Below are 114773 nucleotides of genomic sequence, written 5' to 3'. Positions count from 1 at the left end.
CGCACCGGGCCCGACCTTGCGCGCGTCGGCGGCCGCTATTCGGACGAATGGCATGTCCAGCACCTCAAGGACCCGCGGTCTGTCGTGCCCGAAAGCATCATGCCACCCTACGCCTTCCTCGCCGAGAAGGAACTGAAGGTCGGCGATCCCGCCGCGCGGCTGGAAGCGCTGCGCAAGGTCGGCGTGCCCTATACGAAGGCCGACATCGAGCAGGCGGAGGCCGACCTGCGCGCGCAGGCCGACCCTGATGCCGACGCCGGCGACCTCGCGAAGCGCTATCCCAAGGCGCAGATTCGCGATTTCGACGGCAATCCCGGCCGCGTCACCGAGATGGATGCGCTGGTCGCCTATCTCCAGATGCTCGGCACGCTGGTCGACGTGAACAGCGCGGCGGCGCAGGAAGAGCTGGCGTCGGAGAAGGGCCGATGAACGATCATTCGACCTATGAAACGCTGCGCCATCTCGCCGACAGCTGGGGGCTGCTCGCGATGCTGGTCGTGTTCGTGATCCTGTGCGCATGGCCGTTCCGGCCCGGCGCCCGGTCGCGCAATCAGGAAGCCGCCGAGGCGATTTTCAAGGACGACAACGATGGCGAATGACAAGCTCGCAGCCGGTAGCCGCCTGGACGAAGCGACGGGCACGCAGACCGTCGGCCACGAATGGGACGGCATCGAGGAACTCGACACGCCGATGCCGCGCTGGTGGCTCTGGGCCTTTTACGCCACGATCGTCTGGGGTATCGCCTATGTGATCGCCTATCCCGCCTGGCCGATGATCGATCGCGCGACCGAGGGCGTGCTCGGCTGGTCGAGCCGCGGACAACTCGCGACCGAGATCGCGGAACAGGACAAGGCGCGCGCCGCGACCGTCGCGGCGCTCGCCGACATGCCGATCGAGAAGCTGCCCGACAATCCGGCGCTGATGCGCGCCGCCGTTGCGGGCGGGCGCGCCGCCTTCAAGGTCAATTGCGTCCAGTGCCACGGTGCCGGCGCGGCGGGTTCGATCGGTTATCCGAACCTCAACGACGACGACTGGCTTTGGGGCGGCAATCTGAAGGAGATCGAATATACGATCATCCATGGCACGCGCCAGCCGGGCGGCAAGGATACGCACACCAGCCTGATGCCTGCCTTCGGCCGCGACCAGATGCTGACCGACGGACAGATTTCGGCGGTCGCCGACCATGTGCTGAGCCTGTCGGGCCGGGCAAAACCGAATGCGACCGGCGCGCAGATCTTCGCCGACAATTGCGCGGCATGCCACGGCGCCGACGGCAAGGGCGATCGCCAGTTCGGCGCGCCCAACCTCGCCGACGCCATCTGGCTCTATGGCGGATCGAAGGCGCAGGTCGTGCAACAGATCAGCAACGCGCGGCTCGGCGTGATGCCCGCGTGGGGCGGGCGGCTCGATCCGGTGACGATCAAGATGCTGGCGGCCTATGTCCATTCGCTGGGAGGCGGCGAAGCCTTTGCGGCCACCGCTGCGGCGCCCGGTGAAATAGCCGCGGCGCAGGCCGGCGCGGCGCCGCAAGAGGCGGGCGATGTCCGGCCCTGACCCCCTGTCCGTACTCGCGGCGGACGCCGCGGCGCTGCGTGCATCGTCCCGCAAGCAACGCACGCCGCCGCCCCCGCCCGAGAACGAGCCGCAGCTCTACGAAAAGCGCCGGGGCGTCTACCCGCAGAAGGTGCAGGGCCCGTTCCGCCGCTTCAAATGGCTGGTGATGTTCGTCACCTTGGGCATCTATTACATCACGCCGTGGATCCGCTGGGACCGCGGTCCCTATGCGCCCGACCAAGCGGTGCTCGTCGATCTCGCGCATCGCCGCTTCTACATGTTCGGGATCGAGATATGGCCGCACGAATTCTATTTCGTCGCGGGCATGCTGATCATGGCCGGCATCGGCCTGTTCCTCGTCACCAGCGCCGTCGGGCGCGCCTGGTGCGGTTATAGCTGCCCGCAGACCGTCTGGACCGACCTGTTCCAGCACGTCGACCGCCTGATCGACGGCGACCGCAACGCGCAGATCCGGCTCGCCAACGGGCCGTGGACCGCCGAGAAGATCGCGAAGCGCGCGGTCAAATGGACGATCTATCTGGTCATCAGCTTCTGGACCGGCGGCGCGTGGATCATGTATTTCGCCGATGCGCCGACGCTGACGCGCGATTTCTGGGCCGGCGACGCCGCGCCCGTCGCCTATGCGACCGTCGCCATCCTGACCGCGACGACCTTCACCCTCGGCGGTTTCATGCGCGAGCAGGTGTGCATATACATGTGCCCGTGGCCGCGCATCCAGACCGCGATGCTCGACGAGAAATCGCTGATCGTCACCTACAAGGACTGGCGCGGCGAGCCGCGCGGCAGCGTCAAGAAGGCGGCGAAGGACCCGGGAGCGTTCGGCGACTGCATCGATTGCAACCAGTGCGTCGCGGTCTGTCCAACCGGAATCGACATTCGCGAGGGGCCGCAGATCGGCTGCATCACCTGCGCGCTGTGCATCGACGCGTGCGACCGGGTGATGGGCGAGATCGGGCGGCCGCGCGGACTGATCGACTATGCGACGCTCGACGACTGCAAGCGCGAAGCCGCGGGCGAAACGCCGCGTCCGGCGTGGAAGACGCTGCTGCGCCCGCGCACGATCGTCTATTTCCTCGCCTGGGGTGGGATCGGCCTCGGGCTGCTGTTCCTGCTCGGCGCGCGGACGCGCACCGACATTTCGGTCGCGCCCGACCGCAACCCGCCCTTCATGCTGCTCAGCGACGGCAGCGTCCGCAACGCCTACACGATCAAGCTGCGCAACATGGAAAGCCGTCCGCGCGACATGGCGATCACGATCGACGGCGTCCGGGGCGCCATGATGTGGACCGACGAGATGGACCGGGCCGACGCGGCACGGTCGCTGACCCTGACCGTCCCCGCCGACGCGACCCAGCCGCTGCGCCTCTATGTCGTCGCGCCGCGCGACACGCCGGCGCAGGCGATCACCTTCGCCGTCCGTTCGCTCGACGAGCGCGGCGAGCGGGACAGCAGCGAAACGCGCTTCGAAGCGCCGGAGGTCAATCCATGAACCGCCCCTTCACCGGCCGCCACATGGCGCTCGTCCTCGTCGGTTTCTTCGGCACGATCATCGCGGTCAACGTCGTCATGGCGCGCTATGCCGCGTCGACCTTCGGCGGCATCGTGGTCGAGAACAGCTATGTCGCGAGCCAGCATTTCAACAAGTGGCTCGACGATGCGGAGGCGGAACGCGCGCTCGGCTGGGACGCGGTGACCGCATGGCGCCCCGACGGCCGGCTGCTCGTGACGCTGAAAGGGCCGGGTGAGGAGGCCAGCGTGGCCGGCGTCGCGCGCCATCCGCTCGGCCGCCTGCCCGACCGGGCGCTCCGCTTCGAGGCGATCGGCGAGGGCCGCTATCTGTCGCACGAAGCCGTGCCGGAGGGCCGGTGGACGCTGCGCCTCGCGGTCGCCGACGGCGCACAGCGCTGGCGCCGCGAAGAAGCACTGCAATGAGCGCACAGCCGCGCCCCGACGTCGCGCCGCTGCGCACCGTGCTCGCGGTGCCGGGGATGCATTGCGCCGGTTGTATGAGCAAGGTCGAGCGCGGGCTGAGCACCCTGCCCGGCGTTTCGGGCGCACGCGTCAACCTGTCGGCGCGCACGGTGACCGTCGCGCACGGCGACCGCGTCGAGGAACGCGATCTGGTCGATGCACTTGCAGTGCTGGGGTTCGAGGCGCAGCCGCGCCGTGACGAACTTGCACCCAATCTGTCGGCGGTGAAGCCGCTGCTCGCCCCGTTCGCGGTCGCGGGTTTCGCCGCGATGAACGTCATGCTGCTGTCGGTCAGCATCTGGTCGGGCGCCGACGGCGCGACGCGATCGCTGTTCCACTGGATTTCGGCGGCGATCGCGATCCCCGCGGTCGCCTACGCCGGACGCCCCTTCTTCGCCTCGGCATGGCGCGTGCTGCGGCACGGGCGCACCAACATGGACGTGCCGATCTCGATCGGCGTCCTGATCGCTACCGGCCTCAGCTTCTACGAGACCGCCGTCGGCGGCGAGCATGCGTGGTTCGACGGCGTGCTGATGCTACTGACCTTCCTGCTCGCGGGGCGGGTGCTCGACGCGATGATGCGCGACAAGGCGCGCGCCGGTGTCGATGCGCTGATCCGCCAGGCGGCGCAGGGCGCGACGGTGGTCGCCGCCGACGGCACGCTGGCATGGCGCAAGGCCGACGAGCTCGCCGCCGGCATGGTGATGCGCGTCGCGGCGGGCGAACGGCTCGCCGCCGACGGAGAGATCGTCGCGGGTCAGAGCCGCTTCGACCAGTCGCTGCTGACCGGCGAAAGTGCGCCGATCGCGCTGCATCGCGGCGATGCCGCGCTCGCGGGCACGCTCAACCTCGACGCGCCGGTCGACGTGCGCGTCAGCCATGCCGGGCAGGACACGACGCTCGCCGAGATCGCGCGGCTGATGGAAGCCTCGACGCAGAGCCGGTCGCGCTACGTCCGCATCGCCGACCGGGCATCGCGCCTCTATGCGCCCGCGGTCCACACGCTCGCCGCCGTCTCGGTGATCGGCTGGCTGATCGGGGGGGCGAGCCTGTACGAGGCGCTGGTCATCGGCGTCGCGGTGCTGATCATCACCTGTCCCTGCGCGCTCGGCCTTGCGGTGCCGGTGGCGCAGGTCGTGGCGAGCGGCGCGCTGATGCGGGCGGGGCTGATGGTCAAGGACGGCTCGGCGCTCGAACGGCTTGCGACCATCGACCGCGCGCTGCTCGACAAGACGGGAACGCTGACGCTGGGGCGCCTGACGCCCGATCCGGCCGCGCTCGACGCGCTGCCGCCGACCGAGGCCGGAATCGCGCTCGCGCTGGCGTCGCACAGCCGCCACCCGCTGTCGCGCGCGCTGGCCGGTGCGCTTGCGGCCCGCGGCGTCCGCGCCGCTAGCCTGTGGGGCGTCGAGGAGCGACCCGGCGAAGGCGTGTTCGCGCATCATGACGATGGCGCGGTGGCCTTGCGCCGCCCCGAACAGGCGACCGGCACCGCCGTGGTGCTCGACATAGACGGCGCCCCCGCCCGGCTGATCGTCTGCAGCGACCGGCTGCGTCCCGATGCGGCGGAAGCACTCGCCGGACTGCGCGCGCTCGGCGTCGAATGCTCGATCCTGTCGGGCGACAACATCGCCGCGGTCGCCGAGGTGGCGCGCGAAACCGGGCTGACGGCGCAGGCGAGCGCGACGCCCGCCGACAAGCAGGCGGCGATCGCCCGGCTGCGCGCCTCCGGACACCATGTGCTGATGGTCGGCGACGGGCTCAACGACGGCCCGGCGCTCGCCGCCGCCGACGCCTCGATCGCGCCGGGCACGGCCAGCGATGTCGGATTGCAGGCGTCCGACCTCGTCTTCGTGCAGGATTCTTTGATCGCCCTGCCCCGCGCCGTGCGCGCATCGCGCGCGACGATGCGCATCGTGCGGCAGAATTTCGCGCTGGCGATCCTCTACAACATCTTCGCGGTGCCGCTCGCCATCGCGGGGCTGGTGACGCCGCTGATCGCCGCGCTGGCGATGTCGATCAGTTCGCTGATCGTCGTCGGCAATTCGCTGCGTCTGGCGAGGATCGCGCGATGACCGGCCTTGCGATCCTGATTCCTGCCGCGCTCGCGCTCGGCCTTCTCGGCCTCGGCGCCTTCTTCTGGGCGCTTCGGAACGGCCAGTTCGACGATCCCGACGGCTCTGCGGCGCGCATCCTGATCGACGAGGAAGACATATGACGCCCAGCCCGCTGCTCTTCGCGCTGTCGGCGCTGATCCCGGCGATGACCGGGCCGTTACCGGGCACGTCGCAGCGAATGCTGGCGGTCATGCTTTGCGGCGGCGGCGCGACGTCGGTTCCGCTCGGCGGCCAGGCGCCTTCGGGCGACACGCCCGCGCCCTGCTGCGCGAAGGGGTGCCACAACAGCCGTTCGCGCAAGCAAATTGACCGGGCGCAATGACAGCCCGCCCGTCTTCGGCGACAAGCGCCTGCATGTGGCCCTATCATCCCGATCTGCTCGCAACGCCGGTGCCGCGCTACACCAGCTTTCCGACGGCGGCAGAGTTCACCCCCGACGTCGGTCCCGACCGGTTCGCCGAAGCGGTCGCCACCGCGACCGGCGACGTCTCGCTCTATCTCCATATCCCCTATTGTGAGCATATCTGCTGGTATTGCGGCTGCAACACGGGCGCCGCCAACAAGGCGCAACGGCTGACCAGCTATCTGACCGCGCTGCACCGCGAGATCGCACTGGTCGCCGGATTGCTGCCCGCGAGCACGCGGGTGCGCCGCATCGCCTTTGGCGGCGGCAGTCCGAATGCGATCGCGCCGACCGATTTCATCCACCTGATGGAAGCGCTGGTCATCCATTTCCCGCTCGACGATCCGACCATCTCGATCGAACTCGATCCGCGTGCGATGTCGTCGACATGGGGCGATGTCGTCGCGGGGGTCGGTGCGACACAGGCCAGCCTGGGCGTCCAGACCTTCGCCCCGCATCTGCAGGCCGCGATAGGCCGCATCCAGCCGGTCGAGACGATCGAGGCAAGCGTCGAGACATTGCGCCGCGGCGGCATCCGATCGCTCAACTTCGACCTGATGTACGGACTGCCGGGGCAGACGCAGGACGATCTGGCCGATACGCTCGACCGCACGGTGCGCTTCGGCGCCGACCGCATCGCGCTGTTCGGCTATGCCCACGTCCCGCACCTGATCCCGCGCCAGCGGCGCATCGACGACAGCGCATTGCCGGGGCAAGCCGAGCGGTTCCGCATGGCGGCGCTCGGCCATCGGACGCTGGTCGAGGCGGGTTATGTCCCGATCGGCTTCGATCATTTCGCCCTGCCCGACGATCCGATCGCGCAGGCGGCGCGCGCCGGGCGGCTGCGGCGCAATTTCCAGGGCTTCACCGACGACGGCGCGCCGGCGCTGATCGGCCTCGGCGCTTCGGCGATCAGCAGCTTTCCCTCGCTGCTCGCACAGAATGAGAAGAATTCGGGGCGTTATCGCATGCTGTTGTCGCACGACATCCTGCCGATCGCGCTCGGCAAGGCGCGCGACGTCGAGGATCGCCGGCGCGGCGCGATCATCAGCGAATTGCTCTGCCACGGGCGGGCCCGGGCCGACAAGCCGCTGGTCGACGAGGCGTGGGAACGGCTGGCACCCTATGTCGAGGCCGGGCTGTGCTCGTTCGACCATGGGGCAGTGGCGATTCCGCCGGAGGGCCTGCCCTATGCCCGAAGCATCGCGGCGGCCTTCGACCCCTATCGCCAGCATTCGCCGCGGCGGTTCAGCTCGGCGGTCTAAGTCGGGTTTCGACGCGCTACCTCATCCGTTCGTCATGCTGAACTCGTTTCAGCATCCATTTTCTGCCGTTCGTGCTGACTCCGGATCACGTCGGCGTTTATACCCTTGAGACAAGAACGCCGGTGATCCCCGGCGAAAGCCGGGGTCCAGCTACGTGCGCCTGCCTCGCATGGGCCCCGGCTTTCGCCGGGGAACGCTCACCTGTCGGAAGGAGATGATTGCCGACCTGATCCTGGGGAAGCACCGTCCCTTTTGTTGCGGCGCCAAAAAAAGGACCGCCCCCTTCGACTGCCTTGCATACGCTCAGGACAGGCTTCGACAAGCTCAGGGCAACGGTTCAGATTTAGAGCAGCGTGCCATAAACCCGCAACGCCCCTATATCCGTTCGTGTCGAGCGCAGTCGAGACACCCATCGGCCTTGCGCCACGCTGATGGGTGTCTCGACTGCGCTCGACACGAACGGGACGATGGGTCAGATTTAAGGCTCGATGCTCTGACAATCACGAAAAAGCTGGTACGGGTGGCCGGACTCGAACCGGCATTCTGTTGCCAGAGGCGGATTTTGAATCCGCTGCGTCTACCAATTCCGCCACACCCGCACGGCGACCGCCCGGCGGGCCGATCGACAGATTCGCCCCTATAAGGATGCGCGCGGGGGATGGCCATAGCCTATCGTTGGCCCCGCGACGCCTCGGCCGGCGCGCCGTATGTCCCTATTTCTTAAGTTCGCGCGCCAGCGTCTTTTCGGTCGCCTTGCCATAGGGCGGCTTGAAACCCGCCAGCCCCGCGACATCGAACTTGGGCTGACGATAGACGGCACGCGCGTGGCTGAAGGTGCGGAAGCCGTCAACCCCGTGGTAATTGCCCATCCCCGACGGTCCGACCCCGCCGAAGGGCAGATCCTCCATCGCGTTGTGGAACAGCACGTCGTTGACGGTGACGCCGCCCGAGATAGTGCGGGTGAGCACGCGCTCCTCCTCGCTCCGGTCCTGGCCGAAATAATAGAGGCCGAGCGGACGGTCGTGCGCATTCACATAGTCGATGGCATCGTCGATCGTCCGATAGGTGCGCACCGGCAGGATCGGGCCGAAAATCTCTTCCTGCATCACCTTCATCTCGTCGGTCGCGCCGCGGACGATGTGGAGCGGCATCTTGTGGCCGTTCGAACTGGCGAAATCCTCGTTCCCCGGGTTGACCTCGATCACCTCGGCGCCCTTGTCGCGCGCATCGGCAAGGTAGGATTGCAGCCGGTCGTAATTGCGCGTGTTGACGACCGAGGTGTAGTCGTCGTTGGCGAGCAGGGTCGGATAGAGCGCGGCCGCCCCCTTGGCGACGCCGTCGATCACCGCCGCCTCCTGATCGTCGGGAACGAGCAGATAGTCGGGCGCGAGGCAGATCTGTCCGGCGTTCATCAGCTTGCCCATCGCGACGCGCTGTCCCGCCAGGTCCTTGTTCGCGCTGCGCCCGATGAAGGTCGGCGACTTGCCCCCGAGTTCGAGCGTCACCGGCACCAGATTTTCGGCGGCGGCGCGCATGATGTGCCGTCCGACGCTCGTCGCGCCGGTGAAGATCAGATGGTCGAAGGCGAGCTTCGAGAAGGCGATGCCGACCTCCGCATCGCCGGTGAACACCGCCATCTCGCTTTCGTCGAAATAGTCAGGAACGAGCCGCGCCATCAGCGTCGAGATATTCTCGGTGAACTCGCTCGGCTTGATCATCGCGCGATTGCCCGCGGCGAGGATGCCCGCCATCGGCACGAACACCATGCCAATCGGGAAGTTCCACGGGCTCACGACGCCGACGACACCCTTGGGCTGGTACATGACCTCTGCCTTCGCGCCGAGCAGGCCGAGCGGGAAGGTCGGCTTGCGCTTCTCCCCCCTCGCCCAGTTCGCGAGATGCTTCTTCGCATGCTTGAGCGCGCTGACCGAGGGCATGATGTCGGTCATCAGCGTCTGCTCGCGGCTGCGGTGGCCGAAATCCTCGCTGACCGCCTTGGCGAAATCCTCCGCATGATCGACGAGCAGCGCGATCGCGCGATCGATGCGGTCGCGGCGCACCGCGAGGCTTTCGGGCATGGCGGCGGTGAAGCTCGCCTTCTGCGCGGCAAGGACCTGCTGCATGCGGGCGGCTTTGCCGGCGATATCCTGCTTGATGGCGGTGGCCATGACCGTCTCCCCTATGACTTGCGGCCGGCAATTGACCATGCCGCGCGGCGGGTTGCAAGATGAAACCCGCCTGACGCGCGCGCAACCGGGCGGAAGGCCGCGTGGAAAGCATGCAAGAATAACGCAGCGAACGATTGTAGGACAGCGGTTTTCGGCAAACAAAAACCACGGGGGCCACCGCCCTCCTCCCCTCGCCGGCAGGCGGACGCAGGAGAGGAGGATTGCTCACCATGCCCCCTCCCTACCAGCCGAACGTGATACCGGCGCGCGCGCCCGTCGATCCTCCGACGGTCGATCCGGCGATGCCACTCGATACCCAGACACGCTCGCTGATACGGGCCACCAGAGACCCTGAAAATCCCTGCTGCCCGCGGAAAGTCGCCAGATTGAACGACAGGGCGAAGTCGACATCGGCGGGCATCACCGTTCCGCCCAACGCCATGGCCGTGGCAATCCCGCCGTCAGCACGGCGTGTCGCGCGGTTCAGGGCGCTGCCGATCGCGTTAACGCCGCTTTCGATCGCATCGAGCCTGTTTCCCAAATTCTGGAGAGCGTTGACGTCGAGATCGAGCGTCGCAAGATTGCCCGCGATGTCGGACGTCACGAGACTGACCGCGCCCTGCTGGGCGGCACGACTGGCGTCCGACGCGATGCCCGCCAGCTTGTATGTCGAGCGCGCGCTACCCAGCGCCACCTGATTGGCGCGCCCGGCCACCGCATCGGGGCCGATGGCGACCGCGCCGTCACCGGTGGCGCTTGCACCATTGCCCAGCGCAACCGCGCCGGCGCCATAGGCCTGATTGGCATTGCCAAGAGCAATGGCGCCGATACCCGTCGCGACATTGTCTTCGCCGATGGCAACCGCGCCGGTTCCGGTTGCGACATTGGGGTCGCCAATGGCAACGGCCCCATTGCCAGAGGCGATATTGCCGAAGCCGATCGACACCGCGTTGCCGTCCGTAGCCTGAGCGCCGCCACCGATGGCAACCGCATTGGGACCACTGGCGACCGGTGCGTCGCCCTCACCGCTGATGGCGATATGCTCGGTCCGGGCAAGCGAGACGCGGGCCTCCTGTGCCGCGCTGCGTGCATCCTCAGCCGCAGCGGTTGCCTCGACCGTAGCGGTGCGGGCACCTGCCGCCGCATTCACGGCATCCGCTGCGGCGGTCGTTGCGCCCGCAGCGGCCAAATTGGCCGACTGCGCGGCATCCCGCGCTGCAGAGGTTGCCGCGACGCTCGACTGAACCGCCGCACCCGCCTGATCTTCCAGCGTAGCGACACGCCCTTCCAGTCCCGCCACGGCCTGGTTGGTGTCATAAAGCTGGGCGCCCGTCACGGCGTCGCTGCTGTTTTCATCGATTGCGCCCGCTCCAACGCGGGTGATGACGCGAGTCTGCGACGCGTTGCCGACCGACAGCGTGTTCGCCGTATCCGCCAGCGATCCGGCGCCGAATGCGATAGCGCCTGCAGCAGACGCCGAAGCGCCCTTGCCGATCGCTATGGCGTCGTCGGCGCTCGCCGAAGCATCTGTCCCGATGGCGATGGCATCATTCGCACTCTCGTCTTCAACCGCAGCCGCGGCTGCGAACAGGATCGAACCCGTCGGAATCGAAAGGATATCGAAGCTCCGGCCACCCGTGCGTGCACCCGATCCGATAGCGATGGATGTCTTGCCTGCCGCATCCGCCTTGCCCCCGAGGGCGAGCGCCTGCTCCCCCGACGCCGCCGAAGAGGCGCCGATGGCAACGGCCTGCGTTCCCTGCGATGACGCATTGCCCCCCATCGCGAGCGATGTGTCGCCGGACGCATTCGATCCGTTGCCAAGCGCGAGCGTGCCAAGGCCAGCGACGACACCTGACGGAATGCTGGTTTCCAGTTGGGAAACGCGCTGGGACACGGCATCGAGTTGCCCCAAATTGACCGCGTCGGTTCCGCTTTGCCCGGCGGCGACATGAACGATGCGTCCGGGGGCATCAATCGAACCGACCGAAAGCGCGCCCGCGACGTCGCCGACTGCCCCGAAACCGATGGCCGTGGAACCGGTTGCGATGGCGATTGCGTTGACGCCGAACGCACTGCTGTAGTCGCCCGACGCGCGAACGCCGCTGCCTACCGCGACGGCGCTTATGCCCATTGCCGCTGCGGTTTCGTCGGTGTCGACGTTCAGATAATCGGGGGACAGGAAGTTGCCGTCGCCATTCCGGTCGTACCAGCCAGCCAGCGCCAGGCCGCCGGCGGCGCTCACGCCGGTGGCGGCATTCAGTCCCAGCGCGGTGCTGTAGTCGCCCAGCGCGGTGCTGTAGGTGCCGATGGCATGGCTGAATGTACCGGATGCGCCATTGCCGTAACCGAAAGCGGAGCTTACTATGCCGCTCGCGGTGTTTGCGATGCCCAATGCGGTGCTTCCGGTGGCGGAGCTGTGATTGCCGATACCGGCCGCGACCGAGACGGCCGCGCCGTCCGCGACATTCTGCATCCCCATCGCCACATTCGTTTGTCCGAGCGCCTCATTGGCGGCGCCCATGGCGACGCCGTTCGAGCCATCCGCCAGATTGGCCGTCCCAACCGCGATGGCGCGCTGACCGCTGGCCGTGTTCGACACGCCGACGGCGACAGCGCCTTCGCCCATCGCCACCGACAGATCGCCGGTGGCGAAGCTCGCCTCTGGATCGACCGGCGTGGGAGTCGGGGTTGGGGTCGGGGTTGGGGTTGGGGTTGGGGCTGGGGTTGGGGTCGGTTGTGGAGGATCGGCGGGGCAAAAGCCGGTGAAACTGATCAAACCACCCGGACACAAAGTATAGGCCGGATCGTCCGCAAGGGCCGCCGAAGGCGACAGGGCGAACAGGAAGCCGGCGGCCCCCAGGACGCTTCCCGGCCATATGAAACGATCCCGGCGGACCAGACGCAGCCGACGTTCCGCGCGTGCGGCAGCGCTGACTTTGTGAAACCCATTCGACAATCGCCCCATCTCTACCTCCTTGGTCAGACCGGGCGCGTCGGGCCCCGGCCGCAGATCAAATCGGTCGCCTGCATAGACGCGGCGGATGCCCGGCCGTTAGTGCGGCTGTTTCAGCCTTCGGCCGCTTGTCTCGATGAAGCGAATCCCGGCCAGTTGAACGCCATCGAGAGATACGCTAGAAAAAAGGGGGGGCGAATATGGAGAAAAAACGCAATTTGAGCGCTCAACGAGCGGCGCGTTTCTTTTCGGTCAATACGAACGGTGTCGCTCCGGACGATGCATTCGAATTCTGGCGATCGCATTTCCCCGAGGTGGATCTGGCGCCGATGCCGCTGCTCGATCACAGCCACTATGGCGCGGGCGTCATCGGCTGCGAGGGGGACGACGGGATCGGCTTTTCCGAAACGGTCTGCGCTCCCACCAAAGCCCGGTTTACCGAAGTGGACGAGCGGGACATGTGCCTGGCGCTGGTCAGCGGCGGCGCGATCGAGGTGACCGACCGCGGCGACGGCCGGACCCTTTTTTCACACGCGTCAGGCATCGCCCTGTTCGACGCGCAGCGCGCACGCACGGCGAATTCGCCCGCCGGTTATCGCGCTTTCTATATCTCGTTGCCTCGCGCGTTGGTGCACCGGGCAACCGGCCTGTCCTCCTTGCGGGGAGACGACCCCCTGATGCGCCTTCCCGATACGCCGCTGGCGCGAATGATTGCAATCGACCTGCGGGCGATGGCGCAACTCGGCCCGAAGATGGACGCCGCGGCATCGGGTGCGGCCATGGATTCGCTCGGGTTGTTGGTCCGCGCCTATCTTGCACAATGCGGCGAGCGGTTCGGGGTGAACCGGCCCATGGCCGACCGATCGCTGTTCGCCGCCGCCTGCCGCTTTATCGATCAGCATCGCGCTGATACGCGCCTGACGGTCGGCGCGGTCGCGCAGGCGCTTCATTGCTCGCGCGCCCGCCTCTATCGCCTGTTCGATCGGCGCGGAGTGGCCGTAGCGGAATATATTCGCGATGTTCGGCTGAACGGTGCGCGCCAGTTGCTGCGCGACCTGAGCCTGGACATCGGCGAGGTCGCCCTGCAAAGCGGCTACGAAGACCCGTCCGCCTTCACCAAGGCCTTTCGCCGCCGCTTCGGCATGACTCCACGCGACTGGCGGTCGTCACTGGGCTGAAGACGGACGGTGGCCAGGTTCCGTCATCGCCCGGCGCTCGATCGACGATACGGCTCAATCTTCTTTCGCACGTGCAGCATTTCCGCTAGACCGGCGTCCGACCTTTTCCACCGGAGTCTCGCATCATGACCGCAACCGATCCCGTCGTCTTTCTTTCCTATGCCCGCACCCCGATGGGCGGCATGCAGGGCGTGCTGTCGGACGCGAGTGCGACCGATCTGGGCGCGACCGCGGTCAAGGCGGCGGTCGAGCGCGCCGGGGTGAAGGGCGAGGATGTCGAGCGTATCTACATGGGCTGCGTCCTCCCCGCCGGGCTGGGTCAGGCGCCGGCGCGGCAGGCGGCGATCAAGGCGGGCCTGCCCAAGTCGGTGCAGGCGACCACCGTCAACAAGGTGTGCGGTTCGGGCATGCAGACCGTGATCATGGGCGCCGAGGCGCTGGCGGCGGGCAGCATCGACCTGGTCGTCGCGGGCGGCATGGAATCGATGACCAACGCGCCCTATCTGCTCAAGAAGCATCGCTCCGGCGCGCGGATCGGCCACGACACCGCCTATGACCATATGTTCCTCGACGGGCTCGAGGATGCCTATGAGGCGGGCCGCGCGATGGGCACCTTCGCACAGGACACCGCCGACGCCTATCAGCTCAGCCGTCAGGCGCAGGACGATTATGCGATCGAATCGCTGAAGCGCGCGCAGGCGGCGATCGCGGGCGGCGCCTTCGCCACCGAGATTACGCCGGTGACGCTGACCACGCGCAAGGGCGAAGTCGTCGTCGACACCGACGAACAGCCCGGCAAGGGCAACCCCGACAAGATTCCGACGCTGCGCCCCGCTTTCTCCAAGGACGGCACGATCACCGCCGCGACCAGCTCGTCGATTTCCGACGGCGCCGCCGCAGTCGTGCTGACGCGCCAGTCGGTCGCCGATGCGAAGGGCGCGAAGCCGGTCGCGAAGCTGGTCGCCCACGCCGCACACGCGCAGGAGCCCAAGGATTTCACCGTCGCCCCGGTCGGCGCGATCAACAAGGTGCTGGAAAAAGCGGGCTGGTCGATTGCCGATGTCGACCTGTTCGAGGTCAACGAGGCCTTCGCCTGCGTCGCGATGTTCGCGATGCACGATCTGGGCATTCCGCATGACAGGATCAACGTCCACGGCGGCGCGACCGCGCTCGGCCACCCGATCGGCGCGAGCGGCACGCGCATCATCACGACGCTGATCGCGGCGCTCCAGCGTCACGGCAAGACGCGCGGCATCGCGAGCCTGTGCATCGGCGGCGGCGAGGCCACGGCGGTGGCGGTCGAACTGGTCTGACAGGGCATAGACTTCGTCTTTGCGACCCCCGACCTGATCGACATATATATCCTTAAGGCAAGTAGGGGCCTGTTCCCCGACGAAAGCCGGGGTCCGGATGGCACGGCGCTGCCCGCATGGCCCCCGGCTTTCGCCGGGGAACGGTTGCCGGTCGAAAAGGGATATTGCCGAGCCGATCCGGGGGAAGCAATTCAGCGCAGTTACCGCCCGCTCTGGATTGCCGCGGGGCTTCGCTCCTCCCGCCATTCGACCGCGACAAACTGCGACACTGATGAGCCGAAGATAAACGCGGCATTCCGGGTTCGTTCAAACCGACTCGCCTAATCCTTTCCCTGTCATCGGGCAGATCCCCTCCCCCGTGACCGATCAAAGGAATGGCACCATGAAGAATAAAATTCTCACCGCCGGCCTGATTGCCGCGATGATGGTTCCCGCGATGGCGCAGGCCCAGACGCACGAGCTGCGCCGCGACCGGCAGGACATCCGCTATGCGCAGACGCACGGCAACCAGCGCGACGTGCGCGATGCGAAGCGCGAATATCGCCAGGACGTCCGCGACTGGCGCCGCGACAATCGCTATCAGAACTGGCGCGCCCCGTTCAAATATCAGCAGTTCCGCGCCGGTTCGACGCTGCGCTCCAACTATTATGCGCCGGCCTATCGGCTAAATTATGACAGCCGCTGGGGCGTGCCGCGTGCGGGCCGTAACCTCGCCTATGTCCGCCACTACAACGACCTGTTGCTGGTCAATGTGCGCAGCGGCAAGGTGATGAAGGTTTACCGCAACCACTTCCGCTGGCGCTGATCACCGGCGGGCGGTCGAAGGGTCGGGCGTTCGCGCCCGGCCCTTTTTCCTTGTCCTGACCAAGAAGGGTCAGGCCGGAAGGGTCGAGGGCGCCGGCAGCGGGGCCTTGTCGCCGGCGGCTTTGGCAACCGGCCGGAGCCACGGGCGGCGCACCAGCCGACCGGCCGCGATCAGCGCCGCCGCGGCCAGCGCGATCCCCGCGAGAACGTCGACCAGATAATGCGCGCCGTCGATCGGCGTCGCCAACAGCATCAGACCGGCCCACAGCATCCCCGCCCATCCGGCGCGGCCCAGCTGCGCAAATCCCCAGATGAAGATCGCGCCGAGCGCGGAATGATAGCTGGGAAAGGTGATGATCCCCTCGATCCGCGTCACGTCGATCAGACGCAAGCTGCCGTCGCGCAGCCCCGTCAGGTCGGCGTAGTGGACGACGGCCGCCGCGGGCCGCAGGTTCGGCAGATCGCCGGGACCAAGGTTCAGGTGGATATAATTTCCGACCGCCGGCGTCAGGCCCGAAAGCAGCACCGCCGCCAGCCCCGCGAGAATCGCGGCGCATATCGCGATCCGCATCTCGCGCAGCCGGTTCGTGGCGGTCAGGGCGAGCACCATCACCAGAAGCTGCGGGATCATGCTGACATAGGCCCAGCGATAGAGGGTGGCGAGCGTCGGATGATCGTTGACCCAGCGCGCATAGCCGAGCCAGTCGAAGCCGAGCGCCAGGTCCCAGCGCTGAAGCCGCGCATCCCAGAGCGCCCCGCCCTGCGCGGCGACCAGATAGCTGAGGATGCCGCCAACGATCGAGAAGAGGATGATCAGCATGACCGACGTGACCAGCGCGGCAAAGGCCGGGCGGACGCGATAGCGGGTATAGAAGCGGTCGGTGGTCCACAGCAGGCCGATCATCGCGGCCGATCCGCCGAAGCCGTTCGCCGCGAAAGCGAAAGGCGCGGCAAGTTGGAAAGCGATCAGGAACAGCAGGCAGAGCCCGATGAGCAGCCAGGACGCGTCGTCGAAACCCTGTGATTCGGGTTCACGATGGAGGGATGCGCTCATGGTCCGCCTGTTAGCGGCGCGCGCATAAAATTCGATTAATGGCGGCCCCGATCGACCGCGCGCGCGCGAAAAATCAATCGCCCCAGATATGCGCGGTTTCGATCCAGCCGCGGCGGCCCTTGACGTCGAAGCGGCACCAGCCGTCGCGGCAATCGCTGATCCGGCCGACGACGCCGGCTTCGGCACGATAGGCGACAGGCGCGGATTCGTTCGGCGATTCGCGCATCGGGCGGGTTCCGCCGGTGACGATCGCGGTGCGCGTCCGGCTGAGCAGCCGCGCCGCCATCCAGCCGCGGGTGCCGTCGGGATCCTCGACCTTGCGCCATAGTTCGTGCCGCGCGATCACCTTCACCGGCAGGTCCCTGCGGCGATATTCCCAGATCACCGGCACGTCGGGCGATGGCCCCTTGCGCATCCGCGCCTCGTCGACGCTGATCGAGGCCCAATAGGGCAGTTGCGGGTCGGACTGGGCGGCGGCGGGGCCGATCACGGCCACCAGCGCCAGCACAGCGAGAATCTGGCGGCTTTTCATGGCCGATGCCTTGTCAAACTCCGCCCGCTTTTTCAACCGCTCGCGGCACGCGCGGCACGGTTCGTCCACAGGCTTCGTCGCGCCCGCCCCTCTTGACCCCTTCGCCGCGGCACGCTCTATCGGCGGTCATGTCCGATTCCTCCCGTCCCCGGCGCCCGCGCGTCATCGTCACCCGCCAGCTCATGCCGCACGTCGAAGGGCGCATGGCCGAGCTGTTCGACGTCACCCTCTCGGCGCGCGACCGCGCCTTCACGATCGACGAACTGCGCGCCGCGGTGCAGAATTGCGACGTGCTCGTTCCGACGGTGACCGACCGCATCGACGCGGAGATCATCGCGGCGGCGGGCGAGCGGCTGAAGCTGATCGCCAATTTCGGCGCCGGCGTCGATCATATCGACCTGGCCGCGGCGCGCGCAAAGGGCATCATGGTCGCGAACACCCCCGGCGTGTTCACCGAGGACACCGCCGACATGACGATGGCGCTGATCCTGTCGGTCCCGCGCCGGCTGGCCGAGGGCGAGAAGCTGATGCGATCGGGCCGGTGGGAAGGCTGGGCGCCCAGCACGATGCTCGGCCGCCGCGTCGGGGGCAAGCTGCTCGGCATCATCGGCATGGGGCGCATCGGGCTGGCGGTCGCGCGCCGCGCCCGCGCCTTCGGCCTGTCAATCCACTATCACAACCGCCGGCGCCTGCCCGAAGCGATCGAGGACGAACTGGGCGCGAGCTATCACGCGAGCGTCGACACGCTGCTGCGGATCAGCGACGTGGTGACGATCCACTGCCCGCACACCACCGAGACGCACGAGATGGTGAACGCGGCGCGGATCGCGGCGATGAAGCCGACCGCCTATCTGATCAACACCGCGCGCGGAGAAATTATCGACGAAAAGGCGCTGATCGCGGCGCTGAAGAGCCGCCGCATCGCGGGCGCCGGGCTCGACGTCTATGCGCAGGAACCGGTGGTCGATCCCGAACTGCTGACGCTCGACAATGCGGTACTGCTGCCGCACCTCGCCTCGGCGACGATCGAGGGGCGCGAGGCGTCGGGCGAAAAGGTCATCGCCAACATCCGCGCCTGGGCCGACGGCCACCGGCCGCCGGACCAGGTGCTGGAGGGGTGGGTGTAGTTTCCCAACGGGCGCGTTGAGCCGCTCTGGATTGCTTCGCTTCGCTCGCAATGACGGTGCGCTATGAAACTCCGTCATTGCGAGCGAAGCGAAGCAATCCAGAGTGTCACTCGCTGCCGTCGAGAATGTCAGGCCACAAATCGCGCCAGAGCGGATTTTCCGCCTCGATCAGCGCCAGTTTCTTCGCGCGGCTGCCAGCTTTAAGTTGCTTTTCCCGCGCAATGGCAAATTCCATGTTTGCGTGAATTTCAAACCACACAAGCATCCCGCAATCATAACGACCGGAAAAGCCGCCCAATCCTTCGCGATGCTGCCACACGCGCTGCGCCAAGTTCGAGGTTACGCCAGTATACAGCGTCCCGTTGCGCCGGCTCGCCATGATATAGACCGCCGGCTGACGTTCGCGCATGGCCTCACATCAATAGAAGCTTGTCATTGCGAGGCGCAGCGAAGCAATGACGGGGACATATTCAATCCCCCGTCAGGATGCGGTCCACCAGTTCCTTCACCGTCGGGGTGAAGTTGTTCGAGTAGAAGGGGTCAGTCTTGAAATTGAACGCGGCGTGGCCCGCGAACATCAGATTCTGCTCGACGTCGCCGCCGTGCGCGATGTCCTGCAGCGTCTTCTGGATGCAAAAGCTGCGCGGGTCGGCGAGATAGCCGGTCGAATAATCGTCATGGTCTTTCCACGACGAGAAGCCGCAATGCGACAGGCAGCCCATGCAGTCGGCCTGGTCCTTGCGGATCGTGGCCTTGTCGGTCTCGGTGACGAAGACCACCGTGTTGTCGGGGGTCTTGAGCGCGGTGGTATAGCCTTCGGCGACCCAGCCCCGCGCACGGTCGCGGTCGTGCGGGGTGACCCAGAAATTCTTGCCCTTCACCCCGGCGTCGAGCTGGACGACATGGTCGCCCGCCTGTTGCTTCGAATAGGGAATCTGGCGTTCCGAGCGCGCCTCGAGGTCACGCAGGAACGGGTTGCGCACCGCGCTCGAATAAAAGCCGGTGGGCGAGAAGCGGTGGAGCAGCACGTCGCCGTCTTCTAGGGTGCGCAAGCGATCCTTCCACGCCTGCGGGATCGGGCTTTCCTGCGTCAGCAGCGGCCGCGTGCCGTACTGGAATACGATCTGGCCGAGTTCGGGATTGTCGATCCAGTCTTCCCAGTCGCGCAGATACCAGACGCCGCCCGCCATCACGATCGGCACGCTGTCGGCGATCCCCTCTGCGCGCATCGTGTCGCGCAGCGCCTTGACGCGCGGATAGGGATCCTCGGGCTTCAGCGGGTCCTCGGCATTCGACAGGCCGTTGTGGCCGCCGGCGAGCCACGGGTCCTCGTACACCACCGCCGCCATCAGGTCGGCGACCTTGTTGTAGGCGCGCTTCCACAAGGCGCGGAAGGCACGCGCCGACGAGATGATCGGCAGATAATGGACATTGTGCCGCGCCGCGATCTCGCTGAGCTTGTAGGGCATGCCCGCGCCGCAGGTGACGCCGGTGACGAGCCCCTTCGTCCGTTCGAGCACGCCTTCGAGCACGCGCTGCGCCCCGCCCATTTCCCACAGGACGTTGATGTTGATCGCACCCTGGCCGCCGGCGATGTCGTGGGCGCGCGTCACCTGCTCGACCGCGCCGTCGATCGCATATTGCACCAGTTCGTCGTGCCGCTCGCGCCGCGTCAGCGCGCGATAGACTTGCGGGACGATCTTGCCCTCCGCATCATAGCTGTCGGCGTTGACCGCCGAAACCGTGCCGATCCCGCCCGCCGCGGCCCAGGCGCCGCTGGAGGCGTGGTTGGTCGCCGACACGCCCTTGCCCCCCTCGACCAGCGGCCAGACTTCGCGGCCGCCGTAAAGGATGGGCTTCAAACCTTTGAACACTCTATACCTCTTTCTCTCGGCCAACCGCCTGCTCGGCTCCGGCCCCCATTTTCCGTTTCCGTAAGCGGAAGACGGCCCCCTTTGTCAATCGATCGCGACCCGTTCGCCGCCGAACAGGCCATATCCACCCAGCGGTCGAGCATAAAGCTTTTCATAGGCCGCGACCATCGTTGATTCGTCGAAGCGTTCGGCGGCGACGCGCCGATTCGCCGCGCCGACGGCCGCCCGCAATGCGGCGGCGCCCGCCATCCGCGCCAGCGCGGCGCGAAACGCGCTTTCGTCGCCGGCGACGAACGGCCGGTTCGCGTCCGACACCATCGCCGCGACGTCGCCGACGTCGGGGCTGACGACGGGAAGCCCCGCCGCCATCGCCTCGATCACCGCGATCGGCGCCTGTTCGCTGAGCGACGACAGCGCGAGCAGATCGAAATGGCCGATCCAGCGCGCCGGCTGCGCCATGAAACCGGGCATGACGAGACGGTCGGCGATGCCGCACGCCGCCGCCTCCGCGGCGATGGCGTCGCGATCCGGCCCCTCGCCGACGATCGCGAGCCGCACGTGCGGCGGCAACGTCGCCACCGCGCGCACGAGGCGCGGCAGGTCCTTCACCTTGCGCAGCCCGGCAACGGTGCCGATCACCACCTCGCCCTCGCGCCGGATGAGGCCGGGGATCGGCACATCCGGCGCGAGGCCATAGGCGGCGACGTCGATGCCGTTGCGGATCAGCCGGGTGCGGTCGGCAACGCCCCATTCGGCGGCGGCGATCCGCTGGAGCAGCGTCGAGGGCACGACGAGCGCCTCCGCCGAACGCAGCACAAGGCGACGGAACAGATTGCGCTTCCAGTTACGCCGCGCGCTTTCATCCTCGTTGAACCCGTCCTCATGGTGGATCAGGCCCGGCAAGCCGCGCCGATGGAGCCGATGCGCCATCACCCCGTCCATGGCGCCCCAATTGTAGCTGAGCGCGAGATCGAAATCCTGCAAGTAGCGCGCGATCTCGCGGTAGCGCGCCAGCGACGGCCGCCCGGCGAGCGACGGCGCGTCGGCGGGGAAACGCACGTCGATGCCCGGCGCGATCGCGTCGCGCGCGCCGAGCGCGCCGGGCACCGCCGACAGCACGACGTGCCGCGCGCGATCCTCCATCAGGTTCATCAGCCGCACCGCCCGCACCTCCTTGCCGCCCAGCGAAAAGCTGGAGTGGAGGTGGACGATGCGAACCGGGCGATCGCGCGCGATCGCGGGGCGAACCGGACGCTCGCGCGCGATCGCGGGCCGGTCCTTCACGCCGCGGGCAGGTCCGCGATCCACGCGTCGATCGCCGCGCGCGCTTCGGGTTCGTCCATCGTCGGGGCATGGCCGACGCCGGGCACCTCGACCAGCCGCGCGCCCGGCAGGGCCGCCGCCATCTTCGCGGCCGCGCGTCCCGCCAATATGTCCGACAGCGCCCCGCGCAGGATCAGCACCGGCGCGTCGCCGAAGGCGCGATAGGCGGGCCACAGGTCGACCCCGTCGCCGGCGGGCAGGCGCAGCGGCGCGGCGATCTGCTTGTCGTAATCGGCGACGATCCGCCCCTCCGGGGTCAGCCGATGGGTGCGCTTGGTCAGCCGCAGCCAGTCGTGGATACCATAGTGCGGAAAGACCGCGTGGTTCAGGTCGCGGAACGCGCGCGCAGCGTGCATCCACGTCGGCTGGCTGCCCCCCACGCCGATATAGTCGCGGATGCGGTCGAGCCCGGCGCTTTCGAGTTCGGGCCCGACATCGTTGAGCAACGCGCCGGCCAGCCGCCCCGGCAGGCTCGCCGCCATCAGCATCGACACCAGCCCGCCAAGCGAGGTCCCGACGGTCGCGAAGCGCCCGATCCCCAGTTCGTCGAGCAGCGCCACCATGTCCTGAACATAGGTCAGCGGGACATAGGTCATCGGGTCCTTCGCATAGGCGCTTTCGCCGCGCCCGCGGAATTCGGCGACGATCACGCGCCGCCGCGCCGCCATGTGCGGCGCCACCGCCTCGAAGTCGCGGGCGTTGCGCGCGAGCCCCGGCATGCACAGGATCGGTGGCAGCGCAGCCGCCTCCTCCGGGCCGGGATAGAGGCGCGCGTGCAGCCGGACGCCGTCGGCCGACCACCAATAATGGTCGTCCCACTCGCGGCGATGATCCTGTCTTGCCAAAATGGCGGGTCCCCTTCCTGTCCGCACGGACGCCCTGCTGCGTCTATCGCCAACCCGGCGCGCCGCGCAAGCCATCCCGCGCCGCCGCCGGTTGCCGCGGGCGGCTTTCACCGATAAGAGGCGAGCGACCATGAGCGAAGCCCTGCTTTCCTTCGAACCCGCCACCGGAAAAGAGCTTTGGCGCGGCGCGATCAGCGATGTCGACGCAGAGGTCGCGATCGCCCGCCGCGGCTGGCCCGAATGGGCGGCAAAGCCGCTCACCTTCCGCTCCGAAACGCTGCGCCGCTTTGCCGACCGGGTGAAGGCGGAGGGAGAGACGCTCGCCGACCTGATCGCGCGCGAAACCGGCAAGCCATTGTGGGAAGCGCGCACCGAGGTCGAATCGGTCGCGAACAAGGTCGACATCTCGATCAAGGCCTATGCCGAACGCACCCCGAACCGCCGCATCGAGGGCGCGATGGGCCTGCGCAACGCGGTGCGGCACAAGCCGCACGGGACGCTCGCGGTTCTCGGCCCCTATAATTTCCCGGCGCATCTGCCGAACGGCCACATCGTCCCGGCGCTGCTCGCGGGCAATTCGGTGCTGTTCAAGCCGTCGGAAAAGACCCCGGCGGTCGGCGCGAAGCTGGTCGAACTGTTCCACGAAGCGGGGGTACCGCAAGAGGTGCTGCGGCTGATCGTCGGCGGCCCCGATCAGGGCAAGGCGCTGGCGGGGCACGAGGGCATCGACGGGCTGCTGTTCACCGGATCGGCACGGACCGGCGTCGCGCTGAGCCGCCAGTTCGCCGGTCAGCCGGGCAAGATACTGGCGCTCGAAATGGGCGGCAACAACCCGATCGTCGCATGGGACACCGCGGACATCCGTACCGCCGCCATCCTGATCGTCCAGTCGGCCTTCCTCAGCGCCGGGCAGCGGTGCAGCAACGCGCGGCGGCTGATCGTCCGGGACAGCATGGCCGACGCGCTGATCGAGGAGGTCAAGGCGCTCGCAAACCGGCTGATCGTCGATCATCCGCACGCCGACCCCGCCCCCTATATGGGGCCGGTGATCGACAATGAGGCGGCCGACGGCCTGACCGAGAGCTTCCTGATCCTGATGTCCAACGGCGGTCAGGTCGTCCGCCACATGACGCGGCCGGTCGAGGGTCGCCCCTTCCTGACCCCCGGCATCATCGACGTGACCGACATGCGCGAGCGCCCCGATGTCGAACTGTTCGGCCCGCTGCTCCAGGTCATTCGCGTCGACAGCTTCGAGGCGGCCATCGCCGAGGCGAACAACACCCACTTCGGCCTGTCGGCGGCGCTGATCGGCGGCAATCCGCAACTTTACGACCAGTTCTGGGCCAATGCCCGCGCCGGCGTCATCAACTGGAACCGGCCGACCAACGGCGCCTCGTCCGCCGCGCCCTTCGGCGGCATCGGGCTGTCGGGGAATCACCGGCCGAGCGCCTTCTACGCCGCGGACTATTGTGCCTATCCGGTGGCGTCGTCCGAAAGCGACGCGATGCGCGCCTCGATCGGCATCGGCCTGCGCGATCCCGAAGGGTCGAAGCTGATCCGCAAGGGTTTTCTCTGAGCGCGGGCCAATCCCGCGATTGACAGAAATGAAGCCACGGGCTACATCGTGCGCGTGAAGCCCATCGCCTACACCCGGTCCGCCATCAGGACGCTGGGCCGTATGCCGGCGAATACGGCGCGATTGATCCGGTCGAAGATCGAACAATATGCAAGCGATCCCGCATCGCTGGCGAACAATGTCAAAGCCTTGAAGGGGCGCGACGCCGTCCGCCTTCGCGTCGGCGACTGGCGTGTGATCATGGAAGACGGGGTCGTTGTCGCGGTTCTGGAAATCGGCTCGCGCGGCAGCATCTATGAGTGAAGGACGATGGCGTGAACAAGATGGTGACGATCCCGCAAGACGAATATGACCGCCTTCGCGAAGCGGCGGAGGAGCTAGTCGACCTTCGCGCCTATGATCGGGCGAAGGCGCGTCTTGATGCGGGCGAAGACGAGCTGGTTCCCGCCGAATATGCCGATCGCATCCTTGACGGCGAAAATCCGCTTCGCGTCTGGCGCGATCTGCGCGGATGGACCCAGCAGGGCCTGGCACAGGCGTCGGGCGTCAACCGGGTCCAGATCGCCGATATCGAATCGGGCCGAAAGCGGGGATCGGTGGAAACCATAGCGCGGCTGGCACGCGCGCTGCGCGTCGGAATGGAGGATCTGGTGCGAGGCTGAATTTCAATACGCAAATTTTGCTTCACCCCAGCAAAAAAAGCCTGCTTTGCCATCTTTCGGGCCGACGGCCACACCGGCGGCATGGACAAGCATCCTCTCCCCCAGGGCAAGCTGTGGCTTGTCGGCGCCGGTCCGGGCGATCCGGACCTGCTGACGCTGCGCGCGGCGCGCCTTCTCGAAAGCGCCGACCTGATCGTTCACGACGGGCTGGTCGGTGCGGGCGTGCTCGCGCTGATTCCGCCGCACGTCGAGCGCATCTCGGTCGCCAAGCAACGCAGCCGCCACACGATGAAGCAGGAGGCGATCAACGCGCTGCTGATCCGCGAGACGCGCGCGGGGCGGCGGGTCGTGCGGCTGAAGGGCGGCGATCCCTTCATCTTCGGGCGCGGCGGCGAGGAACTCGACGCGGCACGCGACGCGGGCATCGCCTGCGAGGTCGTTCCCGGCATAACCGCCGCGGCGGGCTGCGCCGCGCAGGCCGGCCTCCCCCTCACCCACCGCGAGGATGCCAGCGCGGTCAGCTTCGTCGCCGGTCAGTGCAAGAATCTGACCGATCAGGACTGGTCGGGTCTCGCGGGTCACGGCCGCACCCTCGTCATCTATATGGGGCTCGCGACCGCCTCGGCGATTGCCGACAAGCTGATCGCAGACGGGGTCTCGCCCGGTCTGCCGGTCGCGGTGATCGAGCGCGGCACCACCGCCGACGCCCGCGTGCTGCGCACCCTGCTCACCGACCTCGGCGATCTCGTCGCGCGCGAGCGGGTCGCCAGCCCCGCGCTGATTATCGTCGGCAAGGTCGCGGCGCGCGCCGACGCGCTCGACTGCCTCGGCGCGCCGGGACTGATTGCTTCATTGAAGGATATGGCATGCGACTCCTGACCGGAAACGATCTGAAGACGGGCGCCGTGATCTGGTGGACTGGCCGCGGCTGGTCGATCCACGTCGAGGACGCCGCCGACGTCGGCGAACATGGCGAGGCGATCCTGTCGGCCGAGGACGGCGCGCGCCGCGTCAACGGCGGCTATCTGATCGACGCGGTGGACACCGCCAAGGGACCGCGCCCCGCGCATATCAAGGACCGCATCCGCGCGCGCGGCCCGACGGTGCGCCCCGACCTGACATTGAAGCCCGCCGATCCGGTGGCCGGCGACTGGGTGATCTGACATGTACAAATACGACCAATATGACCGCGCGATGGTCGATGCGCGCGTCGAGGAATTCCGCGACCAGACCCGCCGCCGCATCGCGGGCGACATGAACGACGACCAGTTCAAGCCGCTGCGGCTCAAGAACGGGCTCTACCTCCAGCTTCACGCCTATATGCTGCGCGTCGCCATTCCCTATGGCACGCTCAATTCGACGCAGCTTCGCAAGCTTGCCGAGATCGCGCGCAAGTATGACCGCGGCTACGGCCATTTCACGACGCGCCAGAATCTCCAGTATCACTGGATCAAACTGGAAGACGCGCCCGACATCCTCGCCGAGCTGGCGACGGTCGAGATGCACGCGATCCAGACCAGCGGCGAGAGCATCCGCAACATCTCCGCCGACCAATATGCGGGCGCCGCCGCCGACGAGATATGCGATCCGCGCCCTTGGGCCGAACTGCTGCGGCAGGCGACGACCTTTCACCCCGAATTCAGCTATCTGCCGCGCAAGTTCAAGATCTGCGTGATCTCGTCGCCGGCCGACCGCGCGGCGCTGCGCTGGCACGACTGCGCGCTGCGCATTGTCCGCAATGAAGCGGGCGAGGAAGGTTTCGAGGTCTATGCCGGCGGCGGCATGGGACGTACCCCCTTCATCGCCTACAAGATCCGCGATTTCTGCCCGGCGTCGCAGATATTCTCCTACCTCCAGGCGATATTGCGCGTGTGGAACCTCCACGCGCGGCGCGACAATATCCACAAGCAGCGGATGAAGATCCTCGTCCACGATCTGGGCGAAGAGGAGTTCCGCCGCCAGGTCGAGGAAGCGTTCCAGCATTTCCTGACGCTCGGCACCGACTTTCCGCAGGCCGAATACGACCGCATCGCCGCCTATTTCGCGCCGCCACCGTTCGAGGCGGGTCTGTCCGCGGCCATCGACCGGTCGGACCCCGATTTCTCGCTGTGGGTCGATCACCAGACCGTGGCGCACAAGGCGGCCGGCTATGCGATCGTCAACGTCAGTCTCAAGCCGATCGGCGGCATCGGCGGCGACGTCACCGCCGAGCAGATGGAGGCGCTTGCCGACCTCGCCGAACGCTACAGCTTCGACGATCTGCGCGTGACCCATGCCCAGAATGTCGTGCTGCCGCATGTCCGCAAACAGGACCTGCATGCGGTGTGGCAGGCGCTGAAGGCGGCGGGGCTCGCCGACGCCAACCTCGACCTCGTCACCGATGTCATCGCCTGCCCCGGCCTCGATTATTGCACCCTCGCCAACGCGCGGTCGATCCCGGTCGCGCAGAAGATCCAACAGCGCTTCGCCGACATGGATCGCCAGCGCGACCTCGGCGAGCTCAAGATCAAGATTTCGGGGTGCATCAACGCCTGCGGGCACCACCATGCGGGGCACATCGGCATCCTCGGCGTCGACCGCAAGGGCACCGAGAACTACCAGCTGCTGCTCGGCGGATCGGGCGCGGAGGACACGACGCAGGCGAAGATCACCGGCCCCGGCTTCGACGAGGACGGCGTCGTCGATGCGGTCGAGCGCGCAATCGAGCGCTACCGCGAACTGCGCACCGGGGACGAACGCTTCCTCGACACCTATCGCCGCGTCGGCCTCGACGCCTTCAAGGAGGCCATTTATGGCTGATGCCCTGCGTTTTCGGAACGACGAACCGGTCGAGGAACCCGCGGTCACGCTCGACGCCTTCCTCGAACAGCCCGACGCCAGCGCGGTGCGGCTCGAAGCGGGCGAGGACCCGCGGCGGCTGATTCCCGAACTCGGGCGGGTGAAGCTGGTCGAACTCGGCATTCCCCGCTTTCGCGACGGCCGCTGCTTCACCGCGGCGCGCATCCTGCGCGAGGCGGGTTATGAGGGCGAGATTCGCGCCGAAGGCGACGTGCTCGTCGACCTCGTCGCCTTCATGCGGCGCTGCGGCATCGACAGCTTCGCCCCGCACAGCCAGCTTAACCGCGCCGACATCGATGCGTCGCTGCGCCGGTACGATCATGTCTATCAGCATGCGGCGGACGGCGCGGTGCCGATCTGGAAACTGAGGCATGGCTGACACCTCTAAACTCCCGTTCGCGTCGAACGAGGTCGAGACGCCCCAAGGCCATGCGCGGCCGATGGGTGTCCCGACCGCGCGCGATGCGAGCGGTGATGCGGGGGATGACAGGAGGCGCGACCGGATCGACGTCGCGCCGCGCTTCACGCAGGCCGACGTCGTCCGCCTGAACAATCTGTTCCGCGGGCAGGACGCCGCGGAGGTGGTCGCGAGCGTGCTCGGCGCGGGCTTGCTCGGCGACACCGCGATCGTTTCGAGCTTCGGCGCCGAAAGCGCGGTGCTGCTCCATCTGGTGACGCGGGCGGCGCCCGATATTCCGGTGCTCTTTTTGGACACCGGCAAGCATTTTCCCGAAACGCTCGCCTATCGCGACACGCTCGCGGCGCGGCTCGGGCTCAACCTCGTCACGCTGACACCCGATCCGGAGGAACTGGCGAAGAAGGACGAGACGGGCCTGCGCTGGTCCTACGACCCCGACGGCTGCTGCGAGATCCGCAAGGTCAGGCCGCTCGAAAAGGCGCTCGCCGACTTCGACGCCTCGATCACCGGCCGCAAGGGTTTCCAGTCCGCGACGCGCACCGGCCTGCCGCGCTTCGAGCTCGATGGCAGCTCGGGCCGCCTCAAGTTCAACCCGCTCGCCAACTGGACACGCGAGGCGCTCGACGCCTGGTTCGAGGCGCACGACCTGCTGCGCCATCCGCTGGAGGCGGAAGGCTATCCGTCGATCGGCTGCTCGCCCTGCACCTCGAAGGTGAAGCCGGGCGAAGACCCGCGCGCCGGCCGCTGGCGCGGCTGGGACAAGACCGAATGCGGCATCCACGAAGCGGTGACGCCGATCGGCGACGATCCGGCGAACGACCCGGCGTTTTGAGGCTCTGTCATTGCGAGGAGCCGAAGGAATCTCCAGCTATCGACCTTGTGCGAGACCGATAGCTGGAGATTGCTTCGCTTCGCTCGCAATGACGACGCTATTGAGCGATCGGCCTACTCGTAATCCGCATAGGCCATGCTGTCGTCGGCGAGGTCGCTGAACTTGGTCGTCTTGGCCTCGAAGTGCAGGCGCACCTTGCCGGTCGAGCCGTGACGCGACTTGGCGACGATCAGTTCGGCCAGGCCGAAGACGCGCTCCATCTCCGCCGCCCATTCCTCGTGCGCGGCGTGGATCTTGATGTCGTCGCCTTCCACCGGGCGCTTCGGCTCGCGTGCCGCGACATAATAATCCTCGCGGAACACGAAGAGCACCATGTCGGCGTCCTGTTCGATCGAGCCCGATTCGCGCAGGTCCGAAAGCTGCGGGCGCTTGTCCTCGCGGCTTTCGACCTGACGGCTGAGCTGCGACAGCGCCATCACCGGCACATTAAGTTCCTTCGCCAACGTCTTGAGACCGCGCGAAATCTCTGAAATCTCCTGCACCCGATTGTCGCCGCTGCGCGACGAGCCCTGCAGAAGCTGGAGATAGTCGACGACGATGAACCCGATACCGTGCCGCCGCTGCAGCCGCCGCGCCCGCGTGCGCAGACCGGCGATCGTCAGGCCCGGCGTATCGTCGATGAACAGCGGCAGCGTCTGGAGCTGCTGCGCGGCGCGCGACAGTTGCTGGAACTGCTCCTTGCTGATCTTGCCCATGCGCAGCGCTTCGCCCGACACGCCCGACTGCTCGGCCAGAACGCGCGTCGCGAGCTGGTCGGCCGACATTTCGAGGCTGAAGAAGGCGACCTTCGCGCCCATGTTCTTTTCGGGCGGAATCCCGTCCTCCTCGTCGCGGCGCCAGCGCTCGGCGGCGTTATAGGCGATGTTCGTCGCCAGCGAGGTCTTGCCCATGCCCGGCCGGCCGGCGAGGATCATCAGGTCCGAATTGTGCATGCCGCCGATCTTGGCGTTGACGCTCGCGATGCCGGTCGTCGTGCCCGACAGGTGACCGCCCGAATTGAGCGCGCGTTCGGCCGCCTGGAGCGCGGTCAGGCTCGCGGCGCTGAAGCTCTTGACCGACCCCAGTTCGGCATCGCCGCCCGCGACCTTGTAGAGCGAGGTCTCGGCCTCTTCGATCTGCGCCTGCGGATCGACGCTCTCGCTGGTGTCGAGCGCATTGTCGACGAGCGTGCGGCCGACTCCGACCAGCTCGCGCAGCAGGGCGAGGTCGTAGATCTGCCGCGCGAAGTCGCGCACGCCGATCAACCCGGCGCCGCTGCCGGTGAGCTGCGCGAGGTAGCCGACGCCGCCGACCGCCTTCATCGCCTCGTCGCCCTCGAAAAAGGGTTTGAGCGTCACGGGCGTCGCGATGCTGTTGCGCTCGACCAGCGCCATCGCCTGCGCGAAGATGCGCCCGTGCAGCGGTTCGAAGAAATGCGCGGGCGAAAGCTGCACCGGCAGATCCTCGACGACTCGGTTGTCGATCAGGATCGCGCCCAGGAACGCGGCCTCGGCCTCGATATTGCGGGGCAATTGGCGGTCGTCCCCGGCGGGAGCCGGGATCGGGAAACGGGCGACTTCGGGCATGGCGACGCATAATGGAACCCCCTGAAACCATATGCAATGGCGTTGATCGTCGCAGCCACGCCTGCCGTGGAGCGTTCTGGGGATAGTTTTGCGGCCTCCCCCTCCCGCAGGCGGGAGGGAGTCCTCGCCGCCCCCTTGCCCTTCGCCGTGCGGCGGGTAGAAGCACCTTCATCATGACCGACGCCGACCCATCGAAGCAGCGCATCATCTCGGTCGAGCTCGACGAGGGCACGATCGTCTGGCGCAATCCCGATGTCGAGCAGGAACGGCGCGTCGCCATCTTCGACCTGATCGAGGACAACAAGTTCGTGCCGCAGCGCGGCCATCCCGACGGCTATGCCGGGCCCTATCGCCTGATGCTGCGGGTCGAGGACGGACGGCTGATCTTCGAGATCAGCCGCGAGGACGGTTCGCCGCTCGAGGCGGTCATCCTCGGCCTCGGCCGCTTCCGCCGCCCGATCCGCGACTATTTCGCGATCTGCGATTCCTATTATCAGGCAATCCGGTCGGCGACCGCGCAGCAGATCGAAACCGTCGACATGGCGCGCCGCGCGCTTCACAATGATGCGGCTGAGATGCTGATGGACCGGCTCGACGGCAAGATCGCGGTCGATTTCGACACCGCGCGCCGCCTGTTCACGCTCATCTGCGTCCTCCACATCAAGGGGTGAGCATGGCGAAGGGGGCGATCCAGCGCAGGAACAAGCCGGCGACGACCGGCTGGCGCGATGCGGCGGCGCGCGGCCTGCGGCGCATCGGCGGGGTGCTGCTGCTGGCCGTGCTCGCCATCGGGGTCGGATTATGGTGGGCGGCGCGCTGGACGCCGCAGCGCGCGCAATATCCGTTGCAGGGGGTAACGCTCGACGCCTCGAACGGCCAGGTCCACTGGGGTTCGGTCAAGGCGGCGGGCGCCGATTTCGCCTATCTGGCGGCGACCGACGGCGACAGCGGCGTCGATCCGCTCTACGCGCGCAACATGGCCGCGGCGCGCGACGCCGGGGTGCGCACCGGTCCGATCCACCATTACAGCCTGTGCCGCCTCGCCACCGACCAGGCGGCCAATTTCATCCGCCACGTCCCGCGGCGCACCGACGCGCTGCCTCCGGTGGTCTGGCTCGATTACGACGACCGCTGCCCCGACCGGCCGACGCGCGCGCTGCTGCTGAGCGAACTCGCGACCTTTCTGGCGCAGATCGAGGCGCATATGGGCAAGCGCAGCCTGATCGCACCCGGCGCCGCGTTCGAGGCCGATTACAAAGTGACGAGCGGCATCGCGCGCACCACCTGGCTGCGCCGCGATTTCTTCGAGCCCGACTATGGCGCCCATCCGTGGGTGATGTGGCAGGCCAACCATTATCTGCGCATCGCCGGCGCCGACGGCACGGTCGGCTGGAACGTCGTGCGCCCCGAAGGAACCACGCCATGACCGACGATCCGACCGATGCCGACCGCGACGCGCTGATCGACGCGGCGCGCGAGGCGGCCGCGCGCGCCTATGCCCCCTATTCGGGCTTTCACGTCGGTGCGGCGCTATTGCTCAAGAATGGCGACGTCGTCACTGGCGCCAATGTCGAGAATGCGAGCTATGGCCTGACGCTGTGCGCCGAAACCGCGGCGATCGCGAAGATCGCCAACGAAGGCTGGATCGGCGAACTCGCCGCGGTCGCGATCGTCGGCGGCCGCCCCGAAGGCGCGGCGCTGGCCGGTGCCGAGGCGGTGCATCCGTGCGGCCGCTGCCGCCAGATATTGAACGAGGCGGCCGAGCAGTCGAAGACCGACATCTGGGTCCATTGCGCATCGGGCGACGGCACGGCGGTGGAAAGCTATCGGCTGAGCGATCTGCTCCCCGCCGCCTTCGGGCCGAAGGATATGGGCCTCGTCCGCGACTGACCGCTTGCGCAAAGGCGCGCGCGCCGACAAGACGGCGGCATGGCCATTCTTTCCGACAAATGGATTCGCGACGCCGCCCGCACGCAGCAGATGATCGAGCCGTTCGTGGAGGCGCAGCGGCGCGACGGCTGCATCAGCTATGGCCTGTCGTCCTACGGCTATGACGCGCGCGTTGCCGACGAGTTCAAGATTTTCACCAATGTCGACAGCGCGGTCGTCGATCCCAAGGATTTCGCGTCGAACAGCTTCGTCGACCGCAAGACCGACGTCTGCATCATCCCGCCGAACAGCTTCGCGCTCGCGCGCACGGTCGAATATTTCCGCATCCCCAGGGACGTGCTCGTCATCTGCCTCGGCAAATCGACCTATGCGCGCTGCGGAATCATCGTCAACGTCACCCCGCTCGAACCCGGCTGGGAGGGTCATGTGACGCTGGAGTTTTCGAACACCACCCCCCTACCCGCGAAAATCTATGCCAACGAGGGCGCGTGCCAGTTCCTGTTCCTGCAGGGCAACGAGCCGTGCGAGACGAGCTACGCCGACCGCGCGGGCAAATATATGGGGCAGAAGGGCGTGACGCTGCCCAAGCTCTGATCCCGCGGAACCGCACCGCCCTCTCGCGCGTCATCTCCCCAAGCGGAAGGGGCGCGTGTCGGAGGATGTTCCATGTCCATGATCGCCGTCTTCATCGGCCGCCTGTTCATCGCGCTGATCTTCGTCGTCTCGGGGATCAACAAGCTGATCCACGTCAACGACACCAGCGCGATGATCTCCGCCGCCGACCTGCCCGGCTGGCTCGCCGTTCCGACCGGGCTGTTCGAACTGATCGCGGGCGTCTGCATCGCACTCGGCATTTATGCGCGAGCCTTCTCGCTGCTGCTGGCGGCGTTCGTGCTGCTCACCATCCTCTTCTTCCACCGCGATTTCACCGATCCCGTGCAGGCGATGGCGGCGATGAAGAATCTGGCGATCGCGGGCGGCCTGCTCTGCCTCTTCGGCTATGGCCACACGCGCTGGAGCTATGATGCGCTGCGCCGCAGGCGCCGCGACGAGATCGAATTGCACGAGGCCGAACTGCGCGCCGCGCGCGCCGAGGGTCAGGCCGAAGCCGTGGGCGCGCCGGTCGTCGTCAAGCGGCCGTGGTGGCGCTTCTGACGCTTCGCGCTTGGCATCGCGGTCCGCCTGCGCTAGCCTTCGCTTGACGTTTACGTAAAGGGAGGGTTTCATGGCATCCCGCGATCTCGACATCATCGTCTATGGCGCGACGGGTTTCACCGGGCGGCTCGTCGCCGAATATCTCGCGCATCATTACAAGGGCCGTGCGGACGCGCCGCGCTGGGCGATGGCCGGGCGCAGCCTCGACAAGCTGGCGGAGGTGCGCGACCTGATCGGCGCCGACGAGGAAACCCCGCTGATCGTCGCCGACGCCGACGATCCCGGCAGCCTCGACGCGATGGCCGCGCGCACGCGCGTGGTGTTGACCACGGTCGGCCCCTACCAGCTTTACGGCAGCGCCCTCGTCGCCGCCTGCGTGCGTGCGGGCACCGCCTATGCCGACCTGTGCGGAGAGCCGGGCTGGATGCGCGAAATGATCGACGCGCACCAGGGCGCGGCCAGGGCGTCGGGCGCGCGCATCACCTTTTCGTGCGGCTTCGATTCGATTCCCTTCGACCTGGGCGTGCTGTTCCTGCAGGCCGAGGCGGTGAAGCGCCACGGCGCCCCCGCGCCGCGCGTCAAGGGCCGGGTGCGCCAGATGAAGGGCGGCGCATCGGGCGGCACGATCGCCAGCCTGACCGAGACGCTGAAAGCCGTCGCGAAGAAGCCGTCGCTGGCGCTGCTGCTCAAATCGAGCTTCGCGCTCACCCCCGGTTTCGAAGGGCCGCACCAGCCGAGCGGGCTGGTTCCCGAACATGATCCGGCGACCGGCACCTGGACCGCGCCCTTCGTGATGGCGCCGATCAACACCAAGAACGTCCACCGCACCAATTTCCTGCTCGGGCACCGCTGGGGCACCGACCTCGTCTATGACGAAATGGTGATGACGGCGATCGGCGACGCCGGAAAGGCGATGGCCGAAGCGATGGCGAAGGCGAATCCGTTCGGCGACGCGAAACTCAAGCCCGGCGAAGGGCCGAGCAGGGAGGACCGCGAGAACGGTTTCTACGACATCCTGTTCATCGGCGAATATCCCGACGGGCGGACGATTCGCGCCTCGGTGCGGGGCGACCGCGACCCCGGCTATGGCTCGACGTCGAAGATGCTCGCCGAAACCGGCATGACGCTGCTGGCGACCGAGGGCGAAGGCGGCATCTGGACGCCGGGCGCGCTGCTGGGGCAGGCGTTGATCGACCGGCTGACCGCCGAGGCCGGGTTGAGCTTCCAGATCGAGGAATGACCCATCTTCCGTTCGTGCTGACCCCGGATCAAGTCCGGGGGAAGCACCGTTCTTCTTTCCCTCGAAGGAAGGGCGGCCCTTCGACAGGCTCGGTGCGAACGGATTCATGACGAAATGACGGATATGACCCTCTCCTCTCTCTCTCCCCTCGACACCCTTCTCTCGACGCTGCGGACCGACGGCGATGTCGCGACCGCGCATATCGACGAAGGCTGGATGCAGGGACGCACCGCCTATGGCGGGATCAGTTCGGCGGTGGCGCTCGCGGGCACGATGGCGCTGCATCCGACCGATGCGCCGCTGCGCTATGCCCAGATCAGTTTCGTCGGGCCGGTCGCCGGCGATTGCACAGTCGAGACACGGGTGCTGCGCCGGTCGAAATCGAGCCTGTTCGTCGATGCGGGCGTGTCGAGCGAGGCGGGTTTCGGCACCGCCGCGGTGTTCGCCTTCTCGCCCGACCGGGAAAGCCACGTCGATCACAATCGCCTGACCATGCCCGACGCCCCGCCGCCCGAGGCGCTGGAACCGGTTCCTCAGCACAAGGTGCGCCCGACCTTCTCGAAGCATTTCGACATGCGCCCGACCACCGGCCCGCGCTTCGGCTGGAAGCAGGAGGTCGGCGAGTATCTGACCTGGGTGCGCTTCGTCGAGGAACCGCGGTGCCACCCCACCGTCGCGCTGCTCGCGCTCGGCGACGCGTTGCCGCCCGCGGCGATGGCGCTGTTCAGCGAATTCGGGCCGATCAGCTCGATGAACTGGACCGTCAACATGCTCACCGCGACGCCCGAGACCGACGACGGCTGGTGGCTTTTGTCGGCCAGGACAGGCTATGCGCGCCGCGGGCTGTCGGTGCAGGACATGATGCTGTGGAACCGCGCCGGCGAGCCGGTGCTGAGCGGTAGCCAGGCGGTTGCGGTGTACGCATGACGATCGCGATCTAACCGCCGATAGCAGGACGTCGCTTCACTCCGGAACCGGCAGCGCGATCACCGCGTCGAGGCCGCCGCCCGCGCGGTTGGCCAGCGTCAGGCGGCCGCCTTCGCTTTCGGCAATCTCGCGCGCGATCGCCAGTCCCAGACCGGCGCCGCCGGTCGCGCGGTTGCGCGATTCCTCGCCGCGCGCGAAGGGCTCCATCAGCGCTTCGATCTGCGTCTCGGCGAGCCCGGGACCGTCGTCGGACACGATCAGGCGCGCCTCGCCGTCCGCGACCTTCACCGACAGGCGTGCGCGCAGGCCATAGGCGACCGCATTGTCGATCAGGTTGCGCAGCGCCCGGCGCAGCAGCATCGGCCGCGCCTGCACCGTCACGGCGGCGACGGCGGCGAGCGAGACGTCCTTGCCCTGCTCGCGATAATCGGCCGCCACGTCGCCGGCCAGCACGTCCAGCCTCACCGCCTCGCGCGCTTCGGTGCCCGAGCCGGCGCGGGCCAGCGCCAATATGTCGGCGAGCATCGCCGTCATTTCCTCGATCGACGCGATCATCTTGTCGCGCAGCCGCGCATCCTCGACCTGCTCGACGCGCACGCGCAGGCTGGCGAGCGGGGTCCGCAGGTCGTGCCCGACCGCGCCGAGCATCCGGTCCTTGTCGGCGAGCATCGCCGCGATCCGCGCGCGATAGGCGTTGAAGGCGCTGATCAGGTCGCGCACGTCCGACGGCCCCGCCTCGACGAGCGGGGTCGTGTCGCGCAGCGCCGGATTGCCGCGCGCGGCGCGCGTCAGGTCGCGCAGCGGCGCGGCGGCGCGCCAGGCGATGAACAGGATCGGCACCAGCAGCAGCAGATAGAGCGAGAGCGTCTGCCACAGCAGGAAACCCTGCAGCCGCTTTCCGTCGGTCGGAATCCGGCTGCGCACCGCATAATAGCGATCCCCCACCTTTGCCGACACGACGACCGTCCGCGAGGAGAAGCCCGTGCGCTGCGCGTGCGGCCGCGGCGGCAGGGCCCAGGCATCGACCCGCTCGGCGCGGACGTCGGCTTCGTCGAGCAGCCCGGCGACATAGGCGGCGAGCGCGGGGGCCGCCTCGGCCTGCGGCGGCGGCCGGGTCGGTTCGTTCGATATGACGAGCCGCTGCACGCGCTCGCGCCGGTTGCGATCGCTGTCGTCGGCTTCGGCCACGCCGCGCCGGTCGCGTTCGACCGCGTCGATGATCCGCGCGACCGCCATGCCGCCGCCGTGAGCCAGGATCTGCTGCCGCTGCCCGCGCGCGAGCATCGCGAAATTGACCGCCTGCGCGATGAACAGCATCGCGGCAACCGCGAAGACAAGCTGCCCGATCAGGCTGCGGGGCCACAGGCGCAGCGTCATGTCGCCGCGTCCAGCCGCTTGACCTCGCACGCCAGCGTATAGCCGCCGCCCCACACGGTCTTGACGATCTGCGGCCGCGCCGGATCGTCCTCGATCTTCTTGCGCAGGCGGCTGACCAGATTGTCGATCGCGCGGTCGAAAATGTCGGCCTCCCGCCCGCGCACGAGGTCGAGCAGCCGGTCGCGGCTCATCACCTGCCGCGGGTGACGCACCAGCGCGTGGAGCAGGTGATATTCGCCCGACGACAACGCCACCTCGCGCCCGTCGCGATCGACCAGCACGCGCTCGACCTCGCGCAGCACCCAGGGGCCGAAGGCATAGCTCGTCCCGCCGGCGTCGAGCGCGCGGCCGTTCGCCTGCGTCCGGCGCAGCACGGTGCGGATGCGCGCGACCAGTTCGCGCGGGTTGAAGGGTTTGACGACATAGTCGTCGGCGCCGATCTCCAGCCCGATGATCCGTTCGGTGTCCTCGGCCCGCGCGGTCAGCAGGATGACGGGAATATGGCTCGTCTCGCGCAGGTGGCGGGTCAGCGACAGCCCGTCCTCGCCGGGCATCATGATGTCGCTCACCACCAGGTCGATGCTCTTGGCGCGCAGCACCGACCGCGCCTCGGCCGCGCTCGCGGCGTCGCTGACGGCAAAACCCTGTCCTTCCAGATACTCGGACAGCGGCTCGCGGATCGACGGCTCGTCGTCGATCAGCAGGATGCGGGGGGTATCGCTGTCGGTCATCGTCGATCTGCCTGAAACATGAGGTTCGCCCACCGGCCGGGGGCCGATGGGCGATACCGTGCTGGCAGCGGACTGCGGCAAAGGCAATGGCGAGACCGCCCGGCCGCCGTCCGCGCGCCGATCAGTTGGTGGCGGGGGCCGGAGCGGCGTTGCGCTTGGCCTGCCACTCGGCGCGCTTCGCCTCGCGCTGCGCCTTGCGTTCCTCGGCCGTCACCTGCCCGTCCTTGTTGGCGTCGAGGCGATCGAAGCGCGCCAGGGCGGCCGTTTCGAACTCGGCGCGGCTGATCGCCTTGTCGCCGTTGGTGTCGGCCTTCATCATCATCCCGCCGCGCATGCCATGGCCGCCACGCTTGCCGTGATGGCCGCGCATCGCGCGCGGGCCTTCGCGAGCCTCGCCGGCAGCGGCGGCGCGCTTTTCCTTCCGTTCGCCGCGCTTCGCCTGACGCTCGGCGGCGCGCTGGTCCCATTCGGCCTTGCTGATGCTGCCGTCCTTGTTCGCGTCGAGCCGTTCGAACATCTTCGCCTGCATCGCGGCGCGCGCCGCGGCGCGGTCGGCGGCATCGAGCTTGCCGTCGCCATTGGCGTCAAGCTTGGCGAACATCCGCGCGGCGTGCGCCTGCGCCTCGGCGCGGGTCAGCACGCCATTGCCATCGGCGTCGCCCATGGTGCGGGGGCCGCCCGCGGGGGCGGCAAGCACCGGACCCGCGATCAGCGCGGCGCCCAGTGTCAGAAAAGCGATCTTCTTTTTCACGTCACCTAACTCCTTGTTCTGGGACCGAGGGGAGAGAAGCCAGTCCCGATGACGGCCTTCTAGGGGTCATTTGTCCCAAGCTATTGCCCGCTCGACGAAAAATTGTCGCAAATTGTCGTAAAACCGGCGGTCCGTTCATGACGGCGCAAGCCGGCGGCCCGGTTGCGGCCCGCCCGCGCGAAGTCTAGCACGCGCGATCGATAAGGAGAAAAGACATGAGGGGTTTCGCACTCGACCGACGGACTTTGCTCGCAGGATTGGGGCTCGCCGGAATGGGGAGCGTCGCGGTCGCCGCGATCGCCCGGCCGGCGTTCGCGGCGGACAGCGCCGACGCGCGGCTCGACGCGCTGCTCGCGGCGCAGTTCGAGGCGGGGCTGCGCGACGACCCGACCCGCGCCACCTCGCTCGGGCTCGACACCGGCGCGCTCGCCGACCTGCGCGCGCGCTTTCCCGACTGGTCGCCCGCCGGGCGCGCCGCGCGCGACCGCCGCATCGACAGCGACCTCGCCGCGGTGCGCGCGATCGACCCCGACACGCTGGGCGACACCGCCCGCGCCGCGCACGACAGCGCCGAGTTCGACCTCACCGCGCGCCAGCGGCTCGCGCGCTTCCCCTATCACAGCGGCGGCTTCGGCCACCGGGCCGGTCCCTATGCCGTGACCCAGCTCGGCGGCTTCTACACCGGCGTCAGCACCTTCCTCGACAGCCAGCACCCGGTCGCGACCAAGGCCGACGCCGATGCCTATATGGCGCGACTCGAAGCGGTCCCGGCGCTTCTCGACGACGACACCGGCATCGTCGCCGCCAACGCGGCGATGAACGTCGTGGCGCCGCGCTTCATCCTCGAACAGGCGCTCCAGCAGCTCGCGCGGCTGCGCGACGGCGACGTCGCGAGCAAGACGCTCGTCGCCTCGATCGCGCGGCGCAGCGCCGCGATCGGTATCGACGGCTATGGCGAGCGCGCCGCCGCGGTTTTCGAAGGGCCGATCCGCGCCGCCCTCTCCCGCCAGATCGACGCGCTCACCGCGCTGCTGCCGCGCGCGGGCGATGCGGCGGGCGTCGGCCGCCTGCCCGATGGCGAGGCCTATTATGCCGCGACGCTTGCGCAGCATACGACGACCAGCCTGGGCGCCGCCGAAATCCATCGCATCGGCCGCGAGCAGCTTGCCGACCTGACCGCGCGCATGGACGAACTGCTCAAGGCGCAGGGTTACGCCAACGGCAGCCTTCGCGAACGGCTCGACGCGCTGGGCAAGGCGGAGGGACAGTTGTTCGCGAACGACGACGCCGGTCGCGCCGAGATGCTCGCCTACCTGAACGGACGCCTGACCGCGGTGCGCGCGCGCCTGCCGCAGGTGTTCAGCCGCATGCCCAGGGCGCCCTACGAGATCCGGCGCGTGCCGCCGGAGATCGAGATCGGCGCCCCCGGCGGGTCGGCGCAGGCGGGCACGCCCGACGGATCGCGCCCCGGCATCTTCTTCATCAACCTGCGCGATACCGGCGAATGGCCGCGCTACACCCTGCCCACCCTCGCCTATCACGAAGGCGCGCCGGGGCATCTGTTCGAGGGTGCGCTCAAATATGAGGATGCGGCGCTGCCGCTCTATCGCCAGACGGCGTCGGTGACGGCGTTCGGCGAAGGCTGGGGCCTGTATGCCGAACAGGTCGCCGACGAACTCGGCATGTACGACGACGATCCGCTGGGCAAGATCGGCTACCTCGCCTCCTATGCCTTCCGCGCGTCGCGCCTCGTCGTCGACACCGGGCTGCACGCGATGGGATGGAGCCGCGAACAGGCGATCGACTTCATGGTGCAGAATTCGTCGGAGGCCCCCAGCGCGGCGCGGACCGAGATCGACCGCTATATCGTCTATCCGGGCCAGGCCTGTTCGTACAAGATCGGCCAGACGGCGATCAGCCGGCTGCGCGACGAGGTGTCGGGGCGGCCGGGCTATGACATCAAGCGCTTCCACGACGTCGTGCTCGGTGCGGGTCGCATCCCGCTCGCGGTGCTCGAGAACCGGGTGCGCGCCGCCTTTCCGGCCTGAACCAAAAAGTAAGCCCCGTCGCATCTCTGCGGCGGGGCTTCCCTAGGTTGCGTCCGAAGACGCGAACCAAATCTACTCTTTCTTTCGATCAAGTAGGCCATGGAAACGCCCGGCGAAGCGGGAAGGTTCCATGGACGTTAAAAAAATCGGCGGTCAGGTGACTTTCCGGGCCGCTGCGGCGCCCAGGATCAGGAACAGAACCACCAGCGCCAGCCCGATGAAGAACAATATTTTCGCGATGCCGGCCGCCGCGCCAGCGATGCCGCCGAAGCCGAGCACCGCGGCAACCAGGGCGATCACGGCGAAAATAAGGGCCCATTTGAACATCCGATACCTCCTCCAAGCCGGCGCGCAAATCGGCCTTGGGAAACGCGCGTCAACGCAGTTTTCCAAGGACGGACGGCCCTTGGCCGCGCCGCAATCTGCTGAATAGCAAGGGCCCTGATCAAACGACCGCACCGGCCGAAAGTTCCGGGGCGTGGCCGGCACGGGATGGAGGCGCGACCCCTTGTCCGGCGTTACGCCGCCTGTTCCCGGTCTACCGCCGCCTGAACGCGCTTGTAGAAGGCCTCGCGCTCCGCGACGAGGCCGTCGGGATCGGTGGCGACCGGCCAGTTGCCGTTCGACGCGATGACCAGCCGCCGCGCGGCGTCGACGAATATGCCCTGCCCGTATATGCCCTGCGCCGAATAGCTGCCGTCGTCGTTCGTCCACCATTGATAGCCGTAGCCGCGGCCGGGAATGTCGACATCATACGCCTTCGTCGTCGCCTGCGCGATCCAGTCATCGGGCAGGACCTGCTGTCCGCCCGCCACGCCGCCGCTCATCATGAACAGCCCGAAGCGCGCAAAATCCCGTAACCTCGCGGAAATGCAGCAGCCCGCGATCTCGTGCCCGGTGGCGCCGAGCATCCATACCGCATCGTCCTCCATGCCGAACGGCTTCCAGATCTTCTCGGAAAGATAGTCGGACAGCCGCTTGCCGGTCGCCGCAGAAACGAGGACGCCGATCAGGTTCGTCTCGCCCGTCTTGTACACCCATGTCGTGCCGGGCGCCGCCTCGCGTGGCAGCGCCTTCATGTAGCTGACGGAGACATCCTCGCCCGGCACCGGTTTCTGGCTGTTGAACCGCGATACGTCGGACGCGGGGTCCTCATAATCCTCGTTCCATTTCACGCCGGAGGACATGGTGAGCAACTGGCGCACCGTCACCTCTTCGAGGGCCGAGCCCAGCAGCGCCGGAAGATAGGTCGACACCCTGTCGTCGAGGCTTCCGATATATCCGTCCTGCAGCGCCGCCCCGACCAGCGTGGACGTGATGCTCTTGGCGACCGAAAAACTCGTCCAGCGGCCGGTCGCGGTATAGCCGAGCGCATAGCGTTCGAACCGGATCGCGCCATCCTGGACGATGATCAACCCGGCGTTGCGCTGTTTCGCCATATGCGCGCCGATATCGAACCCCAGGTCGATGATCCGCCCCTGCGGGACCGGGTGCATCCGGTTTCCGGCGCGAATCGTGGCGACCTTGATGCCCGGAAGTTCCTCGACCGCGCGAAAGGCCGCATCGCGATGGTCCTGGCTGGCTAACAACATGGCTTATCCTCGATCGATGGATGGACGGGCAAAACGCCCCGCGCGGTTGCGGCGCGGAACGCGGAGCATCGCTTGCGGCAGCCCCGATCGCGAGGCCGCCGAAGCCGTGCCTAAGGTCTGTGGGGATTCAGAGTCTATCGCCGCGATATTGTATAAAGCCGTGTTCCCCCGCGAAGGCGGGGGTCCATCTTCGGCCGGTTCCATCTCGAAACCACCGCAGATGGGTCCCCGCCTTCGCGGGGACACACGATAAAGGACAGTTGCAAGATGAATCCCCACACGCCTTAAAGGGTGATGTCGGCCAACTGGTCGTGCATCTCTGCAAGAACGCGCAGCAGCGGCTTCGGCGCCTTGCCCATGTCGCCCTGCATCGAAACCCGACCGGCCTTCGCCATCGCCATGGCATGCACCGCCTGCGCCGCATTCTCCTCGGGCGTGGCGCGGCGCCGGTTCAGTCGCGCCGCCGGCAGCATGGCGTCATGGTCGCCCCGGACGACGACATCGGCGTCGATCTCCGTATCGAAGAATTCGACGCTCTCGCCCGTGATCCGCGCGGCGAGCACCACGGTCCCGCCGTCCGGCGGAACCGCCGTCACCACCTCGCACATGCGGAAATCCGCGTCGGGAAAATCGTGCCGATGCCGGTCGACCAGCGCGGTCAGGATCGCGCGCATTGCATCGCACCAGCCGGGCGACGCATAGGCGTGGCGCGCGGCGGTCATGGGACGCGATCCGGCCGGACGAGCGGCGCAGGTGCGGCGGCTTCGGCGCAGGCCGATGCGTGACGACGATAGGAAATGGAACCCTCCCGCAATAATATAGTGCAATCATAGCACTATATTATTGCGGGATCAACTGGCCCCCATAGAGATCGAGTACCGACGCCTCGCCCAGTTCGCCGAGCACGATGTCCTTGAGCTGCTGCATATGCTGCCGCCACACCGCGGCCGCGGCCTCGGCGTTGCGGGACTCGATCATGTCGGTCAGCAACGTGTGGTTCGCCAGCGCCACCTTGTTGAGCTCGAGCTGGTCCTCGCGCGCGCGGGCGATGAAATGCGTCACGTGACGGCGGAATATGTCGTCGAGCATTCCCGTCATCAGCGCCAGCACGACATTGCCCGCGCGCTGCATCAATATGCGGTGGAATTCGGCGGTCGCGAGCGCGAATACGTTGAAATTCTCCAGATTGTCGCGTTCCTTGGCCAGATGGTCGCGGAGCGCCTTCAGGTCATCGTCGGTGCGCGTCGTCGCCAGCGCGCGCATCAGCGGCGGCTCGATGATCAGGCGCGCCTCCAGCACCTCCTTGAGCGAGGCGCCGCGAATTTGCAGCAGGGTGCCGATCGACTTGGCCGCGATCTCGTCCTTGGGCAGCTTGATCCGCGCCCCGCCACCGGCGCCGCGCTTCACCTCGATCAGCGATTCGGCTTCCAACACGCGGAACGCCTCGCGCAACGAAGAACGCGAAACACTGAACTCAAGCATCATTTCCGCTTCTGCAGGCAGTGCGTCGCCGGCCTTGAGCTCGCCCAGAACAATACGGCGCCGCAGTTTCTCGGCAATGATCTCGGCCGCCTTGGGAACATGGATCGGCTGGGATTTGGCGACGGGTTCGCGCTCGCGGCGCGGCGTCTTCGTTCTGGTTGCCAAAGGCTTATTCCCTCGTAGAGTCCGGATAAGGTGCGATGATAGTCCTATAAAATGGGGAATCCCTCGTTTCAATGCCCCGTCGACGGTCGAAAAGGCCGAAAGAGGCGCGGAAACATAATTGGTGCACTCTTTTTATTGCGCAGTCCGCGGCTTTCGCACATGGTCGTGAAAACAACAACGACATGCGGGAGAGGATGTGACCACAGACGCATCGACGGCCACCCCTGGCCGTGAGCAATCGGCGGAGCGGCGCAACGCCCTGCACGGCTGGCGGACCATGGCCTTCGCGAGCCCGTCCTTCGCGCTGACGGCCATGCTGCTGCCGGTGCTGATGTATCTGCCCGATTATTATGCCCGCGACCTCGGCGTCGATCTGGCGGTCGTCGCCTTCGTGCTGACGACGGTGCGGATAGCCGACATCGCCTTCGACCCTGTGCTGGGGCTGATGATGGACCGCAGCCATCCCCGCACGGGGCGCTACCGGACATGGTTCCTCTGCGGTATCCCGCTGGCGGCGATCGCGATCTACATGCTCTATAACGCCCCCGTCGGCGTGTCGGGCGCCTATCTCTTCCTGTGGCTGGCCGCCGCCAACGTCGGGCAGTCGGTCAGCTATCTGGCGCATATCTCGTGGGCGGCCTCGGCGGCGCGCTCCTACGATCACCGGTCCAACATCTTCGGCTGGCTGATGGTCTTTTCAGTGCTCGGCATGTTCCTGATCATGGCGCTGCCCCCCGTGCTGAGCCTCACCCTCGGCTGGGAGCGGCCGCACGCCGTGCAATCGATGGGCTGGCTGATGATCGCCTCGCTGCCGCTGACCGCGCTGCTGGCGATCGCCGCGGTCGGCGAGCCGCCCCGCCGGCCGACGCTGGTACGCCCCTCGCGCCAGGAACTGCTCGCGTTGCTGCGCCGGGGGCTCGTGGTCCGGCTGATCGCCGCGGACATCGTCTGGGGCATCGGGCCGTCGGTCGCGGCGGCGTTGCTCTTCGCCTTTTTCGACAGCCTCAAGCTGATCGAGCGCGACCTCGCCGGGCTGGCGCTGCTCGCCTATTTCGTCGGCGGCATGCTGGGCGCACCGATCTGGGTCCGGATCGCGAAGCGCACGGGCAAGCATCGCGCGCTACTGTGGTCGGGGCTGACCTATGCCGTCGTCCAGTCGGCGATCCTGCTCGTCCCGGCGGGCAATGTGCCGCTCGCCCTCGCCGGAATGGCGATCGCCGGCCTGCCCAGCAATGCGGGGCCCATCCTCATCCGGTCGATGATGGCCGACGTCGCCGACGAAGTCCGGCTCGCAACGGGAGTCGATCGCCTGTCGCTGCTGCTGTCGCTGCTGTCGTCGATCGGAAAGATCGGGCCAGCGGTCATGACCGGGCTCGCCCTCTATGCCCTCAGCCTTGCGGATTTCGACATCGCGCTCGGCGCCCGCAACAGCACGGAGAGCCTGTGGCTGCTCGGCTTCCTCTATGCGATCGTTCCCGCCGCAACCGGCCTGCTGACCGCATGGGTTATCCGCGGTTACCGGCTCGACGCCACGACCCACGCCGATATCTGCCGCCAACTCGACGAACGCGACCGGACGGCGGAGCGCGAAGCGGAAACGCCCGAGCCGGCACAGAAAAAAACTTCGCTTGCATCAATTTAGTGTATTGAGTGCACTAATTAATAGCTTTATCGTCGACATGTTGCACCGAATCCCGCTGCGAGACGGCGACACGGCGCGACGAGGCAAACACAACATGTCTCTGGGGAGAGGCCTAAATGTCAGATAATTTCCGGCGCCTGCGCGCCCTGCTGTTCGTCTCCGCGACCTTCGCCGTTCCGCTTTCCGCCGCTCAGGCGCAGGACGCCGCCTTGCCAGCCGACATGGCAGCGACCGGGGGCGGAGCGAGCGACATCGTCGTCACGGCCCAGAAGCGAGTGCAGAATGTGAAGGACGTTCCGATCGCGGTGACCGTCATCGGCGGCAACCGGATCGAGGAAGAGCAGATCACCAGCTTCCACGACATCGAGCGCATCGCGCCGAGCTTCAAGTCGCTGCAGCTCGGCGATGCCCGCGCATCGACCATGAACATGCGCGGCGTCAGTTCGGTCCAGGGCAATCCCGGCCGCCAGTCGTCGCTCGGCGTCTTCATCGACGGGGTTTTCATGGCGCGAACCGGCATGGCGTCCTCGCAGGATTTCCTCGATATCGAGCGCATCGAGGTGCTGCGCGGTCCACAGGGCACGCTGTTCGGCATGAACACCGCCGGCGGCCTGATCCACATCATCACGCGCAAGCCGAACCTGTCCGAATTGTCGGGCCGGGCCGAAGTTGTCATCGGCGAATATGATACGCTGGAAGCGCGCGGCTATGCGACCGCGCCGCTGATCGAGAACAAGCTGGGCCTGAGCGTCTCGGCCGCGAAGAGCACGCGCGGCGGCCTTCTTTACAATTCGGTGCTCGACCGCCGGGTCGATACCGAGAACAAGTTCAACGTTCGCGGCAAGCTCTATTATGCCGACGACGGTATCGACGTCCTGCTGTCGGCCGACTACCACAAGGAAACGTCGATCTGCTGCAGCGCCGTCTTCACCCGGGTGACGGGCACGCCGGCGACCGGCCTGGGCGCCTATCCCGTCACCGTGCCCCCCGGCTCGCCATACAGCCGGATCACGATCCAGGACGGGCTCAGCACGAATCCCAACGAAGGCGGCGGCGTCAGCGCCGAAATCAACGTCGCCGTCGGCGATCACACGCTGACGTCGCTCACCGCATGGCGCCAGTGGACCGTTCGCTCGATCAACGATCCCGATTCGGTGAACTGGAATTTCCTCAACGATTTCCTGATCTATCAGAAGCACAGCCAGTTCAGCCAGGAATTGCGGCTCGCTTCGCCCGCAGACCAGCCGCTGACCTATCTCGCCGGCCTGTTCTTCTATGACCGGCGATCGCGTGACTACGAGGATCTGCACATCGGCAAAAATCCGCTGCCGCCCGTGCTGCTCACCGGACAGGCGGCGATCACCGATTCGCGGGTCAAAGACCGCACCTACGCCATCTTCGGCCAGGCGGAATACAAGCTCACCGACAAGCTGACCGCCGCGCTCGGCGCCCGCTACACATGGGAACCGCAGAAGTTCAGCTTCGACCAGCAGTCCCAGATCTATATCTATCCCAATTTCGGGCAGATCTATCGCAGCCGCACGGACAAGGCGCTCACCTGGAAGGCCGACCTGCGCTATGCCTGGACGCCCGAGGTGACGACCTATGTCAGCGTCGCGCGCGGCTTCAAGCCCGGCGGCATGACCATGACGCGCGTTTCCAGCCTGTCGGGCCTGATGTTCGAGGAAGAGACCAATATCAATTACGAGATCGGTCTGAAGGGCATTTTCTTCGACCGCACCCTTACCCTGAACACCGCCGCTTTCTACACCGAATATAATGACTTCCAGACGACGGCGTTCGACGGCACGCGCTACATCACCGCCAATGCCGAGCAGTTCACGACCCAGGGCATCGAAGTCGAAGGCCAGTGGGCGCCGTCACGGCACGTCTCGCTGTTCTTCGGGGGCAGCTATGTCGACGCGCATTACACCGATTTCACCAACGGCCAGTGCACCGGCGTCGCCGGCGCGTGCGACCTGTCGGGCCAGCGCCTGAACGGATCGGCGAAGTGGAATCTCAATATCGGGGGCAGTTTCTCCGCGCCGATCACCACCGGTCTCGATGGCTATCTCCGACTCGACTACGCATGGAAGAGCGATTCCTACGTCGCGCAGGACCTCGACCCGAATTCGCGCATCGCGCCCTATGGCGTCGCGAACGCACGTGTCGGGATCGAAACCGGCGACGGCTTCAGTGTCGAAGTCTTTGCCAAGAATCTGTTCGACAAGAAATATCTGCTCTTCACCTACGGCCTGCCCTTCGGCGCCGGCGGTCATGTCGGCTACGTCGGCGCGCCGCGCCTGATCGGCGTTCGTCTTTCGAAGGCCTTCTAGATGAGGGTCGCCCCAAAGGACGGACCGGGCGCCGGAGCCGACCGTTTCGGGACTTGCCGCTTTTTGAATTAGTGCTATGATTCAACTATAAATATATCATTGGGATAGCCTTGCCCTGCGCAAGCCAGAGGAGATGCACATGCCTTATGTTGAAAACCAGATCGTCCATGACGCCGATGCCCATATCGTCGAAATGCCCGACTGCCTCGATCCCTATTTCGATCCCGGCATGCTCGAAGTGTATCACGAGGCGCGCAATCAGGAACGCGAGTTCCGCGCGCGCATGGCCCCGCTGATCGAGATGGGGGCGTTCGACAAATGGGCGGCGAAACATGACGATCCCGAATTCCGCGCCGGCGCGGACGAGAATGTCCACAGGCGCAAAATGTATGAAGCGCTCGGCGCCTTCCGGGCCGATGACCGCCCCCATGTGCTCGATCTTCAGGGCTATGCCAGCCAGCTGATCTTCACCTCGCTGTGCCTGCGCAACTTCGACTTCGACAAGGGTCCGAACATGGACCTCGCCTATGCCTCGGCGCGGGCGCACAACCGGATGATGGTCGATTACTGCTCGGTCGACCGGCGACTGCTGCCGACGGCCTATATCCCGATCGCCGACATGAAGCGCACCGTGACGGAGGCTCGCTATGCGATCGAGCTGGGGGCCAAGGCACTGATGATCCCGGCCCACCCGCCGGCAACGCATTCGCACGCCCATATCGACCTCGAACCGCTGTGGGCGATGGCACAGGAAGCCGGTCTGCCGATCGTCTTCCATATCGCCGGGACCGAACTGCCGCAGGGGTACAAGTTCACGGGCCGCGCCAATGTGAACGACACGGTGAGCGGCGGCGACGGCGATCACAATTCGCTGGGCCTGATCGCTATCCCGCATCCTATCCTGCTCACGCTTTCGGCGCTCATGTTCGATGGCGTGATGTGCAAATTCCCGAAGCTGAAGTTCGGGGTCATCGAACTCGGCGCGTCGTGGCTGCCCAGCCTGATGAAACTGCTCGATTCGAGTGTCCTGGCCTTTTCGCGGCACGAGGAGCGGCTGCGCCAGCTGTCCGCGACGCCCAGCGAGATCATCCGCCGCCAGGTGCGCGTCACGCCCTACCCCACCGACGACACGGGCTGGATCATCGCCAATTCGGGACCGGAAATCTGCATGTATTCGTCGGATTACCCGCATCCGGAGGGCGGCACCGATCCGATGAAGCGGTTCCGCGCCTCGATGGAGGCCGCCAACCTGCCGCAGGCGACGTTCGACGCGTTCCTGCGCGAAAATTACATCGACATGATGGGCGAAGCGCTCGCGCCGGACCTGCGCTATCCCAAGCATCTGGTTGCCGCCTGATTTCCTTGCTTGGCGGGGCCGCCTCGGGCCGGCGTTTCCGGCGCCGGCCCATTTTTCCGGGGCAGACCCATCAAAACTGAATGCGCTCGAGGGATAGGTGAGGACGATATGACGTCAGCGAATGACAGCACGTTGCCGGACGGACCGCTGGCGGGGGTCAGAATACTCGAAATCGGGCATTATATCGCGGCCCCGCATTGCGCGATGATGCTCGCCGATCAAGGCGCCGACGTCGTCAAGCTGGAGCCGCTGTCGGGCGATCCCGGGCGGCAATCGCCTCCCCTCGCCGACAATGGCGAAAGCCTCGCCTTCGCCTGCCACAACCGCGGCAAGCGCAGCGTCGCGATCGACCTGCGCGATCCGGCGAACCGCCCTGCCCTCGACTCGCTGCTCGGCTGGGCCGACATCGTCGTCACCAACTATGCGGCCGGCATACCCGAAAAGCTGGGGTTCGGCTTCGACCGCCTGCAGGAGGTCAACCCGGCGGCGTCGATGGTTCACATCACCGGCTATGGCGCCGACGATCCGCGCCGCGATTTCCTTGCATTCGACCCGACGATCCAGGCGATGAGCGGCTTTGCGGCGCTCAACGCGACGATCGACGGCCCGCCGCTCGCCAGCCCCTTCTTCATGGCCGATCATTCGGTCGCGATGAACGCCGCCTTCGCCGCGATGTGCGCACTGTGGGAACAGCGTCGCACCGGAAAGGGCCGCTTCGTCTCGCTCTCGATGATGGAATCGATGACTTCGCAGCTCAGCTATCACATCCCCTCGGCGGGGGTGAAGGGCAAGGTCGCCGGGCGCGGCTCCGGCTTCGGCATGTTCGACATGTTCCCGACGAAGGATGCGCCGATCTTCCTGGCGCCCGGCGCGCCCGACATGTGGAGCGCGCTGTTCCGCCTGCTTGGCCACCCCGAATGGATACCCGAAAAGGGTGAGAAGCTCGACCTCGCGTCGAATCCCGCGCGCATCATGGAGGTGATGAAGGCCGTAACCGCCTGGCTCGCCGAGCGCAGTTCGAAGCAGGCCTTCACCGAATTGCAGCAGGTCGGCATCGCGTGCGGCGTCGCGCGCAGCGTCGAACAGCTTTATCAGGAGGAGCGCGCCGACGAGACGAGCGCCATCGTCTTCGCCGAACTGGCTCGCGATGGCGGCTCGGTGCCGGTGCCGGGCGCGGCGTTCCGCATGATGCCCGACGGATCGGTTCCGACCGGCGTCCCCAGTCTTGGCGCTGATACGCGCGCAGTGCTGGGCGATCTGGGGCTAAGCGGCGACCGGCTCGACGCGCTCCAGGGGCACACCGCCGCCGCGGCGTCCTGATCCGAACGAAACGAGCCCTCGATATGCCCGATTCCCATGCGGACGAGCCGTTCAGGCGCGAGGTCCGCGCATGGCTGGACACCCATTGCCCACTTGAAATGCGCGGCCCCGCCGACGGCGAAGAGGATCACTGCTGGGGCGGCCGCAACCCCGAATTCAAGAATGATGCGCAGCGACGCTGGATGGAGGCGATGGCAGCGCGTGGGTGGACCGTTCCCGACTGGCCGGTCGAATATGGCGGGGGCGGCCTTTCGTCCGGGCAATGCCGGATATTGAAGCAGGAACTGGCGCGTATCGAAGCGCGCAACCCGTTGTTCAGCTTCGGCATCTCGATGCTCGGCCCGGCGCTGCTGAAATTCGGCACCGAAGAGCAGAAGCGCCGCTTCCTTCCCGAGATCGCACGCGGCGAGATCCGGTGGTGCCAGGGTTATTCGGAACCCAACGCCGGCTCCGACCTTGCCGCGCTGCAGACGCGGGCGGACGACAAGGGAGACCATTGGCTGGTCAACGGCCAGAAGATATGGACCAGCTATGCCGACAAGGCCGACTGGATCTTCTGCCTGACGCGCACCGACCCCGCCGCGCCGAAGCATCGGGGGATCAGCTTCCTGCTTTTCGACATGGCCAGCCCGGGCGTCACGACGCGGCCGATCCGGCTGATCTCGGGCCTGTCGCCATTCTGCGAAACCTTCTTCGACGACGTCCGCGTTCCCAAAGACCAGGTGGTCGGCGAGGTCGGCAAAGGCTGGGACGTCGCGAAATTCCTGCTCGGCCACGAACGGGAGATGATCGCCGGCATCGGCCTGCTCGGCCCCGAGGAGGGGCTGGGCGCCGAATTTGCCGATCTGCTTGCGGCCGATCCCATCCTGCGGGCGGAGGTCGCGGCGTTCGACGTCGACGCGCTCGCCTTTCGCGCGATGAGCGAGCGCTTCGTCGACGAGCTGAAAAGCGGCCGGGCGCACCCCGTGCAGCCGTCCCTGATGAAATATGCCGCCACCGAATTGCACAAGCGCCGCCACGAACTGCGGATGGCGCTCGGCGGCACCGCCACGCTCGAATGGGAAAGCGAACGCACCGCTTTTGGCATACCGGCGCGAGAATGGTTGCGAACCAAGGGCAATTCAATCGAAGGCGGAACCAGCGAAGTCCAACTCGGCATCATCGCCAAACGGCTGCTGAACCTGCCGGGCGCCTGAACCGGAAGGCGGCCGAACATGTCGGTAGCGGGAACCACAAGGGCGTACTAATACCATATAATTAAACAGAAATATTACCATTTATCGCACGGCTACCCACACATGTACCCTCATCTTTTTTTGGTACGAAAAAGGGAATCTAACCGAAGCAGAGCCGGTAAATTGGCGTCCCAAACTTGGAGCGATTCGACGTTCGTCAGGCCCGCCATTCTAACCAAGGGCATCTTGTTCGATACCATCGCCACATCTCCGATTTCTGCGCTAGCGAGCTATGTCGCAACGCGGCTCATGCTGGATGCAGGATACCTCATTCGTCGTCATCCCGATCAGCGATCATCCTTTTTAAGCAAGCGGTTTTCCAGCGTCAGGTCTGCTACGCATTCCTTGAGCGCACGGGCTTCGCGGCGCAGGTCGTGGACCTCGCCCGTAGTCGCGGCACGGGCAGTATCGCCTGCGAGCCGCCGCTTTCCGGCCTCCATGAACTCCTTCGGCCAGATGTAATAGAGGCTCTGGGCAATGCATTCCTTGCGACACATCTCGGCGATGCTGTCCTCGCCGCGCAGTCCTTTCAGCACGATCCGGATTTTGTCCTCTGCAGAGAAGTGCCAGCGCGTCACGCGCCGTATGTCCTTCACCACCCGCTCAGCAGAGGCCTTCGGCGCCGATTTCTTCAAGGAGGATTTGGTCTTCATCGTAACCGTGGTGTGAAGCTTTCAATTACCCATAAGTCGAACGGATGGCGTTAGCGCCGATTTTGATATCCATAAGCCGGGACCATCCGCGCCAGATCACGATGTTGCCAGGCGGCGGATCATGGGCTCGGGCCAGGTAACCGCCGAGCCGCGCGATCTGGGTCAGGTAATCGGAGAGGGTTCTGCCCATGGGCGCCCTATTTCGAGAAGCCGCAAGGTGATCAATCAGGGCGATTTCATCATCAGTCAATGCGAGTTTGGGGGATGCGGCAGGCGCGGCGCGGTTGATCATGGTCACCCAGAACAGTCGCCAGGATAGGATGCAGAATATCGCGATCAGATTGGCAAGGCGATCGGCGGTCCGGAGCCGTGCATCCTCGGCGCGGCAGCCGGATTTGAGTATCTTGTGGAAGAGCTCGATCTTCCAACGCTGGGCGTACCAGTCGAGCTTTTCGATGGCCTGGTCAGGCGTCGTCACTGGTAGATCGGTGATAAGCCGCCAGTCGACAGGAGCCCGGCCTTCGGGGGCCCCACATTCACGGGCATGCAGGACGGTCAGACTGAGGGGCGGATAGCGCTTTTGCTTCCCGATCGGCGGCAAGACCTGGATACGCCGATAGCGTAGCTCGATGTCGGCATGATCATCCTTGCTGACGGCGACCCGATGTATCGCCTGTACGGACACTTCGCTCATTTCGTCGGCAATGGTGTGATCACCGTCGCCGGCCAGGCGATCGACACAGGTGCGGACAAGAAAATGCGTGCCGATCGCTTGGGCCTCGCAGAAGAATTCGTAAATATCGTTCTCGCGGTCGCCGATATGGACCAGGCGATCGGGCTCGCCCAGCAGGGCGGCCGACTGGCGCATGTTTTCGAGCCAGCGGTAGCTCTCCTTTTCCTCGATCGGCACGCGGGTGGGATTGATCCGGCGCTTCAGCGCGTTGGTGCCCTTGAACTTGGTGCGGGTCCAGAATTTCGCCGCCGTCAGCCCAAGCGGTAATCCTTCGGGCGTGACCGCAAGGCTGGAGTGCATGAGCAGCCCGCAGACCGTATGAAGCCGCAGCCGACCATTTTCATCGCGTCGGCTGGGAACCAGGCTAATGGCACCGATTCTTTCGGGATCGCGCCGTTGATAGGAGAATTCAGTGGTGTCCTGCAGAACGAGGATAAGCCCATCAGTCGCGGCAACGCGGGCCCGCGTCGCCTGGAGATGGCCCGCGAGGATATTGCCTTCGTTTACCGAACTATTCGACAAAAAGCGGTACGCTGCCTTGGTATTTGCCCAGTCCTGACAGGCCATCGGGATCGGCGCGCCAATCGCTCCCGCCATCTGTCCCAGCATCGTGCGCAGCCGCTCGCCCAAGCGCTTATCGCGAAATGCGCCGAGATCGACTTCCTCATCGGCCCATTTGACCGCATCGAAAACAGAATTGCTCATTGTGCACCCCACCAACCGTTTCAGGTGCCAGGAAAGGAATCATGTCCGATTCCGGGCAAGCAACGGCCATGCGACCAACGGAATCACGCCAACGACGAGTTGTGGGTAATTGAAAGCCTCACCGGACGGGTACATTTCGGGGACAACTGGCGACATCGTATCGAGATCGAAGAGATCTCATCCACCATTCCCGGCACCAATTACCCCCGCTTCGTCGATGGCGAACGGCGAGCCCCGCCCGAAGATGTCGGTGGCACACCAGGGTTCGAAGAGTTCCTTGAGGCCATGTCCAAGCCGCGTCATCCCGAACGCAAATCCATGATCGAATGGTATGGCCGACCCTTCGACCCCGCCGATATCAGCCCCGACGAGATCAGCGCATGCATGGCAAAGCTCGCCAAGCGAAGGGCGCAGGGAAAAGCCGCCTACGCCGACGCTAAATCCCGCGACAGCTAATCGATGGCGGTTTCCTGACCACGCTTACTCTTCATCTTCGTTCCTTCGTCACTACGACGAAGACCAAATCCTCCTTACATCACAACATCAAATCTGTGCCATGGATGCTGACGCGGACAAACACGCCTACGCTCTCCTTCGGGGGGACGCCATTGGAGGTGGCGCGAAGTTGGGCGTTACAGCTCTGATCTTTTCAAACAGTGCCCGCCGCTCTGGATCCGATGCATCAGCGTCCGCCTCTGGTATGATATCGCCGTTAAGCTGTGCTCGCATGCCATCCCATCTTCGCTTGAGCACGGACCAATGGTGGTCGTCATAGGAACCAGAAATAATGACCGGGCGAATGACAATCCTGGGGGGTGGGCTCGAAACATCCCCCGATTCCAAATACGCTTCCGCCTCGCGCGACCACTTACTGTTGATTCGGTCGACTCGGCCAATTTGCTGCTCGACGTGGGCCGGGTTCCACTCCAGGTGGAGCAACACAACCATTCTGCATGACTGATGGAGATTTAGTCCTTCTCGTCCTACCATTGATTGCGCCACCAGAACTTGCGGCCAGCTTCCTTCGCGATTGAACGCAGCTTGCAAGAGCCGCCGCGTTTGTGGTGCCGTATTACCATACATTAAACGGGCAAAGTGACCCTCACGCCCCGCGAAGTCGAACAGGTGCTCGGTGAGACGCGCCTTCACGTCAATGTCAGAATCGTCTGCCTGGTCCCCACTTGTGATTTCGGCAACGAGGGATCGAAAGGCCGCCAACAAGGCGCCCTTGGTCCAATGTTGATGTCGCTCGGAGAAGCTGCGCTGATCTTCAAGCGCAGCTAGGAGCGCTGAATTGCCATCACGTCTTCCGGCGTCTGCTAGCCAGAACTCTCTGAGGTCGGACACTTCTGGATCGTCGGCGAGTTCACGGCGCATTGCTTCGAGATTGGCTCGGCGCGCGGTCTCAAAACGGCTTGCGCGTTCACGCAGGGTCTTATCCACCGCATCACGATCGAGTCCGCGCGTGTTCACGGCCGGGTCGCGCAGCGCCGCCTTCAGCGCAGCCTCTCGTTCACTGTCGAGTTCGCCAAGCCCGGCCTGAGGCCATCTGTTTTCGACCTTGTCGTCGGCGCAGAGCCGTCGAACCATCTCACGCGCGTCGAGCAAGAACGTTAGCGCGCGCATCGGTTTGATGAACCGGCCAAAAACGAGAACCTTGTGTCCGGCTCTTACGGCGAGTTCGATTTCCTCAGCAGTACGGACTACCGCGGGGTGATCAAACAAGCTGGTGCCCTCCCCACCAAGCAGTTCGCGGCTAAAGCGCTGCCATGGGCCAATCGGCTCGCTCGGCGAATCCGCCTGCATTAGCTCGTCGTCAAATGCCTGCAATCGAGCCATTTCTCCAGCCGCGTCGCGAAGAGAGCGACCGCTAGGCAACGACAGCCGCATCCGCCGATCCTGAGGACTCAAGCGCTCTTCATGCAGTTGAGAAAGCGCTTCGCTGGTAAGGAACATCCGTCGCCATGCTAACGGCATTTTTGAGATCGGCACTTCAATCGGAATAATCTCGCGATGCGAGCCACAAGTTTCCGCGAAGCGCTTGAGCAGGTCGTCCTCTCGTTTGTCTCGCCGCAACACCCATGGCGCAAGTGCAGAATGTAGAGCGCGGGAAGCTTCAGTGTATCGATTCACTAAATCCAGTGTGAGAGCTTCATCAGCCTGGATGTTCTGAACCTCGCGATCGTACCGCTGGATCGCATCCGTCATTTCCGTCAGATGTTCGCTTTGAACGCCCAGCCGAGCGAGCGTGTTTGTCCATTGATCAGGGTCGAGTTCAACCGGTGTGGCCGTCATGCCAAGATGAAACGCAGTCTCTGACTTCCAGATCAATGTGTCCAGCACGCGTGATAAGGAACTCTTGGCGCCGCGAGTCTTGTGCGCTTCGTCAATGACAATGAGATCAAACTTGCCCAGAGCCCGTCCCATGGCAAGGCAGAGAGCCGTGCGAAGATCGGAAGTTCGATGCGTAAGGCCTTCACAAAGTCGCTGCTGTTCATGATGGGGGAGCCCCGCCAAGATGCGTTCGGCGGCCGCTCGCGCAACGTTCTGAAAGGCCCCTATGTTCGGATCGCGTCGATAAGCGCGCGTCCCTGCATGCACTTTCAAGATGGCCTCAAGCAGCGCCTGGTACTCGGTCTCAGTGCCTTCCGTTTGCACGAGACGACCAAGGGTGTGGGACAGCAGGAGAAGAGGCTCCTCTGCCCAGGCCCCAGAGGGTAGCTGCAACTGCAAGCGCCGATCTGCCAACTCTCGTTCACGCCTTTCGCGCAAAAGCTGTCGATCTGAAAGATGCTCTGCGCGAGCATATGCTTGAATAAATGCCCAATAGGACCGCAGCGGAGATAACGTGTGATCCGCTATGTCAAATCGTCTCAGTTCGGACTGCCACTGAGCCCCGAGGCCTGGCGGTATGATGATCGCGGCTCGTCCACCGCTGCGCTGCACCGATTTGATCAGCGCAGCGGCGATAAGAGTTTTGCCCATGCCAACTTCATCGGCAAGTAGTGCTGCCCGTTGGCCTCGACGCAGACGTTCGCAGATTGCCAGGAGCGCGGCGCGCTGGCCATCCTTCAGTTTCGTTCCATCTGCTAGAGACTTACTGCGGGCGATCGCGTCCAGGCGGTCGGCAACCTCGGTCCATTGTAGTGTCATACAGCTCGACCTTTAGTCGGCACGAGCGACGCGCATTTCTCCAACTGCCAGTGTTTGCGAATTCGCGCGATCACGTGGACGAGCCGGTCTCGCTGTTTTGCGTCCAAGCCGACCGGCTGGAACATGGGCTCAAGCAGCGTGGAGAGGGGGTCAATTTCACACTGGCGCAGCGCAGCGATCATTTCACTTTCGGTTTCCGTAATCGCTTCAAGGAGCTCATCGAGGCGGTTGGCCCATCGTTCCCACTCGGCGGGAGTTCGCGCGCATTGGTATGGCCTGCTGCCGGTTTGGTGGACACCGAGATAGGGTGTTTCCACCTATCGGAGGTCCACAATGCAAAGAAGGAAGTTCAGCCGCGAGTTCAAGCTTGAGGCGGTGAGGATGATCCGCGAACGCGGGGTGACGATCGCCCAGGCATCGCGCGATCTGGATGTGCATGCGAACGTGCTGCGTAAATGGGTTCGGGAGCTTGCCGCCGATCCGGGTCATGCCTTTCCCGGTCACGGTCAGATGAAGCCGGAGCAGATGGAGATCGATCGCCTGCGGCGCGAGCTGGCCAAGCTGAAGGCGGAGCGCGACATCCTAAAAAAAGCCGCCGCCTACTTCGCGAGGGACTCGATATGAAGTTCCAGTTCATCGCGAAGCACCGAGGGATCTGGCCGGTGGCATGGATGTGCGGGGCGCTCGGTGTCTCGCGAAGCGGCTTCCATGCCTGGCTGATCCGCCCGCCGTCGCAGCGTGCCCGCGACGACGAGGTGATCGGTGCGAAGGTCCGCGCCAGCCATGTAGGAAGCTATCGCACCTATGGTGCGCGCCGTGTCTGGCACGACCTGCTGGCCGACGGGATATCCTGCGGCCTGCACCGGATCGAACGGCTCATGCGGGCACAGGGTCTGCGAGCCAGGCCGCGGCGACGCGGGCTTCCCAAGGATCATGGCGATCGCTCGGTCATCGCCGGCAACGTGCTCGATCGCCAGTTCACGGCCGACAGGCCGAACCAGAAGTGGGTGGCCGACTTCACCTATATCTGGACAGCCGAGGGATGGCTCTATGTCGCCGCGGTGATCGACCTGTTCTCGCGCCGGGTGGTCGGATGGTCGATGAGCGTCAACATGACGGCACAGCTCGTCACCGACGCGCTGATCATGGCGATCTGGCGGCGCGGCAAGCCCGACGCGCTGCTGCATCACTCGGATCAGGGAAGCCAATATACCAGCGAGCAGTTCCAGCGGCTCATGGCCGATAATGGGGTCACCTGCTCGATGAGCCGGTCCGGCAATGTATGGGATAATGCCGCCATGGAGAGCTTCTTCTCCTCGCTCAAGACCGAGCGGATCGGGAAGAAGGTCTACCGCACGAGGGCGCAGGCGAAGGCCGACGTGTTCGATTATATCGAATGCTTCTACAACCCGACCCGGCGTCACTCGACCCTGGGTTACCTCAGTCCTATCGACTTCGAACGCGAAGCTGGGGTAGCCTGAATGAACCTATCTCGGTGTCCATCAAACCGGCAGCAGGCCACTTGGCGGAAGCAGTCGGCAAGGGGGCGTCCGGAGCCAATCGCGCGAGTCGCGTCAAGTTTGAGCCATTGGCCCAGGCTTTCAATTTGTTCTGCTCTAGCTTCAAACTTTGGAGAACTCGTTCGCCCGACGGCGCCAAACGATACATATTAAATCGCTGACTCGCGCCTACAACGAGGCCCAACCGCAGCAGCGGCTCGACAGTCCCCATCCGGTAGGGCTGTGTCACGTATGCCCCCCGTGCGCTCAAGGCTTTGAAGCTTGTATCAGAGACACCCGCGAGCTTGCGGTGGCCTCGCGCTCTCTTGCGTCCTTCCTTTAGTGCTTGGACCATGATGGCAGCTTCGATAGCATTGGCACACGAGAGCGGCCGAACCTGATTACCAATCTCCTCAGCTAACCAGACGCCGAGAAGAGACCACGCGATGGGCATGCCAAAGCTGAGCCCACCAAGCCCTGGGACGGATCGGTCGTTGTAGTGCCGGATTGCGACCGTCAATCCGAGCGTCTGTAGGCGGCGGTATGACGGAGCTGAGTCGGGAGCAAACGTACCCCACTGGACGCTCATCGCATCCCCCGGTCAGGTGTCATAAGATCGATGCGTTTGGTAGCGCCACACAACACTTGTCCGAGTGTCAAATCACCAGTCTCGGTCCAGAACACGGCAGCGCCCCGCACAGCCTTGTCACCCCTTTTATCGACAGCATCGATGTAGGCTGCCAGTTGCGGCCAGTATCGTTCAAATCGCAGCTCATGATCTGCCACCGCCCCACTCTTGTGATCGACGATCATGAAGCCGTTGGGGCCTTCAGCGATAAGATCCAGAATGATGCTCTGACTTCCACCATCTGAAAGAGGAACCTCGATCGGTTGCTCGACATGCAGTCGCGGATAGGCGAGCGTTGCCTCCTCGATCACGTGATCGAGGTCGTCGAACCCGGGGAACTTGGTGCTAAACGTGCCTGCCCTGGGATCGAGCTTATGGTCCAGCCCGCAAACAACGACGATTGGCCACTCCCGTCCCTTGGACGCGTGCCAGGTGACGATCTCGACGCCGTCGGCCTCGCTTCCCGAGGGGTTGGGTCGCAGGTCTTCGCCCTTGAGGCCAACCTTGTTTTCAAGCCAGCCGAGAAAGACGTTGGCGCCCTGTCCATAGAAGCCTGACGCTTCCCGCATATCGCGGTGAGCATCGATGAATGCCGCGGCTTCCGCTTCGAACCGCAGCAGGTCTGCTCTCATCTGGGCCGGGTCTTCAAGTTTGTCGCACCATCCGCGAAGTCCGGATACTTCGATGACCTGGTGGACCAGGCGGTCAACCGGTGTCGCAAGCGAGGCTGGCCAAAGTTCCTGCAAAGCAGACAATCCAGGTGTATCGATCCGACCTTGCTGGGCAAGCGCGCTTATCGCGCCTTGGAGTTCTATCGCTCCTGGGCCGAGCGTAGCGGTGCAGATGGCCGCATGGCTATCCGCGCGGCATTCGTTACCATGTCACCGAAGTCGATGACGCCGAGTTCCCGCTTGCGGGTCTCGTAGTCAGCCATGGCCGATTGCGCGCCTTCCACGAGCGCGCGCGCATGAGAAACCGCGTCTTCAAGTGGGCCTGGGTGATAGGCCAGCGTGTCGGCCGCTGCCATGACCGCGCCGGCCAGGTCGTCATAACCATCCGGAGTCGGACTGCCGCGCTTGGACTGGCGAAGATCACGCAGCCGCTGCCAGGACCTCCAGTCCTTCCTTCCGCTCGAAAGCAATTGTTCGGCTTGCTTCAACGCGCGGAAATTATCCCGGAAAGCCGTCTTGGCGGCAGCACTCCCGGCGTCATCAGCCAGCGATCTCGGAAAGGCGAGGAGAAGCGCTCCTACAGCCTTTTGCAAAGCTGCTGCCAAGGCTTCTGACGTCCCGACAGGCTGGCGATATCCTTTCCTGATCGACGCCTCGACGAAGTCGGCCATCGCCGGGTCGCCTCCCCGCGGCCCAAGCGTCCGTAGGAGCGCGATGACGCCGAGCAGCGTCTTGCGGAAGCTGTCTTCGGCCGTGTCGTCCGAGGTGAAGCTACCCCGGTAGCCATGGGCCCCGAGGTTGCGGGAGAGCTCGTTGAGCGCCTCGTTCTCAGCGATCGAACGGCGGATGAGCAGGTCCTGCTCGTCTTCGGCGATGAGACGTTGCTGCGGCGAGGAGCCTGCGGCGAAGGCATGTTCGACCAGCAACCGCCGTCCAAGGCCATGGATGGTGGAAACATAGGCTCGCTCTACGGCCAAGGCCGCTTGCAGGTTGCCATCAGCAACCAGTGCTCCACGGATCCTCTGGCGCAGTTCGCCAGCGGCGGCCTCCGTGAAAGTGACGGCCAATATCCGCTCGGGCCGCACTTTGCCTTCGCGCACCCACTGGGTGAGGGTTTCCTGGATGTGATGGGTCTTGCCCGCCCCTGCGCCGGCGGGAACGATCGAGAGCTCAGTCATCTTCATTGTCCACCAGGGCTACCGAGGGGTTGATGTCGTCGCGCATGAAAGCGGCGATCAGCGGGCTGTCGTCCAGGGCATAGGTGCCGAGCGCGGCGGACCGCTGGAAGAATTTCTCGTCAGCTGTCGTATTGGTATCGAGGCGGCCTGCCTTGAGAGCATCGAACCGAGCCGAAATAAGTGCCAGCGCATGCTCGGCAATATCGCCGGCGACGAGTTCGACCTCGGCGCTATCGAGCTCGTCGATCCCGTTGAGCAGGACGTTGCCATCGTTAAGCGTGTGATAGGCGACGGCCGGGAGCTTCGACCACCCATCGAGCGCCTCCGCGATGCGAACAACGTCTTCGCTGCTGCGCTCGTCGAGCCGAACGCCCATGCGCCGGTAGAGATCGACCTGCAGGTCCCATCCCTTCTGGAGGCGCTGACGCCGCGCGCCCGAGCTGCTCTTCTTGTAATCCACGACGACCGGCTGCCCATCGGGAAGTCGTAGCAGGCAGTCGGCCTTGCCGTGGACGGGGTGACCGAACAGTTCTCCCGACAGCCAGAACTCGTTGCCCACGATCTCGGCGTCCAGTGACTTGAGGACCAACGACCAGTGCTTCGCTGAGTTGGTGATTTCTGCCTCGAGCATGTTGCGCTCGACCGCCCATGCCGAGGCCTGGAGGAATGGTGCCAGCGTGCGAATGCGGTCCAGCAGGAGTCCGGGGACCTTGGCTTCGATCTCCTCGCTGGACGGATGCAGCTTGCCCGGCACGAACAGGCGCTCGAAAACTTCGTGGGCGAGAGATCCGCGAATCATGACGTCAAGCGCCTCGGGCTGCCAGGACACGTGCTCGGCCCCGAGCTCTGACAGGACCCAAGCGAGGGGGCTGACCAAGAGCTTTTCAAGCCGGCTCGGGCTCTGCGCTCGCGCCGACCCGTCCTCCTTTTGGCGGAGCCCCAAGAGGTCGAAGTCGAACGCGTAGTGAGACGGCACCTCCGGCATCAGCGCCGGCTCGATCACCGGCCTGGACTTCCAAGCCACCAGCCTGTCCCAAATCGTCCCCTCGCCGTGGCCCATGGGCACGACCAGGTCTTCCGGGTCCTTGATCCCTTCCACGAGCCGGGAAATGAGCGGCAAGCTCGACGACACCGAAAGCAAGCTGCCACTGCGATCACGCTCCGACAGGAGCAAGACGACCTGCTCGCTAGCTGCACCGACCTGGCGGGTGAAGAGCTCCAGCGCGGCAGCAAGTTGCTGCTCCCGCGATGGCAGCTGGATGCCAGTCATGTCTGCAATCGATGCAATTTCACTATCAAGAAAAAACGGGTTACCCGCGGGCGATGACGGATAGGCACCGTCATTGAACCCCAAGATGATAAGCTTACGAAACGGCCGCCTGGGTGTTTCGTGGTCCACCATCACCGCGATACCACCGAGGAAGTAGGGGCCCCTTGTCGATGGCGCCGCCTGGTAGGCAGCTGCCACCTGGATGGCCTTGTCCAGTTCAGCTTCTGCAGCGTCGTTGGCGTTACCAAGCGCTGCGACCAGCCGCGATGCTTGTCGCTTCGCTTCAGCGACGTCCTCGGCGCGTAGCTCGTTTTCGCTGAGCAGCCCCTGGAAGGAGCGAACCTGTTCCTTGAGCTCGCCGTTGGTCAAGGGCGATGCCGAGCGGACGAGAGCGAACAAGGCGGCCGGCCGGCCCGTGAAGTCACGGGCCGCCCTTGGCTGGAAGTCGCCCGCCATGGCGGCAGCCGCCAGGGCCGTTCCCACGTCTTCGGGCCAGCAAAGGACTGGTGAACAATAGAGCGATGCGAGCGCCATGGCGGGAGCTGGCCGGCGCCGGCATTGAAGGAAATGCAGGAGAGCCTCGGCACCGATGTTCCTCCGCTCGGCGGTGCCGGGAAGCGACGAGGCAACCAGTCCAGCGTGCGCGAAGGTCTCTGCCAGGTAATGGCCATATTCCGCGCCGTTCGGGACGATGATGCCGATGTCGCTGGCGACGAGACTTGTATCGTCAGCCAGCCATCGCTGCACGATCGCCGCCGCGGCTTCGCATTCGGCAAGCGAATCACGGACGGACAACAGGGCCAGGCTGTCGTCGAGCGGCATGGCAGGGGCACCTGGATCCAGGAGGTGGCGTTGAACATGGCCTGCCAGGCATGATCCTGGTGCACGCGCCACCTTCCGGTCAGAAACCAGGCGAACGACGTCATCATCGTCCTCGCCCAGCCGGCCATGGTGGCTCTCGATATGTTCGAGCACCGCGCGCTCCAGCGGGGCCAAGTGACCATGGTCTCGATCCCAGGCAACCTGGAACGGCTGCAGCGCGTCGCTTGCCTCGCAAGCAAGGAACGCCTTGAGCGTCGCGAGATCGGTCGGAACGAGGGCATCGCTGCTCGCCCAGATATCTCGCAGCGCGTCCAAGTGAAGCCGATGCGGGTGAAGGTGGCGCATATGCGTCTCTGCGACTCGCGCGCACCCTATGTCCGGGCCTATCCGCGCGAGGGCCAGGAGATGCTGTTCGATGCCCATGCCCGGGCGTTCGCGTTCTTCGGCGGTGTGCCGCGACGCGGTATCTACGATAATATGAAGACGGCGGTGACGGCCGTGTTCACCGGCAAGGAGCGTGTGTTCAACCGCCGCTTCCTGATCATGACCGATCATTACATGGTCGAGCCGACCGCCTGCTCGCCGGCGGCGGGATGGGAGAAGGGCCAGGTCGAGCAGCAGGTCCAGACGATCCGAGGCCGCTTCTTCCAGCCGCGGCTCCGGTTCGCCAGCCTGGCCGAGCTCAACGGGTGGCTGGAGGCCGAGTGCCGGCGCTGGGCCGAGCATCATGCCCATCCCGAACGCGGGGATATTACCGTCGCCGAGGCGCTGGATATGGAGCGACCGGCCCTGCAGCCGATCCTGGCACCGTTCGACGGCTTCCATGAGAGCGAGCATGCCGTCACCGGCACCTGCCTCATCAGCTTCGATCGCAACCGCTACTCGGTCATGTCGACGGCCGCACGCCGGACCGTTCAGGTGCGCTCCTATGCCGATCGCATCGTCATACGCTGCGGCGATGCGATCGTCGGGGAGCATGAGCGCCACTTCGGTCGGAACCGCACGATATACGATCCCTGGCATTATCTGCCGGTCCTCGCGCACAAGCCCGGCGCGCTGCGTAACGGCGCACCGTTCCAGGACTGGGATCTGCCGCCCGCCCTGCACCGATTACGGCGAAGGCTCGGCACCGGGGACGAGGCCGATCGCAGGTTCGTGCGGGTCCTCTCGGCGGTGCTCACCGATGGCCTGGAGCCGGTAGAGGCTGCCGTGCGCGAAGCGTTGGCGAACGGAACGGCCAGCGACGAGCTGATCCTCAACATCCTCTCCCGGCGCCGCGAGCCGGCGACACCCCACAGCATCGTCACTTCGGAAGACCGGATGCTGCAGCATCCTCCGCTCGCCGACTGTGCCCGCTATGATCTGCTGCGAGGCTATGATGCAGCGGCATGATATGATCGACACGATGCGCGGCCTCGGACTCAAGGGCATGGCGGCGGCGTTCGACGAGGCGGTCACCACCGGCCTCCAGCGCAAGCGCACCACCATGGAGATACTGACCGACCTGCTCCGTGCTGAGGCGACCCACCGGGATGCAGCCTCCATCCGCTATCGGATGACGGCTGCGAGGCTGCCCGTGGTGAAGGACCTGGAGCGGTTCAGCTTCGAGGGCACACCGATCAATGAGGAGATGATCCGCTCCCTTCACGATGGCTCCTTCCTCCCGCCTCGCCGCAATATCGTGCTGGTCGGCGGCACGGGGACAGGCAAGACCCACCTCGCCATCGCGATCACCGCCAATGTCGTGCGAAGGGGCGCTCGCGCCCGCTACTTCAACACCGTCGATCTGGTGACACGCCTCGAAGAGGAGACCCGGATCGGCAAAGGCGGGACCCTGGCGGCGCAGCTGTCGCGGCTCGACCTGATCGTGCTCGACGAGCTCGGTCAGCGGGTTCGGAATGGCGTCGGCCACCACAGCTTCGGCCAACCAGTCCGGCGTGTAGTATTCACCGAGCCGTTTGCGGGTGTCGGCGCCGATAATGCTCTCGTAAAGCACCTTGAGGACGTCCTGCTCGACTTGGCTCCAGTCGAAACGCGCGAGGCGGCGCGCCAAGGTGCGAATGAAAGGCTCGCCACCCTCGACTTCGGTGATCCAGTCGAAAAAGTCCGGCTCGACGACGCCATAAATGCCGCTTTCGTCAAACCGCTGACCCGAAAGCAGCGAGGCTGGCGCAATCGTCTGGACGTCAAGGCCAAGGACGGCGTGCGCGATGATTTCAGCCGAGTTTACGAGCAGCGTATGCTCGATAAACAGCTCGTCGGTATCTTCGAACTGTGTCCCGAGCGCAGAGGTGAGCAGGCGCGACCAGAGCCGGCGCTTCATTTGGACGGTGGGATTGCTGCCATGTTCGGCGTAAATGGCCGCCAAGGTTGCGCGATCGAGCGCATATGCGCTGCTGCCAGCGCCCAGACGTGCGTGAATGGCCTGAGCAGTGGGCTGAAGCGCGCGGGTCGTCGCGAGCACGCCTTCGAGCCAGACAAGCAACCTGTCGACGTCGCCGACACCCGTTAGCGAAATGTCGGTGACAGCCCGCAATTCGTCATTCTGCAGGTCGTAGCAAATCCATTCGACCCCATCGGTGAGCACTCCGACATAGCGCTGCCCGGTCTGTTCGCAGCGTGCCGCTACATAGCCAGCTAGTTGCGCGATGGCGTCCTGCCGGGTTCGCGCGCGACGCAAGTCACGCTTCACCTCGATGACCGTCGAACCCGCCTCGATGTCAATGCGTCGTCGATCGCCTACGGGCGCTTCAAGGCTGACGACCTGCTCATCGTCCAATTCGAACGGTGCAGTAAGAATGAATTGCCGGATATCGGATTGAATATCCGCCTCGGTTCGCTGATTGCCGCGCTCCAGAAGTCTCTGCACAATCTCAATCACAAAACTTCAGCGCCCCCGATCACATAAGCTCTTCCGTCTTCAGCTTACGCGATCGTTTCGCAAGCACAAACTTGCGCCCGCCGCTTGGCCGATACGTCATAAAGATTTGCCGCGTCGAGGCGATGCAGGGGGAGCCAAGCTGCAAGCGGTGCCCGGAAAGCGCATCCGGCAGCTTTTTTGCGGACAGCTCTAAAAACCGACAGACCGCAACCGGCCAGAACGGCATCTTGCCGATCGCAATGGAACGCGTTCGGTCCGTTGCCTCACTCCCCGATCTTTCAGGCGTCTGCGTGCGCCGGCGTGGGAAGCGGTGCCGCTGGATCACTCGCATAGACGTTCGCTGCGGGCGTCTTCAGGTGGGCCTCGAGCAGATCAAAAATTGTCGCATCTTCCCCGGCATCGAACTTACGCGCGAACAGGTCTGGGCTCAGCGTCAGCCGCAACGCATCGGCCGCGACAAAGGTGCGCGGGCGCAGCTTGATGTCGCCATCGGGGACCCAGTCGATTGTACGCAGATCGTCGTTCATCACTTCGCCCAGTGCGCGGCTGTTCATCATTAGGGTCTGGAAAAAGGCTTCGTCCGGGATGAAACTGCGCCGATAGAATGTCTTGAAGCGTTCGGCGCTCGGATGATGGACGGCAAAATGGCAGAAGCTGCGCGTCACGGTTTTCCACCCGTCGCTTTGCTCTCGCTTCCCCGGTTCTAAACTTGGCTTCCTGCATTCCGGTTCGGAACGAGATCTACGGATGTAACGACGAGCAGCGAGGAGCCCGCCGTCGCGGACTTCCACGCCGTTCGAACGCTGTGGAACGTCCGCTCTCTTTGGTGTGCCGCTAAAAGCGGACAGTCTCCAACCAGCCAATCGCCTCCATCCGTGCGTTTCTCTTTTTGGCCATTTTGGCCATAGGAGAACGATCATGGGTAGGTCAGAATTCGACTATTTACCTCCTCGACCGGCGTGGAATGCCGGTCGAAAGGTAGGTGCAAAGCGGCCGTTAAAACCACGGCAGATTTGGGCAATTCGCTTCCACTTGGATCGAGAGCATCGGCTTCGAGATCGGGCGCTGTTCGATCTCGCAATCGACAGCAAGTTGCGAGGCTGCGATCTTGTGAAGATCAAGATCGGTGATCTCGTCGCCGGCGGTGAGTTGAGAACGCGGGCGATGGTGATCCAGCAAAAGACCAATCGACCAGTTCAATTCGAAATCATGTCGGATGCTCGCGGGAGCCTCTTGGCATGGCTTGAGCGGCGTGGTGGATCAATCGAGGATTTTGCATTCCCCAGCCGGATCGACCACTCTGCTCATATGAGCACGCGTCAGTATGCACGTCTCGTCGACGAATGGGTCACGGCGGTTGGCCTTCGAAGCGAGGATTACGGGACGCACTCGCTACGCAGAACGAAGGCGTCGATCATCTATAAGGCGACTGGGAATCTGCGTGCCGTGCAGATTCTGCTCGGTCACACAAAGATTGAAAACACGGTGAGATACCTCGGCGTCGATGTTGAAGATGCGTTGACTCTGGCGGAAGGCATCGAAGTCTAACGATCAAATCTCGGTATCCTAGAGAGCGAGCGCTCTGGATTGCCTCGGAACGTCCGCTCTCTTTGTTTAGTCCCCGAAAGCAGACTGTCCGCAACCGTTGAGAGTTTCGGACGCCGGCGGGCGTCGGAAAGTCTTCGATGCCCGAACCGCGGTGGTCATGAGCCGAGCTATGGGGAAAGCTGTTCTGCGCTGATGCTGGGGTAGCCAGTTGCTGCCCAAAAGCGGACGTGCGCGATAGCGGACCGTCGGGATATGGGTCGCAAAAGCGGACGTGGAAATGGACTTAGTTCTTGGTCATCTCGGCCGCGTTGACCACCTCGTTTACGGAATGCGAAGCAGCCTCAATCACTGGGGTTCAACATGGAGGTTAGAAGTAGCCGGCACGGCATGGGCCTCGCGGCGCAGTATAGTCCGGATCGCGTGGCTCGCAGGGACAAATGCGGCTTCATAGGAGAACGCGTGCCAGTCGATGTTGGCGCGGGCACCGATCTGGTCCTGATGCAGCTTGTCCCGCACGCTCAGTGTCCGCTCCACGGATTCATCAAGCCCATGCTCACCCACATCGTCGTAAACTGCGCGTAGCGAGGCCCGCCACTGGTTCCGGGAAACTCCCCGGCCATCGGAACCGTCATGGCCGTTCTGACTCAGCCATTGCGCCGCGCCGAGCCCCTCGATCACCGAGAATGCACCAACGCAGAATTCTTGGATCAAGTTCTGGTAATATGGCTCGAACAACATAGGTCGGCCGTTCGGCGGGCGGAACCGGTGCGGGATCACTAACGCGGTCTTTAGCTCGAGCCCGACCATTAAGTGCTTTAGGTTGGAGGTAAGTCGGTGACGCACCGCCGCGTCGATATCCATCGGGATATTCCGATGTAGCCAAGGAACCCAATCTGCGGATTCCGAGAGATTCACGTAGCCATCGGGCCGATCGCCAGGTTGAGTGATAAAGAACATATGTGAGCGCTAGCCTCTTCGGAATTCGCATGCAAATTGTGACTAGCCCTAGGTTCTGCGGTCCCCGGGGTTCCCACCGCCGGTCTAAATCGACCAAGTTATGCAACACTCGGTCCGCTGCGCTGACGCCCGAATGACCAACTTGCACCACTATCGCGCATGACGCCCGATATACTCATACCAATGTGTCGTTCCATTACGGGGCGCCATGGAACCAAGGTGAAGTCGCGCGAGCGCTCGATCAGTGCATGGCGTCCGCTCGTCATCTCGACGACGCGGACCAACCGGCCGCGCACTACCTGCTGCGACTTTGTCTCCGCAAACGGCATTCCGATCTCATCGGACAGCTGGCCGGCGACCCGCAACAGCTCGCGCCGCTGGAGCGTGGCCAGCATCCCGCGTCGATAGACCGTGTGCCCGCCCTGCTCCTCGGCAAGCTGTTCTGCAATCAGCCATTGCCGCCGCGCGGCCTGTGCGGCGCGGACCTCGCGCCCGAAACCGGCATCGCGAAGCGGGATCGGCGCATCGGCGACCAGTTCGCGATCGATCCAAGTCGCGGCGTCGACAGTCGTCAGCTTTTCAAGCGAACCAGCCGACAGGATCTCGATGGCGACGGGCCGATCGCGCAACTGCCTCGCCTCGAATATTTCGACCTTCTCCAGGTGGTCGGGGGTGATGGCCCAGCTTCCATCGACATCGCGGTCGATGGTTCCACTGATACGGCGCATCGCCTCGAGCCTACGAACATGGGTCTCGGCAAAGCGCTCGCTGGCGGCCGGGTCATGCTTCAAATGGGCGTCGATCGTGTAGCGGCCATCGTTCATAGCGGCGACCTCAACAATGGTGCGGTCGACAGGTCGAACGCCACTGCCTCGAGCCGAGACCTGGACGATCGCATTCTCGGGAATAGAGCCGACCGCCTCGCCCTTCCCGATCTCGGCGTAGTAGGTGCGACCATCGACCGCCTCGACGATGACGTAATGACGATCAGCATGCTCGTCGGACAGGCCGCGTTCAATGAGGCGTCCCACGAGCGGGCGATCGGAAGCCGCTGGATCGAAGATCGCTTGGTCCCCCCAAGCCGGAACGATCTCCCTCGCCGCGTGGGCACGCTGCATGGTGCGGATGATATCGCCGCGCTCACCCATGTGGCGCAACGTGTCCGCAAGCCCGGGCGCCAGCCGCCAATGCGCCGCACCGTGCCGGGTCGCCAGCCCGAGCCGTTCCAGCTTCTTTAGACGTCCCAAGCGGATGGATTGATGAAGAGCCCCGGGCGCGTTCGAGCTGACGAGAATAATCAACCCGCACCCCGTGGTCGCCGAGCGGATCGCGTTCAGAGAGGGCGAGATTGGCTTAGACAAGAACTACGATCATGGCACCGAGGAGTGGAGCAAGGCGATCCCGCTCGACAGCGCGGAACGCCGTCTGCTGCGCATCTTGGATGCGATCTGCAAAAGCCTCGAAGCACGCGAGGTGGTCATCGAAAAGAACGAACGCGGCGAGCTCGCGGCGCGCATGGGCGAGGACGCGATCGCCTTCCAACTCCGCTACCGGATGAAGCAAGTCAAAATCGCGATCACGCCGGACGACTGGCGCTGGAAATTCAAGGGGCGAGACGCATTTCGGCAAGTCCTCGAGCCAACCGACGAACTGGTATTCGAGATCAAGACATGGGTGCCAGCGGGCTTCCGCCGCAATTGGCGTGAGGGGACCAAACATCGACTCGAAGGCCAGGCGGGTGACATTGTCGCCACGATGCTCGCGGCATTTCCTGTTCTTGCCGCGCGGCGCGAAGAACGGGAGGAGGAAGCACGGCAATATAAGATCAGGCAGGAACGGCGACGCGAACAGGAGGAAATGGAACGCCTCGACCGAAACCGCTTTCGACGCCTAGCCGAACTTGCGGAAGCGTCTCGCAAAGCTGCCCTCGTCCGCGATTTGGTGGCATCGCTGCGCAGCGCGGACCTCGACCCGGAAGCGATGATTGAAGACATGACGGTCGAACAATGGCTTGAGTGGGCCGAGACAGCTGTCGCATGCCATGATCCCATGTCCAACCCGCTGAGCGTGTTGAAGTCTGTCGCGGCCGTACGGGGCTGGACCTATTCCGACTGACACGCGGCGAGATTCAATTCCGTTCCCCGACGCCCCGCTTCTCGGGCTCGCGAGTTTTCCGCAAGCGATCCAGCTCGTCCGACCAGGATTGCATCATCTGGACGCGCTCATCCCAATACTCGCCCCTGCTATAGGCGCGCCGCACCGCGTTGCCTTCCACGTGGGCGAGCTGCCGTTCGATCGCATCGGGGTTCCAGCGGCCCATTTCATTGAGCAGGGTACTCGCCATCGCCCGGAATCCATGCCCGGTCATTTCATCCTTGGCATAGCCGAGCCGGCGCAGCGCGCCGTTGATCGTGTTTTCGGACATGGGGCGGCTACCCGAGCGTAGCGACGGAAAAAGGAAGCGGCTCAAACTGGCGTCATGTTCCAGCGTGGCAATGATTTCCAATGCTTGACGGGATAGCGGGATCTTGTGGACCCTGCGCATTTTCATCTTGGTCTCGGGAATGGTCCAGACCGCGTTGTCGAGGTCAAACTCCTTCCATTCGGCATGGCGCAATTCCCCGGGCCGAACGAAGACATGGGGCATGAGGCGTAGCGCGGCAAACGTGATTGGATGACCTTCGTAGCCCGCGATCGCGCGCAGCAATGCGCCGACCTCCGTTGGTGTCGTAATGGCGGCGCGATGCGTGACTTTCGGCGTAATCAACGCCCCGCGCAGATCGGCGGAAACATCATGGTCCGCCCGAACGGTGGCGATCGCGTAACGAAAAACCTGGCCGCATATGCTTCGCAGCCGATGGGCGGTTTCGTGCTTTCCCTTCGTTTCAAATTTGCGGAGCAGGGTCAGAAGTTCAAACGGCTTGATTTCAGCTATCGGCCGATGCCCGATCGACGGGTAGGAAAAGTCGAGCAGCCAGCGGTTTTTCTTGAGCGTAGCAGGTGCGAGACCTTCTTTTGCGACCTTCGCTAGCCACTCCTCGGCGACTGCGCGAAACGTGTTTGCTGCCGCTACGCTTGCTGCCGCCTTTTCCAGCCGAGCTTCCTCGGCAGGATCGCGACCCGCGACAAGAAGTCGCCTCGCCTCGTCGCGCTTGGCCCTGGCTCCAGCGAGGTCTAGGTCGGGCCAAACACCAAAAGCCAGGGTCTTTTCCTTGCCGAGGAATCGATAGTTCATTCTCCAGTATCGGCGACCGGATGGCGATACGAGCAGATAGAGGCCGCCCGAATCACTCATCTTGTATTGCTTATCGCGGCCTTTCGCCGCCTTGATCGCTACAGCCGTAAGCGCCATGAGGGTATCTCTCCATCACCGCTCGCGACATACCCCCATATATACCCCCAAATTGTCCGGGTGCACCGGGATACGGTCGCATCAACATGGACGAGTATAGCGGAAAAAATGGCGGAATACAGCCATTCTCTGGACGTTACCGGACGTTCTCGGAAGGGGGCCTGGAGCGGGTAGCGGGAATCGAACCCGCCTAGCTAGCTTGGAAGGCTAGAGCATTACCACTATGCTATACCCGCGTCTCCAAGGTCGGCGGCGATTGCCATTTCGGCCCGCATTCGTCAAGCGTCGACGTCGGATCGGGCGGGGGCAGCGGGCCGGCGCCGCGATTGAGAACATCATGGCAACATGATAGGATGGGCGCGTGAGCGAGGGCAGCGACAGCGGTGCGGAGGGCGCAGGCGGCCCGGTGCGCAAGATCATCCATGTCGACATGGACGCCTTCTACGCTTCGGTCGAGCAGCGCGACGACCCGGCCTTGCGCGGAAAGCCCGTTGCGGTCGGTGGCTCATCGCGGCGCGGCGTGGTTGCCGCCGCTTCTTATGAGGCTCGAAAATTCGGGGTTCGCTCCGCAATGCCGAGCGTCACCGCCAAGCGGCGCTGCCCCGACCTAGTCTTCGTCCCACCGCGCTTCGACGCCTATCGCGAGATTTCACACCAGATCCGCGCCATCTTTCGCGACTATGCCGACGAGGTCGAGCCGCTGGCGCTCGACGAGGCCTATCTCGACGTCACGCGCGACAAGGCCGGACTGGGCAGCGCGACCGCCGCGGCGCGTGCGATCCGCGCCCGTATCCGCGCCGAGACCGGCCTCACCGCGTCAGCCGGCGTCTCCTACAACAAGTTCATCGCCAAGCTTGCCTCCGACCAGAACAAACCCGACGGGCTGACCGTCATTCCGCCGCGCCGGGGCGCCGCCTTCGTCCAGACGCTGTCGATCCGCCGCTTTCACGGCATCGGCCCGGTGACGGCGGCGAAGATGGAGGGGCTCGGCATCTTTTCCGGTGCCGATCTGGCGGCGAAGGACAGGGCGTGGCTCGCCGCGCATTTCGGCAACAGCGCCGAATGGCTCCACAATCTGGCGCGCGGGATCGACCATCGCCGCGTCAAGTCGAACCGGCCGCTCAAGTCGCTCGGCGGCGAGCGGACCTTCTTCCACGACCTGATCGCCGACGTCGAGATCCGCGAGGCGCTCGCGCATGTCTGTACCGTCGTCTGGGACCGCGCCGCCAAGCGTCATGCGCGCGGCCGCACGGTAACGCTCAAGCTGCGCTACGCCGATTTCCGGACGATCACGCGGGCGAAATCGGTCCCCTTCCCCATCGGCGACGGCGCGGCGTTGCTCGCGGTGGGCGAGGCGATCCTGGCCCCGCTGCTGCCCGTCGAGCAGGGCATCCGCCTGCTGGGGGTGACGCTGAGCAAGTTCGAGGGGGAAGAGGAGGAGGAAGCCCCCGCCGCACCTAGTGACCTGCTCAGTCTTATCTGACCGCTAGCGCGGGCGCGAAGCGGCGGATCGCCACCTGCATCTTCGGTGACATCGCCTTGAAATCGCAGCGGATCAGCGGCTCGTCCATTTCCTGAATCTCGTCCCGAAAAGGTGCGCCAACGCGGTAAAGCGCGCGATCCGTTTCGACCCGCTTGATGCGGAAATAGCCCGCGCCGTCGTAGCCGCCGAACTGCATCTGGGTGAAGCCGTCCGGCCCCGCGCGCGTCTGCGTGATCGGTTCGAGTTCGGCGGCGGGGCCCATGCTGCCGTTGGGGCCATAATAATAGAGCGCGCCCCAGCGCGTTCCGTCGAAGACATAGCCGTGATGCACCGTGGCGCATTTTTCGGTGTCGTTAGTCCAGAAACCCGGCGCGATCGGCAGTTCGATCGCAGGCTGTGCCCCGGCCGGCGTTCCGTTCATCAGCGCCGCGGCGGCGATCATTCCCAAAGCGCGCATCCATCCCCTCCCCACCCATGGTCGAACGTGACGTCATGGTGGCGGAATCGCTGCGGGCGATCAACCCGCGTCGGCGAACCGCCGCTCCTTGGTCGCGGTGAAGCGGATGGCGGGGTGGCGCTGCGTCACATAGCCGACCTCCCACGCGTCCTTCGCCATGAACACCGGCGCGCCATCGCGGTCGGCCGCGCTCGCGCCACGATGGTCCGACTGAAAGGCCTTGAGCGCCGCCGGATCGTCGCTCGCGATCCAGCGCGCCGTGTCCCACGGCGATGCCTCCAGCTTCGCCTCGACCTTATATTCGGCCTCGAGACGGCTGATCAGCACGTCGAGCTGCAACTGGCCGACGACGCCGACGATCATGTTCGACCCGATTTCGGGATAGAAGACCTGGATGATCCCCTCCTCCGCCATGTCGTCGAGCGCCTTTCGGAGCTGCTTGGTCTTGGTCGGATCGACCAGCGCGACGCGGCGCAGGATTTCGGGCGCGAAATTGGGCAGGCCGGTGATGGTAACGTCGCTGCGTTCCGACAGCGTGTCGCCGACGCGCAGCGTGCCGTGGTTGGGAATGCCGATGATGTCGCCGGGCCACGCTTCCTCGGCCATTTCGCGGTCCTGCGCGAGGAACAGCATCGGGCGGCTGATCGCGATCGCCTTGCCCGTCCCGCCCTGCGTCAATCGCATGCCGCGCTCGAACTTGCCCGAGCACAGGCGCATGAAGGCGATGCGGTCGCGGTGCGCGGGGTTCATGTTCGCCTGCACCTTGAAGATGAAGCCGGTGACGGCATCGTCGTCGGGGCGCACGGGCGCAGGCTCGGCGGGCTGCGGCTGCGGCCCCGGCGCATGCGCGGCGAGTGCGGCGAGCAGGTCGACGACGCCAAATTCCTTGAGCGCCGACCCGAAATAGACTGGCGTCAGGTCGCCGCCGCGATAAGCCGCCGCGTCGAAGGGCGCATAACCCGCCGAAGCCAGTTCGATCTCTTCGTTGAACTGGTCGAGCGCGCGCGAGTCGACCGCCGCCGCCAGCTTCGGATCGTCATGGCCGGCGAGCGCGATCCGCTCGCCCTCGAATGCGCGCGAAGCTTCCTTGCCCGGGACTGCCAGCGACGGTTCGACGAGATCGTAGAGGCCGGAGAAGGTTCCGCCCATCCCCACCGGCCAGTTCATCGGGCAGACGTCGAGCGCGAGCCGGTCGGCGACCTCGTCGAGCAGTTCGAAGGGCGACTGACCTTCGCGGTCGACCTTGTTGATGAAGGTGACGATCGGCACCGATCGCAAGCGGCACACTTCGAACAGCTTCAGCGTCTGCGGCTCGATGCCCTTGGCGGCGTCGATCACCATCACCGCACTGTCGACCGCGGTCAGCGTGCGATAGGTGTCCTCGCTGAAATCCTCGTGCCCCGGCGTGTCGAGCAGGTTGAAGACCAGCCCCGCATGCTCGAAGGTCATCACCGACGATGTGACCGAGATGCCGCGCTGCTGCTCGATCTTCATCCAGTCGGAGCGCGCGCGCCGCGCCTGCCCGCGCGCTTTCACCTCGCCCGCCATGTGGATCGCGCCGCCCGCGACGAGCAGCTTTTCGGTCAAGGTGGTCTTGCCCGCGTCGGGGTGCGAGATGATGGCGAAGGTGCGGCGGTCGGGACGGTTCTGGGACATGGCGCGGGCGGTTAGCAGGGTGCGGGGCGAGTGGAAAGGGGCTGGCGCCGCCGCCATCGCATAGGCAAGAGCGGACAATGCGAAACTCCCTTCTTGCCCTCGCGCTGATCGGCGCGCCCGTCGCCGCGCAGGATTCACCGTTCATCGGCGAATACGGCCTTGCCGAAGGCCCCGACGTTGGCGGCGGCCTGCTGATAAGGAACGACGGGCGTTTCCAATATGGGCTCGCTGCGGGCGCGCTCGACGAACGCGCCGAGGGGCGCTGGGAAGCGCGCGGGGCCATGATCTGCCTGACCACCGACCCCAAGCCGGTGCCGCCGACGATGTCGAAAGGCACGACCGGCGAGATCGACGGCGCGGTGCCCACCATCCTCGTCACCTGGCCGAACGGCCGGACCATCGCAGGCGTCGATTTCACGATCGGTTTCGACAGCGGCGCGCCGATCGACGGCTACACCCAATATGACGGCTGGACGATGCCCGACGACGACCCGCGCATCCCGCGCTGGATCGAGGTGCGCGAGCCGATTTACGGCATCACCGCGCCGCGCTTCGACCTGACCGGAGCCGACGGCGGCAAGCTGCGCGTGATCATCGAACCCAACGACATCGGCGTCGTCGATTTCGAGGGTGCGTGCGCTGAGCGCACCGAGCGCGGCCTGACATTGCATCGCGCCGAGGGCACCATGCGGTTCGTGCGGGTGGGTGACGAATAGGGCCTATCGACATATGGCGAATCACCCGCGACATTTTATTTCAAAGTATACGAAAGTCACACGACGTCCCCCTCCATTTCGTCTCCTGAGCCGGGCTGAAGCCGTGGCGGAAGGGAGGAGAGAGGGCGAACGGAGCGGCGCATCGCGAAAGGGCTATCATGCCCCGATATTAGGAAAGCGCTGCGGTTCCGGGAGTAGCGCCCGCCCTTCACCTTCGTCATGCTGAACTTGTTTCAGCATCCATGGCCGGGACTCGAAATCGGCGCCGCGCCGAAGGAAACGGCAGACCATGGACCCCCGGATCGGGTCCGGGGCAGGCTCTGAAACAGGTTGGGATATGTACCCTTCAGGCAAGTAGGGAGCTGTTCCCCGGCGAAAGCCGGGGTCCACGCGGGGCAGCGTTGTGCCATCTGAACCCCGGCTTTCGCCGGGGAACAGTGACTTGTCGAAAAGGGATAATTGCCAAACCGGTTCAGGGTGACGAGAAAAGGAATATCGCGCTTCGGCCGATACCTGGCATTCCACGAAATTTGCGCAGAGGCGCAAAGATCGCAGAGATGAAGCGCGCGCGCCTCTGCGATCTTTGCGCCTCTGCGCGAATCCGATTCAAGGTTGGCGCCCATGACCGCTATCGGTCGTTTCCAGCCGTCGCCATCCGATCTCCCCTCCCCCTTGCACTCGCCCCACAAATGGGTCACATCCTTACGTGAACGTAAAGGTAAAGCAGCCCCGAGAGGATTTCTTCCCCATGACCGACCTTCCGACCTTCGACACGATCAAGCTTGCCGTCGCCGACGATGTCGCGACCATCACGCTGAACCGGCCTGAGCGGCTGAACTCGATGCCACCGGCGATGGCCGACGATATTCGCGCGGCGCTCGACTGGATGGGCGTGCTCGGCGCGCGGGCGCTGCTGATCACCGGCGAAGGGCGCGGCTTCTGTTCGGGCGCCGACCTGGCAGGCGACCGCAGCGCGTCGGCGGTCGGCGGCGGCGCTAACAGTCGCAAGGCGCTGCGCAACCATTACAATCCGATGCTGCTCGCGCTCGCGAACCTCGACATTCCCGTCGTCACCGCGGTCAACGGCCCCGCCGCCGGCGTCGGATGCAGCTTCGCGTTGTCGGGCGACTTCACCCTCGCGGGCAAGAGCGCCTATTTCCTCCAGGCCTTCGTCAACATCGGACTCATCCCCGACGGCGGATCGTCGTGGCTGCTGCCGCGGCTGATCGGCCTACCGCGCGCCACGCAGATGATGATGCTGGGCGAAAAGATTCCGGCCGAGCAGGCGGCAGACTGGGGCCTGATCTACAAGGCGGTCGCGGACGACGCCCTGATGGCCGAAGCCCAGGCACTGGCGAAGCGCCTTGCGAGCGGCCCGACGGTCGCGCTCGGCACGATGCGCCAGGTGCTGCGCGGCGGGCTGACCCAAAGCTATTCCGATACGCTCGATGCGGAGGCGATGGGCCAGTATCGCGCCGGCAACAGCGCCGATGCGGTCGAAGGCGTCGCGGCCTTCCTTCAGAAGCGCAAGGCCGCGTTCAAGGGGCAGTAAGCCCTTCACCACCGAATCCGGCATTGTCGTCATTGCGAGCGCAGCGAAGCAATCCAGAGCGGTTTACGCACACTCTGGGTTGCTTTCCTCGGATCAGGTCCGGGGCAGCAATGACGGAGAAGTGAAAGATTCCGGACGCTTCATCGTGATGCCGCCTGATACTTCGGCGGGATAACGTCCGTTGCGACGCCCCCGTCACTCGACCGCGTAGGTCACGCCATATTTCAGCGCCTCCTCCAGCGTCAGGCAGCGGCGGGTCGACTTGTCCGCCCCGCTGCCCTTGACCGCCTTTTGCCGATACATCACCTCGGTCAGCAATTTGCGCGACACGCCCATCCGGATCAGGAAGTCGTTGTCCTCGCTCGCCAGCAGCGCGCTGTCCTGTTCGACGTCGCCGATCAGTTCGGTGGTCGCATCGGTGCCCATCGCCACGCTCTGGTCGATCGCGGCGCGGTCGCCGGTGCTGGTGAACATGTGGACGATGAACTCGCCGCCGGGTTCGATGATTCGCGGGGCGCCGCCCATGAACACGAAGTTGCAGGCGCTGAAGCAGGCCCAACCGCTGGGGATGCGCGTGCCGAGACCGGTGTTCGACCGGATGATGCGCCCCGCAGCATTGCCCGCGCGCGCGTCGCCGCCGGGCGAACGCAGCCAGATCTCGCTGACGTCGGGGTTGGCCTTCAGCGCCGCGGCGAGGCGTTCGGGCAGGCCCGGATCGACCCGCCCTTCGGCCAGCATGACCTTCATCCGACCACGCGTCTCGACGGTCAGCGTCATCGTCGCATTGGTCGACCAGTTGGGATTGAGCGGACAGGTGGGGTTCAGTGGGTCACGCTCGGTCGCCGCGGTCAGCGAGGTCAGCGCCAGTGCCCCCGCCAGCACGCGGGACAGGTCAGGCAGCCAGGACATAGCGCGCGTCGTCCGGCCCCTTGCACATCCGCTTCGTGACGCGCGTCTCTTCCCCGTCGACGATGATGAAATCGTTGACGGTCATACACTTGCGGCCGCCGTCCTCCTGATTGATCGACGCGACGGTCGACGAACCGCTGACATTCTCGCGCGTTTCGCTGGTCCAGTTCGACGTCGCGCCCACCGCCTCGCCGCGCGTGACCTCTTCGGTTGCCTGCGCCGCCTGCACCTGTTCGGCGGGATCGAGCCGGCAGGCGATCGCATCTGTCAGCGTCCCGCTCACCTCCGCGATCGGCACATAGCTGTAGACGCCGGCCCTGCTCGCCGCGTCGCCGACGGCATCGCGGATCACTCCGCCCAATATGCTGCGCCCGACGCCGCTGCCCTTCTTGCCCTTGGGACAACCGCCATTGTCGTCACTGCTCGGGCTCGGTGCCGGCGTCGTCACTTTGCGCAGCAGGCCGCCGAACTGCGCCTGGGCCGGCCCAGCGACCAGCATGCACGCCGCGAGAACCGCCGGGCCTTCGAATAGCTTCCGCATCGCCCTATTCCTTGTCGCGCCCGAAACGGGCAAACTGCGCGATCCCATTGGCGTCGATTCATGCCACCCACTGTGATTTTCATCAACCTTTCCCGAATCTCATCCAGACAGGTTGAATTAAGCTGGAATATGTCACAGTAACGCCGCCATGCTCTCGCAAAAGACCCGCTACACGATCCGCGCCTTTCAGCATCTTGCCGACCATTGGGGCAAGGGGCAGGTGCAGCTTGCGGATATTGCAGACGCGCAGAACATCCCGCCCAAATTCCTGACCGTCATCCTGTCCGAGATGGCGCGCGAGGGGCTGCTGATCTCGCAGCGGGGGCGCGATGGCGGCTACCAGCTCGCGCTGCCGCCGGTCGACATCAGCTATGGCGACCTCGTCCGGCTGACGCGCGGATCGCTAGCGCTCGTGCCCTGCGCGGCGCGCAACGCGCACGAGCATTGCAAGAACTGCCTGCCCGAAAGTGAATGCCGGCTGCGCAGCCTGATGCTGCGGGTGCGCGACGACACCGCCTCGATCCTCGACCGCATCACGCTCGCCGATCCGATCATGCTGGAACCGCTATTCGAGAAAGAGGAACTCGCGCTCTGACGTCCCCTGTCAGTTTCGCAAGAAAAAGACCCGCATGCTGTCGCATCGGGCCGTTTCCGGGTCGGGTTGTCGAAATGGTGGAGCCTACCGGGATCGAACCGGTGACCTCTACAATGCCATTGTAGCGCTCTCCCAGCTGAGCTAAGGCCCCGCGCCATTTCGGACGATCGCTCTGGGTGATGCGATCGGGACGCCGCCTTTACCAGCGCGTGTCCCATATGCAAGGGGCCAAATGCATCGCGCGATGCTTTTTTGGCCCCATGCGTCCGATTGTCAGTTTTCGTCGTCCTCGTCGTCGCCGGTCGCGACGCCCAGATCGTCGTCGCCGCCCAGATCGACGTCATTGTCGGGCGAATCGCTGTCCTCGTCGACATCGACGTCCAGATCCAGATCGTCGTCGGCCGCCTCTTCCTTGGCCTTGCCGGGCTTCTCGACTTCCTCGAACGGCATCGGCTGCTTCGATTTCAGCACCGATTCCGGAATCCAGGCATAGCCGCAGTTGATGCAGGTGACCGGGTCGTCGTTGGTCAGATCGTAGAATCGCGTCGCGCATTTCGGGCAGCTTCGCTTCGCGCCCCATTCAGCCTTTACCATAGAAGCCTCGTAACCCTTTGAAGGAATAAGATAAATTTCGGAGAAAGGGCGGCACCGGAACAGCCACCCGCCAAATCGGCGTGCGCCTTGCCAGATTGTTTGCCCGCTGTCAAAAGCCGCACGCCATGACAGACCCCAACCCCAGCCCGCGCGCCTTTTCCGCTTCCGCTCCGCTGAAAGGTAAGATCGCGATTCTCGGCGACAAGAGCATTTCGCACCGGGCGCTGATGCTGTCAGCGCTGGCGGTCGGCACGAGCCGCGTCACGGGGCTACTCGAAGGGCATGACGTGCTCGCGACGGCGGCGGCGATGCGCGCGATGGGCGCGAGCATCGAGCGGACGGGCGACGGCGAATGGGTAATCGACGGCGTAGGCGTAGGCGGCCTGCTCCAGCCGCGCGAAGCGCTTGAAATGGGGAACAGCGGCACCTCGACGCGCCTCCTGATGGGCCTTGTCGCGAGCCATCCGATCACCGTCACCTTCACGGGCGACGCCAGCTTGTCGAGCCGCCCGATGGGACGCGTCATCGACCCGCTGTCGCAGATGGGCGCGGACATATCGGCCTCGCCCGGCGGGCGCCTGCCGCTGATGGTCCGCGGCCTCGCGCCGGCGATCCCCCTCGCCTACCGCCTGCCGATGGCGTCGGCGCAGGTGAAGAGCGCGGTGCTGCTCGCGGGACTGAACACGCCGGGCATCACCGAGGTGATCGAGCCCATCCCGACGCGCGACCATAGCGAGCGGATGCTGAAGGGCTTCGGCGCCGACCTGAACGTCGAGACCGACGGCGACGGCACCCGCCGCATCCACATCCGCGGCGAGGCCGAGCTTCGGCCGCAGACGATCGCCGTCCCCGGCGACCCCTCGTCGGCGGCCTTCTTCATCGTCGCGGCGCTGATCGTGCCCGGATCGGACGTCGTCATCGCCAATGTCGGCCTCAACCCCACGCGCGCCGGGCTGGTCGAGGTGCTGCAGGCAATGGGCGGCGATATCGAACTGCTCGACCCGCGCGAAGTCGGCGGCGAGCCGGTCGCCGACCTGCACGTCCGTCACAGCGCGCTGAAGGGGATCGAGGTCGATCCCGCCATCGCGCCGAGCATGATCGACGAATATCCGATCCTGTTCGTCGCCGCCGCGCTTGCCGAAGGGCGCACCGTCACCACCGGCCTCGACGAACTGCGCGTCAAGGAGAGCGACCGGCTGGCGGTGATGGCCGCCGGTCTCACCGCCATCGGCGCGCAGGTCGAGGAAAGCGCGGACGGGCTGGCAATCGACGGCACCGGCGGCGACCCGCTGCCCGGCGGCGCGACCATCGCCGGCCACCTCGACCACCGCATCTGCATGAGCTTCGCGGTCGCGGGCCTCGTCGGCAAGGCACCGGTGACGATCGACGATATGGGCCCGGTCGCGACCAGCTTTCCCAATTTCGAGGCGCTGCTCGAAAGCCTGCAGGCATGATCGTCGCCGTCGATGGTCCCACCGCTTCGGGCAAGGGGACAATCGCGCGCGCGCTGGCGGCGCATTTCGGGCTGCCGGTGCTCGACACGGGGCTTCTCTATCGCGCCGTCGGCTATCAGACGCAGCTCGACCATGGCGATCCCGACGATGCGGACGATGCGCTCGCCGCGTGCGATTTTCCCGACAGTCTGCTGAACGATCCGGCGCTGCGCTATGAAAGCACCGGCAGCCTCGCGAGCCGTGTGTCGATCCATCCCGCGGTGCGGGCGGCGCTGTTCCAGCGGCAGGTCGATTTCGCCAACCAGCCGGGCGGCGCGGTGCTCGACGGACGCGACATCGGCACGGTGATCGCGCCGCACGCCGACGCCAAGCTGTTCGTGACCGCCACGCCAGAGGAGCGGGCGCGGCGGCGCCATGCAGAGATGCTGGGGCGCGGCGTCGAAGTCACCTATGACGCGGTGCTCGCCGACATCCATGCCCGCGACGCGCGCGACACCGGGCGCACCGACGCACCGCTGCGCCGCGCGGCGGATGCACTGCTGCTCGACAATACGACGCTGGACCGGGATGCGGGCATCATGGCAGCGATCGCATTTGTCGAGGATAAAGTCGGGAAGCGGGGCTGAAAGAAGATATTCGCGCAGAGGCGCAGAGATCGCAGAGGGTAAAGTGAAAAGGATTCACGCGGAGGCGCGGAGAGATGGCGCTTGCCGCGAAGCGGCTTTCTTCTGCAACCTATCTGGAACCGCGATGCGGGGGAGCAAGAAGGGCCTATCGGCCCAAACCATAATCTCCGCGCCTCCGCGTCTCCGCGTGAACCAAAATCCTCTGCGATCTCTGCGCCTCTGCGCGAATATCATCTGCTCCACCATTCAAGGCTCAGCCGTCTCGACCGGCACGCCCTTTTTCCTTGCCGAAAACCGCCTCCCCGCTTATATGCGCGCCGTCCGACGGGCGGTTTGCCGGTCGAGGCACGGATGAACCGTCGCTCCCACCGGAGCGTCGGGCGTGACGGGGCACCCTCGTCGCGCCCTTTTTGCTTTGCCCGTGGCTCACCTTGCGAGGCGCCCCGACGACGTCCTGTTTCGCATTCGGCGGGCAGGACGGTTCGGCCACAAGACCAGCGGACCCAACCGCTTGGCCGGAAACATGTGAAGTAAGGAAATCATCTATGGCCTCTACGGCTTTTCCGACGCGCGACGATTTCGCCGCGATGCTCGATGAATCGCTGGGCGGCGCCGACGGCGGCTTTGAAGGCCGCGTCGTCAAGGGCACCGTGACCGCGATCGAAAACGACCTGGCAGTGATCGACATCGGCCTGAAGAGCGAAGGCCGCGTGGCGCTTCGCGAATTCGCGATGCCGGGCCAGAAGGCCGACCTGAAGGTCGGCGACGAGGTCGAAGTCTATGTCGACCGCGTCGAGAACGCCAATGGCGAAACCATGCTGTCCCGCGACCGTGCTCGCCGCGAAGCCGCCTGGGACCGGCTGGAAGAAGAATTCAACAAGGAAGCCCGCGTCGAGGGTGTCATCTTTGGCCGCGTCAAGGGCGGCTTCACCGTCGACCTCGGCGGCGCGGTGGCCTTCCTTCCGGGTTCGCAGGTCGATATCCGCCCCGTGCGCGACGTCGGCCCGCTGATGGACCTGCCGCAGCCCTTCCAGATCCTGAAGATGGACCGTCGCCGCGGCAACATCGTCGTGTCGCGCCGCGCGATCCTCGAGGAAACGCGCGCCGAACAGCGTTCGGGCCTGATCCAGAACCTGGAAGAAGGTCAGATCATCGAAGGCGCGGTCAAGAACATCACCGATTACGGTGCGTTCGTCGACCTCGGCGGCATCGACGGCCTGCTCCATGTCACCGACATGAGCTACAAGCGCGTCAACCACCCGAGCGAGGTGATCAATATCGGCGACACGGTGAAGGTGCAGATCATCCGCATCAACCGCGACACGCAGCGCATCAGCCTAGGCATGAAGCAGCTTGAGGCCGATCCGTGGGAAGGCGTCGCCGCCAAATATCCGGTCGGCGCCAAACTGAAGGGCACCGTCACCAACATCACCGACTATGGCGCGTTCGTCGAGCTGGAGCCGGGCATCGAAGGGCTGGTCCACGTCAGCGAGATGTCGTGGGTCAAGAAGAACGTCCACCCCGGCAAGATCGTTTCGACGAGTCAGGAAGTCGACGTCATCGTCCTGGAAGTCGACAGCGACAAGCGCCGCATTTCGCTGGGCCTCAAGCAAGCGCAGTCGAACCCCTGGGGTGCCTTCGCCGAAGCGCATCCGATCGGTTCGGTCGTCGAAGGCGAAGTCAAGAACGCGACCGAGTTCGGCCTGTTCGTCGGTCTGCCCGGCGACGTCGACGGCATGGTCCATATGTCGGACATCGCCTGGGGCATCTCGGGCGAGGAAGCGCTGCATCTCCACCGCAAGGGCGAGCAGGTGCAGGTCGTCGTTCTCGACGTCGACGTCGAGAAGGAACGCATCAGCCTCGGCATCAAGCAGCTTGAAAAGGGTGCTCCGGCGGTCGGCGCCGGCGCCGGCTCCGGCTCGCTTAAGAAGAACGAGACCGTCACCGTCACCGTGCTCGAAGTCCGCGACAACGGGCTGGAAGTGCAGGCCGGCGACGACGGCGCGACGGGCTTCATCAAGCGCGCCGACCTGGGCCGCGACCGCGACGAGCAGCGCCCCGAGCGCTATCAGGTCGGGCAGAAGTTCGACGCGATGGTCACCGGCTTCGACCGTTCGAAGAAGCCGACCTTCTCGGTCAAGGCGCTGCAGATCGCCGAAGAGAAGCAGGCCGTCGCGCAGTACGGCTCGTCGGACTCGGGTGCGTCGCTCGGCGACATCCTCGGCGAGGCGCTGAAGGCCGGCAAGAAGGACTGATTTCCTCCTTTCGCGCCAGAGCGAAGAAAAGGCCCGCAGAGTGTCCCTCTGCGGGCCTTTTTCTTTCGGCGATAGATTTTGACGGGATAGCGATTCGTGATAATCTCGGCGCCGCGTCGGGAGGGGTCCTACGCATCGTCGCCGGCAACGGCCGGATAACCCGCGTCCGCGGGATGCGCGTGGCACATTTAGGGGAAGCAGATGATCCGGTCAGAACTGGTTCAGAAGATCGCGAGCGAAAACAGCGATTTGCGCCTGGAGGAGGTCGAGAGGATCGTCGACGCCTTCTTCGATTCCATCATCGAGCAGCTCGCTGCGGGCGGACGGGTGGAATTGCGTGGTTTCGGCGCCTTTTCGACGCGCGCGCGCGAATCGCGAACGGGGCGCAATCCCCGCACCGGGACGCCGGTCGCGGTCAAGGCGAAGAACGTCCCCTATTTCAAGCCCGGCAAGGAAATGCGCGAACGGTTGAACGACTGAGGGGGTCACATCTTACGGCGGTTGGCGATGTGCTTGCCTCAATTCTTGAGCCGATATCCCGTCCGGAACACCCAGAAGATCACCGCAAGGCACAGCGCGAGAAAGATCGCGACCGCGCCCATGCTGACGCCGATGCCGACATCGCCGCGGTCGAAGAAGGTCCAGCGGAAGCCGCTTATCAGATAGACGACCGGGTTGAACAAGGTCAGCGCGCGCCACGCGGCCGGCAGCATGTCGATCGAATAGAAGGCGCCGCCGAGGAAGGTCAGCGGGTAGACGACAAGCAGCGGGATGACCTGCAACTGCTCGAAGCTTTGCGCCCAGATGCCGATGATGAAGCCGAACAGGCAGAAGGTCACCGCCATCAGCACCATGAAGGCGGCCATCAGCAACGGATGCGCAACCTGGACATCGACGAACAGGTGCGCGGTCGCGAAGATGATCGCACCGATGATAACCGACTTCGTCGCCGCCGCCCCGACATAGGCGATCAGCAGTTCGAGCGGCGACATGGGCGACGAGAGCATCTCGTAGATCGTCCCCGTCCATTTGGGCATGTAGATGCCGAAGCTGGCGTTGCTGATGCTTTCGGTGAACATCGTCAGCATCATCAGCCCCGGCACGATGAAGGCGCCATAGGGCACGTCGCCGACCGCGCTCATCCGGCTGCCGATCGCCGAGCCGAAGACGACGAAATAGAGCGTCGTAGTGATCACCGGGAGCAGCAGGCTGGTCCAGAAGGTGCGCCCGAAGCGCGCCATTTCGAACCCGTAGATGGCGCGGATGCCGCGGAAATTCCCGATCATGCCGTGGCCCCCTGCGCGCCCGCGTCGTCGCTTTTCGATTCGTGGACCAGCCCGACGAAAATCTCCTCGAGCGAGCTTTGCCGTGTGTGGAGGTCGCGAAAGGGAATGCCAAGATCGCTCAACCGCCGCAGCAGCGACGGGACGCCGGTCGCCTCGGCCTGGCTGTCGAATTCATAGACGAGTTCGTGCCCCTCGCCCGCGAGTTCGAGCGACCAGTCGTCGAGCCCGGCGGGAAGGGCGGCCAGCGGCTCCGACAGGTTGAGCGTCAGCGTCTTGCGGCCCAGCTTCTTGATCAGCGCGTCCTTGTCCTCGACGAGGATGAGCTTGCCCTTGCTGATCACCCCGACGCGGTCGGCCATCTCTTCAGCCTCCTCGATATAATGGGTAGTCAGGATGATGGTGACGCCGCGGTCGCGCAGGCCGCGCACCATGTTCCACATGTCGCGGCGCAGTTCGACATCGACGCCCGCGGTCGGTTCGTCGAGAAAGAGGATTTCGGGTTCGTGGGACAGCGCCTTGGCGATCATCACGCGGCGCTTCATGCCGCCCGACAGTTCGAGAATCTTCGCGTTCCGCTTGTCCCACAGCGACAGGTCACGCAGCAGTTGCTCGATGAACGCCGGATCGCGCGGCTTGCCGAACAGCCCGCGCGAGAAGCTGACCGTCGTGATGACCTTTTCGAACGCGTCGGTATGAAGTTCCTGCGGCACCAGCCCGATCATCGACCGCGCGGCACGATAGTCGCGCTGGTGATCGTGCCCGCCGACGGTCACCGCCCCCTCGCTCGGCGTCACGATGCCGCAGACGATGCCGATCAGCGTCGTCTTTCCCGCGCCGTTCGGTCCCAGCAGCGCGAAGATCTCGCCTTTGTCGATCGTCAGGTCGACGCCGCTCAGCGCGCGGTGGCCGCTCTTGTAGGTTTTGCCGAGGTTGGAAATCTGGAGCACGGCCGTCATCGCGCCGGTCTAGCCGACCCCGTTCGCCGGGTGAAGCGGCAAAGATCGCTTGACCTCCCCTCCCCCTTCGGCTTGACCGGCGCACGGCACGCGGACGTGGCGGAATCGGTAGACGCAGCAGACTTAAAATCTGCTATCCATCTGGGTGTGCGGGTTCGAGTCCCGCCGTCCGCACCAGCGAGGAGAGGCAGGTCATGAAGGCTGGCGGCAACGGCGCGCGGTTCGTCCCGGCCGGGCTTCTGGCCCTTTTGCTTGCCGGTTGCGGGCTGTTCGGCGAGCGCGGGCCGGTCCGCGTCGCGGCGATCGGGCCGCTCAATCCCGCCGCCAATCCGGCGAACGGCGAATTGTCGGCCGCCAATGCCGCACTGCTCGATGCGACCGCGCAGGGGCTGGTCAGCTATGATGGAGAGGGGCAGATCGACGTCGGCCTCGCCGAGCGCTGGACGGTGACCGGCGACGGGCTCAGTTATATCTTCCGCATCCGCGAGGCGAAATGGAGCAACGGCCGCAAGGTGACGGCCGAACGCGTCGCCGCGATCCTGCGCACCTATCTGTCGCCGCGCAGCCGACATGTCCTGCGCGACGATTTCCCCGAGATCGAGACGATCAAGGCGATGACCGACAGCGTCATCGAAATCCGCCTCGCCGCGCCGCAGCCCGCGATTCTCGAACTGCTCGCCCAACCGTCGATGGCGATCGTCGACAAGGATATGGGCTGGGGACCGATGCGACCGAAACGGCATGGCCGCGCGATGCTGTTGTCGCCCGTTCCCGATCCGCTCGCGGAGGACCCCGAGGAGGCCGAAGAAGCCGCCAACGATCCCGCCGCCTCGATCGAACTCGTCGGAACGTCGCCCGCAGGCGCGCTGGCGCGGTTCAAGAACGGCTATGCCGACGCGGTGATCGGCGGGCGCTTTTCGACGCTGCCCTATTTCGTCGCGTCGAATATCGGGCGCTCGCGCCTTGTCGTCGATCCGGTTCCCGGCCTGTTCGGGCTGGCGTTCGTGCGCGCCGAGGGATTTCTGGCCACCGACGCCAACCGCGAGGCGCTGGTGCGCGCGATCCGGCGGCAGCGGCTCGTCGATGCCTTCGGGCTCACCGAATGGCAGCCGCAGATGACGCTGCGCCCGGCGCTTTACCGTCGCGACGGCGGCCCGGCGCCGCTGCTGCCCGCGTGGGCCGATTTCGACGACGATTCGCGCCTGATCCAGGCGCGGCGCGTCGTCGACCGCTGGCGCGCGGCGCGCGGCGACATCGCGCCGCTGCGCATCGCCGTGCCCGATTCGCCCGGCGGGCGCATCCTCTTCGCCTATGTCGCCGCCGATTTCGCGGCGATCGGGGTGCCGAGCCGCCGCGTCGACGCCGACGCCGAAACCGACCTCAAGCTGATCGACGAGGTGACGCCCAACGACGATGCGCTGTGGCCGCTGCGCCGACTGTCGTGCCGCAGCGACACGCTGTGCAATCGCGAAGCGCAGGCGCTGATCGACCGTGCCGCGCTCAACGACGACCCCGCTCTGCGCGCGGCGCAGATCGCCGAGGCCGAGGCGGTTCTCGCCCGCTATGTCCCCTTCATCCCGCTCGCGACGCCGCTGCGCTGGTCGGTCGCGTCGCAGCGGACCACCGGACTGCGCGCCAACGCCCGCGCCCAGCACCCATTGAATCGCCTGATCGCCGCCCCCACCTGATCGGACGGCGCCCAGCTTCGGGCGCTTGCTGAAAGGACCCCGATGGCCCCTTCGTCCCCGAATACCGACGCGATCTTCGAGGCGCTGATCCCCAACCGGCGCGATCCGGCGGCGCTGCGCAAGCGCGTCGAGACGCTGGAAATCATTCTGGAACGCAGCTTCACCATCCCCGGTATCAACCGGCCGGTCGGGCTCGACGCGATCGTCGGCCTCGTTCCGGTGGTCGGCGACGCGATCACCGCGGTGATGGGCGCCTATATCATATGGGAGGCGCGCAACCTCGGCATGTCGAAATGGCAGATCTGGCGGATGATCGGCAATCTGAGCGTCGACACTGCGCTTGGCGCGATCCCGCTCGCGGGCGACGCCTTCGACCTGCTGTTCCGGTCGAACACGCGCAACCTGAAGATCATCAAGAAGCACCTCGACAAGCATCATCCGGGCACGGTCGTCATCGACCAGTAAGAGCGGTAACTGATCCGACGCATCGGTCGCCCCTTCCCTCGCGGTGTGTGATGATGCTAGCACAGCATCAGCCAAAGGATGCTTCAGGGGAGATGATGATGATCCGCGCCAGCCTTGCCGCGCTTGCCCTAGCCTGTTCGCTGTCCGCCGCCGCCCCGGCCGCGGCGGAAGAAGAGGATCGTTGGCTGTGGCTCGAGGAGATCGAGGGGGCGAAGGCGCTCGACTGGGTGAAGGCGGAAAATGCCGCCACCGACAAACTGATCCTGTCGCGCCCTGGCTTCGAGGCGGATCGCCGGCGCGCCCGTGCGATCCTCGACGACGAACGCCAGATCGCCATGCCCGACGAGGTGATCGGCGATGTCGTCACCAACCTGTGGCGCGATGCGAAGAATCCCCGCGGCCTGTGGCGCCAAAGCCCGCTCGACGCCTGGCTGGCGGGCAAGCCCGAATGGCAGGTGCTGATCGACGTCGACGCACTCGGCAAGGCGGAAGGAAAAAGCTGGGTCTGGCACGGGGCCGACTGCCTCGCCCCCGAATATCGCCGCTGCCTCGTCTCGCTGAGCCCCGGCGGCACCGATGCCGACGTCGTGCGCGAATGGGACCGCACGACCGGCCGCTTCGTCGACGGCGGCTTCGCGCTGCCGGAAGCAAAGAGCAATGTCGCGTGGGAGGATGCCGACACGCTGCTGGTCGCGACTGACTTTGGCGCGGGCAGCATGACGGCTTCGGGCTATCCGCGCATCGTCAAACGCTGGAAGCGCGGCACGCCGCTGTCCGATGCCGCCGTGGTGGCCGAGGGCGAGACGAGCGACGTCAGCATGGCGCCCTTCACGCTCGTCGACGGCGACCGGCTGTGGACGCTGATCCGGCGCGGCAAGAGCTTCTACACGACCGACTATCTGATCCCGAGCGCCGACGGATCGCGCTTCGTCACCGCGCCGATCCCCGACACCGCCGACCTGCGCGACGTGCTCGGCGGACAGGCGATCGTCTTCCTCAACAAGTCGGCGGGCGCGATCGCCGAAGGCTCACTGGTCGCGATGTCGCTTGCCGACATGGCAGTGGGGCGCCAGACGGCGATGGTGCCAGTGATGACCCCGACGCGCGCGCAGGCGATCGAGGAGGTCGCGGCGAGCGATAACCTGCTGTGGGTCAAGGCGCTCGACGATGTCGAGGGCAAGCTCTTCGCCGTGCGCCGCGATGCGGCGACGGGCGCCTGGTCACAGCGCGAGGTGCCGCTCGCGACCAATGCGACGGTCAACCTCGTGAGCACGATCGGCAAGCGTGATATCGCGCTGGCGACCAGCGAGACCATGCTCGACCCGCCGACGCTGTATGCCGTCGCCGAGACCGGCGCGGCGCAAACGGTGCAAAGCCTGCCCGCCACCTTCGATGCGGCGGGCATGACGGTCGAAAAGCGCTTCGCCACCTCGAAGGACGAAACGAAAATCCCTTATTTCCTCGTCCGCAAGACCGGTACGAAGGGGCCGGTCCCGGCGCTGGTCCATGCCTATGGCGGCTTTCGCGCGGCGCAGACGCCGGGCTATCTGACCGGCCAGCCCTATCGCGCAGGACCGCTGGGCCTGTTCTGGGTCGAGGACGGCAACGCCTATGTGCTCGCCAATATCCGCGGCGGCGGCGAATATGGCCCCGCCTGGCATCAGGCGGCGCTGCGCGAGAAGCGCCAGAACAGCTTCGATGACCTCCACGCGGTCGCCGAGGATCTGGTGAAGACCGGGGTCAGCGCAAAGGGTGGGATCGCGATTTCGGGCCGGTCGAACGGCGGCGTGCTGGTCGGCGCGGCGATGACGCAGCGTCCCGACCTGTATGGCGCGGTGATCTCCGGCTCGCCGCTCAAGGACATGAAGCGCTATTCGCACCTGCTCGCGGGCGCATCGTGGGTCGCCGAATATGGCGATCCCGACAAGGCGGAGGACTGGGCCTTCATGGCGCAATATTCGCCCTATCAGAATGTGCGCGACGGCGTCTCCTATCCGCCGATCTTCCTCTACCTGTCAACCAAGGACGACCGCGTCCACCCCGGCCACGCGCGCAAGTTCGCTGCGAAGCTGGAGGAATACGGCAACCGCGTCTATTACCACGAATATCTGGAGGGCGGTCATTCGGTCGGTGCCGATCACGCCGAGGATGCCGTGCGCGCGGCGATGCTCCACGCCTTTCTGCTGCGCGAACTGGAGGAGAGGAAATAGAGCCGGAAACGCCGCCTGGCGCGCTTTCCGGAACCGACTGCGCGCTGCGGAGGCGGACGCCAGCTACAGACGATCCATGCGAAGCCAGCGCCGGTCGCCGAGCCACGCCTTCGACAGCGCCCGGTCCGCGGCCGCGGCTTCGAGCCTGCGACCGCGCGCGGACTCGCTCCGACCGAGCCCGTAAAGCGCCCAGCCGTTGTTCGGCGTCCGCGCCAGCGCGCCGCGAAATGCCTCGCTCGCCTCGTCGTACCGCCGCGCCTGGAACAGCGCCGCGCCGAGCGATTGCCGGACCGGATAATACCAGAAGGTCGGCTCCTGATAGGGCAGGCCGTCCTCGATTTCGATCGCCTGCCGATAGAAAGCGATCGCCTCGTCATGGCGGCCGAGCGATGCCGCGAACCGGCCGCGCGCGACCCGTTCGGCCAGCATCACCAAATCCGTCGCGGGCAGGCCCTGCTCGATCAGGTCGGCCAGCGCGCCCGACGTGCGCAGCTTCGCCATCGCGGCCATTTCGCCTTCGAATCCGGCACGATCGCGCAGCGCGGCATAGGCGGCACCGCGCGCATAATGGCGCATCGCGGTCGGATAGGGCAGGCGCGCATCGGGCGCGACCATCGCCAATATGGCCTTCGGATCGGCGAACTGCGCCATCGCGAAATAGGGTGCCGCATCGATCGCCTGAATCCAGCCGATCCGCGCCGAGGTCGCGGGGTCGAGCACGCTGCGCAGGCGCCGGGCCTCGCGGACCGCGGTGCGCATGTCGCCCGCCATCTGCGCCGAGGTGACGATGAAGTGAACATTGTGCGGATAATAGCCATAGCGCACCAGACCGTCGTCGCCCGCGCTGCGGATAAAGGCTTCGTCCGCGCGCGCCGCGGCGACGTTGACGCGGATCGAATCGGCGTGCCGGCCGCGCAGCTGATAGATATGCCCCGGCATGTGGACGAGATGCGCGGCGCTCGGCGCCAGCGGTTTCGCCAGCCGGTCCGCCGCCGCCTCGGCCCGCTGCGGATCGCGCGCCTCCATCAGATGGATATAGAGGTGGTTCGCCTGGACATGGTCGGGGTTGCGGCGCAGCACGATTTCGATCAGCCGCACCGCTTCGCCAATGCGGCCCACCGGTGTTTTTCCGTCGGCTTCCCAATAGTTCCACGGCGTCGTATCCATCGCCGCCTCCGCCGCGAGCACCGCGACATCGTCGTCGCCCGGAAAAGCGCGCGCGACACCGAGCATCGCATCGGCGTAGCCGGCGTCGAGCGCGGCGCGATCCGCGCCGGCATCGCGCGAATAGCGATGCGCGACGGCTTCTATCAGCGCCCGCTCCATCGGCGACGCCGCGGCCCGCAGCACCATCGCCCGGTCCATGGCATCGAGCGCCGCCGTGCGGTCGCGCTCGTCCATCGGCGCGTTGATGTTCGGCCCCAGCGCCACCGCCTCGCCCCACCAGCAGAGCGCACAGTCCGGGTCGCGGCGCTGCGCCTCGCGGAAGGAACGCACTGCGCCGGCATGGTTGAAGCCGTAATTGAGGAGCAGGCCCTGGCTGAAATAACTTCGCGCCTGCGCATCGCGTGTCGAGACGGGAAATGGTGATGCGGCAAGATCGGGATAGAGCGGAATCGGCCGCACCTGGCTGGCGGGCGCCGCCATCGCCGCCGCGACGAGCAGATTCTGCGCCAGCGCCGACCCCGCGCGCTGCGCCCCGCAGTTCAGTCCGGCGAGCCGGCTCGGGTCGAGCGCGTCGAGCGCCGCGGTCGAAAAGCCCGGCAGGGGCGCGAAGCTGGCGAGCGAAAAGCCGATGCCGACGATCGCGGCCGCCTTGAACGGATGACGCATCCCGATCCCCTCCCCCCGAAGGTGAATATCGCAGCAATCTATCACGAAGGGGGGCCGCTCAAAAGAGTGGCGGTGTCATTTCAGCCGATGGGATGGCGAAGGTCTTGGTGGCAGGTTGCGCGCGACGGTGAAGAGGAAGAAGCGGGCAACGGGCGGGCGCTGCTTGGCCGCGCCCTGATAGACGCGGACATAGACCTCCTGCCGCAGATCGGCGACCTCCGACGCATCGGGCCAGACGCGCCGCAGATAGGCGGTCAGCGCGCCTTCATAGGGCAATATCTGCTCGGCAAACCATTGATCGAGATCGTCCATTGCGCCCGCGAATCCTCCCTCGCGCGAGGGTGTGCGGAAATCGGACTATGTCAAGACGCTGGGAATCGGAGGCGGAGACTATCCCGCTTTCTTGCCCGGAAGGGGCACGACATTGCCCGTGCCAGCCGCTCCGTTCGCGCAATAGCGCCCCCATGCGGCCATCAGCTTCACGCGCGCGCCCGGCTGGTCGGGGGTGCCAAGATAGGTTGTGCGGCGATAGGCGGCCTGCACCGCATCTGGCGTCTTGTGGGCCAACGCCGCCTCGACCACCGCATCGGCAAAGCCTTCGTTCGCCGCCCAGTCGGTGAAGGCCGAACGGAAGCCGTGGACGTGATATGGCTCACTCATGTCGCGCATCACTTTCAGCAGCGTCATGTCCGACATCGGCTTGCCGGCCACCCCGGGGAACACGACATCGCTCCCTGCCATCCTGAACGCCGCCGCCTTCGCAAGCACCGACAGAGCCGCGTCGGAGAGCGGAACCATGTGTGCCTTGCTCCGCTTCATATGATCGGCGGGAATGGTCCATAGACGGCTCTCAAGGTCGAATTCTGCCCATGTGGCGAGGCGCACTTCCTGCGAACGAACAGCAGTCAAGATGAGTAGGTCCAGCGCCATCCGCCCAAACGACGGCTTGCGCCGCAACGCCACCATGAAGGAAGGCACCGCGACATAGGGCATCGCCTTACGGTTCGCGCGTTCCTTCACTTGCCGAGGCAGGCCGCGCCCGGCTTTCAGGCTCCCATTACCCGATGGGGCTTCGGCAGAACGCCAGCCCTTCGCATGGGCATAGTCGAGAACGGCGCAAATCCGGTTGCGGACCTGACGCGCTGTTTCGGGAATGTCCTGCCAGATTGGCGACAGCGCGTTGATGATATCGGGCGAGGTGATGCCGCCGGTCGGAATATCACCCAATTTCGCGAAGGCGTGGTTTTCGAGACTAGCGAGCCACTGGCGAGCATAAACGGCGCTTTTCCAGCCCGCCTTGTTCTCGGCATGATACTGCTTAGCTGCTTCGCGGAACGTCACCTTGGCGGCGGCTTCATCTTTCCGTTCCGCCAGAACGTCGCGCCGTTCGACCTTGACCGCCTTGCGTAGCCCGCCAGCTTTCTCGCGGGCTTCCGCCAGCGTCAGCAGCTTGGCGCTGCCCAACCCCATGTCCTGCCTCTTGCCGTCGCGCTGCAAGCGCAGGAGCCAATAGGCCCCGCCGTGCTTGTCCACCTTCAGGAACAGCCCGTCTCCGTCCTGATAGGTGCCGGGATTAGTCAGGGCCGCCTTGACCGCTATCGCCGTGAGTTTACCCATCGGATTCTCTCCCCACACTTTGAGGCGTCAAAATGTGGGAGCAAGCCGATCTCTCCCCACATTTCTCCCCACACTACGCTTCGGCTGCACACGAACGGCAGCGGATGCGAGCGGAAAGCCGCAGGCATAATATGCTAGGTTTTCTGGGATTTCTAGGGACTTTGACGGAAGTCCCCGGAAGGAAAAATGGTGGACAGGGCTGGATTCGAACCAGCGTACGGGAAACCCGGGCAGATTTACAGTCTGCTGCCTTTAACCACTCGGCCACCTGTCCATGGGGCCCCTGCGGGGAAGCGGTGCCATGGCGAAACGAGGCTTGCCTGTCAATGGCAGTCGTGGGAAAGGCCGCGCGCTATGCGACAAATTTCCCGTCATCGCCGCCCGCAGGGTGGCAATCCGCGCGGTCAGGGCGTCCGGCTTTGGGGCCGGCACGCCGTGCTGGCCGCACTCGCCAATCCCGAGCGCCGCGTCCGGCGCATCTGGGGCACGCGCGAAGCGCTCGGTCAGCTCGACCTGCCGCCGGTGATTCCGATCAGCTATGCCGATGTCGCCGACCTTGCGCGACTCGTCGCACGCGATGCGCCGCACCAAGGGCTGGTGATCGAAGTTGATCCGCTCGACGATATCTTCCTCGCCGACATATTGCAGGCTGAGGTCGATGCCGATAGCCGGCGCCCGCTCGTCCTGCTCGACCAGGTGACCGACCCGCACAATATCGGTGCGGTGCTTCGCTCGGCTGCGGCCTTCGATGCTGCCGCCATCATCACGCAGGACCGACACAGCCCGCCCGAAAGCGGTGTCATCGCGCGCGCCGCGTCGGGTGCGCTCGAAACCGTGCCGTGGATACGCGTCGTCAACCTGTCGCGCGCGCTCGATGAGATCGCCGAGGCGCAATATTGGCGCATCGGTCTGACCGGCGATACCCGGACGACGCTCGGCGAGGCGCTCGACGGCAGCAAGGTGGCGCTGGTGCTGGGGTCGGAGGGCGATGGCATGCGCCACAATGTCGTCGAGCATTGCGACGTGCTCGCGCGGCTACCGATCTCGCCGCGCATGGAAAGCCTGAACATCTCGAACGCCGCGGCGGTCGCGCTCTACGCGGTCGCGACCACGACGGCCTGATCGGCGTTCCGGCGAAAGCCGGGATCGCTATCGCTATACAGAAGGCCAGAGGTCCCAGCGTTCGCTAGGGCGACTTTCGGGCTCAATCCTCTTCGGCGATCCGCACCCGCAGACCATCGAGTTCGGCGGTGAAGGGAATCTGGCACGACAGGCGCGAATTGCCGTCGCGGTCGCTCGTCGAATCGAGCAGGTCGTTCTCGTCTTCGCTCATCGCGGGAATCGCATCGCGGCTGCCTTCTTCGACATGGACATGACACGTCGCGCACGAACAGCAGCCGCCGCACAGCGCCAGCAGTTCGTCGAAGCCCGCATCGCGGATATTCTCCATCACGGTCAGGCTGGTGTCGCCTTCGATCTCATGCTCGGTCCCGTCACGCGTCACGACAATCAGCTTGGCCATGCTCATCCCCATAATTTTCGAGTCGGCTGGCCTATGTCGCGCGTTGCACAGCAAATCAAGCGCTGCTAGGGAAACGACAGGAACAAAAAGGGAATATCGAATGGGCCTGAGCCATGAGCAGTTGACCGCGGGAATCGACGCGCTGGCGGCGGTCGAACCGAATTTCGCGCGCGCGCTCGGCAACGCCGGCTATCCCGAACCGCGCATCCGCGAGCCCGGCTACACGACCTTGCTGCGCACGATCGTCGGCCAGCAGGTCAGCGTCGCCGCCGCCAATTCGATCTGGAACAAACTGGAGGCCGGGTTCGGCGAAGGCTGCCCGGCGGACGTGATGGCCGCGGCCGAGTTCGACGCGCTGCGTGCCTGCGGCCTGTCGGCGCAGAAGCAGAGCTATGCCAAGAGCCTCGCGCAGCTCGTGCTCGACGGCGCGCTCGATTTCGACGCCCTCCCCGCCGACGACGAAGAGGCGATCGCGTTGCTCACCAAGGTCAAGGGCATCGGCCGCTGGTCGGCCGAAATCTACCTGCTCTTCGCCGAGGGACGCCCCGACATCTGGCCTGCGGGCGACCTTGCGGTGCAGGAAGCAGTCGGCCGCATCCTGTGCCTCGACGCGCGGCCGAGCGAGAAAAGGGTACGTGAACTCGCCGAACCCTGGCGCCCGCACCGCGGCGCGGCGGCGATCTTCAGTTGGCACTGCTATAACATGGACGTGATCTAACGTCCCTACCCCTACCCCGAAATCTCCGTCAGGATGCGCATTGCGCCAACGCCTGCGTAACCGGTTTCAGATTGTTTTCGCGGTCATATTCCGACAGCGTTCCGTCCTTCTGATAGGCTTGCATGATGGCCAGGGATTCGCGCAAGGCCGGGCATTGCAGATCCGGGCGCCCGAGGACGGCATAGACTCCGGCGCCGTCCTTCAACCCCACGGCGAGATGCAACCGAGCGCCCTTGTTGCCGCCACTCTTGGCGGCCAGCGAACGGCGAATGGCGATCGCTTCCCGCGCCGCGGCGATCGCCGCCGGCCTGTCGCGGCGGGCGCTTTGAATCTGGGCCAGCACCATGCCGGTCAGCGCCACCGATTCGGGCCAGCCCGCATCCCTGGGGTTCGCCGCCTGCTGCGCCCGCGCGAGGCTCTGCCCTTCGTTGATCGTCGCCAATGCGTCGTCCAGCCGGCCGGCGACGCGGTACATGTCGCCCAGCGACCAGAGCGATGCGACCAGCTTTCGGACCGTGGCGGGGTCGCCCTTCGAGGCGCGAACGATGTCACGGTTGAGGGCCACCGCTTCGCGCATGCGCGCGATCGCCTGGTCGGGCTTGTCGGCATAGCGGTAGACTTCGCCGCTCTGGCGCAACAGGCCCGACAGGGCAATGCGGGTGGCCTGCTCGTCGCGAAGAGCCGGCGGCATCGTCTGCACCAACTTGATGCCCGCTTCGTAGGTCGCTCCCGCCTTCGGCAGGTCATTGTCCCAGCCATAGCTGTCGCCCAGATACAGATAGGCACCGGCCAGGGCGCCGGCGCTGCGCGGCGTCTGCCGCGCCAGCCCACCGAGAAGCCGCTGCGCCTCCTGGGCCTGTGCACGCGCGACCTTGGCATCGCCGTCGCCGTACAAGCTTTCTCCGGCCGCGGTCGCCAACAGGTGGCCGAGCGACAAGGATATGTCATCGCGGCGCGGATAGTCGCGATGCAATTGCCCGAGCAGGTTCAGCGCATGCTGCCGAAGCCGCTTCCCCTCCTCGCGCTTGCCAAGCGATCCGCCGCCGGTGAAGCCGATCAGCTTCGACAGGCGGAAATAGCCCTCGCCGACCTCCAGCCGCACATCGATCGGCGCGTCGCGGTCCGCAGCCAGCTTGTCGAGATAGGTCTTGCCGCTATCGGCAAGCAGCAATTTGGCATCGGTCGTTCCGGGCACCGCGTCGATGGCGTCATAGGCGTCGAACAGCAATATCTTCGCCAAGGCGCGCACGTCGTCGAACCGGGCCTCGGCGCGCAGGCGGGCGTCCTCGGCGCGGGCGTTGGCGACCAGCACGGCGATCAGCGCCGCCGTCAACCCCAGCAGCGCCACCGATGCGAACGCGACCGGCCACCGATTGCGCCCGACGAATTTGGCGAGCAGGTAGCGCTTGCCGCCGCCATATGCCGACACCGGCCGGCCGGCGCGCCACGCGGCGACGTCCCCGCGCAGCATCTGCGCGGTCTCGTATCGCTTGCCGGGATCGGCCTCCGTCGCCCGGGCGATGACGGCATCGAGTTCCGGGTCGCGTTCGGCGCCGTCAATCAGGAACGCCAGCACCTTGCCGAGCGAATAGATGTCGACCAGCGTCGTCGCCTCGCCGCCCGTCATCCGTTCGGGCGCGGCATAGCCGGGGGTCAGGCTGAGCGTCGCCAGCGACGGGCCGACGCCGGCGCGGTCCTGCCACAGCGCCGATACCGGCTTGGCGATGCCGAAATCAATCAGCTTGGCGACGCTGTCGCGCGTCACCAATATGTTCGACGGCGTGATGTCGCGGTGGATGATCAGGTTGCGATGGGCAAAGGCGACCGCGTCGCACACGCTCTCGAACAGATCGAGCCGCCGGTCGAGGCCGGGCTTTTCCTTCGACAGCCAGTCGCCCAGCGAATCGCCGTCGACATATTCCATCACGATATAGGGCAGGCCGCCGCCGGTCTGTCCGCCATCGAAAAGCCTTGCGATATTGGGATGGCCCAGATCGGCCAGCGCCTGGCGTTCATGCTGAAACCGCTCGATCAGCGCTTCGGACAGCAGCCCCGGTTTGATGAGCTTGATCGCGACGACGTGGTTGAAATCGCCGCCGACCCGCTCCCCCTTGTAGACGGTGCCCATGCCGCCCCGACCGATGACGTCGATGATGCGATACTGCCCGATCCGTTCGGGAACCGGTTCGTCGTCGATCATCGACGCAGCCATGCCGGTCTGCAGACCGGGGTCGCCACTTGCGGCCAACAGCGACTCGAGCCGCGCGCGCAGTTCGGGTTCACCCGCCGTTCGCGCGTCGATCCACACAACCCGTCGCTCAGGGGCAACCGCGAGCAATTCCTCGAAAAATCGAAGCACCCGTATTTCGCGTTCGCGCTCGTTCATGCTGATCCCCCCGATCTCGCCCGGGTCGATCCTAGTATATTTTCGCGGCAGGTCGATCCTTTGGATCGCCCTGCGTCCCGGAATGGGAACACCGACGAAAAAGGCCGGGCGGAGCATTCCCCACCCGGCCTTTCGGTCTCTTGCGACGCGAAGAAGCTTATTTCTTCGCGGCGGCCTTCTTTGCCGGAGCCTTCTTCGCAGCGGGCTTGTCCTCGGCAGCCTTGGCGGGCGCCTTTTCCGCAGCCGGCTTGTCATCGGCCTTGGCGGCCGCAGCCTTCTTCGCCGGCGCCTTCTTGGCGGGCGCGGCTTCGGCGGCCTCTTCCTTCTTGGTGGCGGGCTTCTTCGCCGCCGCCTTCTTGGCCGGCTTGGCGTCGTGATCATGGTCGTGGCCGCAGCCAGGGCCGTGGACATGCCCGTCGTCATCGGCCTCGATCGCCGCTTCCAGTTCGTCGCGGGTCACTTCGCGATCGCTGATCTCGGCCTTCTCGAACAGGAAGTCGACGACCTTGTCCTCGTAAAGCGGCGCACGGAGCTGCGCGGCGGCGAGCGCGTCCTGCTGGACATATTCGACGAAGCGCTGGCGATCCTCGGGACGATACTGCTGCGCCGCCTGCGTCACCAGCCGCTGCATTTCCTGCGCGCTGACCTGAACCCCGTTCGCCTGCCCGATCTCGGACAGTAGCAGGCCCAGACGGACGCGACGCACCGCGATCGCATGATATTCGTCGCGATCTTTCTCCAGCTCGGCCTTTGCCGCCTCGGGGTCTTCCTCGTGGCTCGCTTCATGTTCGAGCTGCTGCCAGATCTGGTTGAATTCGGCCTCGACCATCGTCGGCGGCACTTCGAAATCGTGACTCGCCGCGAGCTGATCGAGGAGCTTGCGCTTCATATAGGTGCGCGTGAGCCCGTTATGCTCCTGCTCGACCTGATCCTTCATCAGCTCTTTGAGCTTGTCGAGGCTTTCGAGACCGAGCGACTTGGCGAACTCGTCGTCGATCTTCGTGTCGGCGGGAACCTTCACTTCCTTCACCGTCACGACGAATTCGGCAGGCTTGCCCTTGAGATTCTCGACCGGATAGTCCTCGGGGAACGACACTTTGACGGTCTTCTCGTCACCGACCTTCACGCCGACGAGCTGATCCTCGAAGCCGGGGATGAGCTGGCCCGAGCCGATTTCGACCGCCATGTTCTCACCCGTGCCGCCGTCGAAAGCGACGCCGTCGACGCTGCCCGCGAAATCGATGATCACCTGATCGCCGCTCGCGGCCTTCTTCGTCTTGGGGGCGTCCTCGAAGCGCTTCATCTGCACAGCGAATTCCTCGATCTTCGCCATTACCGCCTTGTCGTCGGCGGGGACAGTCAGCCGTTCGAGCGTCAGCCCGTCGATCGACGGCGCCTCGATTTCGGGCAGCACCTCAAGCGCGACGGTCAGTTCGGCATCCTTGCCGCGCTCGTAACCGTCGGCGAGGGTGACCGCGGGCTGCAGCGCCGGGCGCAGCTTCTGCTCCGCCATCAGCACCTTGACGCCTTCGTCAATCGCCTTGTTGAGCGCATCAGCGGACAGCGCCTCACCATGCATCTTGCGGATGAGGTTCGGCGGCACCTTGCCGGGGCGGAAGCCGGGCATGCGCACGGTCGGTGCGATGCTCTTCACTTCGTCATCGACCCGCGCGTCGATGTCATTCGCAGTGATGATCAGGCGATACTCGCGCTTCAGCCCTTCGTTCAGCGTTTCGACGGTCTTCATTGCCTTGGTCTTATCCTTGCTCAAAATCTCGTAACGATGAACCCCGCCCGAAAGGCAGCGTTCCCCATATCCCGATCGAAGCTCGCGGAGGTGGTGCGGGCGAAGGGACTCGAACCCCCACATCTTGCGATACTGGTACCTAAAACCAGCGCGTCTACCAATTCCGCCACGCCCGCAGGAGCTGTCGGCCGGGTGCACGAAATCGCGCGCTGCCGCGCACGCCCGTGCGGGCCGCGCGGGGCTATAGCAGACGGGACGCCGAGAGCAAGGGTGAACGCCGCCTTTTCCCATGGATGCGGGGGAACGGAACATGGCATCATCCCATTCGTTGAAAGGACAAGGAGATGCATGATGGCGACCAATCCCGACCCGCTGCCCAAACCCAAACCCGATACCATCGAGCCGCAGGCGCCGCCCGAGCAGCCGGTGCAGCCGAACCCACTGGAAGACCCGGCCGGCCGGCCCGTCGAATTGCCCGACGGCCCCGGCGGCGGCGACCTCGACCAGCCCGGCCGGGGTCCCGACGAGTTGCCACCGCAACCCTGACCGGCCCGCCAATCCGGCCTTGACCCGCCCGCCGACTATCCGCACGGTAGGGGCGGGAGAGACGCATGACATCCAGAATCCGGGCCACGGCTCTTTTCGCGGCGCTGCTCGCGCTACCTGCGACTGCACAGGAACGGCCGACCATCTATCGCGGCGGCACGATCATCACCATGGACGGCGACGCGCCGCAAACCGTGCCGGCAGTCGTCGCAAAGGGCGGAAAGATCCTGTTCGCAGGCGACGAGGCGCGCGCGCGCCGTGCCGCCGGCGGAAAGGCCGCGATCCGCGACCTGCGCGGCGCAACGATGCTTCCCGGCTTCATCGACGCCCATTCGCATTTCGGAATCGCGATGCAGATGGCGGGTGGGCTCGACCTGTGGGATACAGCGCTGCCTCCCATCACCGACATCGCCGCGTTGCAGGGGGTGATCCGCGACCATATCGCGCGCCATGGCATCGCGAAGGACGACTGGGTGGTCGTCTGGCAATATGACAATGAGAAGCTGGCCGAAAAGCGTCACATCACCCGCGCGGAACTGGATGCGGTGTCGCCCGATCACAAGATTGTCGTGCTGCACCAGTCGCTGCACGCGCTCGTCGCAAACAGCGCCGCGCTCAACGCGGCCAGGCTGACCGACGCCAGCGAACCGCCCCCCGGCGGCCTGATGCTGCGCGATGCCGAGGGGCATCTGAACGGCGTGCTGCTCGAAAAATCGACCTTCCTGATGCTCGCCGCGATGCCGCAGCTCACACCCGAGCAGAAGCTCGAACGCCTCGTCGCCGCGCAGCAGCGTTATTTCGCCGAAGGCTACACCCACGCGCAGGACGGCGCGACGATGCCCGCCGACCTTGCTTTTTTCACCGGTCCCGACGCGAAGGCCCAGTTGAAGATCGATCTGGCGCTACTGCCGATCTACATGGGGCTCGACGCGCTGCTGGCGCAGCCGGACCTGCACTTCGGCACCTATGACCGGCATGTGAAGCTGCAGGGGATCAAGGTCATCCTCGACGGGTCGGTGCAGGCGCGCACGGGCTATTTCACCCGCGATTACGAGCGCGGCAGCCCCGACGGCATCCATCCGTGGCATGGCCATCCCGCGATGGACCAGCCAGCGTTCGACGATCTTGCCCGCAAGGTAACGACCCGCGACTGGCAGCTGTTCGTCCATGCAAACGGCGACGCTGCGATCGACATGGCGATCAGGGGATTCGACGCCGCGGGAATCACCGCCGCCGACGACCGCCGGCCGATCGTCATCCACTCGCAGTTCCAGCGCCCCGATCAACTCGCCGATTATCGGCGCATCGGCGTCGGGCCCGCCTATTTCTCCAATCACGCCTGGTATTGGGCCGACGTCCACCGCACCAACTTTCCAAAGGAGGTCGTCGATTTCATCAGCCCCTTCCGCTCGGCGCGCGCCGCGGGACTGATCGCATCGAACCACAGTGATTTCAGTGTCACGCCGCTCGACACGCGCTTCATGCTGTGGACGTCGATGGCCCGCGTCTCGCCGACCGGGGTGGTCAGCGGACCCGACGAACGGCTGGGCGCCTATGAGGCACTCCAGGCGCTGACCACCGGCCCCGCGTGGCAGGCGTTCGAGGAGGATCGCAAGGGCCGCATCAAGGCGGGCCTACTCGCCGATTTCGTCATCCTCGACCGCAACCCGCTGACCACCCCGGTCGACGACATCAAGGCCATCAAGGTGCTGGAGACGGTGAAGGAGGGCGAGACGGTATGGGAGGCGAAGGCCGGCTGATCCCGGCTACCGGAAAGCACCGGCATAATAGCTGAAAGCCATCAAGCCCCCTGAAGCGACGTCGTCCATTGGTCCACCGCCGCGCCGAGGACTTCCATCGGCAACGGCCCCGAGGCCAGAACCATGTCATTGTAGGCCCGCGAATCAAATCGGGAGCCCAGGTCTGCCCGGGCCTTCTCCCGCAGGTCCACGATCTGCTGCTTGCCGACCCTGAAGCTGCAGGCCTGCCCCGGATATACACAGTATCGGTCGATGTCGCGCTCGGCCGCATCGCGATTCTCGCCCGCATTGGCGACCATCCAGTCGATCGCCTGTTCGCGCGTCCAGCGCGCATGGTGGATGCCGGTATCGACGACCACGCGACAAGCGCGGAACAATTGCCCCTGAAGATAGCCGATACGTCCCGTCGGATCGTCGTCATAGGCACCGATCTCGGCCGCCAACTGCTCGGCATAGAGCGCCCAGCCTTCCGTCCAGGCCGAGAAGCGCACCGTGCGGCGAAACAACGAAAGCTTGCCAGCTTCCTTCAGGACGCTGGCCTGAAAATGGTGGCCGGGGATACCTTCGTGATGCAACAGCGTGGGGATCCGCCACAGGGCGTTCTCTTCGACCGACCGAAGGTTGATGTAGATGACCGATGGCTGGGCCGGATCGCTGCTGGCGCTGTAGAAGCCGCCTGGCGCACCTTTCTCGATCGCGGGTGATACCCGCCGGACCTCTACGGGAAGATCGGGCACGAAAGCGAAACCCCTAGGCAGGAGGTTCCTTATCCGGGCCAGACGCGCGGTCGCATAGTCGATGATCTCTCGCCGCCCCGCGTCGCTGTCCGCCTTGAGGAAGCGCGGGTCGCGGTCCAGCGCGCTCATCCGTGCGGCGACGCTGCCTTCGGTGAGCCCTTGCGCGCGCAGCAGGCGATCGATCTCGGCGGTCAGTTCCGCCACCCACGTCAGCCCCAGCCGGTGAAGCTCCGCCGGCGCGTAGCCGGCCGTGGTGTTGGAGTGGAGACCCGAAGCGTAATAAGCCTCCCCGTCCGGCTTTGCCCACACGCCTGCCCGATCGTCGGCGCGCGGACGCAGGGCGTCCAGCGCCGCCATCTGACGGGTAAGCGCCGGTGCGACCTGCGCGGCGAAGATCGCCGCGGCACGGCTTTCCAGATCGTTCAGGCCGGCGGCACGGGCGCGGGCCACGGCAGGCCCGATTAGGGGATTCGAAGCAGCGGGCATATCACGCAGCGTCGCGATCTGCGCCACCGTCTTGGCGAGAATGAAGGCCGGCGGCACGACGCCAAGACCGGCGTCATGGGCGATCTGCTCCGTTTCCTGATCGAGGGCGACCACCAGTTGCCGCAGCTTGTCGAGATACCGCTCAGCATCCGCTTCGTTCGCCAGGGGGGAGCGACCGGCGATGCCGTCCGGCAACCAATAATAGGCACCGTTCATCTGGCTGACGACATAGGGGCTGGGGCGCAGATTGATGTCCGAGAAACCGTAGCGCCCATATTGATCGTCCATAGCTCCATAGACAAAGCGCGCGGTGTCATAGTCCAGCGCGGCCGCGGGCGAGAGGGCGGAGCGATCGACGCCGTTCAGTTCGGCCAGGCGCGCCGCATTGGTCTGGCGTGCCCGCGCACGCGCCGCGAGGGAATAATCGCCCAGCCTGTCCGGTCCGCTCTCTTCGTCCCGCAAGGCCTGGGCATGCCGCTCGAGCATGGCGGCGAGACGGACATCGGCGGACGTTCCCACCGCACGGCCTGCGGAGGCGCAGCCGGTGAGAGAAAGGGTGGCGCCCAGCGCAGCCGCGCCGGTCAGAAGATCTCGACGACGCATCAGGTAGCGCTCCATTGTTGCACCAGGGCGTCCAGAACCTCCATCGGCAGAGGGCCGGACCGCAGGATAAGATCATTATAGTCGCCAAGGGAGAAGCGCGGCCCCATGGCATGTCGCGCTGCCTCGCGCGAGGCGCGAATCTGCTGCTTGCCGACCATGAAGCAGCAAGCCTGCCCTGGGTAGACACAATAGCGATCCACCTCGCGCGCGGTAGGCCCGGGCAATTCGCCGACCGTATCGACCATGAAGGCGATAGCCTGTTCGCGGGTCCAGCGCTCGTGATGGATACCGGTATCGACAACCACGCGCCCCGCGCGCCAGAGCTGGGCCTGCAGATAGCCAATCCGCCCGAGGGGATCGTCCGCATAAGCGCCGATCTCGTCCGCCAGTGCCTCGGCGTAGAGCGCCCATCCTTCGGTCCAGGCCGAGAAACGCACCGTGCGCCGGAAAAGCGAAAGGCCGCCCGTGTCCCTCAGCACCGCCGCCTGGATGTGATGACCTGGCACGCCTTCATGGTGGACCAGCGTCGGCAGGCGCCATGACGGCAGGTCGCTGGGCTTCTTGAGGTTGAGTAGGACCGCGCCGGAAGTGCCATCTCGCGGGCCGTTGTAGAAGGCGATGGGCGAACTGTCCTCGCTGGTCAGCGGCATGCGCCGGACCTCGACGGGGTCGTCCACGAAATGGTTGAAGGCGCGGGCGGCGCGGCCCCGCGCAGCGACCAGATAAGCCTTGGCCTGGCGATGGACTTCGGCCCGGCCCGCGTCGGTGTCCGGCTGGATGAAGCGGGCATCCGTATTCAGCGCCGCAATGCGCTCGCCGACCGAGCCGCGGGTCAGATTCAGGGCACGCAGATCGTGATCGATCTCAGCGCTCAGTTCCCGCACCCAATCCTGCCCCATGCGGTGCAGATCGCCCGGCCCGATATTGGCAGTGGTGTTGGCGCGGAGCGAGGAGGCATAGGTCGCCTCGCCGTCGGGTTGAGCCCAGACCCCCCCCTTCGAGGAAGCGCGGGGCATCAGTGCTTGGAGCGCCTGAGCCTGCCTGTCGAGTGCCGGCCTCATCAGGCGGTTGAAGCGCTCGGTCGCCTGCGCACCGACCGTGCCCGACGCCGTGATAGCGGGCGCCAGAAGAGGATTGGCCGCGGGCGCGCTGTCCCGCAACGCACGCAGTTGGGACAAGGTCGCGTCAAGGATAAAATCGGGCGGAACAACGCCCCGCCCGGCATCGTGTGCGATACGCTCGCTTTCCTCGTCGATGCCTTGGGCCAAGGCCTCGATATTGTCGAGATAGGCGCGGCGATCTTCCGCTTCGGGACTGGCCCCACCCGTGCCGAGCCTGGACGGCAGCCAGTAATAGGCGCCGTTCATCTGGCTGACCACATAAGGGCTGGGACGCAGGTCGAGGTCGACCGTTCCCGGCCGTGCCAACTGGTCGTCGAGAACCCCGTAGACGAAGGCTGCCGTATCGTGGTCGATCCGTGCGGCGGGTGACAGCGCGCCGTGGCCGATCCCGGCCAATTCCTTCATGCGGACCGCATTCTCCGCATGCGCCCTCGCACGACCGGCCAGCGACCGATCTCCGACCGGATTGCCCGGCTCCGCGCCGAACCGGCGCAAGGCGTTCGCGTGACGCTCGAGCAGAGCTTTCAACCGGGCGTCGGCGCCTTCGCTCGCGAACAGGGGTCCCGCGCCCGTCCCGATCATCGCGACGCCGGCGGCGGCGCCCAGAAGCATCTGCCTTCTGTTCATTCCCATCTCCGGCCGGTGGCGACCCTCAAGCCGATGCCAGCCAGCGGTCGACCTTGGCTTCCAGCACGTCGAGCGGCAAGGCGCCGGTATCGAGCACCTGGTCGTGGAAGTGGCGGATGTCAAAGCGGTTGCCCAGCTTCTCGGTCGAGCGGCGCCGCAGTTCCTGAATCTTCAACTCGCCGACCTTGTAGGCGCTCGCCTGCCCGGCGTTGGTAATGTAGCGGTCGATCTCGACAACCACGTCGCGCGGCGCCATGGAAGTGTTCGCCATCATATAATCGATCGCCTGCTGCCGCTCCCAGCGAAGGGCGTGCAGGCCGGTGTCGACCACCAGACGCACGGCGCGCAGCATCTCCATGTCGAGATGGCCGAACCACTGATAGGGATCGGTGAACAGGCCCAGATCCTTGCCGAGCGACTCCGCGTACAACCCCCACCCCTCGGTGTAGGCCGTCGCCGGCGCCAGCCGGAAACGCAACATGTCGGGCAGGCTTTCATCCTCCTGCACCAGCGACGACTGATAATGGTGGCCGGGCACGCCCTCGTGGAGCTGGAGCGTTTCCAGCGTCGGGATCGGCCGCGTGTTGAGCATCGCCATGTTGAAATAGAGCACGCCCGGCTCGGACGCGTCGGGCGGGCCGGAGCGGTAATAGCCCGTGCCGCGCTGATCCCCCAGCGCCGGCAGCGGACGCACCTCGAACTCGGCGCGCGGGCGCCGTGAGAAGAGGGTGGGGATTTTTTGCCAGACTTTTGCTTCGATCCTCTCGAAATGGTCGATAAGGTCTTGAGGTTTGGTGTAATAAAAACGGGGCTCGGTACGGATATGTTCGAAAAAGGCGTGAAGATCGCCGGTGAAGCCGGCGGCCTGACGCGCGCCCTCCATCTCTTCGAGGATGCGCGCCACCTCGGACAGGCCGACGCGGTGGATCTCCTCCGCGCTCATCGTCGTGGTGGTGTGCCGCACCAGATCGGCCGCATAGACCCGGTCGCCGTCCTTCATCGACCACAGGCCCGCGCCGTCGGCGGCGGTGGGCAGATAGTCGTTGCGCAGGAAGGTGCGCCACCGGTCATAGGCCGGATAGGCGCGCGTCTCGACCGCCTTGCGATAGGCGGCCTCCAGACGCGCGCGGTCCGCGGCCGCGATCGCTTCGGGAAAGCGGGTGACGGGCGAATAGAGCGGGTTCTGCTCGACCGGCAGCGCCAGGAACGCCTCCACCTGCTTCAGCACATTGTTCACCACGACCTTCGGCTGGTGATAGCCGTCGGCCATGCCCTGACGCAGGCGCGCGACCGTGTCGTTCATGAACCCCGTGAAGCCGTCGAGCTGTTCCAGCGCGATCTCGTAATCCTCGACGCTCGCCAGCGACACGCTGGCCGACATATAGTCCGGAAACTCCACATGCAGCCCGAAGGAGGCGTTCAGGGGCGCCTTGCGCCGGATGGCGTTGACGCCGCTGTCGAACTCCCCGACCGCCTTTTCGGCCTGATAGCGGAACACGTCATAGGCGATCTGGTCGCCCTCCGGCAGCGCCGCCCGGTCGATCCGGGCGAGGCCGGCGAGTTCGGCGCGCTTGTTCGCTTCGAGCCCGGTGGCATAGGCCTCCCCCTGCGGATCGACGAACACCGGCCCCAGCGGGCGCTTGCCGCGGCGGGCAAGGCGCATGGGGTTGAGGAGATCGTCGGCCTGCTGACTGTCGCGGACCAGCTGGGCGAAGCGTTCCCGCGCGGCCGGCTGACCAAGCGCCGCCGCGACCGGCGACCGGGAAATCAGGGCCAGAGAGGCTACGCCGGCGGCTCCCGCAAAGAGTTCACGTCTTTTCATCGTCCGTCCTCGTTCCTTGTTCGCCCGCCCGAAGGCCGCGCGGTTTATCCAGATGGGCGAACCGTGCGCCCATATCGTCACCCCACCATAGCCATCCATGGTGAAGCGGCGACAGGCCCTCGGGACAAAAAGACCTGTCGCCGCCCCGAGCGGATCAGAAGCGACTCGTCACGCCAACGAAGAAGCGGCGACCCAGGATGTCATAGGTCGACGGATCGGTGTTGGACTGGATGCCCGGCGTCCAGGTGCGCGGCGCCTTGTCCGTCAGGTTGTTGACCCCCATGCGCAGCACGAAGCTGTCGCTGACGTTCCAGCTGGTGAGCAGATCGAAATAGTTGATCGCAGGCAGGCTGTTGGCGGTGTTGTAGATGTCCATCTTGCCGACCCGGCGCCAGCGCAGGCCAAGACCGAACGGGCCGTTGCTGTAGTTGACCGAACCCAGCATCTTCCACTTCGGGAAGGTGAAGCCGTTGGTCGAGTCGATGGTGCCAGCCCGCTCGTTGAACGGTCCGCCCGCCGCGTCCTGACGCTGCCAGGCGCGCAGCCAGCCGACCACATAGTTGAGGTTCAGCGAGCCCAGATTGCCCAGACCGGCATCGGCGAGATCGAAGCTCCAGTCGACCTGCAGATCGATGCCCGACGTCTTCAGGGTCGCCAGATTCTGCTGGAGGCCCAGGCTGTTGATCACGTTTCCGGTCAGCGGATCGCGCTCGAACAGCTGGCAATAGCCATTGTTGACGTCATAGGTCGGATTGGTCACACCCGTGGCGTTGAAACAGCCCTGAAGCTGGTTCGTCGCGGTGATGCTGCCGACCACGTCGGTGATCTTGATGCTGTAATAGTCGATCGAAGCCGAAAGACGGGAGAACAGCGCGCTGCCGAAGTTGGGGCGATAGACGGCACCGACCGTCCAGGTATCGGCCGTTTCCTCCTTCAGATTGACGTTGCCGCCGACGAAGCCCTGAATCTGCGTGCTGTTGAAGACATAGCTGTCCACCGCAGCGGCCGACAGGCCCTGAGCGAGGCAGAGCTGGCGCACCTGAGCCGCATCCGGACCGTTGCGATAGGCGCCGCGAATATCGCACGGGTCGCCGCCGAAGACCGGAGCGCCCTGCGCGTTCACCGGCCCGCCGATCTGGGGCGAGCTGATGTCGCGATTGCCGTAGAGTTCGCCGATCGAGGGCGCGCGCACGGCGCGCTGAATGCCGCCACGCACCCGCAGGCTGTCGAACACCGTCCAGTCCACATCGGCCTTGTAGGCCTGAACGCCGCCGATGGTGCTGTAGTCGGAGTAACGATAGCCGAGGGTCAGTTCCAGCCGCTTGATGAGTGGCAGGTCGGTCACCACCGGGATCAGCGCCTCGACGAAGAATTCGGTGGAGTTGGTCGAGCCGGTCAGCGGCTGAACCGGGTTGAAGCCCGCCACCTCGACGCCGCCGATCCGGCCGCCGTCGGGCAGGCCGTCGGCCCCGAGGTGGGGAACGATCGGATTGCTCTGCGACAGGCCGGAGTCCGGACGGAATGCAAAGCTGTCCTCGCGATACTGCGCACCGAGCGCGACGCGGACCTGACCCGCGGGGAGCTGGAACAGGCCGCCCTGGACGGTGCCTTCGAAGATGGTCTGCTCGCTGAGGGTCGAGTTCTTGCTGTTGCGGTTGATGTAGGCGATGCAGCTTTTCGACAGGGTCGTCAGGCCGAACGGGTTGAAGCCGCCTTCGCACAGGCTGGCGCCGCCGGTCGGGTCGTCGAGCAGGCGCTGGACGGCCGAACGGGAGACGTTGCCCGACTGTTCGGTCGAGTTGTCGACGCGGCCGTACTGGCCGCTGAGGTCGTAGCGCCAGTCGCCGAACGGCAGATCGCCGCGCAAGCCGGCCGTGACCTGAAAGACCGTGGTGCTGTCGCGGGCCAGACGGCCGCCGATCGCGTTGAAGCGCTTGTTCAGGCCGAACGACGCCGTCGGATCGGGACGGGCATCCAGAAATTCCCGCAGGTCCGCGGTGATGAACGGATTGGTCGACGGCACGCGGAAGCCGTAGGTCGGCGACGGTCCCGGCATGGGCGTCGGCGACAGGATGGTGTCCGCGCTATATTGGGTGAACAGGACGTTGCTGTAGAGCTCGATGGAATCGGCCAGTTCGTAACGCGCCGCCGCGAAAGCGTTCCAACGCTCCAGCGGAATGCTGAGCATGCCGGTCGCGCCGGTGTTATAGGCCCAGGCCACGCCGGGTTGATGATAGGCGTCCCACTCGGGGCCGCCGGGGCTCTTGAAATTATAGGCGCCGACATGGCTGAACAGCGAGCCGTCGGTATTGTAGCCGAACTCGCCCGTCGGCGTGACGCAGTTGGTGCAGCCCAGATAATTGTTGATGAAAGCCTGGCTGGGCAGATTGGTCGAGTCGAAGGTGGTCACGCCCAGCGGCGACACGCTGTTGCGGCCCGAAACCGCGGAAAAGCCGCGCGCGCTGCTCATGATCGCTTCGCGCGTCGAGCGACCGACCGACAAGACCGCGTGGCCGCGCCCGTCGTCGAATCGGCCGCCGATCGTCATGGTGTAGCTCTGCGTCGCGCCGTCGCCCTGTTCGGTCACGCCATATTGGGCGTCGAGCTGAACGCCCGAGAAATTGTCGTTGAGGATGAAGTTCGCCACACCCGCGAGAGCGTCGGAACCGTAGGTCGCCGACGCGCCGCCCGAGATGACCTCCACGTTGCGGATCAGGGCCGACGGGATCAGGTTGATGTCGACGGTGCCGTTGGCGTTCGACGGCACGATGCGGCGGCCGTTCATCAGCACCAGCGTCCGGTTGCTGCCCAGGCCGCGCAGGTTCAGGTTCGCCTGACCGCCGTTGCCGGGGTTCACCGAACCATTGCTGGTGCCGGGCATGAACTGCGGCATGTCGTTCATCAGCGTCTCTGCCGTGACCGAGCCGGTCGCCTGCAGGTCGGACTGCCCCACCGTCACGATGGGGCTGGTCGAGCTGTAGTCCTTGCGGACGATGCGCGAACCGGTGACGACGATGTCTTCGGACGGGGCGGCTTGCGCGGCGGCGGTCGCGCCATCCTGAGCAGCCGCCGGCGCCGCGGCGAGAACGAGGGCCGCGAAGCCGCCGATCATGGTTGACGCCAGAAGGCGTTCACGGGTGATGCTAAAGGTCAAGAGGAAGCTCCATGGACTCGATGTTGAAGGATAATCGCGTTCTTTCGACGCGTTGGACGGAACGTCAGGCGTCGAGTTGCGCGGTGGCCTCGATCTCGACGAGAAAATCGGGAAGGGCGAGCGATTGAACGCCGACGACGGTATTCGGCGCCGGGGTCGCTCCCCCGTAGAAGCGCTGAATCGCGGCGACCACCACGCCCAGCTTTTCGGGATCGTTGTCGACGATGTAGGTGCGCAGGCGAACGAGGTCGGCGGGCGTCAGCTTCATATGCTCCAGCACCGCCGTGAGGTTGGCGAGCGCGGCCTCGACCTGAACGGCAAGGTCGCCCTCGCCGATCACGTTGCACTGCGCGTCCCATGCGACCTGCCCGGCCAGATGCAGGACCCGGCCGCTGTCCTGAACGGCGGCGTGGGAAAAGCCGAACGGCGTGCTCTTGTAAAGGTTCGGCGGATTGATCTTCGTGCTGCCCATGATGCGGATCCCGGTTCAGTCCACCAGTTCGAGCTGGAGCCCGAACGGATCGAGGATGTAGAGGTTCTTCTTTCCGGCCAGCGGGCCGGCGTCGATTTCGATCACGTCCATCGGCGTGCATCCATGCTCCGCGAGCCAGGCCGCCGCCGCCTCGACGTCGTCGACGCGGAACGCCAGATGATGCCCGCCGAGGTCGCAATTGCGCGGCGGCGAAGCGCTGCGGTCCGAAGGCTTGTCGTACTGGACGAGCTGGATACGGGCGCCGCCGTCGAACTCGATCATCGCCAGGGTCAGGCTGGCACCCGCCACGCCGACATGCGATTCCATCCAGTCGCGCCCATCGGTGCCGACCGGAATGTCGGCCGCGTCCATCGGGCCCATGCGATAGAGCTCGCGGCCCCCCAGCACATCGCAATAGAAAGCCAGCGCGCGAACCAGATCGGGCACCGTGCGCGAAACATGATCGACGACCAGGAAAGACGGCTTGCGCGCCTGTTTCACCATCTCCGCCACCCTCTCCCCTTCTCGCAACGCGCCTTTGCGTCATTGAATGAGACAGGTTTTATGTCCGCCCTTTGTCGCGAACAATGACAGGTTTTGCAAAGTTCGTTGCGCTGGACGCAATCAATCTTCGGCGAGCAGATCGCCTATCCGGATCGGGCGCGCCGGGAATCGCGGCGTGAATCCATGGGGTTCGGTCGACACGTCGCCGAGCAGCGCCAGCAGGCCATGTTCGCAATTGCGGCCCTGACACACCCCCATGCCGCAGCGGGTCGCCAGCTTGACGCCGCCGGCGTCGGCGCCGATGGCGAGCGCCGCGCGCATGTCGCCCATCGTCACGTCTTCGCAGCGGCAGACGATGGTGTCGGCGGGCAGGTCCCGGTCGGGCAGCGGCCCGGGGTCCGCGACCGCCTCCAGCAGCGCGGCGAAGCGCAGCGCGCGGGCGCGGGCACGCCGCACCGGCGCCGCCCTGCGGACGGCCTCGCGCAGGGGCAGGACGCCCATGTCCACGGCGACGGCGAGGCCGGCCAGCGCGCCTTCGGCCGCGGCGGCATCGGCGCCTTTCACCCCCGTCGTCTCTCCGGCGACATAGGCGCCGGGGCGCGAGGCCCGCATCCATGCGTCATGGCACGCCTTCCAGCCGCCCGGCCGTGCCGGACGGACCGCCAGCCCCATCGCCCGCGGCAGGTCCGACTGCGGCAGGAAACCGAAGCAGAAGGCCGCCGCGTCGCACGCCACGACCGCTCCGTCCTCGAGGCGCAGGCCCTGCACCCGGTCGCGGCCCTCGACGGCCGTCGGCGCGCGGCCGAAATGGATCGGCACGCCCGCCGCGCGCAGCCGCCATCCCATCAGCAGGACCGACATCAGGCGCGGCAGGTTCGTCAGCGCCGTCCAGGGCCGCCCCAGCGCCTTCAGGACGAAGCGCCGGAAAGGCTGGCTGAACGCGACCGCCGCCACCGTTCCGCCGGCCTTGCGCAGCTGATCGGCCGCCAGCAGTTGCAGGGGGTGCGATCCGGCAAAGGCGATGCGGTGCCCGGGTGCCAGCATCTGGCTCTTCACGAAAGCCTGCACGCCCCCCGCGCTCATCGCCCCCGGCAGCGTCCAGCCCGGCAGGGGCACGGCCATGTCGTAACAGCCGGTGGCGATCAGGACGCGCCGGGCGGTGACCTCCCGCACGCCGCCGCCGTCCGAAAGGGCGAGGCGCCACCCCTCCCCCGCTTCGCGCGCGCCCAGCACCGAGCAGCCGCCGCGCCATTCGACCGACTCCAGCGATTCGAAGGCCGCCAACCGGGCCTTGAGGCGGCGGTATTCGGCGCCCTCCAGCCAGCCGCGCACGGAAAAGGCACGGGGCGGCTGGCGCAGGATCTGGCCGCCCGGCCGAAGCTGCTCGTCGATCACGACGATGCGCGGGCCGTCGGGCAGCGCCAGACAGGCGGCCTGCCCGGCGGGGCCTGCGCCGACGACCGCGAGGTCATAGTCGGGGCGAGCGTCGTCGTTCATCGCCGTTCGTCCGGGCGCGTGGTGACGATCATGCCGTCGGCCGCCGGGGTCAGGCAGGCGCGCAGCCGGCGCGGCGACGCGCTTCCGCGCGCCACCGTGACGAGGCATTCGCCGCAGACGCCCATGTTGCAGAACAGGCCCCGCGGCCTGCCACCGCGATCAAGGCGAAAGGCCAGAAGGTCGCGGGCCAGCATGGCGGTCGCGATCGTCTCGCCTTCGAAAGCCGCGACCGCCTGTCCGTCGACCAGCAGGGTCAGGGGCGCCCCGCGCCGCACATCGCCGTCGCTACGCACCCGCCGCCCCCATGAAGCTGTTGAGATGGCCGAAGCGCGCGGGCGAGAATATCTCCAGCCGCTCCTCGGGCTCGTCGAGGATGCGCCGTGCGAGCAGGCGCGCGAAGGTGGGGCCGAGCGTGAAGGCCGAA

General features: G+C 65.7%; 102 protein-coding genes, 6 tRNA genes and 3 pseudogenes (2 of these 111 only partly in view). 57 read left to right on the top strand and 54 right to left on the bottom strand.

Annotated features, from left to right (window positions below; genetic code table 11):
• The 9 genes in view from ccoO to hemN are tightly spaced (at most 32 nt apart) and all read left to right on the top strand, a layout consistent with a single transcriptional unit that may run on beyond the window.
• Positions 1–429 carry the 3' portion of a cytochrome-c oxidase, cbb3-type subunit II gene (gene ccoO / locus C3E99_RS06525; RefSeq protein ID WP_067107773.1) on the top strand. 321 nt of this gene lie to the left of the window's left edge, so the window shows 429 of its 750 coding nt (coding positions 322–750); the start codon falls outside the window, past its left edge; it ends in the stop codon at positions 427–429.
• Positions 426–599, top strand: a complete 174-nt coding sequence (locus tag C3E99_RS06520; protein WP_067184021.1) for a cbb3-type cytochrome c oxidase subunit 3 — start codon at positions 426–428, stop codon at positions 597–599. The genes ccoO and C3E99_RS06520 overlap by 4 nt, the downstream gene beginning before the upstream one ends.
• The gene (gene ccoP, locus C3E99_RS06515; RefSeq protein WP_076075654.1) at positions 589–1554 is read left to right on the top strand and encodes a cytochrome-c oxidase, cbb3-type subunit III; all 966 of its coding nucleotides are present in this window, start codon (positions 589–591) and stop codon (positions 1552–1554) included. Before C3E99_RS06520 ends, ccoP begins: the two co-directional genes overlap by 11 nt.
• Positions 1541–3064, top strand: a complete 1524-nt coding sequence (gene ccoG, locus C3E99_RS06510; protein WP_083675093.1) for a cytochrome c oxidase accessory protein CcoG — start codon at positions 1541–1543, stop codon at positions 3062–3064. Before ccoP ends, ccoG begins: the two co-directional genes overlap by 14 nt.
• Positions 3061–3507 carry a FixH family protein gene (locus tag C3E99_RS06505; RefSeq protein WP_067184025.1) on the top strand — a complete coding sequence of 149 codons (447 nt, stop codon included), beginning with the start codon at positions 3061–3063 and terminating at the stop codon, positions 3505–3507. Before ccoG ends, C3E99_RS06505 begins: the two co-directional genes overlap by 4 nt.
• On the top strand, positions 3504–5621 hold the full coding sequence (locus C3E99_RS06500; RefSeq protein WP_104959566.1) for a heavy metal translocating P-type ATPase: 2118 nt from the start codon (positions 3504–3506) through the stop codon (positions 5619–5621). Before C3E99_RS06505 ends, C3E99_RS06500 begins: the two co-directional genes overlap by 4 nt.
• Positions 5618–5764, top strand: coding sequence for a cbb3-type cytochrome oxidase assembly protein CcoS (gene ccoS / locus C3E99_RS06495; protein WP_067107787.1), 147 nt, complete (start codon positions 5618–5620; stop codon positions 5762–5764). The genes C3E99_RS06500 and ccoS overlap by 4 nt, the downstream gene beginning before the upstream one ends.
• Positions 5761–5985 carry a hypothetical protein gene (locus tag C3E99_RS06490; RefSeq protein WP_067107790.1) on the top strand — a complete coding sequence of 75 codons (225 nt, stop codon included), beginning with the start codon at positions 5761–5763 and terminating at the stop codon, positions 5983–5985. The genes ccoS and C3E99_RS06490 overlap by 4 nt, the downstream gene beginning before the upstream one ends.
• 32 nt (positions 5986–6017) lie before the next feature.
• Positions 6018–7331: an oxygen-independent coproporphyrinogen III oxidase gene (gene hemN / locus C3E99_RS06485; RefSeq protein ID WP_076075660.1), complete on the top strand. Its 1314-nt coding sequence runs from the start codon at positions 6018–6020 to the stop codon at positions 7329–7331.
• A 512-nt stretch (positions 7332–7843) separates the two neighbouring features.
• Here the strand turns inward: hemN and C3E99_RS06480 are convergent.
• The 3 genes from C3E99_RS06480 to C3E99_RS06470 form a co-directional block, all read right to left on the bottom strand.
• Positions 7844–7930: transfer RNA gene (locus C3E99_RS06480), tRNA-Leu, on the bottom strand.
• A 114-nt stretch (positions 7931–8044) separates the two neighbouring features.
• Entirely contained in the window at positions 8045–9499 is a 1455-nt protein-coding gene (locus tag C3E99_RS06475; RefSeq protein WP_076075662.1) for a coniferyl aldehyde dehydrogenase, read from the bottom strand.
• 241 nt (positions 9500–9740) lie between these two features.
• Positions 9741–12467 (bottom strand): YadA-like family protein, encoded by a 2727-nt coding sequence (locus tag C3E99_RS06470; RefSeq protein WP_199775072.1) that lies wholly within the window; start codon positions 12465–12467, stop codon positions 9741–9743.
• Positions 12468–12655: 188 nt separating this feature from the next.
• Here C3E99_RS06470 and C3E99_RS06465 point away from each other — a divergent pair, with 188 nt between their 5' ends.
• The 3 genes from C3E99_RS06465 (at position 12656) to C3E99_RS06455 (ending at position 15751) form a co-directional block, all read left to right on the top strand.
• Complete coding sequence (locus tag C3E99_RS06465; RefSeq protein ID WP_076075670.1) at positions 12656–13633, top strand: helix-turn-helix transcriptional regulator; 978 nt, start codon at positions 12656–12658, stop codon at positions 13631–13633.
• A gap of 125 nt (positions 13634–13758) precedes the next feature.
• The gene (locus tag C3E99_RS06460) at positions 13759–14946 is read left to right on the top strand and encodes an acetyl-CoA C-acyltransferase (RefSeq protein ID WP_076075673.1); all 1188 of its coding nucleotides are present in this window, start codon (positions 13759–13761) and stop codon (positions 14944–14946) included.
• A gap of 382 nt (positions 14947–15328) precedes the next feature.
• Positions 15329–15751 carry an RcnB family protein gene (locus C3E99_RS06455; RefSeq protein WP_067110026.1) on the top strand — a complete coding sequence of 141 codons (423 nt, stop codon included), beginning with the start codon at positions 15329–15331 and terminating at the stop codon, positions 15749–15751.
• 69 nt (positions 15752–15820) lie between these two features.
• Here the strand turns inward: C3E99_RS06455 and C3E99_RS06450 are convergent, their stop codons facing one another.
• Entirely contained in the window at positions 15821–16804 is a 984-nt protein-coding gene (locus tag C3E99_RS06450) for a phosphatase PAP2 family protein (protein WP_104959565.1), read from the bottom strand.
• A gap of 73 nt (positions 16805–16877) precedes the next feature.
• Entirely contained in the window at positions 16878–17336 is a 459-nt protein-coding gene (locus C3E99_RS06445; protein WP_067184039.1) for an SH3 domain-containing protein, read from the bottom strand.
• A gap of 128 nt (positions 17337–17464) precedes the next feature.
• On the opposite strand from C3E99_RS06445, the gene C3E99_RS06440 reads away from it, so the two are divergent.
• Positions 17465–18463 (top strand): 2-hydroxyacid dehydrogenase, encoded by a 999-nt coding sequence (locus C3E99_RS06440; RefSeq protein ID WP_104959564.1) that lies wholly within the window; start codon positions 17465–17467, stop codon positions 18461–18463.
• A 106-nt stretch (positions 18464–18569) separates the two neighbouring features.
• On the opposite strand, the gene C3E99_RS06435 is transcribed toward C3E99_RS06440, so the two are convergent.
• From C3E99_RS06435 to C3E99_RS06420, 4 genes are all read right to left on the bottom strand, one after another.
• Positions 18570–18872 carry a GIY-YIG nuclease family protein gene (locus C3E99_RS06435; protein WP_076075678.1) on the bottom strand — a complete coding sequence of 101 codons (303 nt, stop codon included), beginning with the start codon at positions 18870–18872 and terminating at the stop codon, positions 18570–18572.
• 61 nt (positions 18873–18933) lie between these two features.
• Entirely contained in the window at positions 18934–20337 is a 1404-nt protein-coding gene (locus tag C3E99_RS06430; protein ID WP_067110015.1) for an NAD(P)H-dependent flavin oxidoreductase, read from the bottom strand.
• 84 nt (positions 20338–20421) lie between these two features.
• Entirely contained in the window at positions 20422–21573 is a 1152-nt protein-coding gene (locus C3E99_RS06425) for a glycosyltransferase (RefSeq protein ID WP_234002665.1), read from the bottom strand.
• 44 nt (positions 21574–21617) lie between these two features.
• Complete coding sequence (locus C3E99_RS06420) at positions 21618–22505, bottom strand: alpha/beta fold hydrolase (protein ID WP_076075680.1); 888 nt, start codon at positions 22503–22505, stop codon at positions 21618–21620.
• A 130-nt stretch (positions 22506–22635) separates the two neighbouring features.
• Here C3E99_RS06420 and astD point away from each other — a divergent pair, with 130 nt between their 5' ends.
• The 8 genes from astD (at position 22636) to C3E99_RS06380 (ending at position 28831) form a co-directional block, all read left to right on the top strand.
• Positions 22636–24081 carry a succinylglutamate-semialdehyde dehydrogenase gene (gene astD / locus C3E99_RS06415; RefSeq protein ID WP_076075683.1) on the top strand — a complete coding sequence of 482 codons (1446 nt, stop codon included), beginning with the start codon at positions 22636–22638 and terminating at the stop codon, positions 24079–24081.
• Between the two features lie 48 nt (positions 24082–24129).
• Positions 24130–24384: a type II toxin-antitoxin system RelE family toxin gene (locus C3E99_RS06410; RefSeq protein WP_234002626.1), complete on the top strand. Its 255-nt coding sequence runs from the start codon at positions 24130–24132 to the stop codon at positions 24382–24384.
• A gap of 20 nt (positions 24385–24404) precedes the next feature.
• Positions 24405–24743 (top strand): helix-turn-helix transcriptional regulator, encoded by a 339-nt coding sequence (locus tag C3E99_RS06405; protein ID WP_076077898.1) that lies wholly within the window; start codon positions 24405–24407, stop codon positions 24741–24743.
• An 81-nt stretch (positions 24744–24824) separates the two neighbouring features.
• On the top strand, positions 24825–25622 hold the full coding sequence (gene cobA, locus C3E99_RS06400; RefSeq protein ID WP_067184056.1) for a uroporphyrinogen-III C-methyltransferase: 798 nt from the start codon (positions 24825–24827) through the stop codon (positions 25620–25622).
• Positions 25610–25906 (top strand): DUF2849 domain-containing protein, encoded by a 297-nt coding sequence (locus tag C3E99_RS06395; protein ID WP_067110003.1) that lies wholly within the window; start codon positions 25610–25612, stop codon positions 25904–25906. The genes cobA and C3E99_RS06395 overlap by 13 nt, the downstream gene beginning before the upstream one ends.
• 1 nt (position 25907) lies before the next feature.
• Complete coding sequence (locus C3E99_RS06390) at positions 25908–27542, top strand: nitrite/sulfite reductase (RefSeq protein WP_067184059.1); 1635 nt, start codon at positions 25908–25910, stop codon at positions 27540–27542.
• Positions 27535–27960, top strand: a complete 426-nt coding sequence (locus C3E99_RS06385; protein WP_067184061.1) for a DUF934 domain-containing protein — start codon at positions 27535–27537, stop codon at positions 27958–27960. Before C3E99_RS06390 ends, C3E99_RS06385 begins: the two co-directional genes overlap by 8 nt.
• Before the next feature lie 61 nt (positions 27961–28021).
• The gene (locus tag C3E99_RS06380) at positions 28022–28831 is read left to right on the top strand and encodes a phosphoadenylyl-sulfate reductase (RefSeq protein WP_067184063.1); all 810 of its coding nucleotides are present in this window, start codon (positions 28022–28024) and stop codon (positions 28829–28831) included.
• 113 nt (positions 28832–28944) lie between these two features.
• Here the strand turns inward: C3E99_RS06380 and C3E99_RS06375 are convergent, their stop codons facing one another.
• Entirely contained in the window at positions 28945–30456 is a 1512-nt protein-coding gene (locus tag C3E99_RS06375; protein WP_067184065.1) for a replicative DNA helicase, read from the bottom strand.
• A gap of 173 nt (positions 30457–30629) precedes the next feature.
• Between C3E99_RS06375 and C3E99_RS06370 the strand changes: the two genes are divergently transcribed.
• From C3E99_RS06370 to C3E99_RS06340, 7 genes are all read left to right on the top strand, one after another.
• Positions 30630–31127: a UPF0262 family protein gene (locus tag C3E99_RS06370; protein ID WP_067109990.1), complete on the top strand. Its 498-nt coding sequence runs from the start codon at positions 30630–30632 to the stop codon at positions 31125–31127.
• A gap of 2 nt (positions 31128–31129) precedes the next feature.
• Complete coding sequence (locus C3E99_RS06365; RefSeq protein WP_067184067.1) at positions 31130–31882, top strand: glycoside hydrolase family 25 protein; 753 nt, start codon at positions 31130–31132, stop codon at positions 31880–31882.
• Positions 31879–32346 carry a cytidine deaminase gene (locus C3E99_RS06360; protein WP_067109982.1) on the top strand — a complete coding sequence of 156 codons (468 nt, stop codon included), beginning with the start codon at positions 31879–31881 and terminating at the stop codon, positions 32344–32346. The genes C3E99_RS06365 and C3E99_RS06360 overlap by 4 nt, the downstream gene beginning before the upstream one ends.
• Positions 32347–32385: 39 nt before the next feature.
• A complete protein-coding gene (dcd, locus tag C3E99_RS06355; protein ID WP_067109979.1) occupies positions 32386–32940 on the top strand; it encodes a dCTP deaminase in 555 nt (184 codons plus the stop codon).
• A gap of 72 nt (positions 32941–33012) precedes the next feature.
• Positions 33013–33501 (top strand): DoxX family protein, encoded by a 489-nt coding sequence (locus C3E99_RS06350; RefSeq protein WP_082737232.1) that lies wholly within the window; start codon positions 33013–33015, stop codon positions 33499–33501.
• Between the two features lie 70 nt (positions 33502–33571).
• Positions 33572–34741: a saccharopine dehydrogenase family protein gene (locus C3E99_RS06345; protein WP_076075687.1), complete on the top strand. Its 1170-nt coding sequence runs from the start codon at positions 33572–33574 to the stop codon at positions 34739–34741.
• 114 nt (positions 34742–34855) lie between these two features.
• The gene (locus tag C3E99_RS06340; RefSeq protein WP_234002625.1) at positions 34856–35668 is read left to right on the top strand and encodes an acyl-CoA thioesterase; all 813 of its coding nucleotides are present in this window, start codon (positions 34856–34858) and stop codon (positions 35666–35668) included.
• 36 nt (positions 35669–35704) lie between these two features.
• On the opposite strand, the gene C3E99_RS06335 is transcribed toward C3E99_RS06340, so the two are convergent.
• The 3 genes from C3E99_RS06335 to C3E99_RS06325 form a co-directional block, all read right to left on the bottom strand.
• The gene (locus C3E99_RS06335; protein ID WP_067184077.1) at positions 35705–37045 is read right to left on the bottom strand and encodes a sensor histidine kinase; all 1341 of its coding nucleotides are present in this window, start codon (positions 37043–37045) and stop codon (positions 35705–35707) included.
• On the bottom strand, positions 37042–37776 hold the full coding sequence (locus tag C3E99_RS06330; RefSeq protein WP_067184080.1) for a response regulator: 735 nt from the start codon (positions 37774–37776) through the stop codon (positions 37042–37044). The genes C3E99_RS06335 and C3E99_RS06330 overlap by 4 nt, the downstream gene beginning before the upstream one ends.
• Positions 37777–37897: 121 nt before the next feature.
• Entirely contained in the window at positions 37898–38527 is a 630-nt protein-coding gene (locus tag C3E99_RS06325) for an EF-hand domain-containing protein (RefSeq protein WP_067184083.1), read from the bottom strand.
• A gap of 215 nt (positions 38528–38742) precedes the next feature.
• On the opposite strand from C3E99_RS06325, the gene C3E99_RS06320 reads away from it, so the two are divergent.
• Positions 38743–40575 carry a DUF885 domain-containing protein gene (locus tag C3E99_RS06320; RefSeq protein ID WP_076075690.1) on the top strand — a complete coding sequence of 611 codons (1833 nt, stop codon included), beginning with the start codon at positions 38743–38745 and terminating at the stop codon, positions 40573–40575.
• Between the two features lie 153 nt (positions 40576–40728).
• Here the strand turns inward: C3E99_RS06320 and C3E99_RS06315 are convergent, their stop codons facing one another.
• The 4 genes from C3E99_RS06315 to C3E99_RS06300 all read right to left on the bottom strand — a co-directional run bounded on the left by C3E99_RS06315 (position 40729) and on the right by C3E99_RS06300 (position 43814).
• Positions 40729–40902, bottom strand: a complete 174-nt coding sequence (locus C3E99_RS06315; protein WP_076075692.1) for a DUF1328 domain-containing protein — start codon at positions 40900–40902, stop codon at positions 40729–40731.
• 191 nt (positions 40903–41093) lie between these two features.
• Positions 41094–42167, bottom strand: coding sequence for a serine hydrolase domain-containing protein (locus C3E99_RS06310; protein ID WP_082737233.1), 1074 nt, complete (start codon positions 42165–42167; stop codon positions 41094–41096).
• Between the two features lie 284 nt (positions 42168–42451).
• Positions 42452–42889, bottom strand: coding sequence for a hypothetical protein (locus C3E99_RS06305; RefSeq protein WP_067184088.1), 438 nt, complete (start codon positions 42887–42889; stop codon positions 42452–42454).
• 118 nt (positions 42890–43007) lie between these two features.
• Complete coding sequence (locus C3E99_RS06300) at positions 43008–43814, bottom strand: FadR/GntR family transcriptional regulator (protein WP_067105470.1); 807 nt, start codon at positions 43812–43814, stop codon at positions 43008–43010.
• A gap of 196 nt (positions 43815–44010) precedes the next feature.
• Here C3E99_RS06300 and C3E99_RS06295 point away from each other — a divergent pair, with 196 nt between their 5' ends.
• The 5 genes from C3E99_RS06295 to C3E99_RS06275 all read left to right on the top strand — a co-directional run bounded on the left by C3E99_RS06295 (position 44011) and on the right by C3E99_RS06275 (position 51665).
• Positions 44011–45456: an MFS transporter gene (locus tag C3E99_RS06295; protein ID WP_076075695.1), complete on the top strand. Its 1446-nt coding sequence runs from the start codon at positions 44011–44013 to the stop codon at positions 45454–45456.
• A 116-nt stretch (positions 45457–45572) separates the two neighbouring features.
• Positions 45573–47792, top strand: a complete 2220-nt coding sequence (locus tag C3E99_RS06290; protein ID WP_067184094.1) for a TonB-dependent receptor — start codon at positions 45573–45575, stop codon at positions 47790–47792.
• 139 nt (positions 47793–47931) lie between these two features.
• Entirely contained in the window at positions 47932–49149 is a 1218-nt protein-coding gene (locus C3E99_RS06285; protein ID WP_067184097.1) for an amidohydrolase family protein, read from the top strand.
• Positions 49150–49257: 108 nt separating this feature from the next.
• Positions 49258–50469 carry a CaiB/BaiF CoA transferase family protein gene (locus C3E99_RS06280; RefSeq protein WP_076075696.1) on the top strand — a complete coding sequence of 404 codons (1212 nt, stop codon included), beginning with the start codon at positions 49258–49260 and terminating at the stop codon, positions 50467–50469.
• 23 nt (positions 50470–50492) lie between these two features.
• Positions 50493–51665 (top strand): acyl-CoA dehydrogenase family protein, encoded by a 1173-nt coding sequence (locus tag C3E99_RS06275; RefSeq protein ID WP_104959563.1) that lies wholly within the window; start codon positions 50493–50495, stop codon positions 51663–51665.
• 338 nt (positions 51666–52003) lie between these two features.
• On the opposite strand, the pseudogene C3E99_RS06270 reads toward C3E99_RS06275, so the two are convergent.
• Together C3E99_RS06270 and C3E99_RS06265 are read right to left on the bottom strand one after the other, a co-directional pair.
• Positions 52004–52357, bottom strand: a pseudogene (locus C3E99_RS06270) (transposase); the annotation flags it as partial.
• Positions 52358–52382: 25 nt separating this feature from the next.
• On the bottom strand, positions 52383–53795 hold the full coding sequence (locus tag C3E99_RS06265) for an IS4 family transposase (RefSeq protein WP_104959562.1): 1413 nt from the start codon (positions 53793–53795) through the stop codon (positions 52383–52385).
• 24 nt (positions 53796–53819) lie between these two features.
• Here C3E99_RS06265 and C3E99_RS06260 point away from each other — a divergent pair, with 24 nt between their 5' ends.
• A complete protein-coding gene (locus C3E99_RS06260) occupies positions 53820–54251 on the top strand; it encodes a plasmid pRiA4b ORF-3 family protein (RefSeq protein ID WP_199775071.1) in 432 nt (143 codons plus the stop codon).
• Between the two features lie 126 nt (positions 54252–54377).
• Here the strand turns inward: C3E99_RS06260 and C3E99_RS06250 are convergent, their stop codons facing one another.
• Both C3E99_RS06250 and C3E99_RS19670 read right to left on the bottom strand, forming a co-directional pair.
• The gene (locus C3E99_RS06250) at positions 54378–56948 is read right to left on the bottom strand and encodes a DEAD/DEAH box helicase family protein (protein ID WP_104959561.1); all 2571 of its coding nucleotides are present in this window, start codon (positions 56946–56948) and stop codon (positions 54378–54380) included.
• A complete protein-coding gene (locus tag C3E99_RS19670; RefSeq protein WP_158682162.1) occupies positions 56945–57265 on the bottom strand; it encodes a hypothetical protein in 321 nt (106 codons plus the stop codon). Before C3E99_RS19670 ends, C3E99_RS06250 begins: the two co-directional genes overlap by 4 nt.
• Before the next feature lie 16 nt (positions 57266–57281).
• Between C3E99_RS19670 and C3E99_RS06240 the strand changes: the two genes are divergently transcribed.
• A protein-coding gene (locus C3E99_RS06240; RefSeq protein WP_104959270.1) for an IS3 family transposase occupies positions 57282–58429 on the top strand; the annotation gives its coding sequence in 2 pieces (ribosomal slippage) (positions 57282–57540 and positions 57540–58429; 1149 coding nt in all).
• A 603-nt stretch (positions 58430–59032) separates the two neighbouring features.
• Here the strand turns inward: C3E99_RS06240 and C3E99_RS06235 are convergent.
• The 3 genes from C3E99_RS06235 to C3E99_RS06225 form a co-directional block, all read right to left on the bottom strand.
• A complete protein-coding gene (locus C3E99_RS06235; protein WP_104959559.1) occupies positions 59033–59707 on the bottom strand; it encodes a hypothetical protein in 675 nt (224 codons plus the stop codon).
• A gap of 179 nt (positions 59708–59886) precedes the next feature.
• Positions 59887–60924 (bottom strand): UvrD-helicase domain-containing protein, encoded by a 1038-nt coding sequence (locus C3E99_RS06230; protein ID WP_158682160.1) that lies wholly within the window; start codon positions 60922–60924, stop codon positions 59887–59889.
• A complete protein-coding gene (locus C3E99_RS06225) occupies positions 60917–63331 on the bottom strand; it encodes a PD-(D/E)XK nuclease family protein (protein WP_234002624.1) in 2415 nt (804 codons plus the stop codon). Before C3E99_RS06225 ends, C3E99_RS06230 begins: the two co-directional genes overlap by 8 nt.
• Positions 63332–63334: 3 nt before the next feature.
• Between C3E99_RS06225 and istA the strand changes: the two are divergent.
• The 3 genes and pseudogenes from istA to C3E99_RS06210 all read left to right on the top strand — a co-directional run.
• Positions 63335–64408, top strand: a pseudogene (istA, locus tag C3E99_RS06220) (IS21 family transposase); the annotation flags it as partial.
• A pseudogene (locus C3E99_RS06215) lies at positions 64395–64901 on the top strand (ATP-binding protein); the annotation flags it as partial. The pseudogenes istA and C3E99_RS06215, both read left to right, overlap by 14 nt.
• Before the next feature lie 756 nt (positions 64902–65657).
• Complete coding sequence (locus C3E99_RS06210) at positions 65658–65924, top strand: hypothetical protein (RefSeq protein WP_104959556.1); 267 nt, start codon at positions 65658–65660, stop codon at positions 65922–65924.
• A 251-nt stretch (positions 65925–66175) separates the two neighbouring features.
• Here the strand turns inward: C3E99_RS06210 and C3E99_RS20285 are convergent, their stop codons facing one another.
• A complete protein-coding gene (locus C3E99_RS20285) occupies positions 66176–66562 on the bottom strand; it encodes a beta-1,6-N-acetylglucosaminyltransferase (RefSeq protein ID WP_234002623.1) in 387 nt (128 codons plus the stop codon).
• 253 nt (positions 66563–66815) lie between these two features.
• Here C3E99_RS20285 and C3E99_RS06200 point away from each other — a divergent pair, with 253 nt between their 5' ends.
• Entirely contained in the window at positions 66816–67445 is a 630-nt protein-coding gene (locus C3E99_RS06200; RefSeq protein ID WP_104959555.1) for a tyrosine-type recombinase/integrase, read from the top strand.
• 345 nt (positions 67446–67790) lie between these two features.
• On the opposite strand, the gene C3E99_RS06195 is transcribed toward C3E99_RS06200, so the two are convergent.
• Both C3E99_RS06195 and C3E99_RS06190 read right to left on the bottom strand, forming a co-directional pair.
• Positions 67791–68306: a hypothetical protein gene (locus C3E99_RS06195; protein WP_104959554.1), complete on the bottom strand. Its 516-nt coding sequence runs from the start codon at positions 68304–68306 to the stop codon at positions 67791–67793.
• Between the two features lie 194 nt (positions 68307–68500).
• On the bottom strand, positions 68501–69703 hold the full coding sequence (locus C3E99_RS06190; RefSeq protein ID WP_234002622.1) for a DUF3363 domain-containing protein: 1203 nt from the start codon (positions 69701–69703) through the stop codon (positions 68501–68503).
• 10 nt (positions 69704–69713) lie between these two features.
• On the opposite strand from C3E99_RS06190, the gene C3E99_RS06185 reads away from it, so the two are divergent.
• Positions 69714–70517 carry a hypothetical protein gene (locus C3E99_RS06185; protein ID WP_158682154.1) on the top strand — a complete coding sequence of 268 codons (804 nt, stop codon included), beginning with the start codon at positions 69714–69716 and terminating at the stop codon, positions 70515–70517.
• Positions 70518–70530: 13 nt separating this feature from the next.
• On the opposite strand, the gene C3E99_RS06180 is transcribed toward C3E99_RS06185, so the two are convergent.
• The gene (locus C3E99_RS06180) at positions 70531–71754 is read right to left on the bottom strand and encodes a tyrosine-type recombinase/integrase (protein ID WP_104959551.1); all 1224 of its coding nucleotides are present in this window, start codon (positions 71752–71754) and stop codon (positions 70531–70533) included.
• A gap of 162 nt (positions 71755–71916) precedes the next feature.
• Positions 71917–71990 (bottom strand) — tRNA-Gly (locus tag C3E99_RS06175).
• 125 nt (positions 71991–72115) lie between these two features.
• Here C3E99_RS06175 and dinB point away from each other — a divergent pair.
• Entirely contained in the window at positions 72116–73237 is a 1122-nt protein-coding gene (gene dinB / locus C3E99_RS06170) for a DNA polymerase IV (RefSeq protein WP_104959550.1), read from the top strand.
• On the opposite strand, the gene C3E99_RS06165 is transcribed toward dinB, so the two are convergent.
• The gene (locus tag C3E99_RS06165; protein WP_148650873.1) at positions 73230–73694 is read right to left on the bottom strand and encodes a hypothetical protein; all 465 of its coding nucleotides are present in this window, start codon (positions 73692–73694) and stop codon (positions 73230–73232) included. The two genes, dinB and C3E99_RS06165, sit on opposite strands and share 8 nt — an antisense overlap.
• A gap of 60 nt (positions 73695–73754) precedes the next feature.
• On the bottom strand, positions 73755–75350 hold the full coding sequence (locus C3E99_RS06160) for a peptide chain release factor 3 (RefSeq protein WP_067184256.1): 1596 nt from the start codon (positions 75348–75350) through the stop codon (positions 73755–73757).
• Positions 75351–75427: 77 nt separating this feature from the next.
• Between C3E99_RS06160 and C3E99_RS06155 the strand changes: the two genes are divergently transcribed.
• Both C3E99_RS06155 and C3E99_RS06150 read left to right on the top strand, forming a co-directional pair.
• Complete coding sequence (locus C3E99_RS06155; RefSeq protein ID WP_067184259.1) at positions 75428–76066, top strand: hypothetical protein; 639 nt, start codon at positions 75428–75430, stop codon at positions 76064–76066.
• Between the two features lie 748 nt (positions 76067–76814).
• Positions 76815–77618: an enoyl-CoA hydratase-related protein gene (locus C3E99_RS06150; RefSeq protein ID WP_067184262.1), complete on the top strand. Its 804-nt coding sequence runs from the start codon at positions 76815–76817 to the stop codon at positions 77616–77618.
• Positions 77619–77813: 195 nt separating this feature from the next.
• On the opposite strand, the gene C3E99_RS06145 is transcribed toward C3E99_RS06150, so the two are convergent.
• The gene (locus C3E99_RS06145) at positions 77814–78527 is read right to left on the bottom strand and encodes a hypothetical protein (protein WP_067184265.1); all 714 of its coding nucleotides are present in this window, start codon (positions 78525–78527) and stop codon (positions 77814–77816) included.
• Positions 78511–79068 carry a hypothetical protein gene (locus C3E99_RS06140; protein ID WP_067184267.1) on the bottom strand — a complete coding sequence of 186 codons (558 nt, stop codon included), beginning with the start codon at positions 79066–79068 and terminating at the stop codon, positions 78511–78513. Before C3E99_RS06140 ends, C3E99_RS06145 begins: the two co-directional genes overlap by 17 nt.
• Before the next feature lie 148 nt (positions 79069–79216).
• On the opposite strand from C3E99_RS06140, the gene C3E99_RS06135 reads away from it, so the two are divergent.
• A complete protein-coding gene (locus tag C3E99_RS06135; protein WP_067107506.1) occupies positions 79217–79663 on the top strand; it encodes an RrF2 family transcriptional regulator in 447 nt (148 codons plus the stop codon).
• Positions 79664–79738: 75 nt separating this feature from the next.
• Here C3E99_RS06135 and C3E99_RS06130 read toward each other — a convergent pair.
• Positions 79739–79814 (bottom strand) — tRNA-Ala (locus tag C3E99_RS06130).
• 122 nt (positions 79815–79936) lie between these two features.
• Positions 79937–80257, bottom strand: a complete 321-nt coding sequence (locus C3E99_RS06125; RefSeq protein ID WP_067107503.1) for an FYDLN acid domain-containing protein — start codon at positions 80255–80257, stop codon at positions 79937–79939.
• A gap of 125 nt (positions 80258–80382) precedes the next feature.
• On the opposite strand from C3E99_RS06125, the gene aroA reads away from it, so the two are divergent.
• The 4 genes from aroA to C3E99_RS06100 all read left to right on the top strand — a co-directional run bounded on the left by aroA (position 80383) and on the right by C3E99_RS06100 (position 85072).
• Complete coding sequence (aroA, locus tag C3E99_RS06120; RefSeq protein ID WP_067184269.1) at positions 80383–81711, top strand: 3-phosphoshikimate 1-carboxyvinyltransferase; 1329 nt, start codon at positions 80383–80385, stop codon at positions 81709–81711.
• Positions 81708–82337 carry a (d)CMP kinase gene (gene cmk / locus C3E99_RS06115; RefSeq protein ID WP_067184272.1) on the top strand — a complete coding sequence of 210 codons (630 nt, stop codon included), beginning with the start codon at positions 81708–81710 and terminating at the stop codon, positions 82335–82337. Before aroA ends, cmk begins: the two co-directional genes overlap by 4 nt.
• A 545-nt stretch (positions 82338–82882) precedes the next feature.
• Positions 82883–84592 carry a 30S ribosomal protein S1 gene (rpsA, locus tag C3E99_RS06105; protein WP_067107495.1) on the top strand — a complete coding sequence of 570 codons (1710 nt, stop codon included), beginning with the start codon at positions 82883–82885 and terminating at the stop codon, positions 84590–84592.
• 201 nt (positions 84593–84793) lie between these two features.
• Entirely contained in the window at positions 84794–85072 is a 279-nt protein-coding gene (locus C3E99_RS06100) for an integration host factor subunit beta (protein WP_067107492.1), read from the top strand.
• Positions 85073–85110: 38 nt separating this feature from the next.
• Here C3E99_RS06100 and C3E99_RS06095 read toward each other — a convergent pair whose 3' ends face one another.
• Both C3E99_RS06095 and C3E99_RS06090 read right to left on the bottom strand, forming a co-directional pair.
• Entirely contained in the window at positions 85111–85878 is a 768-nt protein-coding gene (locus C3E99_RS06095) for an ABC transporter permease (RefSeq protein WP_067184276.1), read from the bottom strand.
• Entirely contained in the window at positions 85875–86834 is a 960-nt protein-coding gene (locus C3E99_RS06090) for an ABC transporter ATP-binding protein (RefSeq protein WP_076075705.1), read from the bottom strand. Before C3E99_RS06090 ends, C3E99_RS06095 begins: the two co-directional genes overlap by 4 nt.
• A gap of 90 nt (positions 86835–86924) precedes the next feature.
• Here C3E99_RS06090 and C3E99_RS06085 point away from each other — a divergent pair.
• From C3E99_RS06085 to C3E99_RS06070, 4 genes are all read left to right on the top strand, one after another.
• Positions 86925–87011 (top strand) — tRNA-Leu (locus tag C3E99_RS06085).
• Between the two features lie 17 nt (positions 87012–87028).
• A complete protein-coding gene (locus C3E99_RS06080) occupies positions 87029–88522 on the top strand; it encodes an ABC transporter substrate-binding protein (RefSeq protein WP_076075708.1) in 1494 nt (497 codons plus the stop codon).
• 42 nt (positions 88523–88564) lie between these two features.
• On the top strand, positions 88565–88987 hold the full coding sequence (locus tag C3E99_RS06075) for a DUF4112 domain-containing protein (protein ID WP_076075710.1): 423 nt from the start codon (positions 88565–88567) through the stop codon (positions 88985–88987).
• A gap of 98 nt (positions 88988–89085) precedes the next feature.
• Positions 89086–91197 carry a prolyl oligopeptidase family serine peptidase gene (locus tag C3E99_RS06070; protein WP_076077904.1) on the top strand — a complete coding sequence of 704 codons (2112 nt, stop codon included), beginning with the start codon at positions 89086–89088 and terminating at the stop codon, positions 91195–91197.
• 63 nt (positions 91198–91260) lie between these two features.
• On the opposite strand, the gene C3E99_RS06065 is transcribed toward C3E99_RS06070, so the two are convergent.
• From C3E99_RS06065 to C3E99_RS06050, 4 genes are all read right to left on the bottom strand, one after another.
• Positions 91261–93030, bottom strand: a complete 1770-nt coding sequence (locus tag C3E99_RS06065) for a tetratricopeptide repeat protein (RefSeq protein ID WP_083675097.1) — start codon at positions 93028–93030, stop codon at positions 91261–91263.
• Between the two features lie 75 nt (positions 93031–93105).
• Complete coding sequence (locus C3E99_RS06060) at positions 93106–93342, bottom strand: sigma factor (protein WP_104959549.1); 237 nt, start codon at positions 93340–93342, stop codon at positions 93106–93108.
• Positions 93343–93420: 78 nt separating this feature from the next.
• The gene (locus C3E99_RS06055; RefSeq protein WP_234002621.1) at positions 93421–94665 is read right to left on the bottom strand and encodes a tyrosine-type recombinase/integrase; all 1245 of its coding nucleotides are present in this window, start codon (positions 94663–94665) and stop codon (positions 93421–93423) included.
• A 169-nt stretch (positions 94666–94834) separates the two neighbouring features.
• Positions 94835–94921, bottom strand: a tRNA-Tyr gene (locus C3E99_RS06050).
• 80 nt (positions 94922–95001) lie between these two features.
• On the opposite strand from C3E99_RS06050, the gene rlmB reads away from it, so the two are divergent.
• A complete protein-coding gene (gene rlmB / locus C3E99_RS06045; protein ID WP_104959547.1) occupies positions 95002–95769 on the top strand; it encodes a 23S rRNA (guanosine(2251)-2'-O)-methyltransferase RlmB in 768 nt (255 codons plus the stop codon).
• An 82-nt stretch (positions 95770–95851) separates the two neighbouring features.
• Here rlmB and C3E99_RS06040 read toward each other — a convergent pair whose 3' ends face one another.
• Positions 95852–96169, bottom strand: coding sequence for a 2Fe-2S iron-sulfur cluster-binding protein (locus C3E99_RS06040; protein ID WP_067107528.1), 318 nt, complete (start codon positions 96167–96169; stop codon positions 95852–95854).
• Positions 96170–96269: 100 nt separating this feature from the next.
• Here C3E99_RS06040 and C3E99_RS06035 point away from each other — a divergent pair, with 100 nt between their 5' ends.
• Complete coding sequence (locus C3E99_RS06035) at positions 96270–96887, top strand: DNA-3-methyladenine glycosylase family protein (RefSeq protein ID WP_067107452.1); 618 nt, start codon at positions 96270–96272, stop codon at positions 96885–96887.
• Positions 96888–96915: 28 nt separating this feature from the next.
• On the opposite strand, the gene C3E99_RS06030 is transcribed toward C3E99_RS06035, so the two are convergent.
• From C3E99_RS06030 to C3E99_RS06020, 3 genes are all read right to left on the bottom strand, one after another.
• A complete protein-coding gene (locus C3E99_RS06030; RefSeq protein WP_158682152.1) occupies positions 96916–99273 on the bottom strand; it encodes a serine/threonine-protein kinase in 2358 nt (785 codons plus the stop codon).
• A 157-nt stretch (positions 99274–99430) separates the two neighbouring features.
• Positions 99431–101020 carry a trigger factor gene (gene tig / locus C3E99_RS06025; protein WP_104959545.1) on the bottom strand — a complete coding sequence of 530 codons (1590 nt, stop codon included), beginning with the start codon at positions 101018–101020 and terminating at the stop codon, positions 99431–99433.
• A 91-nt stretch (positions 101021–101111) separates the two neighbouring features.
• Positions 101112–101196: transfer RNA gene (locus C3E99_RS06020), tRNA-Leu, on the bottom strand.
• 172 nt (positions 101197–101368) lie between these two features.
• Here C3E99_RS06020 and C3E99_RS06015 point away from each other — a divergent pair.
• Positions 101369–101566 carry a hypothetical protein gene (locus C3E99_RS06015; RefSeq protein WP_419964919.1) on the top strand — a complete coding sequence of 66 codons (198 nt, stop codon included), beginning with the start codon at positions 101369–101371 and terminating at the stop codon, positions 101564–101566.
• Between the two features lie 65 nt (positions 101567–101631).
• Complete coding sequence (locus C3E99_RS06010) at positions 101632–103326, top strand: amidohydrolase (protein ID WP_067107444.1); 1695 nt, start codon at positions 101632–101634, stop codon at positions 103324–103326.
• Positions 103327–103367: 41 nt separating this feature from the next.
• Here C3E99_RS06010 and C3E99_RS06005 read toward each other — a convergent pair whose 3' ends face one another.
• The 9 genes from C3E99_RS06005 to C3E99_RS05965 all read right to left on the bottom strand — a co-directional run.
• The gene (locus C3E99_RS06005; protein WP_104959544.1) at positions 103368–105167 is read right to left on the bottom strand and encodes a DUF885 domain-containing protein; all 1800 of its coding nucleotides are present in this window, start codon (positions 105165–105167) and stop codon (positions 103368–103370) included.
• Complete coding sequence (locus C3E99_RS06000; RefSeq protein ID WP_234002620.1) at positions 105152–106885, bottom strand: DUF885 domain-containing protein; 1734 nt, start codon at positions 106883–106885, stop codon at positions 105152–105154. The genes C3E99_RS06005 and C3E99_RS06000 overlap by 16 nt, the downstream gene beginning before the upstream one ends.
• A 40-nt stretch (positions 106886–106925) precedes the next feature.
• Positions 106926–108722, bottom strand: coding sequence for a DUF885 domain-containing protein (locus C3E99_RS05995; RefSeq protein ID WP_104960331.1), 1797 nt, complete (start codon positions 108720–108722; stop codon positions 106926–106928).
• Between the two features lie 154 nt (positions 108723–108876).
• A complete protein-coding gene (locus C3E99_RS05990) occupies positions 108877–111876 on the bottom strand; it encodes a TonB-dependent receptor domain-containing protein (RefSeq protein ID WP_104959542.1) in 3000 nt (999 codons plus the stop codon).
• Positions 111877–111940: 64 nt separating this feature from the next.
• A complete protein-coding gene (locus tag C3E99_RS05985; protein WP_104959541.1) occupies positions 111941–112348 on the bottom strand; it encodes a RidA family protein in 408 nt (135 codons plus the stop codon).
• 15 nt (positions 112349–112363) lie between these two features.
• Entirely contained in the window at positions 112364–112852 is a 489-nt protein-coding gene (locus C3E99_RS05980; protein ID WP_104959540.1) for a VOC family protein, read from the bottom strand.
• Positions 112853–112972: 120 nt separating this feature from the next.
• Positions 112973–114349: an FAD/NAD(P)-dependent oxidoreductase gene (locus tag C3E99_RS05975; protein ID WP_158682150.1), complete on the bottom strand. Its 1377-nt coding sequence runs from the start codon at positions 114347–114349 to the stop codon at positions 112973–112975.
• Positions 114346–114642: a (2Fe-2S)-binding protein gene (locus C3E99_RS05970; protein ID WP_104960330.1), complete on the bottom strand. Its 297-nt coding sequence runs from the start codon at positions 114640–114642 to the stop codon at positions 114346–114348. The genes C3E99_RS05975 and C3E99_RS05970 overlap by 4 nt, the downstream gene beginning before the upstream one ends.
• Positions 114635–114773, bottom strand: the 3' portion of a protein-coding gene (locus C3E99_RS05965; RefSeq protein WP_104959538.1) for an NAD(P)/FAD-dependent oxidoreductase. Its footprint extends 1061 nt past the window's final position; the window shows 139 of its 1200 coding nt (coding positions 1062–1200); its start codon lies off the right edge, out of view — the gene reads right to left on this strand; it ends in the stop codon at positions 114635–114637. Before C3E99_RS05965 ends, C3E99_RS05970 begins: the two co-directional genes overlap by 8 nt.

The sequence above is a fragment of the Sphingopyxis sp. MG genome (assembly GCF_002953155.1).
GTDB classification, from domain to species: Bacteria; Pseudomonadota; Alphaproteobacteria; order Sphingomonadales; family Sphingomonadaceae; genus Sphingopyxis; species Sphingopyxis granuli.
Note: the sequence above shows the minus strand (reverse complement) of the source record. Positions and strands in the feature narration are given on the sequence as shown.

Bases quoted from the DNA above. Each gene is read 5' to 3' on its own strand.
- C3E99_RS06520 (WP_067184021.1), top strand. From the start codon at position 426: ATGAACGATCATTCGACCTATGAAACGCTGCGCCATCTCGCCGACAGC.
- ccoP (WP_076075654.1), top strand. From the start codon at position 589: ATGGCGAATGACAAGCTCGCAGCCGGTAGCCGCCTGGACGAAGCGACG.
- ccoG (WP_083675093.1), top strand. From the start codon at position 1,541: ATGTCCGGCCCTGACCCCCTGTCCGTACTCGCGGCGGACGCCGCGGCG.
- C3E99_RS06505 (WP_067184025.1), top strand. From the start codon at position 3,061: ATGAACCGCCCCTTCACCGGCCGCCACATGGCGCTCGTCCTCGTCGGT.
- C3E99_RS06500 (WP_104959566.1), top strand. From the start codon at position 3,504: ATGAGCGCACAGCCGCGCCCCGACGTCGCGCCGCTGCGCACCGTGCTC.
- ccoS (WP_067107787.1), top strand. From the start codon at position 5,618: ATGACCGGCCTTGCGATCCTGATTCCTGCCGCGCTCGCGCTCGGCCTT.
- C3E99_RS06490 (WP_067107790.1), top strand. From the start codon at position 5,761: ATGACGCCCAGCCCGCTGCTCTTCGCGCTGTCGGCGCTGATCCCGGCG.
- hemN (WP_076075660.1), top strand. From the start codon at position 6,018: ATGTGGCCCTATCATCCCGATCTGCTCGCAACGCCGGTGCCGCGCTAC.
- C3E99_RS06475 (WP_076075662.1), bottom strand. From the start codon at position 9,499: ATGGCCACCGCCATCAAGCAGGATATCGCCGGCAAAGCCGCCCGCATG.
- C3E99_RS06470 (WP_199775072.1), bottom strand. From the start codon at position 12,467: ATGGGGCGATTGTCGAATGGGTTTCACAAAGTCAGCGCTGCCGCACGC.
- C3E99_RS06465 (WP_076075670.1), top strand. From the start codon at position 12,656: ATGGAGAAAAAACGCAATTTGAGCGCTCAACGAGCGGCGCGTTTCTTT.
- C3E99_RS06460 (WP_076075673.1), top strand. From the start codon at position 13,759: ATGACCGCAACCGATCCCGTCGTCTTTCTTTCCTATGCCCGCACCCCG.
- C3E99_RS06455 (WP_067110026.1), top strand. From the start codon at position 15,329: ATGAAGAATAAAATTCTCACCGCCGGCCTGATTGCCGCGATGATGGTT.
- C3E99_RS06450 (WP_104959565.1), bottom strand. From the start codon at position 16,804: ATGAGCGCATCCCTCCATCGTGAACCCGAATCACAGGGTTTCGACGAC.
- C3E99_RS06445 (WP_067184039.1), bottom strand. From the start codon at position 17,336: ATGAAAAGCCGCCAGATTCTCGCTGTGCTGGCGCTGGTGGCCGTGATC.
- C3E99_RS06440 (WP_104959564.1), top strand. From the start codon at position 17,465: ATGTCCGATTCCTCCCGTCCCCGGCGCCCGCGCGTCATCGTCACCCGC.
- C3E99_RS06435 (WP_076075678.1), bottom strand. From the start codon at position 18,872: ATGCGCGAACGTCAGCCGGCGGTCTATATCATGGCGAGCCGGCGCAAC.
- astD (WP_076075683.1), top strand. From the start codon at position 22,636: ATGAGCGAAGCCCTGCTTTCCTTCGAACCCGCCACCGGAAAAGAGCTT.
- C3E99_RS06405 (WP_076077898.1), top strand. From the start codon at position 24,405: ATGGTGACGATCCCGCAAGACGAATATGACCGCCTTCGCGAAGCGGCG.
- cobA (WP_067184056.1), top strand. From the start codon at position 24,825: ATGGACAAGCATCCTCTCCCCCAGGGCAAGCTGTGGCTTGTCGGCGCC.
- C3E99_RS06395 (WP_067110003.1), top strand. From the start codon at position 25,610: ATGCGACTCCTGACCGGAAACGATCTGAAGACGGGCGCCGTGATCTGG.
- C3E99_RS06390 (WP_067184059.1), top strand. From the start codon at position 25,908: ATGTACAAATACGACCAATATGACCGCGCGATGGTCGATGCGCGCGTC.
- C3E99_RS06385 (WP_067184061.1), top strand. From the start codon at position 27,535: ATGGCTGATGCCCTGCGTTTTCGGAACGACGAACCGGTCGAGGAACCC.
- C3E99_RS06380 (WP_067184063.1), top strand. From the start codon at position 28,022: ATGGGTGTCCCGACCGCGCGCGATGCGAGCGGTGATGCGGGGGATGAC.
- C3E99_RS06375 (WP_067184065.1), bottom strand. From the start codon at position 30,456: ATGCCCGAAGTCGCCCGTTTCCCGATCCCGGCTCCCGCCGGGGACGAC.
- C3E99_RS06370 (WP_067109990.1), top strand. From the start codon at position 30,630: ATGACCGACGCCGACCCATCGAAGCAGCGCATCATCTCGGTCGAGCTC.
- C3E99_RS06365 (WP_067184067.1), top strand. From the start codon at position 31,130: ATGGCGAAGGGGGCGATCCAGCGCAGGAACAAGCCGGCGACGACCGGC.
- C3E99_RS06360 (WP_067109982.1), top strand. From the start codon at position 31,879: ATGACCGACGATCCGACCGATGCCGACCGCGACGCGCTGATCGACGCG.
- dcd (WP_067109979.1), top strand. From the start codon at position 32,386: ATGGCCATTCTTTCCGACAAATGGATTCGCGACGCCGCCCGCACGCAG.
- C3E99_RS06350 (WP_082737232.1), top strand. From the start codon at position 33,013: ATGTCCATGATCGCCGTCTTCATCGGCCGCCTGTTCATCGCGCTGATC.
- C3E99_RS06345 (WP_076075687.1), top strand. From the start codon at position 33,572: ATGGCATCCCGCGATCTCGACATCATCGTCTATGGCGCGACGGGTTTC.
- C3E99_RS06340 (WP_234002625.1), top strand. From the start codon at position 34,856: ATGACGGATATGACCCTCTCCTCTCTCTCTCCCCTCGACACCCTTCTC.
- C3E99_RS06335 (WP_067184077.1), bottom strand. From the start codon at position 37,045: ATGACGCTGCGCCTGTGGCCCCGCAGCCTGATCGGGCAGCTTGTCTTC.
- C3E99_RS06330 (WP_067184080.1), bottom strand. From the start codon at position 37,776: ATGACCGACAGCGATACCCCCCGCATCCTGCTGATCGACGACGAGCCG.
- C3E99_RS06320 (WP_076075690.1), top strand. From the start codon at position 38,743: ATGAGGGGTTTCGCACTCGACCGACGGACTTTGCTCGCAGGATTGGGG.
- C3E99_RS06315 (WP_076075692.1), bottom strand. From the start codon at position 40,902: ATGTTCAAATGGGCCCTTATTTTCGCCGTGATCGCCCTGGTTGCCGCG.
- C3E99_RS06310 (WP_082737233.1), bottom strand. From the start codon at position 42,167: ATGTTGTTAGCCAGCCAGGACCATCGCGATGCGGCCTTTCGCGCGGTC.
- C3E99_RS06305 (WP_067184088.1), bottom strand. From the start codon at position 42,889: ATGACCGCCGCGCGCCACGCCTATGCGTCGCCCGGCTGGTGCGATGCA.
- C3E99_RS06290 (WP_067184094.1), top strand. From the start codon at position 45,573: ATGTCAGATAATTTCCGGCGCCTGCGCGCCCTGCTGTTCGTCTCCGCG.
- C3E99_RS06285 (WP_067184097.1), top strand. From the start codon at position 47,932: ATGCCTTATGTTGAAAACCAGATCGTCCATGACGCCGATGCCCATATC.
- C3E99_RS06280 (WP_076075696.1), top strand. From the start codon at position 49,258: ATGACGTCAGCGAATGACAGCACGTTGCCGGACGGACCGCTGGCGGGG.
- C3E99_RS06275 (WP_104959563.1), top strand. From the start codon at position 50,493: ATGCCCGATTCCCATGCGGACGAGCCGTTCAGGCGCGAGGTCCGCGCA.
- C3E99_RS06265 (WP_104959562.1), bottom strand. From the start codon at position 53,795: ATGAGCAATTCTGTTTTCGATGCGGTCAAATGGGCCGATGAGGAAGTC.
- C3E99_RS06250 (WP_104959561.1), bottom strand. From the start codon at position 56,948: ATGACACTACAATGGACCGAGGTTGCCGACCGCCTGGACGCGATCGCC.
- C3E99_RS06235 (WP_104959559.1), bottom strand. From the start codon at position 59,707: ATGAGAGCAGACCTGCTGCGGTTCGAAGCGGAAGCCGCGGCATTCATC.
- C3E99_RS06230 (WP_158682160.1), bottom strand. From the start codon at position 60,924: ATGACTGAGCTCTCGATCGTTCCCGCCGGCGCAGGGGCGGGCAAGACC.
- C3E99_RS06200 (WP_104959555.1), top strand. From the start codon at position 66,816: ATGGGTAGGTCAGAATTCGACTATTTACCTCCTCGACCGGCGTGGAAT.
- C3E99_RS06195 (WP_104959554.1), bottom strand. From the start codon at position 68,306: ATGGATATCGACGCGGCGGTGCGTCACCGACTTACCTCCAACCTAAAG.
- C3E99_RS06180 (WP_104959551.1), bottom strand. From the start codon at position 71,754: ATGGCGCTTACGGCTGTAGCGATCAAGGCGGCGAAAGGCCGCGATAAG.
- C3E99_RS06165 (WP_148650873.1), bottom strand. From the start codon at position 73,694: ATGCGCGCTTTGGGAATGATCGCCGCCGCGGCGCTGATGAACGGAACG.
- C3E99_RS06160 (WP_067184256.1), bottom strand. From the start codon at position 75,350: ATGTCCCAGAACCGTCCCGACCGCCGCACCTTCGCCATCATCTCGCAC.
- C3E99_RS06155 (WP_067184259.1), top strand. From the start codon at position 75,428: ATGCGAAACTCCCTTCTTGCCCTCGCGCTGATCGGCGCGCCCGTCGCC.
- C3E99_RS06150 (WP_067184262.1), top strand. From the start codon at position 76,815: ATGACCGACCTTCCGACCTTCGACACGATCAAGCTTGCCGTCGCCGAC.
- C3E99_RS06145 (WP_067184265.1), bottom strand. From the start codon at position 78,527: ATGTCCTGGCTGCCTGACCTGTCCCGCGTGCTGGCGGGGGCACTGGCG.
- C3E99_RS06140 (WP_067184267.1), bottom strand. From the start codon at position 79,068: ATGCGGAAGCTATTCGAAGGCCCGGCGGTTCTCGCGGCGTGCATGCTG.
- C3E99_RS06135 (WP_067107506.1), top strand. From the start codon at position 79,217: ATGCTCTCGCAAAAGACCCGCTACACGATCCGCGCCTTTCAGCATCTT.
- C3E99_RS06125 (WP_067107503.1), bottom strand. From the start codon at position 80,257: ATGGTAAAGGCTGAATGGGGCGCGAAGCGAAGCTGCCCGAAATGCGCG.
- aroA (WP_067184269.1), top strand. From the start codon at position 80,383: ATGACAGACCCCAACCCCAGCCCGCGCGCCTTTTCCGCTTCCGCTCCG.
- cmk (WP_067184272.1), top strand. From the start codon at position 81,708: ATGATCGTCGCCGTCGATGGTCCCACCGCTTCGGGCAAGGGGACAATC.
- rpsA (WP_067107495.1), top strand. From the start codon at position 82,883: ATGGCCTCTACGGCTTTTCCGACGCGCGACGATTTCGCCGCGATGCTC.
- C3E99_RS06100 (WP_067107492.1), top strand. From the start codon at position 84,794: ATGATCCGGTCAGAACTGGTTCAGAAGATCGCGAGCGAAAACAGCGAT.
- C3E99_RS06095 (WP_067184276.1), bottom strand. From the start codon at position 85,878: ATGATCGGGAATTTCCGCGGCATCCGCGCCATCTACGGGTTCGAAATG.
- C3E99_RS06090 (WP_076075705.1), bottom strand. From the start codon at position 86,834: ATGACGGCCGTGCTCCAGATTTCCAACCTCGGCAAAACCTACAAGAGC.
- C3E99_RS06080 (WP_076075708.1), top strand. From the start codon at position 87,029: ATGAAGGCTGGCGGCAACGGCGCGCGGTTCGTCCCGGCCGGGCTTCTG.
- C3E99_RS06075 (WP_076075710.1), top strand. From the start codon at position 88,565: ATGGCCCCTTCGTCCCCGAATACCGACGCGATCTTCGAGGCGCTGATC.
- C3E99_RS06070 (WP_076077904.1), top strand. From the start codon at position 89,086: ATGATCCGCGCCAGCCTTGCCGCGCTTGCCCTAGCCTGTTCGCTGTCC.
- C3E99_RS06065 (WP_083675097.1), bottom strand. From the start codon at position 93,030: ATGCGTCATCCGTTCAAGGCGGCCGCGATCGTCGGCATCGGCTTTTCG.
- C3E99_RS06060 (WP_104959549.1), bottom strand. From the start codon at position 93,342: ATGGACGATCTCGATCAATGGTTTGCCGAGCAGATATTGCCCTATGAA.
- rlmB (WP_104959547.1), top strand. From the start codon at position 95,002: ATGCGACAAATTTCCCGTCATCGCCGCCCGCAGGGTGGCAATCCGCGC.
- C3E99_RS06040 (WP_067107528.1), bottom strand. From the start codon at position 96,169: ATGGCCAAGCTGATTGTCGTGACGCGTGACGGGACCGAGCATGAGATC.
- C3E99_RS06035 (WP_067107452.1), top strand. From the start codon at position 96,270: ATGGGCCTGAGCCATGAGCAGTTGACCGCGGGAATCGACGCGCTGGCG.
- C3E99_RS06030 (WP_158682152.1), bottom strand. From the start codon at position 99,273: ATGAACGAGCGCGAACGCGAAATACGGGTGCTTCGATTTTTCGAGGAA.
- tig (WP_104959545.1), bottom strand. From the start codon at position 101,020: ATGAAGACCGTCGAAACGCTGAACGAAGGGCTGAAGCGCGAGTATCGC.
- C3E99_RS06015 (WP_419964919.1), top strand. From the start codon at position 101,369: ATGATGGCGACCAATCCCGACCCGCTGCCCAAACCCAAACCCGATACC.
- C3E99_RS06010 (WP_067107444.1), top strand. From the start codon at position 101,632: ATGACATCCAGAATCCGGGCCACGGCTCTTTTCGCGGCGCTGCTCGCG.
- C3E99_RS06005 (WP_104959544.1), bottom strand. From the start codon at position 105,167: ATGGAGCGCTACCTGATGCGTCGTCGAGATCTTCTGACCGGCGCGGCT.
- C3E99_RS06000 (WP_234002620.1), bottom strand. From the start codon at position 106,885: ATGCTTCTGGGCGCCGCCGCCGGCGTCGCGATGATCGGGACGGGCGCG.
- C3E99_RS05995 (WP_104960331.1), bottom strand. From the start codon at position 108,722: ATGAAAAGACGTGAACTCTTTGCGGGAGCCGCCGGCGTAGCCTCTCTG.
- C3E99_RS05985 (WP_104959541.1), bottom strand. From the start codon at position 112,348: ATGGGCAGCACGAAGATCAATCCGCCGAACCTTTACAAGAGCACGCCG.
- C3E99_RS05980 (WP_104959540.1), bottom strand. From the start codon at position 112,852: ATGGTGAAACAGGCGCGCAAGCCGTCTTTCCTGGTCGTCGATCATGTT.
- C3E99_RS05975 (WP_158682150.1), bottom strand. From the start codon at position 114,349: ATGAACGACGACGCTCGCCCCGACTATGACCTCGCGGTCGTCGGCGCA.